The organism is Kitasatospora sp. NPDC057965, assembly GCF_042887135.1.
Lineage (GTDB): Bacteria > Actinomycetota > Actinomycetes > Streptomycetales > Streptomycetaceae > Kitasatospora.
Genome location: NZ_JBHVPZ010000005.1, coordinates 230,687 through 346,029, shown reverse-complemented (window position 1 = coordinate 346,029; position 115,343 = coordinate 230,687). Strand labels below are relative to the sequence as shown.

The 115,343-nt window shown below is 74.9% G+C and carries 79 protein-coding genes and 4 pseudogenes (2 of these 83 running past the window's edge); 49 read left to right on the top strand and 34 right to left on the bottom strand.

Features of this window, described 5'->3' with window-relative positions:
- The 4 genes and pseudogenes from ACFVVU_RS08875 to ACFVVU_RS08860 form a co-directional block, all read left to right on the top strand.
- Window positions 1-2,550, top strand: the final stretch of a protein-coding gene (locus tag ACFVVU_RS08875; RefSeq protein ID WP_387788846.1) for a type I polyketide synthase. It extends 12,405 nt beyond the left edge of the window; 2,550 of the gene's 14,955 nt are visible here — the last part of the coding sequence; the start codon falls outside the window, past its left edge; the stop codon is at window positions 2,548-2,550.
- 6 nt (window positions 2,551-2,556) lie between these two features.
- The gene (locus ACFVVU_RS08870; protein WP_387788859.1) at window positions 2,557-13,752 is read left to right on the top strand and encodes a type I polyketide synthase; all 11,196 of its coding nucleotides are present in this window, start codon (window positions 2,557-2,559) and stop codon (window positions 13,750-13,752) included.
- A gap of 65 nt (window positions 13,753-13,817) precedes the next feature.
- Window positions 13,818-24,110 (top strand): annotated as a pseudogene (locus ACFVVU_RS08865) (type I polyketide synthase); the annotation flags it as partial.
- Window positions 24,111-24,178: 68 nt separating this feature from the next.
- Complete coding sequence (locus tag ACFVVU_RS08860) at window positions 24,179-24,931, top strand: thioesterase II family protein (RefSeq protein WP_380689588.1); 753 nt, start codon at window positions 24,179-24,181, stop codon at window positions 24,929-24,931.
- Between the two features lie 81 nt (window positions 24,932-25,012).
- Here the strand turns inward: ACFVVU_RS08860 and ACFVVU_RS08855 are convergent, their stop codons facing one another.
- Both ACFVVU_RS08855 and ACFVVU_RS08850 read right to left on the bottom strand, forming a co-directional pair.
- Window positions 25,013-25,774, bottom strand: a complete 762-nt coding sequence (locus tag ACFVVU_RS08855; protein ID WP_380689590.1) for a GPR1/FUN34/YaaH family transporter — start codon at window positions 25,772-25,774, stop codon at window positions 25,013-25,015.
- Window positions 25,775-25,955: 181 nt separating this feature from the next.
- Window positions 25,956-28,658 (bottom strand): glycosyl hydrolase, encoded by a 2,703-nt coding sequence (locus ACFVVU_RS08850; protein ID WP_387788845.1) that lies wholly within the window; start codon window positions 28,656-28,658, stop codon window positions 25,956-25,958.
- Between the two features lie 425 nt (window positions 28,659-29,083).
- Here ACFVVU_RS08850 and ACFVVU_RS08845 point away from each other — a divergent pair, with 425 nt between their 5' ends.
- Window positions 29,084-30,097: an ABC transporter ATP-binding protein gene (locus ACFVVU_RS08845; RefSeq protein ID WP_387788844.1), complete on the top strand. Its 1,014-nt coding sequence runs from the start codon at window positions 29,084-29,086 to the stop codon at window positions 30,095-30,097.
- On the top strand, window positions 30,094-30,927 hold the full coding sequence (locus tag ACFVVU_RS08840; protein WP_387788843.1) for an ABC transporter permease subunit: 834 nt from the start codon (window positions 30,094-30,096) through the stop codon (window positions 30,925-30,927). Before ACFVVU_RS08845 ends, ACFVVU_RS08840 begins: the two co-directional genes overlap by 4 nt.
- 49 nt (window positions 30,928-30,976) lie before the next feature.
- Here ACFVVU_RS08840 and ACFVVU_RS08835 read toward each other — a convergent pair whose 3' ends face one another.
- The 4 genes from ACFVVU_RS08835 to ACFVVU_RS08820 form a co-directional block, all read right to left on the bottom strand.
- A complete protein-coding gene (locus ACFVVU_RS08835; protein ID WP_387788842.1) occupies window positions 30,977-31,861 on the bottom strand; it encodes a universal stress protein in 885 nt (294 codons plus the stop codon).
- Between the two features lie 85 nt (window positions 31,862-31,946).
- Window positions 31,947-32,831 (bottom strand): glycosyltransferase family 2 protein, encoded by an 885-nt coding sequence (locus tag ACFVVU_RS08830; protein WP_387788841.1) that lies wholly within the window; start codon window positions 32,829-32,831, stop codon window positions 31,947-31,949.
- Entirely contained in the window at window positions 32,828-33,550 is a 723-nt protein-coding gene (locus tag ACFVVU_RS08825) for an HAD family hydrolase (protein WP_387788840.1), read from the bottom strand. The genes ACFVVU_RS08830 and ACFVVU_RS08825 overlap by 4 nt, the downstream gene beginning before the upstream one ends.
- 17 nt (window positions 33,551-33,567) lie before the next feature.
- Window positions 33,568-34,482: a PfkB family carbohydrate kinase gene (locus ACFVVU_RS08820; protein ID WP_387788839.1), complete on the bottom strand. Its 915-nt coding sequence runs from the start codon at window positions 34,480-34,482 to the stop codon at window positions 33,568-33,570.
- Window positions 34,483-34,700: 218 nt separating this feature from the next.
- On the opposite strand from ACFVVU_RS08820, the gene ACFVVU_RS08815 reads away from it, so the two are divergent.
- The 3 genes from ACFVVU_RS08815 to ACFVVU_RS08805 are packed head-to-tail and all read left to right on the top strand — an operon-like array spanning window position 34,701 to window position 38,865.
- Window positions 34,701-36,698 carry an aminotransferase class III-fold pyridoxal phosphate-dependent enzyme gene (locus ACFVVU_RS08815; RefSeq protein WP_387788838.1) on the top strand — a complete coding sequence of 666 codons (1,998 nt, stop codon included), beginning with the start codon at window positions 34,701-34,703 and terminating at the stop codon, window positions 36,696-36,698.
- Entirely contained in the window at window positions 36,695-37,603 is a 909-nt protein-coding gene (locus ACFVVU_RS08810; RefSeq protein ID WP_380686673.1) for an inositol monophosphatase family protein, read from the top strand. The genes ACFVVU_RS08815 and ACFVVU_RS08810 overlap by 4 nt, the downstream gene beginning before the upstream one ends.
- A 23-nt stretch (window positions 37,604-37,626) precedes the next feature.
- A complete protein-coding gene (locus ACFVVU_RS08805) occupies window positions 37,627-38,865 on the top strand; it encodes a hypothetical protein (protein ID WP_387788837.1) in 1,239 nt (412 codons plus the stop codon).
- A 70-nt stretch (window positions 38,866-38,935) separates the two neighbouring features.
- Here ACFVVU_RS08805 and ACFVVU_RS08800 read toward each other — a convergent pair whose 3' ends face one another.
- Both ACFVVU_RS08800 and ACFVVU_RS08795 read right to left on the bottom strand, forming a co-directional pair.
- Window positions 38,936-39,409, bottom strand: coding sequence for a carboxymuconolactone decarboxylase family protein (locus ACFVVU_RS08800; RefSeq protein WP_380690366.1), 474 nt, complete (start codon window positions 39,407-39,409; stop codon window positions 38,936-38,938).
- 103 nt (window positions 39,410-39,512) lie between these two features.
- Window positions 39,513-40,004, bottom strand: coding sequence for a DUF1269 domain-containing protein (locus ACFVVU_RS08795; RefSeq protein WP_387788836.1), 492 nt, complete (start codon window positions 40,002-40,004; stop codon window positions 39,513-39,515).
- A gap of 276 nt (window positions 40,005-40,280) precedes the next feature.
- Here ACFVVU_RS08795 and ACFVVU_RS08790 point away from each other — a divergent pair, with 276 nt between their 5' ends.
- Complete coding sequence (locus ACFVVU_RS08790) at window positions 40,281-43,040, top strand: cation-translocating P-type ATPase (RefSeq protein WP_387788835.1); 2,760 nt, start codon at window positions 40,281-40,283, stop codon at window positions 43,038-43,040.
- Between the two features lie 22 nt (window positions 43,041-43,062).
- On the opposite strand, the gene ACFVVU_RS08785 is transcribed toward ACFVVU_RS08790, so the two are convergent.
- On the bottom strand, window positions 43,063-44,058 hold the full coding sequence (locus ACFVVU_RS08785; protein WP_355359705.1) for a LacI family DNA-binding transcriptional regulator: 996 nt from the start codon (window positions 44,056-44,058) through the stop codon (window positions 43,063-43,065).
- Between the two features lie 131 nt (window positions 44,059-44,189).
- On the opposite strand from ACFVVU_RS08785, the gene ACFVVU_RS08780 reads away from it, so the two are divergent.
- The 5 genes from ACFVVU_RS08780 (at window position 44,190) to ACFVVU_RS08760 (ending at window position 48,356) form a co-directional block, all read left to right on the top strand.
- Window positions 44,190-45,110, top strand: a complete 921-nt coding sequence (locus ACFVVU_RS08780; protein ID WP_380685798.1) for a ribokinase — start codon at window positions 44,190-44,192, stop codon at window positions 45,108-45,110.
- Between the two features lie 46 nt (window positions 45,111-45,156).
- Window positions 45,157-46,503, top strand: a complete 1,347-nt coding sequence (locus ACFVVU_RS08775) for an NtaA/DmoA family FMN-dependent monooxygenase (protein ID WP_380685796.1) — start codon at window positions 45,157-45,159, stop codon at window positions 46,501-46,503.
- A 45-nt stretch (window positions 46,504-46,548) separates the two neighbouring features.
- Window positions 46,549-47,073, top strand: coding sequence for a flavin reductase family protein (locus tag ACFVVU_RS08770; protein WP_380685794.1), 525 nt, complete (start codon window positions 46,549-46,551; stop codon window positions 47,071-47,073).
- Entirely contained in the window at window positions 47,066-47,536 is a 471-nt protein-coding gene (locus tag ACFVVU_RS08765; protein WP_387788834.1) for a riboflavin kinase, read from the top strand. The genes ACFVVU_RS08770 and ACFVVU_RS08765 overlap by 8 nt, the downstream gene beginning before the upstream one ends.
- Window positions 47,537-47,654: 118 nt before the next feature.
- Window positions 47,655-48,356, top strand: a complete 702-nt coding sequence (locus ACFVVU_RS08760; protein WP_380685790.1) for a nicotinamide riboside transporter PnuC — start codon at window positions 47,655-47,657, stop codon at window positions 48,354-48,356.
- Window positions 48,357-48,503: 147 nt separating this feature from the next.
- On the opposite strand, the gene ACFVVU_RS08755 is transcribed toward ACFVVU_RS08760, so the two are convergent.
- The gene (locus ACFVVU_RS08755; RefSeq protein ID WP_387788833.1) at window positions 48,504-49,304 is read right to left on the bottom strand and encodes an MHYT domain-containing protein; all 801 of its coding nucleotides are present in this window, start codon (window positions 49,302-49,304) and stop codon (window positions 48,504-48,506) included.
- Window positions 49,305-49,740: 436 nt separating this feature from the next.
- Window positions 49,741-50,709, bottom strand: a complete 969-nt coding sequence (locus ACFVVU_RS08750) for a hypothetical protein (protein WP_387788832.1) — start codon at window positions 50,707-50,709, stop codon at window positions 49,741-49,743.
- A gap of 236 nt (window positions 50,710-50,945) precedes the next feature.
- Here ACFVVU_RS08750 and ACFVVU_RS08745 point away from each other — a divergent pair, with 236 nt between their 5' ends.
- The 17 genes and pseudogenes from ACFVVU_RS08745 (at window position 50,946) to ACFVVU_RS08665 (ending at window position 77,875) form a co-directional block, all read left to right on the top strand.
- On the top strand, window positions 50,946-51,611 hold the full coding sequence (locus tag ACFVVU_RS08745; RefSeq protein WP_387788831.1) for a TetR family transcriptional regulator: 666 nt from the start codon (window positions 50,946-50,948) through the stop codon (window positions 51,609-51,611).
- A gap of 134 nt (window positions 51,612-51,745) precedes the next feature.
- Window positions 51,746-53,419, top strand: coding sequence for an FAD-binding dehydrogenase (locus ACFVVU_RS08740; RefSeq protein ID WP_387788830.1), 1,674 nt, complete (start codon window positions 51,746-51,748; stop codon window positions 53,417-53,419).
- A gap of 345 nt (window positions 53,420-53,764) precedes the next feature.
- Entirely contained in the window at window positions 53,765-54,547 is a 783-nt protein-coding gene (locus ACFVVU_RS08735) for an AfsA-related hotdog domain-containing protein (protein WP_387788829.1), read from the top strand.
- Window positions 54,544-55,215, top strand: coding sequence for a methyltransferase family protein (locus ACFVVU_RS08730; protein WP_380684452.1), 672 nt, complete (start codon window positions 54,544-54,546; stop codon window positions 55,213-55,215). The genes ACFVVU_RS08735 and ACFVVU_RS08730 overlap by 4 nt, the downstream gene beginning before the upstream one ends.
- On the top strand, window positions 55,212-55,901 hold the full coding sequence (locus ACFVVU_RS08725) for a nitroreductase family protein (protein WP_380684453.1): 690 nt from the start codon (window positions 55,212-55,214) through the stop codon (window positions 55,899-55,901). The genes ACFVVU_RS08730 and ACFVVU_RS08725 overlap by 4 nt, the downstream gene beginning before the upstream one ends.
- Complete coding sequence (locus ACFVVU_RS08720; protein WP_387788828.1) at window positions 55,894-58,776, top strand: PEP/pyruvate-binding domain-containing protein; 2,883 nt, start codon at window positions 55,894-55,896, stop codon at window positions 58,774-58,776. The genes ACFVVU_RS08725 and ACFVVU_RS08720 overlap by 8 nt, the downstream gene beginning before the upstream one ends.
- Entirely contained in the window at window positions 58,773-60,023 is a 1,251-nt protein-coding gene (locus ACFVVU_RS08715; RefSeq protein ID WP_387788827.1) for a cytochrome P450, read from the top strand. Before ACFVVU_RS08720 ends, ACFVVU_RS08715 begins: the two co-directional genes overlap by 4 nt.
- The gene (locus ACFVVU_RS08710; protein ID WP_387788826.1) at window positions 60,020-61,000 is read left to right on the top strand and encodes a hypothetical protein; all 981 of its coding nucleotides are present in this window, start codon (window positions 60,020-60,022) and stop codon (window positions 60,998-61,000) included. Before ACFVVU_RS08715 ends, ACFVVU_RS08710 begins: the two co-directional genes overlap by 4 nt.
- Entirely contained in the window at window positions 60,997-62,052 is a 1,056-nt protein-coding gene (locus ACFVVU_RS08705; protein ID WP_387788825.1) for a ketoacyl-ACP synthase III family protein, read from the top strand. Before ACFVVU_RS08710 ends, ACFVVU_RS08705 begins: the two co-directional genes overlap by 4 nt.
- 314 nt (window positions 62,053-62,366) lie before the next feature.
- Window positions 62,367-68,453 carry a DNRLRE domain-containing protein gene (locus ACFVVU_RS08700; protein WP_387788824.1) on the top strand — a complete coding sequence of 2,029 codons (6,087 nt, stop codon included), beginning with the start codon at window positions 62,367-62,369 and terminating at the stop codon, window positions 68,451-68,453.
- 178 nt (window positions 68,454-68,631) lie between these two features.
- Entirely contained in the window at window positions 68,632-69,819 is a 1,188-nt protein-coding gene (locus ACFVVU_RS08695) for a 4-hydroxybenzoate 3-monooxygenase (protein ID WP_387788823.1), read from the top strand.
- 74 nt (window positions 69,820-69,893) lie between these two features.
- Complete coding sequence (locus tag ACFVVU_RS08690) at window positions 69,894-71,630, top strand: methyltransferase (RefSeq protein ID WP_387788822.1); 1,737 nt, start codon at window positions 69,894-69,896, stop codon at window positions 71,628-71,630.
- Window positions 71,627-71,683 (top strand): annotated as a pseudogene (locus ACFVVU_RS08685) (hypothetical protein); the annotation flags it as partial. The gene ACFVVU_RS08690 and the pseudogene ACFVVU_RS08685, both read left to right, overlap by 4 nt.
- 228 nt (window positions 71,684-71,911) lie before the next feature.
- On the top strand, window positions 71,912-73,306 hold the full coding sequence (locus tag ACFVVU_RS08680; RefSeq protein ID WP_380715313.1) for a uracil-xanthine permease family protein: 1,395 nt from the start codon (window positions 71,912-71,914) through the stop codon (window positions 73,304-73,306).
- A 176-nt stretch (window positions 73,307-73,482) separates the two neighbouring features.
- Window positions 73,483-74,043, top strand: coding sequence for an OsmC family protein (locus ACFVVU_RS08675; protein WP_387788821.1), 561 nt, complete (start codon window positions 73,483-73,485; stop codon window positions 74,041-74,043).
- Window positions 74,044-74,098: 55 nt separating this feature from the next.
- On the top strand, window positions 74,099-75,673 hold the full coding sequence (locus ACFVVU_RS08670) for a phytoene desaturase family protein (RefSeq protein WP_387788820.1): 1,575 nt from the start codon (window positions 74,099-74,101) through the stop codon (window positions 75,671-75,673).
- Window positions 75,674-75,901: 228 nt separating this feature from the next.
- Window positions 75,902-77,875 (top strand): ATP-binding cassette domain-containing protein, encoded by a 1,974-nt coding sequence (locus tag ACFVVU_RS08665; RefSeq protein WP_387788819.1) that lies wholly within the window; start codon window positions 75,902-75,904, stop codon window positions 77,873-77,875.
- An 83-nt stretch (window positions 77,876-77,958) separates the two neighbouring features.
- On the opposite strand, the gene ACFVVU_RS08660 is transcribed toward ACFVVU_RS08665, so the two are convergent.
- The 8 genes and pseudogenes from ACFVVU_RS08660 to ACFVVU_RS08625 form a co-directional block, all read right to left on the bottom strand.
- Entirely contained in the window at window positions 77,959-78,666 is a 708-nt protein-coding gene (locus ACFVVU_RS08660; protein WP_387788818.1) for a hypothetical protein, read from the bottom strand.
- Between the two features lie 43 nt (window positions 78,667-78,709).
- Window positions 78,710-79,117 (bottom strand): hypothetical protein, encoded by a 408-nt coding sequence (locus tag ACFVVU_RS08655; protein WP_387788817.1) that lies wholly within the window; start codon window positions 79,115-79,117, stop codon window positions 78,710-78,712.
- Between the two features lie 168 nt (window positions 79,118-79,285).
- Window positions 79,286-80,422 carry a hypothetical protein gene (locus tag ACFVVU_RS08650; protein ID WP_387788816.1) on the bottom strand — a complete coding sequence of 379 codons (1,137 nt, stop codon included), beginning with the start codon at window positions 80,420-80,422 and terminating at the stop codon, window positions 79,286-79,288.
- 410 nt (window positions 80,423-80,832) lie between these two features.
- A complete protein-coding gene (locus ACFVVU_RS08645; protein WP_387788815.1) occupies window positions 80,833-80,976 on the bottom strand; it encodes a hypothetical protein in 144 nt (47 codons plus the stop codon).
- 562 nt (window positions 80,977-81,538) lie between these two features.
- On the bottom strand, window positions 81,539-81,769 hold the full coding sequence (locus tag ACFVVU_RS08640) for a hypothetical protein (protein WP_387788814.1): 231 nt from the start codon (window positions 81,767-81,769) through the stop codon (window positions 81,539-81,541).
- Window positions 81,770-82,069: 300 nt separating this feature from the next.
- Window positions 82,070-82,429, bottom strand: a complete 360-nt coding sequence (locus tag ACFVVU_RS08635) for a hypothetical protein (RefSeq protein ID WP_387788813.1) — start codon at window positions 82,427-82,429, stop codon at window positions 82,070-82,072.
- A gap of 3 nt (window positions 82,430-82,432) precedes the next feature.
- Complete coding sequence (locus tag ACFVVU_RS08630; protein WP_387788858.1) at window positions 82,433-83,431, bottom strand: transcriptional regulator; 999 nt, start codon at window positions 83,429-83,431, stop codon at window positions 82,433-82,435.
- 87 nt (window positions 83,432-83,518) lie between these two features.
- Window positions 83,519-83,701, bottom strand: a pseudogene (locus ACFVVU_RS08625) (helix-turn-helix transcriptional regulator); the annotation flags it as partial.
- 439 nt (window positions 83,702-84,140) lie between these two features.
- On the opposite strand from ACFVVU_RS08625, the gene ACFVVU_RS08620 reads away from it, so the two are divergent.
- The 8 genes from ACFVVU_RS08620 to ACFVVU_RS08585 all read left to right on the top strand — a co-directional run bounded on the left by ACFVVU_RS08620 (window position 84,141) and on the right by ACFVVU_RS08585 (window position 88,450).
- Window positions 84,141-84,311, top strand: coding sequence for a hypothetical protein (locus ACFVVU_RS08620; protein ID WP_387788812.1), 171 nt, complete (start codon window positions 84,141-84,143; stop codon window positions 84,309-84,311).
- A 246-nt stretch (window positions 84,312-84,557) separates the two neighbouring features.
- The gene (locus ACFVVU_RS08615) at window positions 84,558-84,707 is read left to right on the top strand and encodes a hypothetical protein (RefSeq protein WP_387788811.1); all 150 of its coding nucleotides are present in this window, start codon (window positions 84,558-84,560) and stop codon (window positions 84,705-84,707) included.
- A gap of 135 nt (window positions 84,708-84,842) precedes the next feature.
- Window positions 84,843-85,019: a hypothetical protein gene (locus tag ACFVVU_RS08610; RefSeq protein ID WP_387788810.1), complete on the top strand. Its 177-nt coding sequence runs from the start codon at window positions 84,843-84,845 to the stop codon at window positions 85,017-85,019.
- Window positions 85,020-85,134: 115 nt separating this feature from the next.
- Complete coding sequence (locus tag ACFVVU_RS08605) at window positions 85,135-86,061, top strand: hypothetical protein (RefSeq protein ID WP_387788809.1); 927 nt, start codon at window positions 85,135-85,137, stop codon at window positions 86,059-86,061.
- A gap of 36 nt (window positions 86,062-86,097) precedes the next feature.
- Entirely contained in the window at window positions 86,098-87,351 is a 1,254-nt protein-coding gene (locus ACFVVU_RS08600; protein ID WP_387788808.1) for a tetratricopeptide repeat protein, read from the top strand.
- A gap of 13 nt (window positions 87,352-87,364) precedes the next feature.
- Entirely contained in the window at window positions 87,365-87,619 is a 255-nt protein-coding gene (locus ACFVVU_RS08595; RefSeq protein WP_387788807.1) for a hypothetical protein, read from the top strand.
- Between the two features lie 111 nt (window positions 87,620-87,730).
- Window positions 87,731-87,994, top strand: a complete 264-nt coding sequence (locus ACFVVU_RS08590) for a hypothetical protein (protein WP_387788806.1) — start codon at window positions 87,731-87,733, stop codon at window positions 87,992-87,994.
- A gap of 78 nt (window positions 87,995-88,072) precedes the next feature.
- A complete protein-coding gene (locus ACFVVU_RS08585) occupies window positions 88,073-88,450 on the top strand; it encodes a hypothetical protein (protein WP_387788805.1) in 378 nt (125 codons plus the stop codon).
- A 52-nt stretch (window positions 88,451-88,502) separates the two neighbouring features.
- On the opposite strand, the pseudogene ACFVVU_RS08580 reads toward ACFVVU_RS08585, so the two are convergent.
- A pseudogene (locus ACFVVU_RS08580) lies at window positions 88,503-88,721 on the bottom strand (hypothetical protein); the annotation flags it as partial.
- Between the two features lie 207 nt (window positions 88,722-88,928).
- Here ACFVVU_RS08580 and ACFVVU_RS08575 point away from each other — a divergent pair.
- The gene (locus ACFVVU_RS08575; protein WP_380688008.1) at window positions 88,929-89,285 is read left to right on the top strand and encodes a beta/gamma crystallin domain-containing protein; all 357 of its coding nucleotides are present in this window, start codon (window positions 88,929-88,931) and stop codon (window positions 89,283-89,285) included.
- Between the two features lie 110 nt (window positions 89,286-89,395).
- The gene (locus tag ACFVVU_RS08570; protein ID WP_387788804.1) at window positions 89,396-89,938 is read left to right on the top strand and encodes a DUF1707 domain-containing protein; all 543 of its coding nucleotides are present in this window, start codon (window positions 89,396-89,398) and stop codon (window positions 89,936-89,938) included.
- 362 nt (window positions 89,939-90,300) lie between these two features.
- Here the strand turns inward: ACFVVU_RS08570 and ACFVVU_RS08565 are convergent, their stop codons facing one another.
- From ACFVVU_RS08565 to ACFVVU_RS08545, 5 genes are all read right to left on the bottom strand, one after another.
- On the bottom strand, window positions 90,301-91,506 hold the full coding sequence (locus ACFVVU_RS08565) for a cytochrome P450 (protein WP_387788803.1): 1,206 nt from the start codon (window positions 91,504-91,506) through the stop codon (window positions 90,301-90,303).
- Window positions 91,507-91,597: 91 nt separating this feature from the next.
- Window positions 91,598-91,816, bottom strand: a complete 219-nt coding sequence (locus tag ACFVVU_RS08560; RefSeq protein ID WP_380451477.1) for a ferredoxin — start codon at window positions 91,814-91,816, stop codon at window positions 91,598-91,600.
- A gap of 696 nt (window positions 91,817-92,512) precedes the next feature.
- Window positions 92,513-94,039, bottom strand: a complete 1,527-nt coding sequence (locus tag ACFVVU_RS08555; RefSeq protein WP_380688531.1) for a S8 family serine peptidase — start codon at window positions 94,037-94,039, stop codon at window positions 92,513-92,515.
- Between the two features lie 515 nt (window positions 94,040-94,554).
- Entirely contained in the window at window positions 94,555-95,673 is a 1,119-nt protein-coding gene (locus tag ACFVVU_RS08550) for an LLM class flavin-dependent oxidoreductase (RefSeq protein ID WP_387788802.1), read from the bottom strand.
- Window positions 95,670-96,734 (bottom strand): LLM class flavin-dependent oxidoreductase, encoded by a 1,065-nt coding sequence (locus ACFVVU_RS08545; RefSeq protein WP_387788801.1) that lies wholly within the window; start codon window positions 96,732-96,734, stop codon window positions 95,670-95,672. The genes ACFVVU_RS08550 and ACFVVU_RS08545 overlap by 4 nt, the downstream gene beginning before the upstream one ends.
- Window positions 96,735-97,046: 312 nt before the next feature.
- On the opposite strand from ACFVVU_RS08545, the gene ACFVVU_RS08540 reads away from it, so the two are divergent.
- A complete protein-coding gene (locus tag ACFVVU_RS08540; protein ID WP_387788800.1) occupies window positions 97,047-97,484 on the top strand; it encodes a hypothetical protein in 438 nt (145 codons plus the stop codon).
- Window positions 97,485-97,631: 147 nt separating this feature from the next.
- On the opposite strand, the gene ACFVVU_RS08535 is transcribed toward ACFVVU_RS08540, so the two are convergent.
- The 4 genes from ACFVVU_RS08535 to ACFVVU_RS08520 form a co-directional block, all read right to left on the bottom strand.
- Window positions 97,632-97,808, bottom strand: a complete 177-nt coding sequence (locus ACFVVU_RS08535; protein ID WP_387788799.1) for a hypothetical protein — start codon at window positions 97,806-97,808, stop codon at window positions 97,632-97,634.
- A gap of 137 nt (window positions 97,809-97,945) precedes the next feature.
- Entirely contained in the window at window positions 97,946-100,897 is a 2,952-nt protein-coding gene (locus tag ACFVVU_RS08530) for an AAA family ATPase (RefSeq protein ID WP_387788798.1), read from the bottom strand.
- A gap of 115 nt (window positions 100,898-101,012) precedes the next feature.
- Complete coding sequence (locus ACFVVU_RS08525; protein ID WP_387788797.1) at window positions 101,013-101,492, bottom strand: hypothetical protein; 480 nt, start codon at window positions 101,490-101,492, stop codon at window positions 101,013-101,015.
- 491 nt (window positions 101,493-101,983) lie between these two features.
- Window positions 101,984-103,369: a cellulose binding domain-containing protein gene (locus ACFVVU_RS08520; protein WP_387788796.1), complete on the bottom strand. Its 1,386-nt coding sequence runs from the start codon at window positions 103,367-103,369 to the stop codon at window positions 101,984-101,986.
- A gap of 395 nt (window positions 103,370-103,764) precedes the next feature.
- On the opposite strand from ACFVVU_RS08520, the gene ACFVVU_RS08515 reads away from it, so the two are divergent.
- On the top strand, window positions 103,765-104,595 hold the full coding sequence (locus ACFVVU_RS08515) for a hypothetical protein (RefSeq protein ID WP_380689386.1): 831 nt from the start codon (window positions 103,765-103,767) through the stop codon (window positions 104,593-104,595).
- A gap of 303 nt (window positions 104,596-104,898) precedes the next feature.
- Window positions 104,899-105,486, top strand: coding sequence for a lytic polysaccharide monooxygenase (locus ACFVVU_RS08510; protein WP_355359830.1), 588 nt, complete (start codon window positions 104,899-104,901; stop codon window positions 105,484-105,486).
- A gap of 124 nt (window positions 105,487-105,610) precedes the next feature.
- Here the strand turns inward: ACFVVU_RS08510 and ACFVVU_RS08505 are convergent, their stop codons facing one another.
- Complete coding sequence (locus ACFVVU_RS08505; RefSeq protein WP_387788795.1) at window positions 105,611-106,033, bottom strand: cold-shock protein; 423 nt, start codon at window positions 106,031-106,033, stop codon at window positions 105,611-105,613.
- Window positions 106,034-106,159: 126 nt separating this feature from the next.
- Window positions 106,160-107,494 carry a PLP-dependent aminotransferase family protein gene (locus tag ACFVVU_RS08500; RefSeq protein ID WP_387788794.1) on the bottom strand — a complete coding sequence of 445 codons (1,335 nt, stop codon included), beginning with the start codon at window positions 107,492-107,494 and terminating at the stop codon, window positions 106,160-106,162.
- A 148-nt stretch (window positions 107,495-107,642) separates the two neighbouring features.
- Here ACFVVU_RS08500 and ACFVVU_RS08495 point away from each other — a divergent pair, with 148 nt between their 5' ends.
- From ACFVVU_RS08495 to ACFVVU_RS08480, 4 genes are all read left to right on the top strand, one after another.
- On the top strand, window positions 107,643-108,443 hold the full coding sequence (locus ACFVVU_RS08495; RefSeq protein WP_380688971.1) for a crotonase/enoyl-CoA hydratase family protein: 801 nt from the start codon (window positions 107,643-107,645) through the stop codon (window positions 108,441-108,443).
- Window positions 108,444-108,833: 390 nt separating this feature from the next.
- Entirely contained in the window at window positions 108,834-109,961 is a 1,128-nt protein-coding gene (locus ACFVVU_RS08490) for a nucleotide disphospho-sugar-binding domain-containing protein (RefSeq protein ID WP_387788793.1), read from the top strand.
- Window positions 109,962-110,141: 180 nt separating this feature from the next.
- Window positions 110,142-111,944 (top strand): HSP90 family protein, encoded by a 1,803-nt coding sequence (locus tag ACFVVU_RS08485; RefSeq protein WP_387788792.1) that lies wholly within the window; start codon window positions 110,142-110,144, stop codon window positions 111,942-111,944.
- On the top strand, window positions 111,941-114,034 hold the full coding sequence (locus ACFVVU_RS08480) for a hypothetical protein (RefSeq protein ID WP_387788791.1): 2,094 nt from the start codon (window positions 111,941-111,943) through the stop codon (window positions 114,032-114,034). The genes ACFVVU_RS08485 and ACFVVU_RS08480 overlap by 4 nt, the downstream gene beginning before the upstream one ends.
- 105 nt (window positions 114,035-114,139) lie before the next feature.
- On the opposite strand, the gene ACFVVU_RS08475 is transcribed toward ACFVVU_RS08480, so the two are convergent.
- The 3 genes from ACFVVU_RS08475 to ACFVVU_RS08465 all read right to left on the bottom strand — a co-directional run.
- Window positions 114,140-114,844, bottom strand: a complete 705-nt coding sequence (locus ACFVVU_RS08475; protein ID WP_380686174.1) for a polysaccharide deacetylase family protein — start codon at window positions 114,842-114,844, stop codon at window positions 114,140-114,142.
- A 154-nt stretch (window positions 114,845-114,998) separates the two neighbouring features.
- The gene (locus tag ACFVVU_RS08470) at window positions 114,999-115,292 is read right to left on the bottom strand and encodes a putative quinol monooxygenase (protein WP_380686176.1); all 294 of its coding nucleotides are present in this window, start codon (window positions 115,290-115,292) and stop codon (window positions 114,999-115,001) included.
- Window positions 115,289-115,343 carry the end of a helix-turn-helix domain-containing protein gene (locus tag ACFVVU_RS08465; protein WP_387788790.1) on the bottom strand. 845 nt of this gene lie beyond the right edge of the window, so the window shows 55 of its 900 coding nt (coding positions 846-900); the start codon falls outside the window, past its right edge; its stop codon occupies window positions 115,289-115,291. Before ACFVVU_RS08465 ends, ACFVVU_RS08470 begins: the two co-directional genes overlap by 4 nt.

Sequence of the window (115,343 nt, the reverse complement as noted above, 5' to 3'; positions counted from 1 at the left end):
CTCACCGCCGAGGAGTTGGCCGACCCCGACTACTGGGTGCGCCACGTCCGCCACGCCGTCCGGTTCGCCGACGCCGTCCGGACGCTCGCAGCCAAGGGTGTGACGGCGTTCCTGGAGGTCGGCCCCGGCGGCCTGACCCCGATGGTCCAGGAGGCCCTGGCCGACACGGACGCCGTCGCCGTCCCGGCGCTGCGCGCCGACCGCGCCGAATCCGACTCCTTCACCACCGCCCTGGCCGAGCTGCACGTGCGGGGCATCTCCCCGGCCTGGGACGCGGCCCTCGCCGGAACCGGCGCCCGCCGGATCGACCTGCCCACCTACGCCTTCCAGCACCAGCGGTACTGGCTGCAGGGCGCACCCGGGCGGCCCGGCGCGGCCGCTCCCGCCGACCCGGCCGAGGCCGAGTTCTGGGACACCGTGGAGCGCGGGGAGCCGCAGGCGCTGGCCGAACGGCTCGGTCTGGACGCCGACGCCCCGCTCGACTCGGTGTTCGCCGCGCTGGCCTCCTGGCGCCGCGAGGCCAGGACGCGGAGCACCGTGGACAGGTGGCGCTACCAGGCCACCTGGAAGCCGTGGACCGACCTCCCGTCCGGGCCGCTGACGGGTGGCTGGCTGGTGGTCGCGGCCGACGACGGGACCGCCGACGCCTGCGCACGCGTACTGCGGGAGCGCGGCGCCGAGCCGTCGACGCTGATCGTGGCCGACGCCGGCACCGACCGCGTGCTGCTCGCCAAACTGCTGCGCGAGGCCCTGGCGCAGGACACCCCGACCGTCGGGGTGCTCTCCCTGCTGGCGCTGGACGAGCGCGCGCATCCGGTCCACCGGGCGCTGCCGCTCGGGCTCACCGCGACCATGACCCTGGTGCAGGCGCTCGGGGACGTCGAGCTGGACGCGCCGCTGTGGTGCGTCACCCGGGCCGCCGTCTCGGTCGGCCGCTCCAACCCCGTCGAGCATCCGCTGCAGGGGCTGGTGTGGGGGCTCGGCCGTGCGGTGGCGCTCGAACACCCCGACCGCTGGGGCGGGTTGGTCGACCTCCCGCCGTCCGCCGGGTCGGACGCGCGTGCCCTGGGCCGGCTGGCCGACGTGCTCGCGGGCTCCGGGGACGAGGACCAGCTGGCGGTGCGCGACTCGGGCGTGTTCGTCCGCCGGCTGGCGCGGGCCGCGCGCAGTACTCCGGGGCGCGAGTGGCGCCCGCGCGGCACGGTGCTGATCACCGGCGGCACCGGCTCGCTCGGCGGACACGCCGCCCGCTGGCTGGCCCGCAACGGCGCCGAGCACCTGGTGCTGACCAGCCGGCGCGGTGCGGCGGCCGAGGGCGCGGCCGAACTGCGCGAGGAACTGGAGGCGTTGGGGACTTCGGTCACCGTCGCGGCCTGTGACGTGGCGGACCGCGAGGCACTGGTCGGGCTGCTGGCCTCCCTGCCGGCCGAACGCCCGCTGACCGCCGTCGTGCACGCGGCCGGTCTTCCGCAGTTCACCGCCGTGATGGAGACCGACCTGACCGAGCTGGCGGACGTGGTCGCGGCCAAGGTGGCGGGTGCCGTGCACCTGGACGAGCTGCTGGCGGACCGGGATCTGGACGCCTTCGTGCTGTTCTCCTCGGTCTCCGGGGTCTGGGGCAGCGGCAGCCAGGCCGCCTACTCGGCCGGCAACGCCTTCCTGGACGCCCTGGCGCAGCGGCGCCGGGCCCGGGGCCTGGCCGCGACGGCGGTGGCCTGGGGCCCGTGGGGCGAGGGCGGCATGGCCGCCGAGGACGGCGCGGCCGAGCACCTGCGCCGGCGCGGCCTGCCGCAGCTGGCGCCCGCGCTGGCCGTCAGCGCGCTCCAGGACGCCCTGGACCGCGACGAGACCGCGGTGGTGGTGGCGGACGTCGACTGGTCACGGTTCGCGCCGTCGTTCACCGTCGGCCGGGTGAGCCCGCTGCTCGGGGACCTGCCGGAGGTCCGGGAGGCGCTGGCCGGGGCCGTCGGCGGCGAGGAGGCCGCCGGCGGCGGGGCGTCGGAGCTCGTGCGGCGCCTCGCGGAGCTGCCGCCGGCCGGTCGGCACGCGGCGCTGCTCGACGTCGTCCAGGTGGAGGCCGCGGCGGTGCTCGGCTACGTTGGGGGCGAGTCCATCGAGCCGGACCGGGCGTTCCGGGAGCTCGGCTTCGACTCGCTCACCGCGGTCGAGCTGCGCAACCGCATCGCCACGGCGACGGGGCTGCGACTGCCCACGACGATGGTCTTCGACCACCCCACGCCCGGCGCGCTCACCGACCACCTGTGCGCCGAACTCCTGCCGGACGCCGGCGAGGGCGGCGGCACGGGCATCGGCGCGGGCACCGGCGACGGCAGCGCCTCCGACGGCGTGCCGGAGGCGCGGCTGCGGCAGACCTTGGCGACCGTCCCGCTCTCCCGCCTGCGGGAGGCCGGACTGCTGGAGGCGCTGCTGCGGCTGGCGGAGCCCGGCACGGGAGAACCGGCACCCGACGACCCCGGCACGGCGGAGTCCATCGAGACGATGGACGTCGACGATCTTGTCGAACTTGCGCTCGGCGACAGCGATTTCTGAGACGGCCTGAGTACGGAGCAGATGATGACCACCTCGAACGACAAGATCGTTCAAGCACTGCGGGCCTCCCTCCAGGAGACCGAGCGGCTGCGTCGCCAGAACCGGAAGCTGGTGGAGGACGCCGCGGAGCCCATCGCGATCGTGGCGATGAGCTGCCGCTTCCCGGGCGGCGTCGCGTCGCCCGAGGACCTGTGGCGGCTGGTCGCCGAGGGCGGCGACGCGATCGGCGGCTTCCCCGACGACCGCGGCTGGGACCTGGAGGCGCTCTACGACCCCGACCCGGACCACGCGGGCACCTGCTACGTCCGCCAGGGCGGATTCCTGCACGACGTCGCCGAGTTCGACGCCGGCTTCTTCGGGATCTCGCCGCGCGAGGCGCTGATGATGGACCCGCAGCAACGGCTGCTGCTGGAGACCACCTGGGAGGTCTTCGAGCGGGCCGGCCTCGACCCGGGCACGCTGCGGGGCACCCGGACGGGTGTCTACGCCGGTACCAACGGGCAGGACTACGCGCGGCTGTCCAACTCGCCGGAGGACTTCGACGGTTACCTCGGCACCGGCAATGCCGCCGCCGTGGTGTCGGGCCGGATCGCCTACTCCTTCGGCCTGGAGGGGCCGGCGGTGACGGTGGACACGGCGTGCTCGTCCTCGCTGGTCGCCCTGCACCTGGCGGCGCAGGCGCTGCGGCGCGGCGAGTGCTCGCTCGCCCTCGTGAGCGGTGTGACCGTGATGTCGACGCCCGGCGCGTTCATGGAGTTCAGCCGGCAGCGCGGGCTGGCGGCCGATGGCCGCTGCAAGCCCTTCTCCGCCGCCGCCGACGGTACGGGCTGGGCCGAGGGCGTCGGCATGCTGCTGGTGGAGCGCCTGTCGGAGGCCCGCCGCAACGGGCATCCGGTGCTGGCGGTGGTGCGCGGCAGCGCGGTGAACCAGGACGGCGCGTCCAACGGCCTGACCGCGCCGAGCGGCCCCGCGCAGCAGCGGGTGATCCGGCAGGCGCTGACGGACGCGGGACTGTCCGCGGCCGAGGTGGACGCGGTGGAGGCGCACGGGACCGGTACCTCGCTGGGCGACCCGATCGAGGCGCAGGCGCTGCTCGCGACCTACGGCCAGGAGCGTGAACACCCCCTCTGGCTGGGGGCGCTGAAGTCGAACATCGGTCACACCCAGGCCGCGGCGGGTGTGGCGGGTGTGATCAAGACGGTGATGGCGATGCGGCACGGCGTGCTGCCGAAGACCCTGCACCTGGACGAGCCGTCGCCGCACGTCGACTGGTCGGCCGGGGCGGTGCGGCTGCTGACCGAGGCCGTCGACTGGCCGGAGCGGGACCGGCCCCGGCGGGCGGGCGTGTCGTCGTTCGGCGTCAGCGGGACCAATGCGCACGTGATCCTCGAAGCGGCGCCCGCGGAGGACCGGGCGGAGGAGCCGGCGGACGAGCGGCCGGAGCCTCCGGTGGTGCTGTGGCCGCTCTCCGCCCGCGGCGAGCAGGCGCTGCGCGGGCAGGCCCGGCGGCTGCTGGCCCACCTGGCGGAGCGTCCGGCGGTGGATCCCGCCGACCTCGGCAGCTCGCTGGCCCTCTCGCGTGCCGCCCTGCCGCACCGGGCGGTGGTGGTCGGCACCGGCCGGGACGGGCTGCTGCGTGGGCTGGAGGCGCTGGCTCGGGACGACGCCGACGCGGGCCTGGTCCGGGGAGTCGCGGGGCGGCGCAACAAGCTCGCGTTCGTCTTCTCGGGGCAGGGGAGTCAGCGGCTGGGGATGGGGCGTGAGCTGCACGCGTCGTTCCCGGTGTTCGCGGCGGCCTTCGACGAGGTCTGCGCGCACGTGGACGTCCACCTCGAACGGCCGTTGCGTGAGGTCGTGTTCGGCGAGGACACGGAACGTCTCAACCGGACCGAGTTCACCCAGCCGGCCTTGTTCGCGATCGAAGTCGCACTGTTCCGGCTGGTCGAGTCGTGGGGTGTGCGGGCGGACTTCCTCGCCGGTCACTCGGTCGGCGAGCTGGCCGCCGCGCACGTCGCGGGTGCGATCTCGCTGGCGGACGCCGCCGAACTGGTGGTGGCGCGTGGCCGGTTGATGCAGGAGTTGCCGTCGGGCGGCGCGATGGTGGCGGTCCGGGCCGCCGAGCACGAGGTGGTTCCGCTGCTGGCCGGCCGTGAGGACCTGGTGGGTATCGCCGCGGTCAACGGCCCGTCTTCGGTGGTCCTTTCGGGTGCCGAGGACGCCGTGGCGGAGGTCGCCGAGCTGCTCGCGGCCGACGGCCGCCGCACCAAGCGGCTCGCCGTCTCGCACGCCTTCCATTCGCCGCTGATGGAGCCGATGCTGACCCGCTTCCGCGAGGTCGCGCAGCGTGTCACCTTCGCCGAGTCGACCCGCCCGATCGTCTCCACCCTCACCGGAAACCTTCTCACCGCCTCGGAGCTGGCCGACCCCGACTACTGGGTGCGCCACGTCCGCCAGGCCGTCCGGTTCGCCGACGCCGTGCAGACCCTGGAAGGCCAGGGAACGACGGCGTTCCTGGAGATCGGCCCCGGCGGCCTGACCCCGATGGTCCAGGAGAGCCTGGCCGAGACCGTCGCCGTTCCGGCCCTGCGCGCCGACCGCCCCGAGGCCGAGGCCTTCGCCACCGCCCTGGCCCGGCTCCACACCCACGGCATCACCATCGACTGGGACGCCGTCCTCGCCGGTCGCGGCACCCGACGCGTCGACGACCTGCCCACCTACGCCTTCGAGCGCCGCCGCTACTGGCTGGAGTCCTCGGCCTTCTCAGCCGCCGCGGACGCCGCCGCGGACCCGGTGGAGGCCGGCTTCTGGGAGGCGGTGGAGCGGCAGGACCTCGCGGCGTTCGCCGACCGCATCCAGGTGACCGAGGACGCCCCGCTGACCTCCGTCCTGCCCGCGCTCTCCAGCTGGCGGCGCACGCACCGGGAGCAGTCCACCGTGGACGGCTGGCGCTACCGGATCACCTGGAAGCCCGCGAGCGACCTCAAGGAGGCCGCTCCGAGCGGGCGCCGGCTCGTCCTGCTGCCCGCCGGGCCGGACGGCGACGGCTGGGGAGCGGCCGTCGTCGGCGCGCTGCGCGAGCACGGCGAGGAGGTCGTCCCGGTCGTCGTGGACACCGCGGCCGGCCGCGAAACCGTCGCCGAGCAGCTGCGCGGCGTCCTCGCCGGTCTTCCCCCCGAGGCCGCCACCGTCACCGGGGTGCTCTCCCTGCTCGCGGTGGACGAGCGGCCGCACCCCGTCCACCCGGTGCTCCCGGCGGGCCTGGCCGCCACCCTCGCGGTGGTCCAGGCGCTCGGCGACACCGGTCTCGACGCCCCGCTCTGGTGTGCCACCCGGGGCGCCGTCTCCATCGGCTCCTCCGACCCGGTCCGCAGCGCCCACCAGGCGCAGGTCTGGGCGCTGGGCCGGACGGCGGCACTGGAGCACGGCCGGCGCTGGGGCGGTCTGGTGGACCTCCCGGAGGTGCTGGACGAGCGCGCCGCCCGCCGGCTGGCGGCCGTGTTGGCCGGCTCCGGCGCGGAGGACCAGCTCGCGGTGCGCGGCTCGGGCGTCTACGTCCGCCGGCTGACGCGCGCCCCGCAGGGCGCCGTCACGGCGGGCGCCGCCCGGCGCCCGCGCGGGACCGTCCTGATCACCGGCGGCACGGGCGCCCTCGGCGGCCATGTGGCGCGCCGGCTGGCCCGCGACGGCGCCGAGCACCTGGTACTGGTCGGCCGCCGAGGCCTCGCGGCCGAGGGCTCGGCGGAACTCCGCGACGAGCTCGTCGGGCTGGGCGCCGAGGTCACCGTCGCCGCGTGCGACGTGGCCGACCGGGAGGCGCTGGCGCGCCTGCTGGACGGGCTGCCCGCCGCGTACCCGCTGACCGCCGTGGTGCACGCCGCCGGTGTGGGCACGCCCGGCCTGCTGGCCGACACCACACCGGAGGAGTTCGCCCGGGTGGTGGCCGCGAAGGTCGCCGGCGCGCGGCACCTGGACGAGCTGCTGGGCGAGCGCGAGCTGGACGCGTTCGTGCTCTTCTCCTCGATCTCCGGCGTCTGGGGCGCCGGGGGCCAGGCCGCCTACGCGGTGGCCAACGCCGCCCTCGACACGCTGGCCGAGCGGCGCCGGGCCCGCGGACTGGCCGCGACGGCGGTGGCCTGGGGGCCCTGGGCCGGCGGCGGCATGGTCGAGGACGGCGACGCCGAGGAACGCCTCAGGCTGCGCGGACTGCCGGCACTCGCCCCGGAGTCGGCGATCTCCGCGCTGTGGGGCGCGCTGGACCGCGAGGAGACCGCCGTCACGGTCGCGGACGTCGACTGGGCGCGCTTCGCGCCGTCCTTCACCCTGATGCGGCCCAGCCCGCTGCTCGCCGACCTGCCGGAGGTCCGGTCCGCGCTGGCGGCCGCCGACCCGCAACCGGCCGCCGATGCGGCCGTGCCCGCCTTCGTGCGGCGGGTGACCGCGCTGGCGGAGGCCGAGCAGCGGCGCGCGGTGCTCGACCTGGTCCGGGCCGAGGCGGCCGCCGTGCTCGGTCACGGCGGCTCGGAGCAGGTCGCCGCCGACCGGGCCTTCCGGGAGCTGGGCTTCGACTCGCTGACCGCCGTCGAGCTGCGCAACCGGCTGGCCGCGGCGACCGGCGTGCGGCTGCCGGCGACCCTGGTCTTCGACCACCCGTCGCCCGCCGTGCTGGCCGCCCACCTGCGCGCGCAGCTGACCGGCGCCGTCGAGGCGGCCACGCCGACGGCCGCTGCCACGGGCGCGCCGCCCGACGACGAGCCGATCGCGATCGTCGCGATGAGCTGCCGCTACCCGGGAGAGGTGCGCTCGCCCGAGGAGCTGTGGCGACTGGTGGCCGAGGGCCGCGACGCGGTGGCCGGGTTCCCGGTGGACCGGGGCTGGGACCTGGAGGCGCTCTACGACCCCGACCCGGACCGGCCGGGCACCACCTACGCTGCGGACGGCGGATTCCTCTACGACGTCGCCGACTTCGACCCCGCGTTCTTCGGCATCTCGCCGCGCGAGGCACTCGCCATGGACCCGCAGCAGCGGCTGCTCCTCGAACTGACCTGGGAGGCCTTCGAACGGGCCGGGATCGCCCCGGACGCGATGCGCGGCACCCGGACCGGCGTCTTCATGGGATCCGGCTACCAGGACTACGCCTCACGCCTGTTGAGCGTGCCGCAGGACCTGGAGGGCTACATCGGCACCGGCAGTTCGGCGAGCGTGGTGTCGGGCCGGATCGCCTACTCCTTCGGCCTGGAGGGGCCGACCCTGACGGTCGACACCGCCTGCTCCTCCTCGCTGGTCGCCCTGCACCTCGCGGCGCAGGCGCTGCGGCGCGGCGAGTGCTTGCTCGCCCTCGCGGGCGGGGTGACGGTGATGTCCAGCCCGAACGCGTTCATCGAGTTCAGCCGGCAGCGCGGGCTGGCCGCCGACGGCCGCTGCAAGCCCTTCGCGGCGGCCGCGGACGGCACGGGCTGGGGCGAGGGCGCGGGCATGCTGCTGGTGGAGCGGCTGTCGGACGCCGAGCGCAACGGGCACCCGGTGCTGGCGGTGGTGCGCGGCAGCGCGGTGAACCAGGACGGCGCCTCCAACGGCCTGACCGCCCCCAACGGCCCCGCCCAGCAGCGGGTGATCCGCCAGGCCCTCGCGGACGCGGGACTGTCCGCGGCCGACGTGGACGCGGTGGAGGCGCACGGCACCGGGACGACGCTCGGTGACCCGATCGAGGCGCAGGCGCTGCTGGCCACGTACGGGCAGGAGCGCGAAAGCCCGCTGTGGCTGGGCTCGTTGAAGTCCAACATCGGTCACACCCAGGCGGCGGCCGGGGTCGGCGGCATCATCAAGATGGTCCAGGCCCTGCGGCACGAGGTGCTGCCGAGGACCCTGCACGTGGACGAGCCCACCCCGCACGTCGACTGGTCGGCGGGCGCCGTGGAGCTGCTGACCGAGCCCGTCGCGTGGCCGCGGGACGAGCGGCCGCGCCGCGCCGGGATCTCGTCCTTCGGCGTGAGCGGCACCAACGCACACGTGATCATCGAGCAGGCGCCCGCCCCGGCCGGGGCCGTCCCGACGGCCCCGGACCCGGCAGCTCAGGCCCCGGCAGCCGGCACCGCGATACCGTGGGTGCTCTCGGGAACCACGGCGCAGGCCCTGCGCGGGCAGGCCGAGCGGCTCCACGCCCACCTGGTCGAGCACCCGCGGCTCGGCGCGGCGGACATCGGCCTCACCCTGGCCACCGCACGGGCCGCCCTGGAGCACCGCGCGGTCGTGGTCGCCCCGGACACGGCCGGCGCTCTGGCGGGCCTGCGCGCGCTGGCGGACGGAGAGCCGGCCGGCCCGGTGGTGCGCGGCACCGCGCTGCCGGACGCCGGGCTCGCGTTCCTGTTCTCGGGCCAGGGGAGCCAGCGGCTCGGGATGGGGCGCGAACTGTCCGCGTCCTTCCCGGTGTTCGCGCAGGCCTTCGACGAGGTCTGCGCCCACCTGGACGTCCACCTCGAACGCCCCTTGCGTGACGTGGTGTTCGGCGCGGACCCGGCACTCCTCGACCGCACCGAGTTCACCCAGCCGGCCCTGTTCGCGATCGAGGTCGCGCTGTTCCGGCTGATCGAGTCCTGGGGCGTACGGCCCGGCTTCCTCGCCGGCCACTCGATCGGTGAGTACGCCGCCGCGCACGTGGCCGGGGTGATCCCGCTGGCCGACGCCGCCGAACTGATGGCGGCGCGCGGCCGGTTCATGCAGCGGCTGCCGTCGAACGGGGTGATGGTGGCGGTGCAGGCCGCGGAGGCCGAGGTGCTGCCGCTGCTGGCCGGACGCGAGGACCTGGTGGGCATCGCCGCCGTCAACGGCCCCTCCTCGGTGGTCCTTTCGGGCGCCGAGGAGGCGGTCGGCGCGATCGTCGAGCTGCTCGCCGCCGACGGCCGCCGCACCAAGCGGCTCGCCGTGTCGCACGCGTTCCACTCGCCCCTGATGGAGCCGGTGCTCGCGGACTTCCGCGCGGTCGTCGAGCGCGTCGCCTTCGCCGCGCCCACCGTGCCGATCGTCTCCACCCTCACCGGACAGCTCGTCACCGCCGAGGAGCTGGCCGACCCCGAGCACTGGGTGCGCCACGCCCGCCACGCGGTCCGGTTCGCCGACGCCGTCGCGGCGCTGGCGGCCCAGGGCGTGACGGCCTTCCTGGAGGTCGGGCCCGGCGGTCTCACCGTCCTGGCCCGCGAGTCGCTGGCCGACAGCGAGGCGGCCACCGTCGCCGTCCCGGCCCTGCGCGCCGGCCGCCCCGAGGTCGAGGCCTTCACCACCGCCCTCGCCCACCTCCACACCCACGGCATCGCCCTCGACTGGGACGCCGTCTTCGCCGGCCGTGGCGCCCGCCGCGTCGACCTGCCGACCTACGCCTTCCAGCGCCGGCGCTACTGGCTGGACGCCCCGCCCGCGGCCGGCGACCTCACCGGCGCGGGCCTGCGCCCGGCCGAGCACCCCCTGCTGGGAGCGGCGGTCGCGCTCGCCGGAGGTGAGGGCGCGCTGCTGACCGGCCGCCTGTCCCTGGCGTCCCAGCCCTGGCTCGCCGAGCACCTCGTGACGGGCGCGGTCCTGCTGCCCGGCACGGCGCTGGTGGACCTGGTGCTGCGGGCCGGTGACGAGGTGGGCGACGACCTGCTGGAGGAGCTGACGCTCCAGGCGCCACTGGTCCTGCCCGAGCGGGGCGCGGTGCAGCTGCAGATCACGGTCGGCGGCGCCGACGAGACCGGCCGCCGCACCGTCCAGGTGCACTCCCGGCCGGACGGCACCGGGACCGGTGACCCGTGGACCTCGCACGCCACCGGCACCCTGGTCACCGCCGAGCCGGCCGCCGACGAGGAACTGTCGGCCTGGCCGCCGGCCGCGGCGGAGGCCGTGCCGACCGAGGGCTACTACGAGCGCCTGGCGGAGCTGGGGTTCGGGTACGGCCCGGTGTTCCGGGGGCTGCGCAAGGTGTGGCGGCGCGGGGAGGAGGTGTTCGCCGAGGTCGCGCTGCCGGAGGGCACGGAGGCCGGCGGCTTCGGTGTCCACCCGGCGCTGCTGGACGCGGCCCTGCACGCGGTCGGCCTGGGCGGGCTGCTGCCCGACACCGGTCAGGGGCGGATCCCGTTCTCCTGGAGCGGGGTGCGGCTGGCGGCGACCGGCGCACACGCGCTGCGCGTGCGGCTGGCCCCGGTCGGGCAGGACGCCGTCTCGCTGCTGGTCGCCGACACCACCGGCCGCCCCGTCGCCTCGGTCGACTCCCTCGTCCTGCGCCCCGTCTCCACCAGCGGGCTCGCCCGGGCGCGCCGCACCGAGCAGCAGGACGGGCTGTACCGGATCGCCTGGCCCACGGTTCCCCTGCCGACCGCACCCGTCGAGGGCGTCGAGTGGGCCCTGCTCGGCGCGGACGACCCCGCCGCCCCGGCCGCGACCGCCCTGGCACCGGCCGGCGTGCACCTCACCGCCCACCCGGACCTCACCGCGCTCGCCACCGCCCTGGACGCCGGAGCCACGCCCCCGCCGGTGGTGCTCGCCGCGGTGGCCCCCGGCGGGGAGAGCGCCGCCGACGTCCACCGGACGACCCGTGAGGTCCTCGCCCTGGTCACGGCCTGGCTGGCCGAGGAACGCACCGCGCGCTCCCGCCTGGTCCTGCTCACCCGCGGCGCGGTCGCCGCCGAGCCCGGCGAGTCCGTGGCCGACCCGGCCCAGGCCGCCGCCTGGGGCCTGGTGCGCTCCGCCCAGTCGGAGAACCCCGACCGGATCCTGCTGGTCGACCTGGACGGCCACCCGGACTCCGTCGGCGCCCTGCCGGCCGCGCCGGCCGCCGGCGAGCCGCAGCTCGCGCTGCGCCGCGGGGCCGCCCACGCCCCCCGGCTGGCCCGCACCGAACCCGGCGCCGCCCTGCGCCCCGCCCCCGGCGCGGCCGGCTGGCGGCTGACGACCGACGGCACCGGCACCCTGGACGGCCTGGTGCTGACCGAGAACCCGGCCGCCACGGCCCCGCCGGCCCAGGGACAGGTCCGGATCGCCGTGCGCGCCGCCGGGGTGAACTTCCGCGACGCGCTCATCGCCCTCGGCATGTACCCGGGCGCGGCGACACTCGGCAGCGAGGCCGCCGGCGTCGTCGTCGAGACCGGTCCCGGAGTCACCGGAACGGCCGTCGGGGACCGCGTCTTCGGCATGGTCGCCGAGACCTTCGGCCCGTTCGCGGTCGCCGACCACCGGATGGTGGCCCGCATGCCGCGCGGCTGGACCTTCGCCCAGGCCGCGTCCGCGCCGATCGCCTTCCTCACCGCCCACTACGCTCTGGTCGACCTGGCCGGCCTGCGCCCGGGACAGTCGCTGCTGGTGCACTCCGCGGCCGGCGGCGTGGGCATGGCCGCCACCCAGCTGGCCCGCCACCTCGGCGCCGAGGTCTACGGCACGGCGAGCCCCGGCAAGTGGCCGGCGCTGCGGGCCGACGGCCTGGACGAGGCGCACCTCGCCTCCTCCCGGACGCTCGACTTCGAGCCGCACTTCCTGGCCGCGACCGGCGGCCGCGGCGTGGACGTCGTGCTGAACTCCCTGGCCGGCGAGTACGTCGACGCGTCCCTGCGGGTGCTCGCCGACGGCGGGCACTTCCTGGAGATGGGCAAGACCGACGTCCGTGACGCCGCGCAGGTCGCCGCGGCCCACCCGGGCGCCTCCTACCGCGCCTTCGACACCATCGAGGCGGGACCGGACCGGATCGGCGAGACGCTCCGCGCCCTGGTGGACCTGTTCGAGGCGGGCGTGCTGCGGCCGCTGCCGGTCACCGGCTGGGACGTCCGGCAGGCACCCGACGCGCTGCGCCACCTCAGCCAGGCCCGCCACACCGGCAAGCTGGTGCTCACCGTGCCCGCGCCGCTCGACCCGCAGGGCACGGTGCTGATCACCGGAGCCACCGGCGCGCTCGGCGGCCACGTCGCCCGGCACCTGGTCACCGAGCACGGTGTGCGGCGGCTGCTGCTGACCGGCCGGCGCGGCCTCGCGGCCGAGGGCGCCCGCGAACTGCGCGACGAACTCGCCGAGCTGGGCGCGGACGTGACCGTGGCCGCCTGCGACGCGGCCGACCGGGAGGCCGTCGCCGCGCTGCTCGCGACCGTCCCGGCCGACCACCCGCTGACCGCCGTGGTCCACGCGGCCGGGGTGCTGGACGACGGCACGGTGACCTCGCTGACCCCCGAGCGGCTGGCGGCGGTGCTGCGCCCCAAGGTGGACGCGGCCCTGGTGCTGGACGAGCTCACCCGCGACCTCGACCTGTCGGCCTTCGTCCTGTTCTCCTCGGTCGCCGCCACCCTCGGCAGCGCCGGGCAGGGCAACTACGCGGCGGCCAACGCCTTCCTCGACGCGCTGGCCCTGCGCCGACGGGCGGCCGGCCTGCCCGCGACCGCCCTGGCCTGGGGCCCCTGGGCCGAGGGCGGGATGGCGGCCGGGATGGACGAGCCGGGCCGGGGACGGATGGCACGCTCGGGGCTGGTCCCGTTCCGGGTGAAGGAGGGCCTGGAACTCTTCGACGCCGCCCGGTCGGGGGAGGGCGCCCTGGTGGTCCCGGTGCGCTTCGACACCGCGGCCGACCGCGGCGCCGGCACGGCCGCCGTTCCGGCGATCCTGCGCGGCCTGGTCCGCACGCCCGCCCGGCGCACGGCCGAGGCCCCGACGGGCGGCGCGGACACCCTGCGGCAGAAGCTGAGCGGCCTGCCGCAGGCCGAGCAGACCCGCACCCTGCTGGACGTCGTGCGCACGCACGTGGCGGCGGTGCTCGGCCTCGGCGGTCCGCAGGACGTCGAGCGGGGCCGCGAGTTCAAGGCCCTGGGCTTCGACTCGCTGACCGCCGTGGAACTGCGCAACCGGCTCGGAACCGCCACCGGGCTCCGGTTGCCCGCGACGCTGGTGTTCGACTTCCCGAACCCCCTCGCACTGGCGGACCGGATCCGGACCGACCTCGCACCCGAGCCGCCGGCACCGGCGGTGGCGGTCTTCGGCGAGATCGACCGGCTGGAGGCGGTCCTCGCCACCCTCGGATCGGACGACGAACCTCTGCGGGCCGGCGTCCGGACCCGCCTGCAGGCCGTGCTCGCCGGACTCGCCGACGCCCCGGCGGCCGAGGCGGCCGGAACGGACGCCGACGGGTCGGACGAGCGGCTCCGGAGCGCGACCATCGACGACATCTTCGAGCTGATCGACCAGGAGCTCGACCCCTCCTGACCCTGCGGCTCCACCGGATCGCAGAACGACGGCACTTCCTGACTCACATGGCGGGTGAACGAGACATGCAGAATGAGCAGAAGCTGCTCGACTACCTCAAGCGCGTGACGGCCGATCTCAAGCAGACCCGGCGCCGGTTGCAGGAGGCCGAGGCCAAGGACCAGGACCCGATCGCCATCGTGGCGATGGGCTGCCGCTACCCCGGGCAGGTCAACAGCCCGGAAGAGCTCTGGCAGTTGGTCGAGCGCGGCGGCGACGCGGTCTCCGGCTTCCCCGACAACCGCGGCTGGGACCTCGACGGGCTCTACGACCCGGACCCGGCCACCCCGGGGAAGTGCTATACCCGGGAGGGCGGATTCCTGCACGGGGCCGGGGAGTTCGACCCCGGCTTCTTCGGGATCTCACCGCGTGAGGCGCTGGCCACCGACCCGCAGCAGCGGCTGCTCCTGGAGGTCGCCTGGGAGGCCTTCGAGCGCGCGGGAATCGACCCCGTCTCGGTCAGGGGCTCCAACACCGGCGTCTTCGTCGGCCTCGCCTACCAGGGGTACGCGGGCGACGCCGAGAACGCCCAGGAGCTGGAGGGCTTCCTGCTGACCGGCACGGCGCCGAGCGTCGCCTCCGGCCGGCTCTCCTACACCTTCGGGCTCGAAGGCCCGGCGCTGACCGTGGACACCGCCTGCTCCTCCTCGCTGGTCGCCCTGCACCTGGCGATCCAGGCGCTGCGCCGGCGGGAGTGCACGCTCGCGCTGGCCGGCGGCGCGGCGGTCATGGCGAGCACCGGGATGTTCACCGAGTTCAGCCGTCAGCAGGGCCTCGCCGTGGACGGCCGCTGCAAGTCCTTCGCCGCCGAGGCGGACGGCACGGGCTGGGGCGAGGGCGTCGGCATGCTGCTGGTCGAGCGGCTCTCCGACGCGCGGCGCAACGGGCACCCGGTGCTTGCCGTGGTGCGCGGCAGCGCGGTGAACCAGGACGGCGCCTCCAACGGCCTGACCGCGCCCAACGGCCCCGCCCAGCAGCGGGTGATCCGGCAGGCACTGGCGAGCGCCGGGCTGTCGGCGGCGGACGTCGACGTGGTGGAGGCGCACGGCACGGGCACCACGCTGGGCGACCCGATCGAGGCGCAGGCGCTGCTGGCGACCTACGGCCAGGACCGGCCCGGGGAACGTCCGCTGTGGCTTGGCTCGTTGAAGTCCAACATCGGTCACACCCAGGCGGCGGCCGGGGTCGGCGGCATCATCAAGATGGTCCAGGCGCTCCGGCACGAGGTGCTGCCCAGGACCCTGCACGCGGAGCGGCCGTCCCCGCACATCGACTGGTCGACCGGGGCGGTGCGACTGCTGACCGAGCCGGTGGCCTGGCCGGCGGGCGAGCGTCCGCGGCGCGCCGCCGTCTCCTCCTTCGGTGTCAGCGGCACCAACGCGCACACCATCATCGAGCAGGCCCCGGCCGTCCCCGTGGCGGACGACGACCCGTTGGCCGGCTCCGCGCCGGTGCCCGCCCCGCCGGTGGCGAGGCCGCTGCCCTGGGTGGTCTCCGCGCGCAGCCGGGCCGCCCTGCGCGGGCAGGCGGAGCGGCTGCTCTCGCACGTGATCGGCCTGCCCGACGTCCGGCCGGTCGACGTCGCCCACACCTTGGCGACCTCGCGGGCCGCGCTGGAGCACCGTGCCGTGGTGGTCGGCTCGGACCTCGTCGAACTCCTCGACGGCGTCCGGGCGGTGGCCGCGGGGACCGCGGCGCCGCACGTCGTCCAGGGGGTGACCGGCCGGGACGGCGGGCCGGCGTTCCTGTTCTCGGGGCAGGGGAGTCAGCGGCCGGGGATGGGGCGTGAGCTGCACGCGTCGTTCCCGGTGTTCGCGGCGGCCTTCGACGAGGTCTGCGCCGCCGTGGACGCTCACCTCGAACGGCCGTTGCGTGCGGTGGTGTTCGGCGAGGACGCGGAACTTCTGGACCGGACGGAGTTCACCCAGCCGGCGCTGTTCGCGATCGAGGTCGCCCTGTTCCGGCTCGTCGAATCGTGGGGTGTGCGGGCGGACTTCCTGGCCGGTCATTCGATCGGCGAGTTCGCCGCCGTCCACGTGGCCGGTGTCCTCTCGTTGGCGGACGCTGCCGAACTGGTGGTGGCGCGTGGCCGGTTGATGCAGGAACTGCCGCCCGGCGGCGCGATGGTGGCGGTCCGGGCCGCCGAGCACGAGGTGGTGCCGCTGCTGGCCGGCCGTGAGGACCTGGTGGGTATCGCCGCGGTCAACGGCCCTTCTTCGGTGGTCCTTTCGGGTGCCGAGGAGGCCGTGACGGAGGTCGCCGAGCTGCTCGCGGCCGACGGCCGTCGCACGCATCGGCTCGCTGTCTCGCACGCCTTCCATTCGCCGCTGATGGAGCCGATGCTGGCCCGCTTCCGCGAGGTCGCGCAGCGTGTCACCTTCTCCGAGCCGACCCGCCCGATCGTCTCCACCCTCACCGGAAACCTTGTCACCGTCGAGGAGTTGGCCGACCCCGACTACTGGGTGCGGCACGTCCGCCAGGCCGTCCGGTTCGCCGACGCCGTGCAGACCCTGGAAGGCCAGGGAACGACGGCGTTCCTGGAGGTCGGCCCCGGCGGCCTGACCCCGATGGTCCAGGAGGCCCTGGCCGACACGGACGCCGTCGCCGTCCCGGCCCTGCGTGCCGACCGCGCCGAGGCCGAGGCCTTCACCACCGCCCTCGCCCGGCTCCACACCCACGGCATCACCCTCGACTGGGAGGCCGTTCTCGCCGGCACCGACGCCCGCCGGATCGACCTGCCGACCTACGCCTTCCAGCGCGAGTCGTACTGGCTGGAGTCGGCCGCCCGCGAGCAGCGCGAGCAGTCGGCGGCGGACCACTGGGAGTACGAGGTCACCTGGACCCCGCTGCCGGACGCGACGGACGCCACGGATGCCGCGCCCCTCACGGCCCAGGGACGCTGGCTGCTCCTGACGCCCACCGACACGGGCGCGCGGGCCACCGGCGACGCGCTGCAGGCGGCCCTGGCGGCACGAGGCGCGCAGGTCGCACGACTGGAGGTCGACGAGTCCGCGGACCGCGGGACCCTCGCCGCCCGCCTGCGCGAGGCCGCCGACGGCGGGACGCCGCCGCGCACCGTCGTCTCGCTGCTGGCCCTGGGCGACGACCGGGGGAGCGCGGCGGCGGACGCCGCACTGCCCGCCGGCGTGGCGCCGACCCTCACCCTGGTGCAGGCCCTGGGCGACGCGGACGTCGAGGCGCCGCTCTGGTGCGTGACCCGGGGCGCGGTCTCCGTCGGCGGGTCCGACGAGCCGACCGATCCGGCCCGGGCACAGATCTGGGGCCTCGGCCGGGTCGCCGCCCTGGAGCACCCCGACCGCTGGGGCGGCCTGGTCGACCTGCCGTCGGACGCCGACGCGCGGGCGCTGACCCGGCTGGTCGCCGTCCTCACGGCGGACGGCGACGAGGACCAGGTGGCCGTCCGCGCCGACGCCGTCCTGGCCCGGCGGCTGACCCGCCTCACGCCCACCGCACAGCCCGCCGACGGCCCGTCCGCCGCACGGCCCGCCGACGGGTGGACGCCGCGCGGCACCGTCCTGGTCACCGGCGGCACCGGCGCGCTCGGCGGCCACGTCGCCCGCTGGCTGGCCGGCCGCGGCGCCGAGCACCTGGTGCTGACCAGCCGGCGCGGCCCCGCCGCCCCGGGCGCCGACGAGCTGCGCGCCGAGCTGGAGGCCGCCGGCGCCCGCGTGACGATCGCCGCCTGCGACGTGACGGACCGGGAGGCGCTGGCGCGGCTGCTGGCCGGACTCCCGGCGGAGCACCCGCTGACCGCCGTGGTCCACACGGCCGGCGTCGACACCGCGGCGATGCTCGCCGACACCGACCCGGCGGCCTTCGCCGCCGTGGTCGCGGCGAAGGCCGCCGGCGCGGCCCATCTGGACGAGCTGCTGGGCGGGCGCGAGCTGGACGCGTTCGTGCTCTTCTCCTCGATCGCCGGGGTCTGGGGCGGCGGCGGCCAGGGCGCGTACAGCGCCGCGAACGCCCACCTGGACGCGCTGGCCCAGGCGCGCCGGGCCCGCGGTCTGGCGGCCACCGCCGTCGCCTGGGGCCCGTGGGCCGAGTCGGGCATGGCCGGTTCCGCCGAGGTCGCCGACGGCCTGCGCCGGCGGGGCCTGCGGCCGATGGCGCCGGACGCCGCGATCGCCGCGCTGGCCGGGCTGCTGGAGCGCGGCGAGACCGCCGTGACCGTGGCCGACGTCGCGTGGGAGCGGTTCGCGCCGGCGTTCACCGTGGCCCGCCCCGGCCCGCTGCTGGCGGACCTGCCGGAGGCCCGGGCGGCCCTGAGGACGGCCGCCGAAGCACGCCCCGACGACCTCTCCGAGGAGGCCGCCGGGCTGCGCCGCACCCTCGCCACCGCCGAGCCCGCCGAGCGGGACCGCACCCTGGTGGAGCTGGTCCGCGCCGAGGCGGCCGCCGTGCTCGGGCTGCGCGGTCCCCACCTGGTCGAACCCGGCCGGCCGTTCCGGGAGCTTGGCTTCGACTCGCTGACCGCCGTGGAGCTGCGCGACCGGCTGACCCGGGTCACCGGGGTGCGGCTGTCCACCACCGTGGTGTTCGACCACCCCACGGCCGTCGCGCTGGCGGGCCTGCTGCTGGTCGAACTGCTGGGCTCGGCCCCCGAGTCCGACGCCGGCGACGGGCACAGCGACGGGACCGTGCGCGCCGACGACGAGCCGATCGCGATCGTGGCGATGAGCTGCCGCTACCCCGGGGGCGTGCGCAGCCCCGAGGACCTGTGGCAGCTGGTGGCGGCGGAGACCGACGCGATGTCGGCGTTCCCCGCCAACCGCGGCTGGGACCTGGACGCGCTCTACCACCCGGACCCCGACCACCCGGGCACCACCTACGCGCGCTCCGGCGGCTTCCTCCACGACATGCCCGACTTCGACGCCGCCTTCTTCGGCATCTCGCCGCGCGAGGCGGTGGCGATGGACCCGCAGCAGCGCCTGCTGCTGGAGACCTCCTGGGAACTGTTCGAGCGGGCGGGGATCGACCCGACGACGGTACGCGGCAGTTCCACCGGCGTGTTCGTCGGCACCGGCTACCAGGACTACCTCCAGCGCGGCCTGGAGGTCTCGGAGGACGTGGTGGGCTACCTGGGCACCGGCAACGCGGCCAGCGTGGTGTCGGGGCGGATCTCCTACACCTTCGGCCTGGAGGGCCCGGCCGTCACGGTGGACACCGCCTGCTCCTCCTCGCTGGTGGCCCTGCACATGGCCGTCCAGTCGCTGCGCCAGGGCGAGTGCACGATGGCGCTGGCCGGCGGCGTCACGGTGATGTCCAACTCCGGCGCGTTCGTGGAGTTCGGCCGCCAGCGCGCGCTCGCCGCCGACGGCCGCTGCAAGGCCTTCGCGGCGGCGGCGGACGGCACCGGCTGGGGTGAGGGCGTCGGCCTGCTGCTCGTGGAGCGGCTCTCGGACGCCGAGCGCAACGGTCACCGCGTGCTGGCGGTGGTGCGCGGCAGCGCGATCAACCAGGACGGCGCGTCCAACGGCCTGACCGCCCCGAACGGTCCCGCCCAGCAGCGGGTGATCCGCCGGGCGCTGGCCGGCGCCGGCCTGAGCGCGGACCAGGTCGACGTGGTGGAGGCGCACGGCACGGGCACCACGCTGGGCGACCCGATCGAGGCGCAGGCGCTGCTGGCGACCTACGGCCAGGACCGGTCCGGGGAACGTCCGCTGTGGCTGGGCTCGTTGAAGTCCAACATCGGACACACCCAGGCGGCGGCCGGGGTCGGCGGCATCATCAAGATGGTCCAGGCCCTGCGGCACGGGCTGCTGCCGAAGACCCTGCACGTCGACGAGCCCACCCCGCACGTCGACTGGTCGGCCGGGGCGGTGCGGCTGCTGACCGAGGCCGTCGACTGGCCGGAGCGGGACCGGCCCCGCCGGGCCGGCGTCTCCTCCTTCGGGATGAGCGGCACCAACGCCCATGTGATCATCGAGGAGCCTCCCGCCGCGCGCCCGGCCCCGCCGGCCGACACCCCCGCACCCGTACCGGCGGCCGAGGCCGTCGCGCGCCAGGTGCCGCTGGAGCCGGTGGCGGTGGCCCTGCCGCTGGCCGCCCGGACGGTCGGTGCGCTGGAGGAGCAGGCGGCCTCGCTCGCCTCGCTGCTGCGCGCCCGGCCCGAGCTGCGCGTCCAGGACCTCGGCCACTCGCTGGCCACCACGCGCTCGGCCTTCGAGCAGCGGGCGGTCGTGGTGGGCGCCGACCGGGCGGAGCTGACCGCCGGGCTGGAGGCGCTGGCGAGCGGCGGCTCCGATCGCCTGGTCGCGCGCGGCACCGCCGGCGGCGAGCCGAAGGCGGTGTTCGTCTTCCCCGGCCAGGGCTCCCAGTGGTCCGGCATGGCCGTCGAGCTGCTCGGCGGCTCCCCGGTGTTCCGGGACAGCGTCGCCGCCTGCTCCCGGGCGCTGGCCCCGTTCGTCGACTGGCGGGTGGAGGACGTGCTGCGCGAGGCACCCGGCGCGCCCGGGTTCGACCGGATCGACGTGGTCCAGCCGGTGCTCTGGGCCGTCATGGTGTCGCTCGCCGAGCTGTGGCGCTCGTGCGGGGTGCGGCCCGCCGCCGTGGTGGGGCACTCGCAGGGCGAGATCGCGGCCGCCTGCTGCGCGGGCGCGCTGTCGCTGGAGGACGGCGCGCGGATCGTGGCGCTGCGCAGCCGGCTGCTCGCCAGGCTGCCGGGCGGCATGGTCTCGGTGCCGCTGCCGGAGGCGGAGACCGCCGGGCGCCTGGAGCGGTGGCAGGGGCGGCTGAGCATCGCCGCGGTCAACGGCCCGCGCAGCGTGGTGGTCGCCGGCGACCTCGACGCCGTGGACGAGCTGCTGGCCGCCTGCGAGGCCGAGGGGGTGGCGGCCAAGCGCGTCCGGGTCGACTGCCCCTCGCACTGCCCCCAGGTCGAGGTCCTGCGCGAGGAACTCGCCGGCATGCTCGCCGGGATCACCCCGAAGGCGCCGGTCGTGCCCTTCCACTCCACCGTCACCGGCGAGCTGATCGAGGGCGCGGTACTGGACGCCGAGTACTGGTACCGCAACCTGCGCCGCACCGTGCGGTTCGAGCAGGCCACCCGGCGGCTGCTGGACGACGGTCACCAGGTCTTCGTCGAGGTCAGCCCGCACCCGGTGCTGGCCTTCGGCCTCCAGGAGACCATCGACGCCGTCACCCAGGAGGAGGACCGGGCGCGGACCGCCGGCGCGCGGCGCGGCCTGCCACCGGTCGTGGTGCCCACCCTGCGGCGCCGCGACGGCGGCCCCCGGCGCTTCCTGACCTCGCTGGGCGAGGCGCAGGCCAACGGCGTGCGGCCCGACTGGTCCGCGGTCTTCGCCGGCTGGGACGCCCGGCAGGTGGACCTGCCGACCTACCCCTTCCAGCGTCGGCGCTACTGGCTGGAGGCGGCGGCCGGCCGGCCCGCCGAGCCGGCGGCGGGCCCGGCGGTGGACGCCGAGTTCTGGGCGACCGTCGAGCGCGAGGACCTGGCGGCGCTGGCCGGGGACCTCGGGCTGGCGGAGGACGCCACGCTGCGCTCGGCCCTGCCCGCGCTCTCCTCCTGGCACCGGCGCCGCCGCGAGGAGTCCGCGGCGGACGGCTGGCGGTACCGGATCGACTGGCAGGTGCTCCCGGAGCCGGCGCCGCCCGCGTCGGCCGGGACCTGGCTGGTGCTGCTGCCGCAGGAGCCGGCGGCCGATCCCGCCGTCGAGCTGGTGTTGAACGCCCTGGCCGGGCACGGCGCCGAGGTCGTCCGGTTGACGGTGGCCGACGGCGAGGACCGGGCGGCGCTGGCCGGGCGGCTGCACGAAGCCGCCGACGGCCTCGGCGAGCGCGGCCCCGGCGGCGTGCTGTCGCTGCTCGCGCTCGACCAGCGGCCCCACCCCGACCACCCGGGCCTGTCCCGGGGCCTGGGCGGCACCCTGACGGTGGTGCAGGCGCTCGGCGACGCCGGCGTCCCGGCCCCGCTGTGGTGCGCCACCCGCGCGGCGGTCTCCACCGGCGCCCACGACACCACCGCGCTCGACACCACCGCCCACGACACCACCGCGCTCGACACCGGCGCCCTCGCTCCGTCGCGCGGCACCGCCCAGGCGCAGGTCTGGGCCCTGGGGCGGGTCGCCGCCCTGGAGCTGCCCGCCCGCTGGGGCGGCCTGGTCGACCTGCCCGCCGGCGCCGCGGCCACGGACGGCCGGATCGCCCGCCGCCTGGCCGCCGTGCTCGCCGGAACCACGGCCGAGGACCAGGTCGCGGTGCGGGCCGAGGGGACGTACGCCCGGCGGATGGTGCGGGCCCCGCGCCCGGCCGGCGCCCCCGTCAGGCCCTGGCGGGTGCGCGGCACCGTGCTGGTGACCGGCGGCACCGGCTTCATCGGCGGCCAGGTGGCCCGCGGGCTCGCGGCCGACGGCGCCGAGCACCTGGTGCTGGCCAGTCGCGGCGGGGCCGACGCGGCGGGCGCCGAGCGGCTGCGCGCCGAACTGGAGGCGCTCGGCGCCAAGGTGACGATCACCGCGTGCGACCTGGCCGACCGGGCGGCGGTGGCCGAGCTGGTGGCCTCGCTGGACGACCTGGCGCCGCTCAGCGCCGTGGTGCACGCCGCCGGAGTGGGCGGCGCGCCCGCACTGCTCGCGGACACCACCGAGGCGGACCTGGCCGCCGTGCTGGGCGCGAAGGCGCTGGGCGCCGCTCACCTGGACGAGCTGCTGGGCGAGCGCCCGCTGGACGCGTTCGTGCTGTTCTCCTCCGGCGCCGCCGCCTGGGGCAGCGGCGCCCAGGCCGGCTACGCGGCCGCCAACGCCTTCGTGGACGCGCTGGCCGAGGACCGCCGCGCCCGCGGGCTGGCCGCCACCTCCATCGCCTGGGGCGCCTGGGGCGGCGGCGGCATGGTCGACGCGGCCGCCGGGGAGCGCCTGCGGCTGCGCGGTCTGGAGCCGATGAGCCCCGAGCCGGCGGTGCTGGCGCTGCGCCGCGCGGTGGAGAACGAGGACACCACGCTGGTGGTGGCCGCCGTGGACTGGGAGCGCTTCGTCCCGGGCTTCACCGCGGCCCGGCCCAGCCCGCTGATCGGCGAACTGCCCGAGGTGGCCCGGATGCTCGCCGCCCGGGAGGGCGGGGACACCGCCGAGGACGGTGCCGAGCCGCCGCTGCTGCGCCGGCTGGCCGGGCTGGACGCCACCGAACACGCCTCGGAGATCGTGGAGTTCGTCCGTGGCGAGGCCGCCGCCGTGCTCGGCCACCCCTCGAAGGAGGCGGTCCAGGCCCAGCACGTCTTCCTGGAGCTGGGCTTCGACTCGCTCACCGCGGTCGAGTTCGGCAAGCGGCTCAGCCGGGCCAGCGGCCTGCGGCTGCCGAGCACGCTGGCCTTCGACCACCGCACCCCGGCCGAGGTCGGACGGCGGCTGCTGTCGCTCCTGGCGGAGCGCGGCGGGCCGGAGTCGCCGCAGCCCCGGACCCAGGAGCCCGTGGACCCCCGGGCGCCCCGGGAGTCGGAGTCGCCGGAGTCGCAGGACCTGCTCGTCTCGCTCTACCGCCGGGCCGGCGAACTCGGCCGGATGGCCGAGGGGATCGAGTTGGTCACCGCCGCCGCCCGGCTGCGCCCGGTCTTCACCGCCGCGTCGGCCGCCGACCACCTGCCCACGCCGGTGCGCTTCGCGCAGGGCCAGGACGGACCGCAACTCGTCTGCCTGGGGCCGTACATGGCGCCGTCGGGGGTCCACCAGTACGCCCGCTTCGCCGCCGCGTTCGGCGGCCGGCGCGGCATCTGGGCGCTGCCCGAGCCGGGCTTCGTCCCGGGCGAGGCGCTGCCCGAGGACGTCGCCGCGCTGGTCGAGGTGCACACCACGGCCATCGAACGTTCCGTGAGCCGCGGGCCGGTGGTGCTGCTCGGCTACTCCTCCGGCGGCTGGGTCGCGCACGCGGTCGCCTGCCACCTGGAGCGGCTCGGCCGTCCGGTGGCCGGAATCGTCATGCTGGACAGCTTCACCCGGCGCGAGCGGATGGGCGAGCGCTTCCAGTCGGCGGTGGTGGAGGGGCAGTCGGAGCGCTTCGGCTTCGTCTCCGCGCCGAGCACCCAGCTCACCGCGATGGGCGGCTACCTGCGGATCTTCGAGGACTGGGACGCCCCGCGGGCCGCGGCCCCGACGCTGGTGGTCCGGGCCGCGGAGTGGATGGCCCGGGACGACGCGGACACCGACGACCGCCCCGCCGCCCCCGAGCACGCCCAGACCGTGACCGAAGTCTCCGGCAACCACTACACCCTGATGGAGCGTCATGCCGACGAGGCCGCCGCGGCGGTCGACGCGTGGCTGGACGGGATCGGCCCGGTGGGCGAGTGACCACCACCGGCCGCGCGCCCTCCGCCCGCACCCCCCTGCCACCCACGACCGAAGGAACAACACCTCCCGTGAACCCTCCCGTTGACGCCGACCGGTGGATCCGCAGGTTCGACCCGCGCCCGGACGCCGAGGTCCGCCTGGTCTGCCTGCCGCACGCCGGCGGCTCCGCGAGCTTCTTCCTCCCGGTCGCCCGGGCGATGCCGCAGTCCGTGGACGTCCTGTGCGTCCAGTACCCCGGACGCCAGGACCGCCGCACCGAACCGCTGCTCGACACCGTCCCCGAGCTCGCCGACCGGATCGCCGCCGCGCTCCTGCCGTGGATCGACCGGCCGTTGGCGTTCTTCGGCCACAGCCTGGGCGCCACCCTGGCGTTCGAGGTCGCCCGCCGCCTGGAACGGGACAAGGGGCTGGTCGCGGCCGCGCTCTTCGCCTCCGGCCGCCGCGCCCCCTCCACCCATCGCACCGAGACGGTGCACCTGCGCGACGACGACGGCCTGATCGCCGATATGCGCGGTCTCAGCGGCACCGATGCCCGGCTGCTGGGCGACGAGGAGATCCTGCGCATGATCCTGCCCGCCACCCGCGCCGACTACCGGGCCGCCGAGACCTACGTCTACGAGCCCGGCGAGGCCCTGCGCTGCCCGCTGGTCGCCCTGGTCGGCGACGACGACCCCAAGGTCACCGTCGACGAGGCCGCCGCCTGGGCCGACCACACCGAGGACCGCTTCGACCTGCGGGTCTTCCCCGGCGGCCACTTCTACCTGGCCGACCACCAGGCCGCGGTCATCAAGGTGATGACCGACCGCCTGGCCGCGCCCTGAGTGACCGGCCCCCGCGCCACCTGACGGCCCGGAGCGGCACCCCCGCTCCGGGCCGACCGGGGCCCCGCCCCGCGCCGACCGCTACAGGGTCCGGCGCACCCCCGCCTGCGTCTCCAGCCGCCGCAGCTGGCCGGGCAGCGCCGCGTGCATGGCCTCCTGCACGGGACCGCTGCGCCCGATCCACAGCACCTCCTTGCCCCGGAGCTCCTCCAGCAGCAGGGCGTGGGCGGCGTACATCGCGACCGCCGCGAGCAGCATGCCGAACGCCCCGGCGGCCTGGCCCAGCCAGTGCACGCCCGTGACCCCGTGGAGGCCGGCGACGAAGTAGCGCGGTACGGCGATCATCAGGAGCACCCACAGCACCCGCTTGGGCCGCGCCACCGAGGCCATCAGCGCGGCGAAGACCGTGAACGCCAGGTTCATCACCCCCAGCACGTGCGTCCCGCCGTGGGCGTTGCTCGCCATCACCAGGCCGTTGGACAGCCAGGCACCGGCGAAGCCAGCCATCAGCGTCGCGGCGATGACGTCCCGGGCGCCGAACGCGAGGATGCTGACCAGCAGTTGGAGCACGAAGGCGGCGAAGAGGGTGAGCCCCACGGCCTGCCGGTACGCCCCGTCGATCAGGCCGAGCTGAAGGCTGCTGGCCACGGCGGAGGAGATGGCCACCGTGAAGAAGCCCAGCGGCATCGGTGAGGCGATGGGCCGCAGGGTGATCCGTGTCATCGCGTGCAGGTCGGGCGCGGAGCCGCCGCCGGCCTCCGGCGCGTCCGTGCGCGCCGCCGCCCCGGCCACCTCCGGTTCCGGTCCCCGCACCGGGGTCTCCTCCGTCGCCACTGCCGCCATGGTCTCGCTCCCTGCTCTCGGTGCTGCTCGGGTACTCGGCCCACGAGGCTATGGGCGGGTGCGGAGCGGGATTTGCCCCGATGCGTACGGTCGCTGTCGCACCCGTGCAGGGCAGCACGGCGGCCCGGCCCGCGGAGCGTTCGAACGCCCCGCGGGCCGGACCGGGGAAGCGGAGGAGCGGTCAGTCCTCCGTCTCGTCGTAGCGGCCGTGGCCGAGGCGGCGCAGGTCGAAGGACCGGATGCCGCGCCCGAAGGTGGCGGCGTAGAGCTTGCCGTCGGGGCCGGTCCTGAGCTGCTGCACCGCGGTGGTGGGCAGGTTGCGGCCCAGGACGCGCCAGTCGGCGGTGCCGGGGGCGCGGTAGAAGGCGGCGAGGTCGGTGCCGAGGGCCAGGCCGCCGTTGGGCAGGATCCGCACCGAGGTGGCGGGGACGTCGGGCAGGTTGGCCGACACGTCGGTCCAGGTGGCGCCGCCGTCACGGGTCTCGAAGACGTGGCCGACGCCCGCGCCGGGGCCCTCGGTCCAGGTCCGGGAGAAGCCGTTGAAGGCGACGAAGACGTGCTGGGCGTTGCTCTCGTCGACGGCGAAGGAGGAGATGTAGCGGTTCGGCAGCGTGCCCTCGACCGGCAGGTTCAGCTGGTGCCAGCCGGTGCCGTCGGTGCGCCCGACCGCGATGCCGCGGCTGAAGCCCTGGTTGTTGCAGGGGCCGCACCAGCCCGCGTACACGGTCCCGCGGACGGTCGCCACGGCGGTGGCGACGTGGCCCTCGCCCAGGTCGTAGGCGCTGGTCCACTCCTCGCCGCTGCGGATCGCGTAGCCGTTGTGCTGCACCCAGACGTGCCGGCCGCCCGCGATCCAGGTCTTGACGTCCTTCGGGTCGCTGGTGAGCGGCGCGATGAAGCGCGCGGCGTTGCTCTCCTTGTCCGGCGGGGCGACCTCGTAGGAGGTGGCCTTGGCCGGGTCGGTGGTCCAGGCGCCGTTGTTGACGGCGCAGTTCTGGGTGACCCAGACGTCGAGGTAGACGTACTCCTCGGCGATGTTGCAGCCGTTCTCCGGGTCGACGAGGGTGTCGGCGCCGTCACCGCCGAAGTTGGAACCCATCACCTTGTCGCGGGCGCGCAGGACGGACTCCCCGTTGTCCTGCAGGCCGCCGCTGACGATCACGCCCCGGCCCGAGCGGTCCGCCGGGTCCTTGCCGACGCCGACCGAGTAGTACTGAAGGGTGTCGATGGTGCCGTCGGCCAGGGACTTCCAGTCTGTGGCGTGGCCGGAGGCGTCGGCAGCGCCGTCGACCGGGCGGCTGTAGACGCCGCCGTCGTTGCCGACGTACACGGTGGGCCTGCCCTTGTCCGTGCCGATGGCGACGGCGTGCTGGTCGGAGTGGGTGGTCGGCGAGCAGTCGCCGGTCTGCTTGGCCGGGTCGATGCTCCAGCAGGGGAAGCCGAAGTTCCAGTACGGGCCCGGGACGGTCCAGGAGGAGCCGCCGTTCCTGCTCTCGAAGACCTCCTCCAGGCCCGCGTAGACGTGCTCCGGGTCGGCCGGGTCGACCTGCAGGAACTGGTTGTACCAGGCCTGGATGCCGGGCTGGTAGCCCTCGCCCTGGAGCGCGGAGCCGGAGTTCTTGAGCTTGTCCTTGTCCGCGATCAGGGTCCACGGCCCGAACGGGGAGCCGGACCGGGAGACGTAGACGCCCTTGAGGCCGGTGTCCGGGTCGCTCGCCGCGACCGCCGGGGACTGGTCGATGGCGTAGTAGCGGGAGCCGTCCGCGGAGGCGGCGAAGGTCACGTTGCCGACGTTCGCGGCGTCGGTGGGCAGCTCGCCGAGCGAGCCGATCCGCTGCCAGCTGCCGTCGGCGGCCTTGCCGTAGAAGCCGTTGTAGGTGTCGCCGCCGCGCCAGCCGACGGCGAGGACGACCTTGGACGGGTCCTTGGGGTCGACGGCGATGTCGTTGGCGATGTTCCGGTACGGCGCGGACGGGTCGGAGGCCTTCGAACCGCCGGGCAGGTAGTCGGGGTTGGGGGCGAACTCCAGGGTCCACGGGCCGGACAGGTCGGTCGTCGAGTGGCTCCAGACGCCCCGGCTGGTGGCCGCCCACACCTTGGCGCCGCCGAACCGCAGCGCGTGGATGACGGTCGACTCCAGTTCGGCGCCGCCGACCCGGTCGCCGGGCTGGAACTCGCCGTGCGCGGGGTCGGCGAGCACGTAGACGCCGGTGCCGACGTACGAGGTGGCGCCGGTGTTGGACTCGCCGGTGGCGTACCAGAGGCGTCCGCCGGCGTCCAGGTCCAGGGTGCCGGTGGAGAGCGAGGGGAGGCGGTCCGAGATGGACTGCCACTGGCCGCCGCCGGTGCGGGAGCGGAACACCCCGCCGTTGGCGCCGCCCGCGTAGACGTGGCCGTCGGCGTCGGCGGCGATCCCGGTGATCCGGCCGGTCACGTAGCCGGAGCCGCCGCTGGAGTTGGAGTTGACGTCGCGGTAGCGCGGGTCGTCGGAGTTGTAGGGCTTGTCGGTGACGTGGTCCCAGGTGCCGCCGGTGTGCGGCAGCGACTGGAGCTGGGCCCAGGCCGCGCCGTAGGCGCCGGGCGCGACCACGCCGGGCGCGGTGCGGGCCTCGGTGTACTGCGCGGTGCCCTCGGCGGAGTTCTCCGCCTCGTCGCCCTCGTCCTCGCCGGGCGCCGCGGACCCGGCGGTGAGCGACGGGCCGGTGGCGCCGGCGCCCCGGACCTTCTGCGCGTGCTTCTGCCCGATCTCGGCCTGGTGCCGGGCCTGGTGCGGACGCTGTCCGGGCGTGTCGGGCGGCGCGGCGAGCGCCTGGGTGGTGGTCAGCCCCAGGGCCGTCAGTGTGACGGCGCTCAGCAGAAGCTTGCTACGTCGCCTCTTGGGCACGTGAAGTCCTCTCCGTGCGGAGCCGGCGGCGCGGTCGCGCCTTCCGGCGGAAACAGTGCGAAAGCCTGGTGCTTCTGCCGCCGCCGAGGAAGGCAGGTGAGCCTAAAGACTTATTAAAAGCATTACTGTTCAAGGCGATTGCATTCACCGAATGAACCGCATGAGGCTTCGTCGGCGGGCCACAGGCTAACCGGGCCGCCCCGGACACCGGCCGTCCCGCGCCCGACGGCGCCCCGCCGTCCCACCACCGGACGCGCCGCCACCCGGTACCACCGGCCCGCCACCCGGTACCACCGGCCCGGCGGGCTGGGCCGTTCGGCCCGTGCGCGCGGGCCGGGCGCGGGGCAGGGTGGGGGAGCGGCAGTCCGGTTCGCGGCGGCCCGGCGCGGGAACCATGGAGCCGCGCTCATCACGGGAGGTGGAGCATGTCCGCTGAGGGTACGGCGGTGATCGAGCTCAGATCGCTGACCAAGCGCTACGGGCGCAGCGTCGGCGTCGACGGCCTGGACCTCGACATCGGCGCGGGCGAGGTGTTCGGCCTGCTCGGGCCCAACGGCGCGGGGAAGACCACCACGCTGCGCTGCCTGGTCGGGCTGCTGAAGCCGAGTGCCGGCGCGGTCCGGGTGCTGGGCCTGGACCCGGTGGCCGACCACCGCCGGGTGTCGCCGTCCATCGGCTACCTCCCGGGCGAGCTGCGGCTCTACCCCGAACTCACCGGCCGCCAGACGCTGGACCTGCTGGCGAACCTCCAGGGCGCGAGCGCGCCGCGGCAGGCCGAGCTCTGCGCCCGGCTGAAGCTGAGCCGGGCCGACCTGGACAAGACGGTGGGGGCGTACTCGCGGGGCATGAAGCAGAAGCTGGGCCTCGTCCAGGCGCTGCAGCACCGGCCGGCCCTCACCGTGCTCGACGAGCCCACCGAGGGGCTGGACCCGCTGGTCCAGGAGGTCTTCTTCGAACTCCTCGCCGAGGAGACCGCGGCCGGCCGTACGGTGCTGCTCTCCAGCCACGTCCTGCCCGAGGTGCAGCGGGCCTGCGGCCGGGTGGCGATCATCCGCGGCGGGCGGCTGGTCGCCGTCCAGTCGGTGGCCGCCCTGCGGCAGGCCCGGGCCCGGCGGATCCGGCTGGTGCTGACCGACGGGCGGGGCGAGCGGCCGCTGGGCGCGGCCGAGCGCTGGTCCCCGCGCTGGGACGGCTCGCGGGTGGAGCTCCTGGTGCCGCCGGACGACGTCGTACGGGCGGTCCGCGAACTGCTCGCGGCCCTGCCGGTCGGCGACCTCACCGTCGAGGAGGCCGGTCTGGACGAGGCCTTCCTCGACCTCTACCGCACCCGCGAGGAGCCGGAGGACCCGCCCGCGCCGCCCGGTCCGTCCGGACCACCCGCGGTGCCCGGCACCGACGCCCACCGCGACACCGGCACCGACCCGGAGCAGCGGTCATGAGCCGGGCCACCGTCAGCCGACGGCTTCCCCTGGTCTGGCTCGCCCTGCACCGCCGCCGCCGGATGCTGCTCTCGCTGGTGTTCGGCATGGTCGTCTTCGAGGCCCTGATCGTCGTGATCACCGGGACCGTGCCGCCCACCGACCTGTTCGGCGGCGGGAAGAACCCGCCGGACGCCTTCAAGGCGTTCAGCGGCTCCAACGGGGACGTCTCCATCGCCAGTTACGCCGGCCTGCTCGGCGCCGGACTCACCCACCCGTTCTGGATCGCGCTCCAGCTGACCGCGATCGGAGCGCTGGGCGCGGCCGCCGTCGCCGCCGACGTCGAGTCCGGCACCATCGAGCTGCTGATGACCCGCCCGGTCTCCCGCCGCCGGCTGCTGGCCGAGCGCACCGCCGCGCTCGCCGCCGCCTCCGTCCTGCTGAACGCGGCGGCCACCGCCACGGTGGCGCTCGGGGTCGCGCTCTCGGCCGACCTGCGGGCCGCCGTCCCGATCGGCGGGGTGTTCGCCGCGGGACTGCTCGGGTGCGGCTTCACGCTCTGCCTGACCGGGCCGGTGCTGGCCGTCTCGGCGGTGAGCCGGCGCCGGGCGCACGTGATCGGGGCCGCCGTCGCGTTCGGCGCGGTCGGCTTCGCGCTCAACTTCGTGGCCCTCGCCTGGGAGCCGGCCGCGCCGCTGCGCTACCTCAGCCCCTTCCACTACTACACGCCCGGCGACGCGCTGGCCCACGGCACCGTCCCCTGGTCCTCGCTCGCCGTCCTCTGCGGCGTGGGCGTGACCGGGCTGGTCGCCGCCTTCGCCCTGCTGGACCGCCGCGACCTGGCGATCTGAGGGTTCGCCACCGCCGGAGGGCGGGCGCCGCACCGGTCGGCCGGACCGGTCAGCGTCCGCCCTCCGGCGGTTCCGGGACGGTGATCACGGGGCAGCGGGCCCGCCGCAGCAGCCCGTGCGGGACGGAGCCCATCCGCATGCCGGTGAACCCGCCGTCGCCGCGCCGGCCGACCACGACGGCGAGCGCGTGCTCGGACACCCGCGCGAGTTCCTCCACCGGGTGGCCGTGCAGCACCTCGTGGGTGAGATCGACCTCGGGGTGCCGCGCGTGCGGTTCCTCCGTGGTGGCGATCAGCGCCCGCCGCAGTTCCCCCTCGGCGGTGAACGGATCGGTCCGGTCGAAGGCGGCGCGCGGCCGGACCCGGACGGCGCGCAGCGCGGCCCCGCGCCGCGCGGCGAGGTCCAGCGCGAACCGCAGGGCGGTCACCGAGGCGGGGCTGCCGTCCACACCGGCCACCACGACGGGCGGCTCCTGGGTGGAGTGCTCCGGTCCGAGCACGACCACCACCGGACAGCGGGCCTGCGCGCTCACCGGGACGGTCACCGAGGCCAGGCTGAGCACCTCCGCGACCCGGCTCAGCCGCCGGGTGCCGAGCACCACCAGCGAGGCGCGCGCCGACTCCCGGCAGAGCGCCGGCGCCGGGACGTCCTCCTCGACCACCGTGGTCACCGCCAGCCCGGGATGACGCGCCCGGGCCTCGGCCGCCGCCCGGTCGAGCGCCTCGTCGGCGCGGGCGCGCAGCGCCTTGTGGTAGGAGCCCTCGTCGGAGGGACGGAACTCCCGGGCCGGCGACGGGACGGCGTGCACCAGCCGCAGCGGGAGCCCACGGCGCTCGGCCTCGTCGGCGGCCCAGGCGGTGGCCATCGGCCCGGGCTCCGGGTCCACACCGAGGACGATCGGGCCGCTCGCGGGGCCGGGGGTCGTGGCTGTCATGGTTCCTCCACACGCTGTCGTCGCACGGTGCCGTCGTCGACGGAAGGCCGGCCGACCGGCACCTGTTCAGCCGACCGGGGGCGGGTCACAGGTAGCACCGCCGGTGTCTGGCGCTGCCGACGGCGCGGCCCGCGCGCAGGGCGAGCTGGGCCAGCAGGGCGGCGCGCCGGTCGGCGGGGCCGAGCAGGTCGACGGAGCGGCGCAGCAGTGCCCACCAGGCGCCGGCCGCGTCGCCCGGCCGCGAGCAGGGCATGCCGTGGGCGGCGAAGTCGCGGTACAGCTTGGGGTGCGAGCGCCCGTAGCCGTAGGACTGGCGGACGATGGACCGGGTGTCGCCGCGGTGCCGGTAGTGCACGACGGCGTGCGGGGCGAAGGCCAGCCGGTACCCGGCCAGTTGGGCGCGCCAGAAGAACTCGGTGTCGTCGCCGCCGCCCCGGTAGCTCTCGTCGAAGCCGCCCAGCCGGCTCCACAGCTCCTTGTGGAACCCGCAGTTGGCGCCCGCCGGGTAGGGCAGGAAGCCGAAGGTGTCGAGCAGTGCGGGGGACTTCTTCGCCGGCCGCGCGGCGAGGGCCACCGGCCCGTTGAGCAGCCGGCGTTCCAGCGCGCCGCCGACGGCCGGGCTGGAACGCAGGGCGTCGACCATCCCGGCCACCCAGCCGGGGGCCGCGATGTCGTCCGCGTCGCAGAGCAGCACGAACTCGCCGTCGGCCCGCCGGCAGCCGAGGTTGCGGGCGCGGTTGACGCCGGGCTCGTCGGTGACGGTCACCCGCAGCCGCGGCATCCGCCGCTGCCAGCGCCGCAGCAGCGCGCGGGTGCCGTCGCCGGATCCGTTCTCGACGACGACCACCTCCCACGGATCCGGATAGGTCTGCGCGCACAGTGCCTCCAGCTGCGCGGCCAGCGTCGTCTCGGCGTTGCGCGCGGGCATGACGACCGAGACCAGGCCGACCGGGCGGGGGCCGCCGTTCATCGCGGGCTCCGCACGGCCGGCCCCGGCGCCCGGACGGCCCGGACCACCGCGGCGGTGTCGCGGAGGTCCGCCAGCACCACGTCCGCCCCCGCCTGCCGCAGCACCTCGGCGCTGCTCGCGCCGGAGGCGACGGCGATCACCCGCGCCCCACCGCTGCGCCCCGTGTGCACGTCCCGAGGGGTGTCGCCGATCAGGACGGTGGCGTCGGCGGCGAAGTCGGTTCCGTGGGCGGCCGTCGCGCGCCGCCGGGCGACCGGGAGCAGCGCGGCCCGCTCGCGGCCGTCGTTGCCGTACGCGCCGACGGCGGGATCCACGAACCCCGCCAGTCCGAACAGTCCCAGTTTGAGCGCGGCGTTGTCCCGCAGGTTCCCGGTCAGCACGGACTGGGCCACCTCGGGCCGGGCGCCCAGGGCCCGCAGGGCCTCGGCGGCGCCGGGCAGGGTCCGTCCGACGGTCCGCAGCTCGGCGGCCCGCCGGCGCAGCTGGGCGGAGAGCTCGGCGCCGACCCGTTCCGGTGCGGGTGGGTCGACGCCGTGCCGGGCGAACAGCTCGTCCATGATGTCGAGTTCGGTCCGCCCGGCGATGGCGACGCGGTGGCGGGCCGGCCGGCCGGTGAGCCGTTCGAAGGCGAGCGGGTAGATCGACCCGACGACGTGGGCGCCGTCGATCAGTGTGCCGTCGATGTCCCACAGCAGCAGGATCCGCTTGCCCGTGGGCACGGCGCGCGCGCCCGTCCTCATACCCCGACCGCCCGTCGCCGAGGGGCGGGCCGGGCCGCGAACGGGCCGCGCTGCGTGGTGCAGGCCGCGCCGTGCCGGGCGGCGAGGTCGAGGGCCTCGGCCGTGGTCGCGCCGGTGGCGAGCGCGTAGGTGAGGACGGCCGCGAAGTTGTCCCCGACCCCGTAGGTGTCCACCAGGGGGCCCGGTGCGCGGGCGGGCCGGTAGCGCCGGGGCGGCTGGTCGTTGCGGGTGAAGACGCCGCCGCGCCGGCCCTCGGTGCGGACCACCAGGTCCGGCAGGCTGCGCAGCAGCGCCGGGTCGCAGCGCTCGGCCGGGTCGGCGCCGCTGCCGATCAGCGCGTCGACCCTGACGCCGGACTCCCGTACGGTGCCGAACTCCCGCGCGGTCACCACGAGGACCGAGGCCCGGCGTGCCCGGCGCAGCAGGGCGGGGTCCCCTGCGGTGAAGAACACCGCGTCGTAGTGGGCCAGTTGCTCCCAGTCGACGGGATCGGCCGCGGCCGGCTGCAGGCGTTCGCCGAGGGTGACGGTGGTGCGCTCCCCGGAGCGGTCGACCATGCTCACCGCCGTCCGGGTGGGGCCGGGCCTGGTGGCGGCCAGGACCTGGACGCCGCGGCGTTCGAGTTCGGCGCGCGACCGCCGCCCGGCGTGGTCGTCGCCGAGGGCGGTGAAGAAGGTGCAGGTGCCGGCCAGTTCGGCGAGCCGGACGGCCGCCACCGCGCCTCCGCCGGCCGGGCCCTGCCAGAGCCGGTCGGCGTGGGTCACCTCGCCGGCGGCGGGGACCTCGTCGAGACCGGCGATCGTGGTCCATTCGACGTGCCCCACCACGGCGACCCGTGGCCCGCTGCCCGGGGGAGCCGCCGTACCGGTCGGGGGAGCCGCCGAACCGGCGGAGCGGGTGTCCTCGTCCATCGTTCCTCGACTCTCGCGACGGCCCGTCGCCGGCGCCACTCCAAGCCGAGCACCATCCGCGCGCCCCCGCACCGTTTTGTCCGCCGATCGTGGGTGCGTCGACGAACCATGAATGGCGGGAGCGGAGCGGCTCGGCGATGATGGACGCTCGGTGCCTCGGCTCCGTGCACCGACCCCTGGCCGCGCGGCCGTCCGCCGCTCGACGGAGGTGTCCGTGGATGAAGGACGTGGATGCGTTTCTCTTCGATTTCGACGGGACGCTGTGGGATCCGGAGTCCGAGATATTCCGCGCGCACGCGGAGGTTTTCCTGGAATTCGGCCACCGGCTCCCGGTCGAGGTGTGGTCGTCGCTCGTCGGCACCATCGGGTCCGAGCTGTGGACGCGGCTCGAACGGGCCACCGGATGCACGGCGGACCGCCGTGAGCTGCAGGAACGGGTCCACCGGCGGCAGCGCGAACTGCTCGGCGGGCTGTGCGGCAGGCCCGGCGTGCACCGGATCCTCGGTGCGGTCGACGCCCTGGGGATCTCCCGGGGGATCGTCAGCAACTCCACCCGGGAATGGGTCGCCGAATATGCGCGGCAGTGCGGTGTGGCCGAGGGTTGGAGCACCGTCCAGTGCGCCGACGGGAACCGCGCCGGCGCGAAACCGGAACCGGATCTCTATGTCGCGGCGCTGGCCTCGCTGGGAATTCCCGCCGAGCGGGCGGTGGCGTTCGAGGATTCCCCCAGCGGCGTACGCGCCGCGAAAAGGGCCGGAATCAGGTGCGTCGCGATACCGAACGCGATGACCGCCGCGCTCGATCTCCAGGAGGCGGATCTGCGGTTCGAATCGTTCGAGCAGGTCGATCTGCCAGGAATTGTCGGAGCGATCGGAGGAAGACCGATGCGACAGACGAGGACCGCGGCACGCACCGCAGCACGCACCGCCGCACCGAAGGCTCCGCCCGACGGGGAGGCCGGATCGGCGCTGCGGCACTACTACTACCGGCCGGACGACCTCCGGGTGGTCGGCGGCGAGGGCGTGTACCTCCGGGCCGACGACGGCCGGCGCTATCTCGACTGCTCCTCGGGGACGTTCAACCTGAGCCTGGGTTACGCGCACCCCGAGATCGTGGAGGTGGTCCGCGAACAGGCCGGCCGGCTGATCCACGTCACCTCCAAGTTCCAGACCGAGCCGCTGAACGCCCTGGTGGCGAAGCTGGCCGAGGTCTCGCCGGCGAACCTCACCCGGGTGCACCTGAAGTCGGCGAGCGGCTCCGACGCCAACGAGAGCGCCGTCAAGATCGCCCAGGTGCACACCGGCAAGTCCGACGTGGTCACGCTCTTCCGCGGCCACCTCGGCCAGACCCTCGGCATGATCGGCGCCTCCGGCGCGGCCTTCCGGCGCGCCCCCTTCCCCTCCCACCTGCCCGGCGTCGTGCACGTCCCCGACCCGCACTGCCTGCGCTGCTTCTACCGGCAGGAGCGGGCCACCTGCGGCCTGCTGTGCGTCGAGCGGATCAACGACTTCATCGACTACGCGAGCACCGGCCGGGTGGCCTGCGTGGTGCTGGAGCCGATCAGCGGCAACGGCGGCAACGTCGTTCCGCCGGACGGCTATCTGCAGGCGCTCAAGGACCTCTGCGAGGAGCGCGGCATCCTGCTGGTCTTCGACGAGATCCAGACCGGGTTCGGGCGCACCGGCCGGATGTTCGCCGCCGACCACTTCGGCGTCGCCCCGCACCTGATGACCTTCGGCAAGGGCCTCGGCGGCGCGGGCATGCCCATCGCCGGCATCCTGACCGAGGAGCGGCTGACCGGGGTGGAGGGACACCACATCAACTCGACCTTCGGCGGCAACGTACTGGCCGCCGCGGCCGCCCTGAAGACCGTCGAGATCATCGGCCGCCCCGGCTTCCTGGAGAACGTGCGCGACGTCGGCGGCCACGTCCTGGAGCGGCTGCGCGCCCTCGCCACCAGGGTGCCGTTCGTCCAGGAGGTCCGCGGCGTCGGGCTGATGATCGGCATCGACATCGTGGACCGCGACGGCCGCCCCGACCCCGCGCTCACCAACCACCTCGCCGAACGCGGCCTGGACCACGGACTGCTGCTGCGGACCTCCCTCTACGGGCACGGCAATGTGCTCAAGGTCCGCCCGGCGCTGATCATGACCCGTCAGGAGGCGGACGAGATGTGCGATCTGCTGGAACGGCTCTTCCTGGAGGCCGCATCATGAGGGGCCTCGTCCAGGAGCTGTCCGGGCGCATCCGGACGGCCGTGCGCGAGGGTCTGCACGAGGTCGGCAGCCGCTACGTGGCGGGCACGGCGAAGGGCGGGGACGCCGAGTTCCCGGTCGACGTGCTCGCCGAACGGGCCGCCTGGGACTTCCTGCGCGAGCGCGGCGAGCCGGTGGCCGTCTACACCGAGAGCGAAGGGCTGCGCACCATCGGCCGGGCGCCCGGGCACGTGCTGGTCATCGACCCCGTCGACGGCACCCGCGGCGCCGCCGCCGACCTGGAGATGGCCTGCGTCTCCATCGCCGCGGCCCCCTTCACCGAGGCGCCCACCATCGGCGACATCCGGTACGCGATGCTCCAGGAGATCAAGACCGGCCACTGGCTGTACGCCGACGCCGACGGCACCGGCATCGAGTCCGGCGGCTTCCCCGCGCCGGTGCCCCGGCTGTCCGCCGTCACCGAGCCCGAGCGGATGTTCTGGTCGCTGGAGTTCAACGGCCACCCGGCGGCACTGATGACCGACGCCTACGGCCACCTCATCGACGCCTCGGCCAACACCGGCGGCGTGTACGTGTTCAACAGCGCCTCCTTCTCCATCTCCCGCATCATCACCGGCCAGACGGACGCCTACGTCGACATCGGCAACCGGCTGCTGCGCGACCGCCCCGCCACCGAGGCGGACTTCCGCCGGGTCGGCCACGGGAGCATCCTGCACCTGTTCCCGTACGACATCGCGGCCTCGGTGTACCTGGCGGAACGCGCCGGGGTCACCATCACCGACGCCTACGGCAAACCGCTGCGGGACACCCTGCTGCTGGACATCGGCCCGCTGAACCAGCGCTCCTGCATCGCCGCCTGCACCCCCCAGCTGCACGCGGCGCTGATCGACTCGATCCGCTGGTAGCGGACACCGAGGAGGCCGCCGCGATGACCGACCACCGGCACGTCACCCGCCCCCGCCCGCCCGGCGGATGGACCGACGCGGCGGCCCTGGCCGCCGTCGCCGACACCCTCGGCCTCACGGTCGGGCCGGAGATCCTGGACGGCGGCTCACCGGCCCGGGTCCACCGGGCCACCACCTCCGGCGGGGAGGAACTGGTGGTCAAGGTCCTGGTGCCGGCACCCGGCGCCGTGGACGGCCACGACCTGGTCTCCTTCCGCCACAAGCTGCGCCAGATCGACCTGCTGCGCACCGTGGCCCCACGGCTGGCGGCGCACTACCTGCCGGTCCCGCACGTCCTCGACGGCGACGGCTGGGCGGCCTGCACCACGCCGTTCTACCCGTCCGCGGACCTGGCGGCCCCGCTGCGGGAGTCGCCGCAGGGCACCCGGGAGTTCTTCCGCCGCTACCCGGCCCTGCTCCAGGCCCTGGTCCTGGACGGCTACGCCGCGCGCTCCCACCCCGCCCCGGCCGCCCACCTCGCGGAGGTCGTCGTGGGCCGGTTCCTGCGGCGGCTGCCGCTGCTGGCCCGCGCCCTGCCGGGGGAGCTGACGGCCGCCGAGCGGATCACCGTCAACGGCGTGCGGTGCCGGGCCCCGCACCTGGTGCTGGAACGGCTGAGCGGACGGCTGGCACGGCTGGCCCCCGCCCGCCTGATGGCCCCCGCCCACGGCGACGCCAACACCCGCAACGTCCTGCTGTCCACCCGCCCCGGCGCGGCGCCCGAGGACTTCCGCCTCATCGACCCGCGCGGCTCCGTCGAACCCTGGGACCCGGTCTACGACCTGGCGAAGACGCTCTTCAGCCTCACCGTCTGGGATCCCGCGCTGCGCACCGGCTTTTCGGTCCGCCGCGGGCCGGACCACCGCTACCAGGTGGGCTTCCGGCAGCCGGTGTACCCGGGCTACCGCGCGGCGATCCACGACTTCCTGCCCCGGTTGGCCGCCCACGAGGGCCTGCGCGCGCTGTTCCGCGACGATCCGGGCTGGTGGGAGCGGCTGCTGCTGACCCACGACCTGCACGTCCTGGCGGAGGCGCCGTGCCGCCTCTCCGACCGCAAGCCCAAGCCCGACCTGCGGGGCGGGAACTCCACCCCCGCCGAACTCGCGCTCGGCCACTACCTCCTGGGCACCCTGCTGATCAACGACCTCGCCGCCCGGCTCGCGAGCCCCGGCGGCGTGGACCCCACCGGCCACCTCGCCCTGGTGACCGACCACCTGCCCTGACACGCGCCGGCCGCGGCCCCGCGGGAAGCGCGGGGACCGCGGCCGGCCGGTCCGCCCGGTCGGAGCCGGCTCAGCCGAACTGGCCGGGCCGGTAGTCCCCGGCGGGCTGCCGGTTGATCACGTTGATCCGGTTGTAGGCGTTGATCACGGCGATCAGCGAGATCAGCGCGGCCAGCTGGTCCTCGTCGTAGTGCTCGGCGGCCTTCGCCCAGACCTCGTCGGAGACGCCGCCCGCGGCGTCCGCGATCCGGGTGCCCTCCTCCGTCAGCTCCAGCGCGGCGCGCTCGGCCTCGGTGAAGACGGTGGCCTCCCGCCAGGTCGCCACCAGGTTCAGCCGCAGCGAGCTCTCGCCCGCGTGCGCGGCGTCCTTGGTGTGCATGTCGGTGCAGAAGCCGCAGCCGTTGATCTGGCTCGCGCGGATCTTCACCAGCTCCTGCGTCGCGTGCGGCAGCCCCGAGTCGGACAGCGCCCGGCCGGCCGAGTTGATGTGCCGCAGGACCTTGGCCCCGACGGCGTTGCCGAAGTAGTCGAGACGGGCATCCATGGTGTGCTCCTCGTCGTGGAACGGATTCACCTGTCTGACGGGACGGCCCCGCGGAGTGTGACAGGTCCCGGCCTGTGTCCCGCGTCACATCGGGGGTGGGGGGTCACCCGCCCTCGGTGAACGCCTCGCGCAGCCGGGCCTCCTCGTCCGCCGACAGGTCGGTCTCGATGAGCTCGGCGTGCAGCCCTCCGAGCGCGGCCCTGACCGGGTCGAGCACGGCGTCCGAGCTGAGGACGAACAGCGCGGAGCTGCCGGGCGTGACCTTGCGCCGCACCTGCCGGATGAAGTCGTCGTCGATGCCGACATGGGCGAGGTGGCCGCCCAGGGCGCCGCCGGCCGCGCCCACCGCGGCGCCGAGTACGGGGACAAAGAAGATCATCCCGAGCAGGAAGCCCCAGAAGGCCCCGCCCAGGGCGCCCATGCCGGTCATGTCGCCCAGGTGGCGCGTCCTGGGCTTGCGGGCGTCCCCCGGCCAGCTGACCACGGCTCCGTCCTGGAGCGTGATCAGCTCCTGGCGCTGCAGCCGCTTCAGCGTGTCGAGGGCTTCGTCGGCTCCCGCCGCGGTGGGGAAGCGCCATACCGTCAGGGTCGCCATCAGGGCCTCCGGCCGTAGGGGGGACGCGGGACAGCCCCCATCGTCGGCCCGGACCCCGGGCGCCGCCACACACGGGCACCGGACGAGCGACCGGCGCCACCGGAAGGACGCCGCCGGATTGCCGGGGGCACCCGGTGGGCGCAGCGTGGCAGGAAGCCCTCCCGCGGGCCGGGCGGCGCGGCGGCCCGCGGGAGGAGCGCCGGACGCAGCAGCACCGGTGCGGGCGGAGCCGGCCGGGGGCGCCGGCGGACCGACCGCGGATCTTGAGGAGCAGCGATGGCGGAGCAGGCCGGTCCCTCGGGGCGCGGAGCGCCGGGCCCGTGGTACGCGCGGTCCCCGCAGGAGGTCGCCGACCGGCTCGGGGTCGACCCGGCGGTGGGGCTCACGGCCGCCCGGGCGGCCGAACTGCTCGCCGCCAACGGGCCGAACGCGCTCCCCGAGGAGAAGCCGAGGCCCGGCTGGCTGCGCTTCCTCGACCAGTACCGCAGCTACATGCAGATCATCCTGGTGGCGTCGGCGGTGGTCTCGCTGGCGATCGGGGAGTGGACCACCGCCGTCCTGCTCCTGGTGCTGACGCTGTTCAACGCGGTGGTGGGCCTGCGCCAGGAGGGCAAGGCGGAGAGCGCGATGAACGCGCTGAAGTCGATGATGGAGGCGACCGCCCGGGTCCGGCGCGACGGTACCGAGACCGAGATCCCGGCGGAGCGGCTGGTCGTCGGCGACGCCGTGCTCCTCTCGGCCGGCGACGAGGTCCCGGCGGACGGGCGGATCGTCGCCGCCAGCGCCCTGCAGATCGACGAGTCGGCGCTGACCGGCGAGAGCGTCCCGGCGGTGAAGGACGCGGGCACGCTCACCGCCGCGCGGCTGGGGCCCGGCGACCAGACCAACATGGCGTTCATGAACACCCCGGTCACGCACGGCAGCGGGCTGCTCGTCGTCACCGCGACGGGCTCCGGCACCGAGCTGGGGAAGATCTCCGGGATGCTCTCGGCCACCGAGAAGGAGCAGTCGCCGCTCACCCGGGAGCTCAACACCCTGACGCTGTGGATCGCGGCGGCGGCGGGCCTGACCATGGTCGTGATGTTCGCCCTCGGCCGCAGCCGCGACCAGGCCTGGGACGCCCTGTTCGTCAGCGCGGTCTCGCTGGCCGTCGCCGCCATCCCGGAGGCGCTGCCGACGGTCAGCCAGGTGATCCTCTCGGTCGGCAGCCTCAACCTGGCCAGGCGCCACGCGATCGTCAAGGAACTGCCGTCCGTCGAGACCCTGGGATTCACCTCGGCCATCAACTCCGACAAGACCGGCACCCTGACGATGAACCAGATGACCGTCGTCGAGGTCCTCAGCCCCACCGACCGCTACACCGTCTCCGGTACCGGCTACCGCCTCGACGGCAAGGTCCACCACGCGGTGGGCACCTCGGCGGGCATCGAGGACGCCGTCCTGCCCTACCTGATCGCCAACGACGCCAAGCTGGTGGAGGGCCAGGTCGTCGGAGACCCGACCGAGGGGGCCCTGCTCGTCCTCGGCCACAAGGCCGGCCTGGACATCGAGGCCACCCGGGAGCGCTTCCCCCGGCTCGCCACGCTGCCCTTCGACCCGGGCTACAAGCTGATGGCCACCTTCAACGCGGCGAAGGACGCGGACGGCCGGCCGGTGGTGCGGTGCTTCGTGAAGGGCGCCGCCCCGGCGGTGACGGCCCGCGCCACCACCGCGCTCGCGGCCGGGGCGGGCGTCCCCTGGGACGGGGACCTGGAGGCCCGCGCCCGGGCGCAGACCGAGCGGATGGGCGGCGAGGGCCTGCGGGTGATGGCCGGGGCCGTGCGCGACCTCGACCCGGCCGGCTTCGACCCGGCCGGCGACCTGCTGGCGCTCGTCACCGACCTGCGGATGACCAGCCTGGTCGGCATGGTCGACCCGCCGCGCGAGGAGTCCAGGGCCGCGGTCGCCAGCGCGCAGGCCGCGCACATCCGGGTCCGCATGGTGACGGGGGACGACGTCACCACCGGCGCGGCCATCGCCCGCCAACTCGGCATCGACGGCGAGGCGATGCTGGGCGCGGACTTCGCGGCCCTGCCCGAGAGCGAACGGCTGGCGCGGATCGACGCCATCGGCGTGGTCGGCCGGGTCGCGCCGGAGCACAAGGTCCTGCTCGCGGACACGCTCAAGCGCAAGGGTGACGTCGTCGCGATGACCGGCGACGGGGTGAACGACGCCCCGGCCATCAAGGCCGCCGACATCGGCATCGCCATGGGCAGCGGTACCGACGTCGCGAAGAACGCGGGCCGCATGGTGCTCGCCGACGACAACTTCGCCACCATCGTGCACGCCGTGGCGGAGGGCCGGAAGCTCTACGACAACCTCACCAAGTACATCCGCTTCGTGCTGGTGCTCCTGGTGACCTTCGTGCTGACCTTCCTCGGCGCCACGGTGTTCAACCTCGCGGCGGGGGAGCCGTTCACCCCGGCGCAGGTGCTGTGGATCCACTTCGTGGTCAACGCCCCGTTCGGCTTCGCCCTGGGCTTCGACCGGGAGAGCCCCGGCCTGATGCGGCGCGTCCCGCGTCCGCGCGGCGAGTCGGTGCTGACCGGGCCCGTCGTGCTCACGGTGGGGCTCGCCGGGCTGGCGATCTCGATCGCCCTGCTCGGGCTGATCAAGCTGGGCGAGTCGCACTACGACAGCCTGCCGGTCGGCAACTCGATCGCGTTCACCGCCTTCGCGCTCTGCCTGATCGTGGCCGCCTACGAGTGCCGCAGCGAGCGCGGGTCGGTGCTGACGGTCAGCACCTTCGACAGCCGGCAGATGAACATCGCGGCCCTGGTGGAGTTCGTCCTGGCCGTACTGGTCACCCAGATGGACGCGTTCCACCGCATCCTCGGGACCACCGACCTCGACGCCCGGCAGTTCGGCTGGGCGCTGCTGGCCGCCGTCGCGCTGCTCCTGCTGTGGGAGCTGGGCAAGCTGCTGGCCCGTGCGGCCCGCGCCCGCCCGGACCGCGCCCGTGCGGCCCACGCCCGTCCGGCGGCCCCTGCCGGGTGACGCGAGGTCAGCGCGGCCGGGGTCAGGAGGCGGTGACGTCCGTCGAGGCGCGGACGACGAGCTGGGGCTGGAAGCGCTCCACCCGCTCGGTCCGTTCGCGGCTGGGTGCCTGAAGCAGCGTCAGCGCCCGTTCGGCCATGGCGGACAGCGGGTGGCGGATGGACGTGATGGGCGGGTCGAAGAGTTCGAGTATCTCGGTGTCGTCGAAGCCGGTGACGGCGATCTTCCCGGGCACCGCGACCGAGCAGCGGTGCAGCGTGCTCACCAGGCCGACGGCGAGCACGTCCGCGCCGCAGACCACCGCGTCGATCCGGTCGCGCTGCTCGACGATCCGCCGCCCCGCCGTCCGCCCGGCGTCGGTGGTGAAGTTGGGCAGCAGGACGGTGGTGGCGCCGTCGCCCTGCAGCTCGGTGAAGGCCGCGAGCCGCTCGGCGCCGGAGGAGGAGGCCTGCCCCGCGGCGACCAGCGCGATCCGGTGACGGCCCGTCCGTTCCAGGTGGTCGACGAGCAGTCGGACGGCGGCCGCGTTGTCGAGGGTGACGGCGACGGTGCCGGAGCCGGTGGCCCACCGGTCGAACAGCACCACCGGGCGGCGGGCGGCGGCCTTGCGGATCGCGGGACCGGACTCGGTGGCCGACACCGGGACGACGAACAGGCCGTCGACCCGGCCGGCGAGCAGGGTGTCGATCTGCTCGGCCTCGATCGCGGGGTCGTTCGCCGCGTCGGAGACCATCAGCGTGCCGCCGGCGGCCCGGACGTGCTGGGCGATGGCGTCGGCGAGCTGCACGAAGTACGGGTTGGCGAGCGTGGGGACGACGACGCCGACGGTGCCGGTGGTACCGGTGCGCAGGGCCCGCGCGGAGTGGTTGGCCTGGTAGCCGAGCCGGTGGGCGGCTTCCTCGACGCGGCGGGCGAGCTCGGGGTCGACGTTGCGCGGCGTGCCGGCGAGGACCCGTGATGCCGTCGCGCGGGAGACGCCGGCGGCCTCGGCCACGTCGAGGAGTCGGGGCGCAGTCACGTGGAGTGTCCTTCGGGATGGGGGGACGGTGGGGGCCACGACATCGGGGCGGTCTTTTCATGAGGAGGCTACTTGACGGCCGGGGGGTGCTGGTACAGCATGTCGGAAATCGATCTCCCAAAGGAGCGCCAATGCCGTCCATCACCGTCGTCGGTTCGGTGAACCGCGACCTCGTGCTGAGCGTCGAGGGCCTGCCGCACCCCGGCGAGACCGTGCTCGCACGGCACTTCGCCGAGGGCGCCGGCGGCAAGGGCGCCAACCAGGCGGTCGCCGCCGCCCGGCTCGGATCGCGGGTGCGGCTGGTAGCCCGGGTCGGTACCGACGCGGCCGCCATCCTGGCGGCGCTCGCCGCCGAGGGCATCGACGTCACCGAGGTGCGCTCCGACGAGAAGCACCCGACCGGGCTCGCCGCGGTGGTCGTCGACGGCGCGGGCGAGAACACCATCGTCGTGAACCCGGGCGCCAACGCCGCGCTCGGCGTCGAGGACCTGCCCGCGCGGCTGGTCCGCTCGCCGGGCGAGGTCGTCCTGGTGCAGAACGAGATCGTCCCCGAGGTGGTCGACCTGGCGGTCCTGCGCGCCCGTGAGCAGGGCGGGACCGTCGTGTTCAACCCCGCGCCGGCCCGCCCGGTCGACCCGGGGGTGCTCGCGGCGGTCGACGTCCTGGTGCCCAACCTCGGCGAACTCGCCTCCCTGCTCGGGACCGCCCGGCCCGCCGGTCTGTCCGAAGCACGGGAGCTGCTGGAGCACGCCGCGCTCCCGTCCCGGGCCGTCGTGGTGACGCTCGGGGCGGACGGCGCCCTGCTCAGGGAGGGCCGCGGCGCCGGCGTCACCCACGTGCCCGCGCCGCGGGTGCACGCGGTCGACACGGTGGGCGCCGGCGACACCTTCTGCGGCGCCCTCGCCGATTCCCTCGGCCGCGGCGCCACCCTGCCGGCCGCCGTCCGGCGCGCCGTGCGCGCGGCCTCGCACGCCGTCACCGGCCTCGGGGCGCAGTCCTCCATGCCCTACGCGGCCCAGCTCGACGCCCCCGCCCTCCCTTCTGCTTCCTGACAACTCCCCCCACGGGTCCCTCACCAGCACTACGGAGAACCACCCCATGAAGAACCTCAAGATCGGCCTGTTCGAGAACGCCCAGACCAACGCCAGCGGCACCGCCACCTGGCGCCACCCCGACAGCCGGCGGCACCTCTTCGACACCCTCGGTTACTGGCGCGAGCTCGCCACCCTCTGTGAGGACGCCAAGCTGGACTTCCTGTTCCTGGCCGACGCCTGGGGCTGGTCGGAGATCGACGGCACCCGCCCGCCGATCGCCACCGAGGAGACCCTCGACCTGCCGCGGCTCGACCCGGTGGTGGTGGCCTCCGCACTGCTGTCCACGACCACCAACCTCGGCCTGGTGATGACCGGCTCCGTCCTGGTCGAGCCGCCGTACGCCTTCGCCCGCCGGATGGCCACCCTGGACCAGCTCTCCGGCGGCCGGATCGGCTGGAACGTGGTGACCACCGGCACCGCCGACACCGCCGTCAAGGCCTTCGGCATGGAGATGGTGGCGCACGACGACCGCTACCGGATGGCCGAGGACTTCCTGGAGCTCGTCTACAAGTACTGGGAGGGCGCCTGGGAGCCGGACGCGCTGGAGAAGGACAAGGACGGCCGCTTCGCCGACCCCGCCAAGGTCCACCTGGTCAGCCACGAGGGACCGTTCTTCCGCTCGCAGGGCTACGGCAACACCGCGCGCTCCCCGCAGGGCACCCCGGTCCTCTTCCAGGCCGGCGCCTCGCCCGCCGGCCGCCGGGTCGGCGGCCGGCACGGTGAGTGCATGTTCGTCGGCAGCGGCTCCGTCGAGCAGCTCGCCGGGCACACCGCCTCCATCCGCGAGGAGGCGGTCAAGGCCGGCCGCCGGGCCGACCAGGTGAAGGTGATGTCGGCGTTCTCCTGCGTCGTCGGCGCCAGCACCTCCGACGCCGAGCGCCGCTACCAGCGGATCCTGGACGCCCAGCGGCCCGAGGTCACCGTCGCCAGCTACGCCATGTTCACCGGGCTCGACCTCTCCTCCTACGCGCCCGACACGCCCATGACCGAGCTGTCCACCGAGATGTCGCAGACCCAGGTGGCCCGCTTCGCCGGCAAGACGGTCGGCGACGTCCTCGCCGACTGGCACACCCACGGCGTCGGCGCCCGTCCGGTCGTCGGCACGGCCGAGGAGATCGCCGACGAGATCTGCGCGCTCGCCGAGGGCGCCGACCTCGACGGGTTCCTGCTCTCCCCGGCCGTCCAGCCGGCCTCGACGGTCGAGTTCGTCGAGTCGGTGCTGCCGATCCTGCGCAAGCGCGGCGTCTTCCGCGGCGAGTACACGGCCGGGGAGAGCCTGCGCGAGCGGCTCACCGGCGCGGACGACCGGGCGCTGCCGGCCAGCCACCCGGCCGCCCGCTACCGGCACTGAGAACCGCACCCGCGACGAGACGATGACGAGAGGATGTCGATGACCATGGCCACCCTTGCCCACGATCCGGCCGGCACGTCCACGCCGGCGGAACTGGACGCCGCGACCCTGCGACAGGCCTTCGGGGCCTACCCCACCGGCGTGGTCGCGATCAGCGCGCTGCGCGGGGACGAGCCGGTCGGGTTCGCGGCGAGCTCCTTCGTCTCGATCTCGCTGGAGCCGCCGATGGTCGCCGTCAGCGTCGCCCGCACCTCCACCACCTGGCCGCGGCTGGCGTCGGCACCGGTCGTGGGGCTGAGCGTGCTCAGCCACGGCCAGGGCGCGCTGTGCCGGCGCCTGGCCTCCCGCGAGGGCAAGCGCTTCGACGGCGTCGGGTGGACGGCGACGCCCGAGGGCGCCGTGCTCATCGAGGACGCCGCGCTGTGGCTGACCGCCAGGGTCGGCGCGACGTACGACGGCGGCGACCACGAGATCGTGCTCCTGGAACTGCTGAGCGCCGAACTCTTCGCCGGCGTGGAGCCGCTCGTCTTCCACACCAGCCAGTTCCGCGAGCTCCTGCCCCATGCGTGAGACCCCCGTGCCCGTGACCCCGGCCGCCCGCCCGCACCTCACCGGCACGGTGGTGCACGGCGCCGGCCGGGGCCACGGGCTCGGGTTCCCCACCGCCAACATCGCCGCCGGCCCGGACTCCCCGGTCCCGCCGGCCGCGGTGTACAGCGGCTGGGTGGTCCGCCACCGCACCGGCGCCGTCCACCCCGCGACGATCAGCGTCGGCTCCAACCCCACCTTCTGCGACACCGCCGACGTCCACGTCGAGGCGTACTGCCACGACCTCGACGAGGACGTCTACGGCGAGCGGGTCACCGTCTGGTTCGCCGGACGGATCCGCGACACCGTCAAGTTCCCCTCTCCCGCCGCCCTGGTACGGGCCGTGCGGGAGGACGTCCGGCGCTCCGAGGCCCTCCTCGCCTCGGCGCACGGGCAGAGCGTCCGCGAGGACGCGCTCGCCGCACACTGCGGCACCGCTCCCTGAGGCACCCGCGCACGGTCCTTCCCCCCCACCACCGTCGCTCCACGCCTCGTCACCGGCCCCGTCCCGGGCCGCAGCTCACACCCAGGCTTGTTCCCCCAGCAAACAAAGGTGTTTGGTCATGAGCGCACTCCAGTGGCTGAACGAGCAGTTCAGCTTCTTCGGCATCCCCGTCTACTGGTCCGACTTCTTCGGCAACATCCTGGCGCTCGCGACCGTCTGGCTCGCCCTGCGCCGCTCGCTCGTCGCCTGGCCGGTGCAGATCCTCGGATCGGTCCTGCTGCTGATCGCCAGCCTCAACGTCCACCTCGGCGGCAACGCCGCCCGACAGGTCGTCATCATCGCCTCGGCGTCCTGGGGCTGGGCCACCTGGCGGCGCAGCCGCCAGCAGGAGGGCACGATCAACGTCCGCTGGGCCTCCTGGCAGGAGCGCTCGGCCCTGATCGGCGTCATGGCCGTCGGCACCTTCGGGTTCGCCGCGCTGCTCAAGGCGACCGACGCCTCCTTCTACCCGGGCGCCCCCTGGTGGATGGTCCTCGCCGACGCCTGGATCTTCGTCGGCTCGATCCTGGCGATGTACACCCAGGCCCGCCGGTACGTGGAGTTCTGGTTCGTCTGGCTGGCCGTCGACCTGGTCGGCGTGCCGCTCGCCATCCACTCCGAGCTGTACTTCTCCGGCATCGTCTACGGGATCTTCTTCATCATGGTCCTCGTCGGCATCCGCGACTGGGCCTCGCACAGCAAGGGCCAGGAGATCGCCTCCCCGCTGGAGCCGGCCGTCGTCCTGGAGGGCCGCAACGACACCACCAGCACCAGCGCGTAGCCGGCCACGGCGCTCCTACGGAGCCCCGGCCCACGCCACGTCCTGCGAGCGCTTCCCGGCTCGCAGGGCGTGGCGTCGGCGGTTCACGTGGTTCTGCCGATGAGCCGTCGTACGGAGTCGAGGCCGTCCGGTCCGTCCGGCGACGGATCACCCGCGCCGGTCGAACAGCGGCACCCGCACCGGTTCCGGCTTGGCGGCGTCGCCCCGGCCCGACAGCGAGGTGTCCTGCGGCGACAGCATCAGCGCGATCCCGCCGAGGGCGAGCAGCACCAGGATCGCCACCGCGAGCGGGGTGATGAACTGCGAGGCCGGCAGGCCGCCGGCCGGAGTGCGGCCGTCCAGCACGACCGAGACCGCCGCCATGCCGGTGTAGTGCATGGCGACCACGGCGACTCCGGCGATCAGCGCCGAGGCCAGCGAGGCGAGCAGACCGGTGATGTTCAGCGTCATCCACAACGCGACGGTGGACGCGGCCACCGCGATCGCGACCGAGGCGGCCACCGTGGCCGTGTTGTAGGAGACCTGCCCCTGGACGTGCATCGCGGCCATGCCGAGGTAGTGCATCGCCGCGACGCCCAGGCCCATCACCGTGCCGCCGACCAGCAGGGTGGACAGGCGGCGCGGCCGGTAGCCGACGTAGAGGATGCCGAGGCCGCAGACCGCGATCGCCAGCAGCAGGCTGCACAGCGTCAGCGGCACGTTGTAGAGGATGGTCGAGCCGGTGACGGTGAACCCGAGCATCGCGATGAAGTGCATCGTCCAGATGCCGCAGCCGATCTCGGCGGCGCCGAGCAGCAGCCAGCCGAGCCGCCGGCGCGGCGGCAGGTCCAGGGCGCGGACGGTGCAGCGGAGGCCGAGTGCGGCTCCGAGGCAGGCGACCAGGTAGGACAGGACCGGGTTGATCCAGCCGTAGTGGAAACCGTCGATGGGGGCGGTATGGGGGTGCATGGAGGTACCTGAGCTGACGTTCGTTGGCGGATGCGGACGGGAACGGACCGCGCCGGGGAAGGGGCGGCGCGGGCCTCCCGGGTCCAGGGGTACACGAAGGACTCGAACCCCCGGGGAAGCCGGGTTGAAGGGGAGTGGTCCACCGGTCGGCGGGCCCGGGCACCCGGGCCGCGGCCGCACCCGCTCCGGTCGGTGTGCCGTCACCTCGCTGCTCGAAGGCCCGGATTCGGTGAACCTCGTGGTGCGCCCGGCGTCGAGGGTCACGGGCGGTGCCACGGGAGGTCGGCAGAGCTCCGCCGGGCCTTGCGTGCGGACACATACTAACGACCCCCGCCGGTCAAGGACCTCACGGGGGTTCTTCGGGGATTGTTTCGTGAAGGGTTTCGGGTGGACGGGTCGTCGGCCGTGCTCCGGGGCCGGCCGCACCGGCGTCGGGTCAGTGCGAGGTGGTCCGGCCCAGGCGGGCCGTCAGGAGGTTCGGGTCCTGCCGGGTGACGTACGCGGCGTCCGCGATCCAGACGCGGTCGCCGCGGACGGCGAGGGAGGTGGGGTTCTGCAGGCCGTCCGCGTGGTCGAGCACGATGGTGTGGCTGCCGTTGCCGGTGATCAGCGCGATCTCGCTGCTGCCGTTGAGGGCGGCCAGGATCTGGTCGCCGCGGCCGGTGAAGGCGAAGTCGTCGATGCTGGGCAGGCCGGTGGCGACGACCCGGGCCGGGCCGGCGGTGCCGTCGCCCCGGATCGGGATGCGCAGCAGGGTGCCGTTGTCCAGGTTGGACACCCAGGCGGCGTGGTCGTGGATCTTGATGCCGTTGGCGCCGAGGAAGCCGTTCGGCTGCAGGGCGGTGTCGGTGGCCCACCGGACGGCGGTGCCCCCGGCGGCGGGGATCCGCCAGACGGTGCCGAGGACGGAGTCCGCGGCGTACAGGAAACCGGTGCGCTCGTCCCGGGCGAGGCCGTTGGGCAGGGCGTCGGCGGGCAGGGCGGTGACGCGCTCGGGGGCGCCGCCGGGGGCGAGCCGCCAGATGCCGGTGAGGTCGGCGGTCCCGGTCGCGTAGATGAAGTAGAGGACGCCGTTGTCCGCGCGCACGACGCCGCCGAGGAACGGGGCCGTCAGGGCCGGGGTGGCCGAACCCGGCGCGGGGGCGGGCAGGGTGGCGAGGACGCGGACGGCGCCGTGGCGGTCGATCTCGGCCAGCTCGCGGGAAAAGGCGAAGGTCACCACGGTGTTGCCGTTCGGCAGCACGGTGATGTTCTCCGGCTGCTGGCCCCGGGCGAGGTCGAGGTGGGCGATCGCCGTGGGCGTGCTCAGTGGGGGAGCGGCGGCCCGGGCGGGTGTCACGGCGACGGTCGAGGCCATCGCGGCCAGAGCCACCGCGGAGATCCGGAGGAGGGGAGTGATGCGCATGGTGCGGTTCCTTAACGTTGGGGCCTACGAGGAATCAGGAATCGACGCCACGTGTGGAGTCGTCTCAGCCTAGGGAGGCACCGCCCCGCGTGTTCGCCTTTCGGCGTACGGGGGTTGGCCCTGCCGGGTTCTTCCGGGCAGGGCCGGGCAGGGCTGCGCCCGGGTCGGCCCACAAAAACTTAGAAACTCAAGGTTTTGGGCTTCCCGGCGCTCCGGGTGCCTCGTAGACTCCGCTCATGACCAAGCCGAGAGGCCCCTACGCCAAGACCTCCTCGAAGCGGCAGCAGATCATCGAGGCCGCGCTCGCCGCCTACGCCGAGGCGGGCAGCCGCAAGGTGTCGGTGCGCGACATCGCCCAGCGGGTCGGGATGACCGACGCCGGGGTCCTGCACCACTTCGGCGGCCGGGAGGCCCTGCTCACCGCGGTGCTCGCCGCCCGCGACGCCGCCGCGGAGGAGCGCTTCGGAGCGTTCGAGGCCCGCAGCGCGGACGACTTCCTGCAGATCCTGGCGGCCAACGCGTCGACCCCAGGACTCGTCAAGCTCTTCGTGGACCTCGCCGCGGCCGCCGCCGAGCCGGACCACCCGGCCCACGACTACTTCGGCGAGCGCTACGACCGCTACCGCCGGCGGTTCGCCGAGCAGCTCGTCGAGCAGGCCTCCGCCGGGCCGGTCCCGGACGGGCCGGTTTCGGACGGGCCGGTGCCCGACGCGCGGGCGGGCGCCGTGGACGCGGACCGCGCCGCCGAAGCCGCCTGGGCGGCCCGGATCCTGATCGCCGCGACGGACGGCCTGCAACTCCAGTGGCTGCTCGACCCCCGGATCGACATGGCCGACGACATCCGCCGGCTCGCCGACGTGCTGCTGAACTCCCCGGGGGAGCGCGACCGCCCGGCCGGCTGACCGCAGGCCGCAACAGACCCCCGTCGGCAGTGCGCCTTCCCCTCGCCACCCTCCCTCGCCACCCTCCCGCACCGCCCGGGCCCACTGCCCCGCCCCCCGAGCGGGCCCGTGGCGGCACTTCCCCGAGGACACCCATGGACACGGACGTCATCATCGTCGGAGCCGGCCTGGCCGGACTCACCGCCGCCCACGAACTCACCTCCCGGGGGCGCCGGGTGATCCTGGTCGACCAGGAGAACGCCGCCAACCTCGGCGGCCAGGCCTGGTGGTCCTTCGGCGGACTCTTCCTGGTCGACTCGCCCGAACAGCGCCGGATGCGCGTCAAGGACTCCTTCGAGCTCGCCTGGAGCGACTGGCGGGGCAGCGCGCAGTTCGACCGCCAGGAGGACGAGGACAGCTGGGCGGTGCGCTGGGCCCGCGCCTACGTCGAGTTCGCGGCCGGGGAGAAGCGCTCCTGGCTGGCCGGGCACGGGCTGCGCTTCCTGCCCACGGTCGGCTGGGCCGAGCGCGGCGACCTGCGCGCCGACGGGCACGGCAACTCGGTGCCCCGCTTCCACGTCGCGTGGGGTACCGGCACCGGCGTGGTCGAGCCCTTCGCCCGCTACGCCCGGCAGGCCGCCGCCGACGGGCTGCTGACCTTCCGCCACCGCCACCGGGTGGACGAGCTCGTCGTCACCGACGGCGCGGTGACCGGTGTGCGCGGCCGTGTGCTGGCGGCCGACGACTCGGTGCGCGGCGCGGCCTCCAACCGTGAGGAGACGGGCGACTTCGAACTCACCGCCCAGGCCGTCGTGGTGGCCGCCGGTGGCATCGGGGCCAACCACGACCTGGTCCGCGCCCACTGGCCCGCCCGCCTGGGCACCCCGCCCCGGCGCATGGTCACCGGCGTCCCCGCCTACGTGGACGGCCGGATGCTCGCGATCACCGCCGAGGCCGGGGCCCGGCTGGTCAACAGCGACCGGATGTGGCACTACACCGAGGGCCTGCACAACTGGAACCCCATCTGGCCCGGCCACGGCATCCGGATCCTGCCCGGCCCCTCCTCGATGTGGTTCGACGCGCTCGGCCGCCGCCTGCCCGAGCCCTGCCTGCCCGGCTACGACACCCTGGGCACCCTGCGCCACCTGCGCACCGATCCCGAACTGGCGGGCCACGACCACTCCTGGTTCGTGCTGACCCAGAAGATCATCGAGAAGGAGTTCGCCCTCTCCGGCTCCGAACAGAACCCGGACATCACCGCCGGCGACCGCACGGCCTTCGTGCGCGAGCGCCTGCTGAGCAAGGGTGCGCCCGCCCCGGTCGAGGCGTTCAAGCGGCACGGCGAGGACTTCGTCACCGCCGCGACGCTGGAGGACCTGGTCGCGAGGATGAACGCGCTGACCGAGAGCCCGCTGCTGGACGCGACGATGATGCGCCGTCAGATCCAGGCCCGTGACCGGCAGTTGGCCAATCCCTTCAGCAAGGACGCCCAGATCCAGGGCATCCACAACTCCCGCCGCTACCTCGGCGACCGCCTCGGCCGCACCGCCGCCCCGCACCGGCTGCTCGACCCGGCCGCGGGCCCGCTGATCGGCGTCAAGCTGCACGTGCTCACGCGCAAGACCCTCGGCGGCATCCAGACCGACCTCGGCTCCCGCGCGCTCGGCGCCGACGGCACGCCGGTGCCGGGGCTCTACGCGGCCGGTGAGGCGGCCGGGTTCGGCGGCGGCGGCGTCCACGGCTACAACGCCCTGGAGGGCACCTTCCTCGGTGGCTGCCTGTTCTCCGGCCGGGCGGCCGGCCGCGCCGCGGCGGAGGCCACCGCCTGACCGCAGCCCGCACCCGGGTGGTGCCGGTCGCTCTGCGCCGCTTCCCGGGCGCCTCCCGGGGGGCGGCGCGATGGGTTTCCGGCCACCGAGGGGTGTGTTTCCGGCCGGTCGGGTCGGGACTTGCCGGTGTTGTGAGGTCCGGGTTGTCCGGTTCGGTGATCGATGGTTACCTCTGTCCTCGTGACATCGTTGGTATCAGGCAAATCATTCAGAACTGACGTCACGTCGGAAACAGACGGACCGTCAAGAAGCAGGCAACACAAGGGTTCGAGATCGATCTCTGACGAAGCGTCAGGAAATTCGATCGGCCCCGGGGCGAGCCCGGAGGAGGCCGTCCCGGTCGCGGTGGACGAGCGGGACCGGTGCTTCTTCGACCATCCGCTCGACCATGTGCCCGGGATGGTGCTGGTGGCCGCGATCCTGGACGAGGTCCGGGCGCTGGCACCGCGGCGGGCGGGCGCGGCCGACGGGCGGATGCGGCTGTCGCTGACCTTCGACCGGATGTGTGAGCTGGGCCGGCCGGTGTGGCTGCACAGCGAGCCCGCCCCGGCCGACGACGGACCGGCATGGCGACTGCTGGCTGTGCAGGACGGGACGACCGTCTGCCGGGCCTCGGTCGCGCTCGACGGCGGCGGGCCGGTCGTACCGGCCGAGGCCGTCCGGGCCCTGCTCGCAGGCCCCGGCCGGGAGGGCGGCGCGCCCGCGGACCAGGCCCTGGTCCACCGCCACCTGCCGGAGAACGTCCTGGTGGGCGGCCCGGCGCGGGTCGAGCGGGCGGCCGTGCTGGTGCCCCCGCCGGGACACCGGCTGGCGGGCACCGGGGCGCACACCCCGGCCGCGCTGATCGAGTCGGCCCGGCAGCTGGCGACACTGCTGGGCCACACGGCCCACGGCCGGGACGCGGACGCGCAGATGCTCTGGCTGTCGCTGGAGGCGGACCTGCCGACCGGCCTGCCGACGACGGTGCTGCTGGAGCTGTGGTGGGAGTTCGCACCGGCGCGCGGCCTGCGGTCGGTGTTCCGGTTCGCGGTGGTGGACGTGGAGAGCGGCGAACGGCACGGACGCCTGGAGATCGGCGTCCAGACCCTCAGCCGTGCCGGTTATCTGAAGCGGAGGGCGGCCCGATGAGTACGGTGGAACCGATGGCGGGCGGCGCGGGATCGCCCTGGGCGGTGCGCGCGCCGCGACTCCTGTTCGTCCTCGCGGTCCTCGCGGTCGGCACAGGTCTGGTGGTCCACCTGCGGCACGCGGGCGAGCCGGTGGACCTGGTCGCGGCCGTGCTGGCCGCCTGCTACCTGGGCTGGCTGGCGGTCGAGATCCCGGTGACCTTCCGCAGCTCCGGCGCCGCGCCGCGCGAGTCGGCGACCCTGCTGCTCTACGCGGCGGCCCGGATCGCGACGGTCTCCGCGGCCGTGCTCGGCCCGCTGCCCTGGCACGGCTGGTCGCCGCTGCTGCTGGTCCCGGCGGCGGTGTTCGTCGGCGGGGTCGTGCTGCGCCAGGTCGCGATCCACACCCTGGGACGGTTCTACTCCCACCACGTCACCCGCCAGAGCGACCACCAGGTGGTCACCTGGGGCGTCTACCGCTTCATCCGCCACCCCGCCTACGCCGGGATGCTGTCGGCGCACCTCGGGTTCGTCGCGTTCTTCCTGAACCCGCTGAGCGCCGTCCTGCTGGTCGCGCTCTGCGCGGCGATCACCTTCCGGATCCGCACCGAGGAGCGGATGCTGGTGCACATCCCCGGCTACCGCGCCTACGCGGACGGCCACGCCCGCCTCGTGCCGGGGCTGTGGTGAGCGCGCCCGCCCGCCCGGCGCGGGTCCGCCTGCCGGAGACCCCGGACGAACTGCTGACGACCACCCGCTCGGTGCGCCTGCGCCTGGACCCGACGCGCCCGGTGGACCTCGACCAGGTGCGCGCGTGCGTGGAGATCGCGCTGCAGGCGCCCAACGGCGGCAACACCCAGCGCTGGCACTGGCTGGTGGTGACCGACGACGACCTGCGCAAGCGCATCGCGGAGGTCTACCGACGGGTCTTCGAGGTCCGCTACCCGCCGTCCGCCTCCGCCGGGACGTCCGGCGTCGGGGTGACCGACCGGATGCTGACCGGTGGCCGGCACCTGGCCGAGCACCTGCACGAGATGCCGGTCCTGGTGATCCCCTGCCTGGACCTCGGCGGCCGGCCGCTGCCCGAGGGCAACCAGGCGGGCGTGTGGGGCTCGCTGCTGCCGGCCGCCTGGAGCTACATGCTCGCCGCGCGCGCCCGCGGCCTCGGCACGACGTGGACCACGGTGCACCTGGACGCGGAGCGGGAGGTCGCCGACATCCTCGGACTGCCGGACGGCGTGCGCCAGGGGGCGCTGATCCCCACCGCGCACGTGGTGGGGGACGGATTCGGACCGGCGCCGCGCCGGTCCGTCGACAGTGTGCTGCACCTGGACGGCTGGGGCGGCGCGGAATGGGGCGGTGGGTCGGATGACTGAGCTCGTGGTGACCGCGTCGGCCGACGGCGCCGCGCTGGCCGACGCCGCGCGGGTGGGGCACAAGTTCGCCCGTCAGGAGCTGCTGCGGCAGGCCGGGTTCCGGGTGCCGGACTTCTTCTGCCTGCCCGCCGCCGCCTTCGACCGGGCCCTGGACGCGCTGCGCCCCGCACTGCCGCCGCTGCCGGCCGACGGCGCCGCGCGGGACGCCGTCGAGGCCTGGTGCGCGGCGGCCCGCGAAGCGCTGGCCTCCTCGGACCTGCCTCCGGCGCTCGCCGAGCGGGTCCGCAAGGAGTTCGCCGCGATCGCCGGGCCGGAAGGCCTGGTCGCGGTCCGGGCCTGTGTCGTGCCCGCCACCTCGCCGGACGCCACCTCGCCGGACGCCACTTCGCCGCACGCCGATCCGCCGGCCGCCGCCTCGTCGGCCGGCCGCCCGGACGAGGTGATGGGGGAGGACAGCGCCGTCGACCCCTTCGCGGGCATGAGCGACAGCTTCCTCTACGTCGACGAGGACGGCCTGGCCGACGCCGTGGTGCGCTGCTGGGCCTCGGCCTTCAACGCCCAGGCGGTCCGCTACCGCATCCTGCGCGGACTCGACCCGCGCCGGGCCCGGGTCGCGGTCGGCGTGCAGCGGATGGTGCTCGGCACCCGGTCGTTCGTCGCGTTCACCCGCGACCCCCGGGACGGCTCGGCGCGCCGGGTGGTCGCGGCCGCGTACGGCATCGGCGAGGGCGTCGTCCAGGAGAAGGCGGACATCGACCACTTCTTCCAGGACCCGGCCACCGGCGCGGTGAACGCCCGGACCGTGCACAAGCAGTGGTCGATGGGCCTGCCCGAGGGCGCCGCCTCCGGTACGCCGGTCCTGCTGCCGGTCGCCGGGGAGCTGGCGGACGTGCCGGTCCTCGACGACGACCAGGTGCGCGCGGTGGGGGAGTTGGCCGCGCGGGTGGAGGAGCTGTTCGGCGTCCCGCAGGACATCGAGGGCGCCCTCACCGAGGACGGCACCGTCCACCTGCTCCAGGCCCGCCCGATGGTCACCGCGCCCGCCGCCGCCCCGGCCGAGGAGCCCGCCGCCCCGGCCGAGGAGCCCGCCCGGGTCTACTGGGGCAACCACAACATCACCGAGAGCTTCCCCGGCGTCTCGGGCGCCCTCACCTACTCCCAGTCCCGCGAGTTCTACCGCCGCTCCTTCGCCGACCTCTACCGGCGGATGGGCGTGCCCGAGTCCTGGGTGCGGGACAACGCGCACCGCCTCGCCCGGATGGTCGGCTATCTGGAGGGCCAGGTCTATTACCGGCTGGACGACTGGCAGGCCCTGCACGGGCAGATGCCGATGTTCGAACTGGTGCGCAGGGGCTGGGAACAGGCGATGGGCATCGCCGGCCCGGCCCGCGCCGAGCGCCGCTGGGCCGCCCCGGCGGTCGCCCGCGCGCTGCCCCGCCTCGCCTGGCGCAGCCTCGCGCACCCCTGGCAGGTGAAGGGCTTCCTGCGCTGGTGGGACCGGCAGATGGCGGAGGCGGAGGCCGTGGGCGACTCGCCCGAGGAGCTGATCGCCTTCTACCGCCGGCTGTGGGAACGCGCCGGCGAGCGCTGGGGCGTCACCCTGGTCAACGCCTTCCTCGCCCTCGTGGTGCTCGGCGCGGGTGGCACCCTGCTGCGCCGCTGGACCGGCGAGGGCCCGCAGGTCCTGGTCGGACTGATGGGCGGCGGGCGCGAGAACCGCTCGCTGGAGGCGGTCCGCGCGGCCATGGGTCTGGCCGAACTGGTCGGCGGGGTGCCCGAGTTGCGAGCCGCCGTGCTCGACGACGCGGCCGACCCCGAGCAGCTCTGGCAGCAGATCGTCTCCGGCCGCCACGGCGTGGCCGTCGCCGACGCCGCCCGGGGCTACCTCGCCCGCTACGGCGACCGCGCGCTGCACGACCTCAAGCTGGAGGAGCCCACCCCCCGCCAGCGCCCGTGGACCGTGCTCGCCCTGATCCGCCCGCTGGTGCGCCAGGGGGCGACCGTCGCCGCCAACCGGGCCGACGAGCAGGCCGCCGCCCGGCGCGCCCGCGAGCGGCTGCGCGAGGTGTGCCCCAACCCGGCGCAGCGCGCCGTCCTGCTCGGCCTCACCTCCCTCGCCCGGGACCTCGCCCGGATCCGCGAGGACACCCGGTTCTGCCGCACCCAGCTGTTCGGCCTCTCCCGGGAGGTGATGTGGCGGCTCGGTGCCGAACTCGCCCGCACCGGCGTCCTGGACGACCGGCTCGACGTCGCCGATCTGACCGTCGAGGAGGTCATCGGCGCCTTCGACGGCACCGGGACCGTCCGCGACCTGCGCGCCCTGGTGGCGCTGCGGCGCGCCCAGCGCGAGGAGTGGGCCGGCAACCCGCAGCGGCCCGCCCTGCTGGGCACCCCGGCCGGCCTGCCGCTCGCCCGGGCCCTGCCGCACGCCGTGGCGGTGGACGCGGCCGGGGCCGTCGGCGACGGCCTGCTGCGCGGGATCGGCTCCAGCGGCGGTGTGGTCCGGGGCCGGGCGGCGGTGGTGCTCGACCCGTCCACCGACCCCGACCTCGCCACCGGGCGCATCCTGGTCGCCCGGGAGACCGACCCGGGCTGGCTGTTCCTGATGATGTCCGCCGCCGGCATGGTCGTCGAGCGCGGCACCCTGCTGTCGCACACCGCGATCACCGGCCGGCTGCTGGGCGTGCCCACCGTGGTCGCCGTCCCGCAGGCCACCACCGCGATCCCGGACGGCGCCTGGATCGAGATCGACGGAACCGCCGGGACCGTGCGCCTGCTCCCACCGGCCGAACAGCCCGCCGAACAGCCCGCGGAGCAGTCCGCCGAGCAGCCGCCCGGCCCCACCCTCAGCACCGAGAAGGGCGAGACGCCATGACCGAACCGGCCCGCTTCCCGTTCCCGCCCGCCGGCGACGTCCGCCCGCCCGACGCCTACCACGGCCTGCGGCGCACCGGTACCCCGCACCCCGTCCAGCTGTCCAGCGGGCAGCCCGCCCTGCTGGTCACCCGTCACCAGGACGTCACCGCCGTCCTCGGCGACGACCGCTTCAGCCGCGCCGGCTACACCGAGCTGGCCCGCCCGCTGTTCGCCCGCAAGACCGAGTCCGTGCTGCTGGCCACCGCCGACGCGCCCGACCACACCCGCCGCCGCCGGGCGATCCTGCCCGCCTTCACCGCGCGCCGGGTCCGGCTGCTGCGCCCCCGTCTGGAGGCCCTCGCCGAGCAGCTGCTCGACGAACTGACCGGCGGCGCCCCCTCCGGCGAGGCCGACCTGGTCGGCGGCTTCACGGTGCCCTTCCCGATGCGGGTCATCTGCGAGGTGCTCGGCGTCCCGATCGACGACGGCGCGACGCTGCGCGCGGAGGTCGACGTCCTGATGTCCACCTCCGGCCACACCCGCGAGGAAGTGGCCGCCACCCAGGCCCGGATGGACGACTACTTCACCGCCCTCGTCGCGGACAAGCGGCGCGCCGCCGCGGCCGGCACCCCGGCGGACGACCTGCTCACCAGGCTCGCCCTGCGCCCCGACGACGACCCCGGCCAACGGCTGTCCGACCGCGAGGTGGTGGCCCTCGGCTCCGGGATGCTGATGGCCGGCTACGAGACCACCGGCAACTCCTTCGGCATGTGCGTCCTGCTGCTCCTGCGCCACCCCGCGCTGCTCAGGACCCTGCGCGAGCGGCCCGAGCGGATCCCGGCCGCGGTCGAGGAGATGCTCCGCTTCACCTCCCTCAACAACACGGGCGGCGCGCCCCACCTGGTGACCGAGGACACCGAGCTGGGCGGCTGCCCGGTGGCGGCCGGGCGGATCGTCGTCCCACTCACCGACGCCGCCAACCGCGACCCGGCGGTCTTCGCCGACCCGGACGCCTTCGACCCCGACCGCCCGGACGTCGCCGCCCACCTCGCCTTCGGGTACGGCCGCCACCTCTGCCTCGGGGCCGAACTCGCCCGCGCCGAACTGCGGATCGGTGTCGGCGCGTTGCTGCGCCGCTTCGACGAACTGGAACTCGCCGTCCCGGAGGAGGAGTTGGAGTGGCGTCGGACGATGTTCATCAACGGCGTCCGACGGCTTCCGGTCCGCTGGAGCGCCGCCGCACCGGTCACGAGGCGGCCGGCATGACGCACCGGCCCACCCTCCCGGCCCCCTCCGCTTCACCCGTCGCGACCGCCGCACCGGCCCCGCTCGCCGCCCGGCTCGCCGCGTTCGTCCGCGGCAGCTTCCCGCTGCCGCTCTCCCTGGTGTTCGCCGCCGCCTGGGCGCTGGGCGCCACCGGTCTGTTCGCCGCCGCCGACGAGCGCGTCACGCACTGGCGGCCCGGCTGGGGCACGGTGACGGCCGCCCTCACCGTCCTGGTCGACCTGCTCCTGCTGCGCGCCGCCGACGACCTGCGCGACCTGCCCTACGACCGGCGCCACAACCCGTCCCGCCCGCTGGCCCGCGGCGCGGTCCTGCCCCGGGACCTGTACGTGCTCGCCGCCGTCGGAGCCGCGCTGCTGCTCCTGCTCAACGCCGGCGACCGCCCCGCCCTGCTGCTGCTCGCCGCCCAGTTCGGCTACACCGCCCTGCTGGTGGGGGCCGAGCTGCGGCTCGGGTGGCCGCGCGGCGACGCGGTGGTCACCGGCGTGCTGCTGAGCTCCCCGGTGCAGATCCTGCTCAACCTCTACCTCTACGCCGTGTTCCTGCACGACACCGGCGCGGACCCCGGCACCCTCGGGCGGGAGGCCCGCCATGTGCTCCCGCTGCTCGCGGTGATCATGCTGGCGGCCACCCACCACGAACTGGCCCGCAAGATCGTGCGCACGCCGGGCCCGCACGAGCGCAGCTACGTCCGGGTGTTCGGCCTGCGGACCACCGTCGCGCTGGCGCTCGCCGCCGCCGCCGGGTCCGCCGCCGTGTCCCTGGCGGTGCTGCGCCCCTGGTCGGGCGCAGCGGCCGGCTGGGGCTGGTCGGCGCTGTTGCCGCCGGTGCTCGTCGTGCTCGCCACGCGCCGCTTCACCCGTACCGGGGCGGCGCGCTGGCCCGTCGCGGCGGTGGCCGGCTACCTGCCGGCCGTGTTCGTCTGCCAACTGCTGACCGGCCTGGGGGGCACCTCATGAGGACGGACCACCTGTACATCGCCGGCCTGGCCGCGCACCTGCCCCGGCTCCGGCCGCTCGCCGACGAGGCCGCCGCCGGCCGGCCCGGCGCCGAACAGGCCCTGGCCGACGGCTGGACGAGCGTGTCGGTCGCCGACGACACCCCGGCGCCGGAACTCGCCGCCGAGGCAGGCCGGCTCGCCCTCAAGCGCTCCGGCCTGCGGGCCGAGGACGTCCGGCTGTTGCTGCACGCCGGCACCTACCACCAGGGCCCGGACGGCTGGTACGCCGCCCACTACCTGCAGCAGCACGTGCTCGGCGGCACGGCGCCGGCGATCGGCCTGGACCAGGGATGCACCGCGATGCTGGACGGCGTCCGGCTGGCCCACGGCCACCTGGTCCACGCCCCGCGCCGGTCCGCCGTCCTGGTCACGGCGGCCGACAACTTCGGCGCCCCGGGCATCGACCGGTTCACCTACGCCCACGGCTTCGGCGCCGGCCGCGGCTCGATCCTCGGCGACGCGGGCTGCGCGGTGCTGCTGTCCGCCACCGCCGGACCGCTGCGGATCCGCTCCGTCGCCCAGTCCTCGCTCTCCTCCTGGGAGCGGGTCTACCGGGGGACGGAGGACCTCTTCCCGCCGAGCCCGGCGGGCGGCACCAGGATCCCCATGGGCCTGCGGATGGGCGCCTACGCGGACCGGGTGACCGACCGTGACCTGCGTCTGAGCATGGCCCGCGAGCTCACGCAGGCCCGTACCGACCTCGCCCGCCGGGCGATCGAGGAGGCGGGCGTCACCGCGGCGGACATCACCCGGGTCGGCCATGTCTTCACCGGCCACCCCCGCTACCTGGAGGGCCTGCTGCGCCCGCTGGGCATCGACCCCGGACGCGGCATGCTCGACCTCGGGCGCACGCTCGGCCACCTGGGCGCCTGCGACCAGTTCCTGTCGCTGGCCCACCTGGTGGACACCGGCGCGGTCGGCCCGGGCGACCACGTCCTGCTCCTCGGCAACGGCGCCGGCATCTCGCTGGCGGCGGCCGTCGTCGAGGTCCTGGACCACCCCGCCTGGTAGCCGCCCGCAGCCCGCTGCCCGGGGAGGGCGGAACCGGCCGTTCGTGGGCGGGAATCGGCCGTGGACGCGGCCACGGCCGGTGCTGCGCCCGCGAATGAAGTAGTCATGTACATTGCCGTCCGACCCGGGCGGCCGTAGCAGCGCGGCCCCGCGTCCACCCCGCTCCAGGCCTCCGCACCACGTCACAGTGCCACGTCACCGTACCGGGCCACCGCATCCGCCGAGCGCGGATCCGCGGCGCGGGCCGCCGCCCGAGAGCACGTGCGTACCCAAGGACAGTGTCCCGTTCCGGCGATCGCCCCTGGAGTGTGCCTGTGTCATGGTTCCCACCCGCCGCGGGAGGCCCGCCCGGCTCCCGCACCCGTGCCCGTACCCGCGCACCGCGCGGCCGCTGGACGGCGGCCACCCTCTCCGCCGCCCTGCTGGGCGGACTGCTTCTGGGAGTGCAGCCCGCCTCGGCCCGGCCGGAGCCCGAGCCGTCGTCCGCCGACCGCAAGCCCGCGGCGGCCCAGCAGCCGGCCCGCGACCGGGCCTCCGCCCGGCTCGCGGCCCGGCTCACTGGCAAGCCGGTGGAGGTGCCCACCGAACGCACCGAGACGGCGACGACCTGGGCCAACCCCGACGGCACCCTCACCCTGGAGGTCGCGGCCGGCCCGGTGCGGATGCGCCGCCCGGACGGCGACTGGGCCGACGTCGACGTCAGCTTCGCCAAGCGCCCCGACGGCTCCGTCGCCTCCAGGGCCCACCCGCGCGGGCTCGCCCTGGCCGGGGCGCCGAGCGCCCGGCGGGCCGCCTCCTTCGCCGAGGCCGCCGCCGCCCCGGCCGAGGACCTGCTCACCCTCAGCGCCGGCGGCCGGGGCGTCGCGGTGCAGTGGCGGGGCGGCCTGCCCGAACCCCGTCTGGACGGCGCCCGGGCCACCTACCAGGACGTCCTGCCCGACGCGGACCTCGTCATCGACGCCACCCGCACCGGCTACGAGCAGTCCGTGATCCTCAAGCGGCGCCCCACCGGTCCCGCCGACTACACCCTGCCGATCAAGGCCCCGGGGATCGACGCGCGCCAGAACGAGGACGGCGGCGTGACGTTCGTCGAGTCCGCCACCGGGCGCGAACTCTCCACGATGCCCGCCCCGGTCATGTGGGACGCCACCGTCGACCCGAAGTCCGGTGAGCACACCCGCCGGGCAGCGGTGGGCCTGAAGGTCACCCGCTCCGGCGACACCGTCGAACTGCGCCTCAGCCCCGACGCCGCGTTCCTCGCCGACCCGGCGACCCGCTACCCCGTGACGGTCGACCCCTCGGACACCGGGCTGTCCGACGTCTTCGACACCTGGGTCCAGCAGGGCGAGACGACCGACGCGTCCAGCGCCACCGACCTGAAGATCGGCTGGCCGGGCGACTGGGCGGACGTCCCGAAGACCAAACCCCGCATCGCCCGCTCCTTCATCAGCTGGGACATGGCGCCCATCAAGGACGCCCTGGTCTCCAAGGCCACCCTGTCGCTCTACAACTTCCACTCCTGGGACTGCACCAAGCCCGCCGCCTGGGAGGTCTGGGACACCAACAACGCGACGACCGCCAGCCGCTGGACCAACCAGCCGGCCTGGCTGCAGAAGTTCGCGACGTCCACCGAGACCCGCGGCCAGAACTGCGCCAACGGCGCCTACGTCAACGCCGACGTCACCTCGCTGCTCCAGTACTGGGCGGGCCAGTCCACGGTGGGCCGTCAGGGCCTGGGCCTGCGCGCCGCCAACGAGGCCGACACCGCCGGGTGGAAGAAGTTCTACTCCGGGAACGCCGCCGCGAGCCAGATCCCCAAGCTGTCGGTCACCTTCAACTACCGCCCCCGCACCGGCACCGACCAGCAGGCCGGCCCACCCTTCTTCGCGGACGACGGCGTCTACACCGTCAACACCCTGACCCCCGTCCTGCGCGACACCTTCGCCGACTCCAACAACGACCGGATCAACGGCACCTTCCAGATCGTCGACGCGGCCACCGACCAGCCGGTCGGCGGCTACCTGGTCTCCCCGTGGGGCGCCAGCGGGGAACCGGTGTCCGCGACCGTCCCGGCGGGCCTGCTCCAGGACGGCCGCACCTACCGCTTCCGCACCAACCCCTACGACGGCACCCACTACAACCTCGCCTGGTCGCCCTGGCGCACCTTCACGGTGGACACCGCCGCGCCCTCCGCGCCGACCGCCGTGACCTCCACCGACTACCCCTCGGCCGCCTGGGTCAAGGGCGTCGGCCAGAGCGGCACCTTCGTGGTCACACCCCCGTCGGCGGACCACCGCTGGCTGGAGTGGACCCTGGACGGCAGCACCTGGAACCGCATCGCCACCGGCGGCACCAACGCGCCCGTCAGCCTGCTGGCCACGCCGACCCACGGCGGCACCAACACCCTCCGGGTGCGCAGCGTGGACCGGGCCGACAACCGCTCCGAGGCCCTGGCCTACGAGTTCCACGCCGGCGCCGGCGGCATCGCCAGGCCCTCCGACAGCCGGCGCACCGCCGCCCGGCTGCCGCTCCAGGCCGAGGCCGACGCCACGCGCTTCGACGCCGTGACCTTCTCCTGGCGGCGCTCGGACGCCGACGCCTGGGCACCCGTCCCGCCCGGCCACGTCAGCGCCGCCGGCACCCCGCTCACCGGCTGGCCGCTCGCGCTCACCGCCGGCCGCAGCCCGGAACTCGCCTGGGACGCCGCCACCACCGTCAGCCCCGACGGCGCGGTGCAGCTGAAGGCCGACTTCACCGGCCCGGGCGGCGCCACCGGCTCCAGCGACCCGCTCAAGGCGATCGTCGACCGCACCGCCGACAACGCCGCCACCGCGGCCGTCGGCCCCGGCACCGTCAACCTGCTGACCGGCGGCTACGCCCTCAGCCGCACCGACGCCTCCTTCTTCGGCACGGCCGTCACCCGCACCGCCTCCTCCCGCGCCCCCCAGGAGGGCGCGGCCCAGGCGGGCCAGGCCGCGATCTTCGGCAAGGAGTGGCTCTCCGGCACCGCCACCGGCCGCAAGGACTCCGGCTACACCGCGATCGGCCGCACCTCGGACACCTCGCTGGACGTCCGGCGCACCGACGGCACGGCGCTGCGCTTCACCGCCGACGGGACGGCCACCGGCTGGGTCCCCGAACCCGGCGCCGCCAACCTCACCCTGACCGGCTCCTTCGCCGCCGGCTTCACCCTGACGGACAGCAACGGCGACACCGCCGAGTTCACCCGCACCGACCCCGCCGCCACCGCCTGGACGCTCACCCGTTCGGCCACCCGGGGGCTCGACAACAGCACCAGCACGATCGTCTCCCAGAACGTCACCGGCCCCGACGGACCGGTCCTCACCCGACCGCAGCGGGTGGTCGCCCCGACCAGTGCGGTCGCCTCCTCCGTCTGCGCGGCCGACCCGGCCGTCCGCGGCTGCCGCGTCCTGGAGTTCGTCTACGCCGGCGCCACCACCGCGACCGCCGCCGCCCTCGGGGACGTCGCCGGCCAGGTCAGCGCGATCCGCCTGTGGTCCACCGAACCCGGCGCGAGCGCCGCCACCGCCGTCGACGTCAGCCGCTACGCCTACGACACGAACGGCCGGCTCCGGGAGACCTGGGACCCGAGGATCACCCCCGCGCTGAAGACCGCGTACACCTACGACACGGCGGGCCGCGTCACCGGCCTCACCCCGCCCGGCGAGCTCCCCTGGACCTTCGCCTACGGGCGGGCCGGCAACTCGCCGGCCGCCGGTGACGGCATGCTGCTCACCGCCTCCCGCCCGACCCTGGCCCCCGGCTCCGCCGACCAGGTCGACGGCACCGCCACCACGACCCTGGTCTACGACGTGCCGGTCACCGGCGCCGGCGCCCCCTACGACCTGGGCCGCGCCGCCACCGCCTCCTGGGGCCAGCGGGAGACCCCCACCGACGCGACCGCCGTCTTCCCGCCCGACCAGACACCCGCCGCCGGCACCGGGACGCAGCTCCCCGCGAACGGCTACGGCCGCGCCGACGTGCACTACCTGGACGCCTCCGGCCTGGAGACCGACACCGTCCGGCCCGGCGGGGCCGTCACCGCCACCGACCACGACGCGGCCGGCAACACCGTCCGCCAACTGACCGCCGCCAACCGCGCACTGGCCCTGGGCGCCACCGACCAGGACCGCGCGACCCTGGCCACCCTCGGGATCGCCGCCCTCGGCAGCGCCGAACGGGCCGACCTGCTCTCCACCACGACGGCCTACAGCGCCGACGGCAACCGCGAGCTGGAGGTCCTCGGCCCCCTCCACTACGCCACGCTGGAACGGAAACTGACCGCCGGGACGACCGTCGTCGCCGAAGCCGGAACCCAACTGCCCCTTCGGCAGCGGACGGTGAAGGAGTACGACGGCGGCCGGCCCACCGACGGCAGCGCCACCGTGCGCGACCAGGTCACCAAGGAGACCGTCGGCGGACAGCCCCGCATCGACACCGCCCTGCTCGCCGACGCCCGCGCCACGGCCACCGGCTACGACTGGGCCAAGGGCCGGCCCACCACGAGCGTCCAGGACCCCGACGGGGCCCGGCTCACCACCACCACCGGCTACGACGCCCAGGGCCGGGTGACCAGCACCGGCCTGCCCGCCTCCACCGGCACCGACGCGGGCACCACGACCACCTCCTACTACACCGCCGACGGCAGCGGCCCCTGCGCCGCCCGGCCCGAGTGGGCGGACCAGGTCTGCTCCGTCGGACCCGCCGGCGACATCACCGGCGGCGGCGCCAACCCCGCCCAACTGCCCCGCCGCACCGTCGAGTACGACCGCTGGGGCCAGACCACGAGCACCGTCGAGACCGCCAACGGCGCCCAGCGGACCACGACCACCGGCTACGACGCCGCCGGCCGCCGCACCAGCTCCACCGTCACCGGCCCGGGCCAGCCGGTCCCGGTCGTGACCACCGGCTACGACGCCGCCACCGGCCGCCAGACCACCACGTCCGCCGCCGGCGCCGGCACCGTCACCACCGCCTACGACCGCCTCGGGCGCACCATCGCCTACACCGACGCCGACGGCGCCACCACCACGACCCGCTACGACAAGCTCGACCGGCCGGTCCTCGTCTCCGACTCCGCGCCCTCCACCCTCACCTACACCTACGACACCGCCGTGGAACCGCGCGGCCTGCCCACCGCGGTCGGCGACTCGGTGGCCGGCATCTTCACCGCCCGCTACGACGCGGACGGCACCGTGGTCGGCACCGGACTCCCCGGCGGCTACACCATGCGCCAGACCACCAGCCCGACCGGCACCCCGGTCAGCCGCACCTACACCCGCGACAGCGACGGCACGACCGTCCTCGGCGACGGCATCAGCACCACCGTGCACGGCCAGTGGGCCACCCACACCGCCACCTTCGCCTCGGCCTCCCAGCAGGTCTTCGGCTACGACACCGTCGGACGCCTCACCCGCACCACCTCGGCCGCCGACGGCGTCTGCACCACCCGGACCTACACCTTCGACCGCAACACCAACCGCACCGCCCGCAGCTCCGTCAACGCGCCGCCCGGCGCCGACTGCGCCACCTCCGGCGGCACCCCGGAGCAGCACGGCTACGACACCGCCGACCGCCTGACCGACCCCGGCTACGTCTACGACGCCTTCGGCCGGACCACGGCCCAGCCCGGCGCCACCACCTCCTACTACGCCAACGACCTCGTCCGCCAGCAGAGCACCGCCACCGACCGGCAGACCTGGACGCTGGACCCGGCGCTGCGCCTGCGGGCCTGGACCGCCGAGGTCAACCCCGGCAGCGGCTGGACCCCCTCGCGCAGCCGGATCAACCACTACGGGTGTGCCTGCGACAGTCCCAGCTGGACCGTCGAGGACACCGCCACCGGCGAGCTCACCCGCCAGGTCGCCACGCCCGCCGGAGGGCTCGGCGCCACCACCGCGAAGACCGGCGGGGTGCAGCTCCAACTCGCCAACCTGCACGGCGACATCGTCGTCGTCCTGCCGCTCGACCAGGGCCGGGCGCCGATCGCGGTGACCTACGACGAGTACGGCAACCGCGCGCCCGGCACCGCCCCGCTGCGGTACGGCTGGCTCGGCTCCCAGCAGCGCTCGGCCGAGACGCCCACCGGGGCCGTGCTCATGGGCGTGCGGCTGTACGACCCGACGCTCGGCCGGTTCCTGACCACCGACCCGGTCCCGGGCGGCAACGCCACCGCCTACGACTACGTGCTCCAGGACCCGAACACCCACTTCGACCTCGACGGCCAGTGGGGGTGGGGCTGGGTGCGCCGGGCCTGGACATGGGTCAGGCCCTTCGTGATCCTCTGCGGGCGGGGAGCCTGGGCGTCCCGCAACTACGGCTACACCTGGCAGCAGAAGGCGGCGGCCATGGCCGCGGGCTGCATCGTCTACAACCTCTGACGATCCCGCGCAGCGCCGGCCGGTGCCGGGCCCTCCGGGGCCGGGCACCGGCCGGTTCCGTTTCGCCGACGGCCGTTCCGCTCACTCCTGAGAGTGATCTGTGCCGGTTTCCGTATCCACCGGTCGTTACCATTGAGGCTGTGTGACCAGCCGTCAGAACGCAAACGGGGGAGCGGACATGGTCGAAGAGTCGGCTGACGTGGTGATCCTCGGCGCCGGCCCGGCCGGCCTCGTGCTCGGCAACCTCCTGCACCGGGCCGGCATCGACTGCGTCGTCCTGGAACGCGCCGACCGCGCCCACCTGCACACCCGGGCCCGGGCCGGCTTCCTCGCCGCGCACACCGTCCGCGTCCTGGACCGCCACGGCCTCGCCGACGGTCTGCACCGCCGCGGCCAACCCCACGCCACCTGCGAGTTCCGCACCGCCGACGGCCGCTTCCGGCTCGACTACGCGCACCTGGGCCGCGGCGAGTGCCACACCGTCTACCCGCAACAGCACCTCGTCGCCGACCTCCTCACCTCCTACCTGGACGCCGGCGGCCGGCTGCACCTCGCCACCGAGGCCCACCGGGTGCTGGACACCGACGGCGAACGCCCGGTGGTCGAGGCGAGCGGCCCGGACGGGCGCCCCGTACGCTGGCGGGCCCGCTACGTCGCCGGCTGCGACGGCCGCCACGGCGCCGCCCGCCGCTCACTGCCGCCCGGCGCCGTCGTCCACCACCACGACCACGGCCTGTCCTGGCTCGGTCTGCTCGCCGAGGCACCCCCCAGCCTGGACGCCGTCGGCTACGCCGTGCACGAACGCGGCTTCGCCGGCCACATGGCCCGCACCGCGCGGATCACCCGCTACTACCTGCAGTGCGAGCGCGGCACCCCGCCCGACGCCTGGTCCGAGGACCACATCTGGCACGAACTCGACGAACGGATGCGCTCGGCCGAGCACGGCCCGCTGCACCGGGGGAGCATCGTCCAGCGCAGCGTCGTCGACCTGGAGTGCGACGTCGTCGAACCGCTGCGCCACGGCGCGCTGGTGCTCGCGGGCGACGCCGCGAGCCTGATCACCCCCTCGGCCGCCAAGGGCGCCAACCTCGCCGTCCTGGAGGCGGAACTGCTGGCCGCCGCCCTGGTCGACGAACTCGCCCACGGCGACGGCCGCGCGCTGGCCGGCTACTCGGCCCGCTGCCTGGAGCACATCTGGCGCGCCCAGGAGTTCTCGCACTGGATGGTCCGGCTGCTGCACGCCGTGCCCTCCCCGCACGGCGGCCCGTCCTCCTTCGACGAGGGACTGCGCCGCGCCCGCCTGTCGGCCCTGCGCACCTCGCGCGCCCAGCAGGACTGGTTCGCCGAGAACTACGTCGGCCTCTGACCGCCTCCGACACCACTGATCCGCGCACGCTGATCCGCGGACACCACTGATCAACGCACCGAGGACGTACCGCCATGACCACCGAGGACGACACCTCCCGCCTGCGCGCGACCGCCGACTTCGTCCGCCGTCACGACACCGCCACCCTCCTGCCGCTGCTGCTGCCCGGCCTCGACACCACCGCACTGCGCTCCCTCACCCGCCACCTGCGCTTCGCGCACGCCGCCCTGCTGGTCTTCCCGCCCGACCCGGCGGCGCTGTACGCGGACCTGGCCGCCTGCGGCCTGCCCGCCGACGTGCCGCCGGGCCCCAGTACCGTCGTCCGCGAGCGGCTGGCCGAGCGCCACCACCGCCCGGTGGCCGCGCTCGACGTCACCATCCGGCGCGTCCCCGTGCCCGGTACTGGCCCGACGCCGCGCACCGTCGAGGTGTTCGCACTGCCGGTGCCGCCGGGCTCCGGACTCCGGCCGCTCGCCGACCACGAGCGGACCCACCAGCACGAGGCCCACCTCGCCTTCGAGCTGCCGGACCCCGAGCCGGTCCTGCTGCGCGGTCTCCGCGCCCTGCTCGCCGACCACGGCGCCACCCCCGACGGCGGCGGCCACAACCCCCACGAGAACGGCACCGTCCTCTACTTCACGGCCCCCGCCGACTCCCGGGCCGGCTACCGCCGCCTGGAGCTGTACGCACCGGGCGACCACCGCGCCGCCCTCGCCGCCCACCTGGCCGCCCCGGCCCCCCGGCCGCCCGCCGAGACCCTGCTGCGCCTGCTGACCGGCGCGTGGACCACCCAGGCGCTCGCCGTCGCCGCCCGCCTGCGCCTGCCCGAGGCCCTGGAACCGGCCGAGGCCCTTCATCCGGACGAGGCCCCGCACCCGGCCGCCCCCGTCGACCCGGCGACCCTCGCCCACCGCACCGGCACCCACCCCCGCGCCCTGGCCACCCTGCTGCGCTACCTCACCATGCTCGGCGTCGTCACCCCCGAGGACGACGGCCACCGCCTCACCGCCGTCGGCGCGCTGCTGCGCGAGGACGCCCCGGGCTCGATGCGCCCGCTGGCCCTGATGTACGGCGGCCCCTTCTATCGCTCCTTCGGCGCCCTCGACCACGCCGTGCGCACCGGCGAGCCCGCCTTCGACCACCTCTACGGCGAGAACCACTTCGACCACTTCGCCCGCGACCCCGAACTCGCCGAACTCTTCGACCGCTCCATGGCGGCGAGCGCCCGGATGTTCGACCCCGTCCCCGCCCACCCGGCCCTCACCGCCGCCGCCCGGTTGCCGGCCGGCGCCACCGTCGTCGACGTCGCCGGCGGCAACGGCGAACTCCTCGCCCGCGTCCTCACCGCCCACCCGCGACTGCGCGGCATCCTGCTGGAACGCCCGCACGCCGTCGAGGCCGCCCGCCGCACCATGGCCGAGGCCGGCTGTGCCGACCGCTGCGAGTACCGGGCCGGCGACTTCGCCGACGTCCCCGAGGGCGGCGACGTCTACCTCCTGTCCCGGGTGCTGCACGACTGGGACGACCGACGCTGCCGCGCGATCCTGCGCCACTGCGCCCGCGCGATGCCCGCCCACGCCGACCTGCTCGTCCTCGAACGCCTGCTGCCCGCCGACGGCTCCCCGTCGCTCGCCACCGCCTGGGACCTCCACATGCTCTGCAACGTCGGCGGCCGTGAACGCACCGCCGACCACTACGGCGCCCTCCTCGCCGCCGCCGGCCTGGACCTGCTCGCCCACACCCCCCTCCCGCTCGACGCCGCCCTCCTCCACGCCCGCCGGCCCGCCACCCCACCGGGAGCCCGCACCTGACCGTCGCCCACCACGAGGACGAGCGCGTCCTGGCCCGGGCCGAGGCCGAGGTCGCCGCGCTGCTCCCGGTGACCGCCCGGGTCTCCTCGGTCGAACTCGTCGTCCACGACGGCACGGTGTGGCGCACCCGCGCCTCCTTCCCCCTGCCGGGCCGCTGACCGGCCGGCCTCCACCGCGCCGAGCGCGCGGTCCAGCAGGGGGGCGGTGGCGGGCGAAAGGCCGGGTGACCAGGAGAATGGTGCGGAAAGACCCCCGGAAGTACAGAGAAAGCGAACCCCCACATGGATCTCGGCGTGCGCTGGAAGCTGCACGGTGACGGGCGTACGCCCGCACCGGGAGCGGTCGTCCGCCCCGACGAACGGCTCTCCTGGCCCCGGACGGCAGGGCTCGGCGCCCAGCACGTGGTGGCCATGTTCGGCGCGAGCTTCGTGGCGCCCGTGCTGATGGGGCTCGACCCCAACCTGGCGATCATGATGTCCGGTGTCTCGACCGTCATCTTCCTGCTGGCGACCCGCGGCCGGGTGCCCAGCTACCTCGGCTGCTCGCTCTCCTTCGTCGGCGTCGCCGCGGTGATCCGGGCCCAGGGCGGCACCAGCGCGACCGTCACCGGCGCCGTGTTCGTGGTGGGTGTGGCGCTGTTCCTGGTGGGCGTGGCGGTCCAGCGCTTCGGCGCGCGGATCATCCACGCCGCGATGCCGCCGATCGTCACCGGCGCCGTCGTCATGCTGATCGGCTTCAACCTCGCGCCCGTCACCGCCTCGACCTACTGGCCGCAGGACCAGTGGACGGCGCTGCTGGTGATGCTGTTCACCGGACTGGCCGTGGTGGCGCTGCGCGGCTTCTGGTCGCGGGTGGCGATCTTCCTCGGCCTGCTCTTCGGCTACGGCATCTCCTGGCTGTTCGACCAGGTCTTCGGGAAGATCCACTCGGTGGACGGGAGCGGGCAGCTCACCGACCACTGGCGGCTGGACCTCTCGGGCGTCGGCAAGGCGGACTGGATCGGCCTGCCCACCTTCCACGGACCCTCCTTCCAGTGGTCCGCGATCCTGGTGGCCCTGCCCGTGGTGATCGCGCTGGTCGCCGAGAACGCCGGCCACGTCAAGGCCGTGGGGGAGATGACCGGCGACAACCTGGACGACAAGCTCGGCACCGCGATCTCCGCGGACGGTGTCGGCTCCATGCTGTCCACCGCCCTCGGCGGCCCGCCGAACACCACCTACTCCGAGAACATCGGCGTCATGGCCGCCACCCGCGTCTACTCCACCGCCGCCTACTGGGCCGCCGCCTTCTTCGCGCTGCTGTTCGGCATCTGCCCCAAGTTCGGCGCCGTGGTGGCCGCGATCCCCGGCGGGGTGCTCGGCGGCATCACCGTCATCCTGTACGGCATGATCGGCCTGCTCGGCGCGCAGATCTGGATCAAGTCCAAGGTGGACCTGCGCAACCCGCTGAACCTGGTGCCGGCCGCCGCGGGCATCATCATCGGCATCGGCAACGTCACCCTGAAGTTCACCGACACCTTCAGCCTCAGCGGCATCGCGCTCGGCACCCTGGTCGTCATCACCGGCTACCACGTGCTGCGGGCGCTGGCCCCCGCGCACCTCAAGACCCAGGAGCCGCTGCTGGACGAGGGGACCTCGTCCTACGACACCGACTCCGAGGAGCCGGGCACCCGCTAGCGACGCCCCCGACAGCCGGGCGGGGAGGGGTTCGCAAGAGCCCCTCCCCGCCCGGCCCGTTCCGTCGTCAGCCGCCGAACCCGCCGCTGAAGCCGCCACCGCACCCGTCGCGGCGATCCCCGTGAATGCGGCCGTAGACGCCCCGGGAGGGGACTCCGGCCCGTACGCTACGGACCATGACGCACATACCCGCGGTCCCCGGGCCGGGTCTGGCCGAGCACCTGCGCGACAAGGGGGCGGCCATGCGCGACGCCGCCCGCCGGCGGCCGGAGAGCTCCGACTGGGACGAGGAGGTCGGCGCGGTCTGCGTGGCCGACGACGCGACCGGGGTCCGCAAGGTCAGGGTGGGGGACTGGTCCTTCATCGGCGACGGCGGGCCCGACATCGGCGGCTTCGGCCTCGGCCCGACCTCGCCGGAGCTGTTCTGCGCGGTGGTCAGCACCTGCCTGACCCACACCATCCTGTGCGTCGCGGCCCTGGAGGACCTCCCGCTGGACCGGGTGGAGGTCCGGGTGAACGCCCGCAACAACGACGCCCGGTTCTTCGGCGTTCCGACCGAGGCGCCCGCCGTGCCGTACGACCTGACGGCCGAGGTCGAGCTGCGGGGCCCGGCCTCGCCGCAGGCCCTGGCGGACCTGCTGGCCACCGCGGACGCCCGCTGCCCCATGCTGCGGCTGGTCCGTTCCGAGCACAGCGTCGACGTCCGCCTCTCCCGGGACCCCCACGGCTCGGCCTGACCCGCCGCCGCCCGCCGTGTTCCCCGGGCCGCCCCGGTCGCGTACCGTGCCGGACATGGCGAACTCGTCCTCCCGGCACGACGTCGTGATCGTCGGCGGCGGCCACAACGGGCTGGTGGCGGCGGCCTACCTGGCCCGCGCCGGCCGCCGGGTGCTGCTCCTCGAACGGCTGCCGCGGGTCGGCGGCGCGGCGGTGTCGGCCCCGGCGTTCACCGGCGTGGACGTCCGGCTGTCGCGCTACTCCTACCTGGTGAGCCTGCTGCCGCGCACGGTGGTGCGGGACCTCGGCCTGCGGCTGGACCTGCGGCGGCGCCGGATCGCCTCGTACACCCCCGCCGTCCGCGACGGGAAGCCCACCGGCCTGCTGGTGGACGCGGCCGACGCCGGCCGAACCCGGGCGTCCTTCCGGGCGCTGACCGGGGCGGACCGCGAGTGGGAGGCCTGGCGGCGCTTCCAGGCGATGACCGCCGGCCTCGCCGAACGGGTCTTCCCGACCCTCACCGAACCGCTGCCCACCCGGGCCGAACTGCGCCGCCGGGTCGGCGACGACGCGGCCTGGGCGGCCCTGTTCGAGCGGCCGCTCGGCGAGACGCTCGAAGCGACCTTCGCCGACGACCTGGTGCGCGGCGTGGTCCTCACCGACGCGCTGATCGGCACCTTCACCCACGCCCACGACCCGTCACTGCGGCAGAACCGCTGCTTCCTCTACCACGTGATCGGCAACGGGACCGGCGACTGGGACGTCCCGGTCGGCGGCATGGGCGCGGTGACCGACGCCCTCGCGACGGCCGCCCGGGCGGCCGGGGCCGAACTGCGCACCGGCTGCGAGGTCACCGCCCTCGCCACCGACGGCACCGGCGACGCCGAGGTGACCTACCGCCACCGCGACGGCGAGGCGACGGCGGTCGGCCGCCGGATCCTGGTCAACGCCGCCCCGGCGACCCTGGCCCGGCTGCTGGGCGAGGACCCGGGTCCCGCGCCCGAAGGCGCGCAGCTGAAGGTCAACATGGTGCTGCGCCGACTGCCGCGCCTGCGCGACCCCGCCGCCGACCCCCGCGAGGCGTTCGCCGGCACCTTCCACGTCGCCGAGGGCTACCGTCAGCTGGAGACCGCGTACAACGAGGCGGCGGCCGGCCGGATCCCCTCGGCGCCGCCGTCCGAGCTCTACTGCCACTCCCTCACCGACCCCTCGATCCTGGGCCCGGACGCCGTCCGGCAGGGCCGGCAGACCCTCACCCTGTTCGGCCTGCAGCAGCCCGCCCGGCTGTTCGCCGACCCGGCCGCCAAGGAGCGGGCCCTGGCCGCGAGCCTGGCCCGCCTCGACGAGGCACTGGCCGAGCCGATCGCCGACTGCCTGGCCACCGACGCCGACGGCCGGCCCTGCGTGGAGGCGAAGACGCCGCTCGACCTGGAGCGGGAGATCGGTCTGCCCGGCGGCCACATCTTCCACCGCGACCTCGCGTTCCCGTACGCCACGGAGGAACCGCGCGGCGCCGCCGCCCGCTGGGGAGTGGCGACGGCCCACCCGAACGTCCTGCTCTGCGGCGCGGGAGCGATCCGCGGCGGCGGCGTCAGCGGCATCCCCGGCCACAACGCGGCCCGTGCCGTCCTGGAGGACCTGCCCTTCTAGGGCGGCCCCGTCCGGAATCGAAAAAGGGTTGTTCGCTCCAGGCTCGCCCGGAACCGCCGAGGTTGAACGCGGCGGGGTGGCCGGGGCAGGATCCTCCGCCATGAGAGCCCCCTGGAGGACAGCCAAGTCCTTTGCGAAACGGCGGAGTTCACTCGCCGGAACTCCTCGTGGGACAGCCGTTCGAGGGCGAGCGCCCCGGCCGGTCCACCCGCGCGAGGAGGCCGCCGCGTGAGCTCGCCGAGCCCCACCACCCCCACGACGACCACCCCCACGACGACCACGACGGCCACCGACGGCGCCGACGACTCCGTGATGATGGAGTGGCAGCCCCCGGGCAGCGACGCGGAGATCATCGACGGCACCAAGACCACCCTGCGGGCCACCGCCCGGGCGCTGCCCCGGCTCCTCGCCCTCGCGCTGCGCCTCGGCCGGCAGGCCGACCGGCCTGCCCTGTTCGTCCTCCTCGGCTGCGCGGCGGCCTCCGCCGTCGCCCAGGCCTTCGGCCTGCTGGCCACCACCGGCATGATCACCCAACTGGTGGGCGGCGCGGGCTCCATCGCGGAGCGCCTGACCCGCTCCCTCCCGTCGGTGGCGTTCCTCGCCGCCATGTCCGGGACCTCCGCCCTGCTGCGCATCACCAGCGAGTGGGCCGCCGAGCGGATCGGGCCGAAGATCGCCCGCGCCGCCGAGCTGGAGCTGATCGACGCCGCGACCCGCGCCGAGCTCGTCGCCTACGACAACCCCAGCTTCCAGGCCGCCTGGGACGCCGGCGACCGCGGCGCGAGCGCCACCCGGGACCTGCTCTCCCAGGCGCGCGACGTGATCGGCTACACCGCCGGCCTGGTCGCGGCCGGGTTCGTGATCGCCACGATCCACCCCGTGCTGCTCCCGCTGCTCGTCCTCGCGGTGATTCCGCAGGCCCTGGCGCGCACGGCGGCCGCCAACGCCTTCTACCGGGCGATGATGTCCACCTTCGGCGCGACCCGCGCGGCCGATGTGCTGCGCTGGTTCCTCTGCGACCGCCGACTGGCCGCGGAGGTCCGCTCGAACACCATCGCGCCGTTCCTGCTGCGGATCCACCGGCGGGCCGTCGCCAAGGTCACCGAGGCGAGCGACACGGCCGCCCGCCGCGCCGCCGTGCTCGGCCTGTACGGAGCCGCGGCGTCCGGGGTGGGGGCGTGCCTGGTCTGGGGCGGCCTCGCCTGGCTGCTCGCGGACGGCCGGGTCACCCTGGCCTCGGCCGGCACCGCGGTGATCGCGCTGCGCTCCGCCGCCGCGGACCTGCACACCGCCGCCAACTACAGCGCCGCCGTCCACCGCACCGGTCTGTACGTGGGGGACTGGCAGAAGTTCATCGCGATGGCCCGGGCCCAGCGCCTGGACCGCGGAGCGCTGGCCCCGCCGGCCGGGACGGCGGTGATCGAGGCCACGGGCGTCACCTTCGGCTACCCGGGATCCGACCGGGTCGCCCTCAAGGGTGTGGACTTCCGGGTCCGCCGGGGCGAGATCGTCGCCGTGGTCGGGGTCAACGGGGCGGCGAAGTCCACGCTGATGAAGCTGCTGTGCGGCCTCACCCTGCCCGACGGCGGGACGGTGACCTGGGACGGCGTCGACACCCGGGACCTCGATCCGGACCTGCTGTGGCGCCAGACGGCGCTCGTGCAGCAGGACTTCGCGCACTGGCCGCTCACCGCGCGGCAGAACATCACCCTGGGTCAGCCGCACGAGGCCGGCGACGCCGCGGTGCTGGAGGCGGCCGCCGCCACCGGCGCGGACGAGGTGATCGCCGAGCTCTCCGGCGGCCTGGACACCCTGCTGGCCAAGGAGTTCTGGGGCGGCGCCGAGATCAGCGAGGGGCAGTGGCAGCGGGTGGTCACCGCGGCCGCCTTCCACCGCGCCCGGGCCGGCACCCTGCTGATCCTCGACGAGCCGACCAGCGCGATGGACCCGCGGGCCGAGCACCGGATCTTCACCGGTCTCGCCGAGGTCGCCAGGGACTGCGCGACGGTGCTGGTCACCCACAACCTGGAGAACACCAGGGTGGCGCACCGCATCGTGGTGCTCGACCACGGCCGGGTGATCCAGGAGGGGACGTTCGAGCGGCTGGCTGCCGAGCCGGGGATGTTCGCCGACCTGCGGTCCCTGCAGCACGACCGGGTCCCGACCGTACCCGTCCAGCGCTCGGACACCGCCGGGCCCTGACCGCGAGCGGGCCGGCGAGCGGTCCCCAAGGGCGGGTCCGGCGGCCGGCCCGGTGGTGACCGGGTCGGCCGTCCGGGTGCGGTTCAGACGTGCAGCTGCGCGGCGAGCTTGCCGGCCAGCGCGCGCAGCGGCTCGCCGGTGAGCGCCGCGTCCGGGGTGGCCGCCTTCGTGCCCTGGCTGACCAGCAGCGTCAGGTCGCCCTTGTCCGCGACCGCGATCCGGGCGATCCCGACCGACCCGCGGCCGGGGGTGGTGCCGGTCTGACCGGGGGCGGGCTGGCCGCCCGAGACGGCGACCAGCTGGTCGCCCGTCAGATCGCCGGCCTGCTGGAGGTAGGGCAGGGCCAGGTTGAGCGCGATCCCCTCGGCCGGGGCGGCGAGCACGGCGATCTCCAGCGGGGTCGTCCCGGCGGTGTAGGAACACCACACCTGGACGCTCTCGGGCCGCGCCGGCAGCGACGCCACCGCCGGGCTGGGCGTGACGCCGGACGGAATCGCCCGGGCCTCCTCGCCCGGGACGACCTCGGCCCGCACCGGCCGCCCGCCCGTACCGGCCGCCGGGGTGACACCGCGTTCGATCCCGACCGCCTTCAGCGCCCCGGCCAGGTCCAGGCCGAACGGGCAGGAGGCATCGGGGCCGAGCCCCTGGACCACCGACTTCACCTTGCCGAAGGAGAGCGCCCCGCCACCCGACGGGGCGTCCGCCGCACCGGACGACGAACAGGCGGCCGTCCCGAGCAGGAGTCCGGCCAGGAGCACCGGGGCGAGCAGGGTCTTGCGGTCAGTTGTCATCCGGTCAGCCTAAGGTGCTCGCCGCGGCCCCGGAAACGGCGGTTCACGGAGCAGGATCGTCGCCCGCGCGGGCGTTCCCGGCGTGGGCGGCACCGGGTGCGTCGGGTGCGTCGGGTGCGTCGGAGGCGCTGGGCACGTGGGGCGCGGCGGGCGCGGCGGGGGCTTCGGGGGCTTCGGGGGTGAGGCTCTCCCCGGCGTTCCGGCAGGTGCTGCAGGTGTGCCAATGGGTCCGGGTCCGGGCCCCGCCCAGCTCGCCGGAGCGGTGCGGCGCGAGGGTCATGTCGGAGGTGTCCAGGCCGCACAGGGTGCGGGGGCCGCAGGCTCCGGAGGCCTCGGTGGGGGCGGTGTGCGCGCGGCGCACCGGGATCTCGGGCTCCGCGGGGGTGTGGTCGGGCCCGAGGATCCGGATGTTGGTGGGTGTGTCCGGTTCCAGTACGACGACGATGTCCATCTCCTCAACGTGACCGCAGGACCGGCCCGCCGCACCCGCACGGTGGCATCCGGACCAACCGTTCGTCGCCCGCCCGCGTCCCCCCCGTTCCCCCTCCCGGCACCGGGGCCGGGCCCGGACGCCGCGAGCGTCCGGGCCCGGCGACGGGCGGTGTGGCGGTCGGCAGGATCAGAACGCGGAGGTGTACGCGGTCAGGAAGCGGGACGCGATCGGAGCGCCCGAGCTGTTGAAGCACAGCGGGTAGAGGTTCACCGTGCCGGCGCTGCGGGCCCAGGGAGTGGCCAGGCCGCAGTAGTCGGGGCCGGGGCCGAAGGCGGTGACCTGCGCGGTGTCCGAGGGCACGGCGATGTTCGGCAGGTTGACGGTGTAGGGGACGGAGCCGGCGAGCGTGTTGACCCCGCCGGAGGAGTTGAAGTTGGTCCCGCCCGGCACACCGCCGTTGAACCACAGGTAGCCGTAGGACTTGGGCGGCAGCGCCGCCCCGTGCACGGCCCGCTTCTCCGCGTAGCTCAGCGTCCAGCGGGTGTCGTACGGCGCGCCGGCGGCGTTGTAGCAGTTGACGACGACGGTCTGGCCGCTCGCGGAGGGCGCCCAGTCGGCGACCTTGCAGCGCGCGCCGTTGACCGGGTCGACGGCGGTGACCTCGATGTTCCCGACGGGGGTGGCCTGGCCCAGGCCGGGCAGCCAGACCTTCCAGACGCCGGTGCCGCCGTAGCCGACCGCGTTGGTGCCGCCGGTCGAGTTGTACTGGGTGATCACCGCGCCGGTGGTGTTCGCGTAGACGTAGCCGTAGCCGCCGACGGCCGGGGCGGGCACCCCGCTGCTGGTGGTGTAGAGCACGGTGAACCGGGTGTCCTCGGGAGCGCCGCCCGGCCGGTAGCAGCCCACCGAGACGTCCTGCCCGGTGCCGGCGGTGGACCAGCCCCGGACCTGGCACCAGCTGCCGGTGCGGCCGACGGCCGTCACGTGCGCGATGCCGCCGGGGCCGGCGATCAGCGGGAAGTGCACGACGTAGGACCCGGTGCCGAGCTGGTCCACCCTCACCGGGTTGGCGGCCGGCGAGGGCCAGCTGCCCCACTGGCGGCTGGTGTCGGGCACGTAGCCCGGCGTCGGCGGGGTCGGGGTGTCGAGGAACGCGAAGCCCCAGCGGTCGGGCACGGCGGCGTTCGCCGGGCCGGCCACCGGGAGGCTGACGCCCAGCAGGGCGGCCAGCATCGCGAGGACGAGCAGCGGGGCGCGGACCGCGCGCAGGGCGCGGTCGGCGGGGACGGGTCTGACCGGTGGTACGGCGGTGCCGGCGTGCATGGGTGTACTCCTCGGGTGTGCGGAGATCACGGGCGGCCTGCGCGGTGGTGCCCGCACTGCGGTTCCGCTCGTGCCCGGGGTGAGCCGGCGCGCGGCGGCCGACGGGGACGACCGGTCCCTCAGGGAGGGGACCGGCGCCACCCGGCATCGGCCGGCAGTGACGGGGTCGGGGGTCAGGCCCGACGGCGCTCACATCGTAGGGGCGCGCCGGGCGGCGGCACAGGCCCGCGGCACGCGCCGCCCGGCCCTTCGCGCGGGGTCCGGAGGCCGCCCCTCCGGGTGCCTCCCGCCCCGGTCGCCCCGCCCGCCCCCGCACCGGCACCTCCCGCCCCAGGACGTCCGTCCCGCCCCGGCGGGACCCTGACCGGAAACCGTCCTTCCGTCCGGACCGGGTGGTGTCCCGCCGTGGGTCAGAACGGCTGCCGCAGCCAGGAGTCGAGCACCGCGTAGTCGCCGTCGGTCAGCCCCACCCGCGCGGGGTGCCCCGTATCTCGTTGGATGGCAATGCGGCCCTGGGCATCACGAGCGGAACCAGAGTCCAGAGCTTCGAACATGGCAAGCTGATCTTTACCCCCGGCATCGGGGTATCGGAGCAGCAGTAGCCCCTCTGGGGGAGAGGTAATATGGCGACCGCCAACGGGCATTCGGTGAACGCCACGGTGACTATCTCCAGTACGCCCCCACCGCCCAGCTCCCGGATGCCCATGCCTTCCGGTCTCTGGATGCCCACCACGCAGCCCGCCTCCACGCCGACGACCACGAGGGCGAGTTCCGCCGGTTCATCGCCGCCGCGCGCACCCGCGAAGCGCACGAGAAGTCCGGCTGGACCACCCGCGTCCACGGCCTCGTCGTGGCGGTCACCGGCGAGGACCCCGACGCCGGGGGCTGGTGGGACGGCACCGGCTACCGCCTCGTCCCTGCCGGCGCCCGTCCCAACGCCAAGGGCCGCGGGGTACGCCGCCGCGTGGTCGAGCTGGTCATCAAGGCCGGGTTCCTCCAGCAGGACGAGCGCGGCGACGTGGCGGCCACCCCGACGGCCGGGCCATGCTTCGCATCTGGCGGCACCACCGAGCCGACCTCGCGGAGCCCTGGCCCGCCCGCCATGAACCCCAGGCCCTACCCCCGCTCCCCGGCGGCCAGGAAGCCGCACGACGCCGCGAGGCCGCCTGCCAGCGCCTCGCGGCGCTGGAACGCCAGGGCGCCCAGAGCCGGGCCGAGTTCCTGCGCCGTCGCGAGCAGGCCGAGCAGCAGCACCAGGACGAGCTGGCCGCCGCACGTCAGCGGCGGGCCGACGCGCGGGCCAAGCGTGAGCGCGCCGAGCGGGCCCGAACCGGAGCGCACATCCACCTGACGTGGTCCGCGGTGGATGCCAGCCGCTGGACGGTGACGGGTGCCGGCCATGACCGCCGGCTCGACGTCACCCTCAACACCACCGACTTCGCCCACGACTCGTACGAGATCCGGGAGAACGGCCACTTCCACTCCCGACACCGCTACCGCCACCAGGTCGACGCCGCCTTGCAGCAGCTCCTCGCCGACGGCGTCGAGATCGGGCTGTTGGCACCAGGCCCCACCCCCGCGGCTCCCTCCTGCCCGCCCCCTCTCCGGCTTTGGGAAAGTGGGCAGGGCAGGGCAGGGTCGGGTCCGTCAGGAGTTCGCGTGCTCGATCGTCTCGAAGATGTCCGCGTCAGTCTCCTGCTGCCAGGGCGGGAGGTCGCTCCAGTCTGCGACATATCCAGGCTTCGGGTTCTCGATGTGCTTGTGGATCTGAGCGATCCAGCACGTCGCCACGAACCGGCCCTTCTGTTCCCGAGTGAGCTTCGATGTGTTGCCGCCGCTCACGACAATGAAGTCACGGACCTGGCCGTAGACCGCGGCGGCGCACTCCCGCTCCCAATCCGGGGTCTCGTCCCAGGGAGCGATATAGCCGGGCTTCGGTTCGCCCGGGAAGTGCTTCAGAACACCCGCGATCCACGCATCGCGGAAGATTCGCCCATCGGACGACATTTGTTACTCCTTCGTCAAGGGGGCACTGTCAAGCGCCGAAATCTGCTGGTGCAGTGCTGAAGCGCGGCCATCGGCCATGAGTGGGACAAGGCGATTCCTGACACCCTGCATCTTCCTGCTGATGAAGCCCGAGCCGGTTTGGTCCACCAGCTCCAGGGCAGCGCGCGTGTAGTGACTCGTCTTGTCGAGATCACGGCGCTCGGCACTCAGGGCTGCCAGCTCCGCAAGCACCGCCCCGCGACGACGTAGCGAGAGCCGTTGTGAGAGCGCGGCTGTCAGTGCTTGCTCCGCCAAGTCCGGACGACCGAGCGCGAGGTAGCAGGTCCCGCGTTCCTCGGCGAGGCGCGACCCGTCGAATCGGAGCCAGCCGCCGTTATGGAGCTGTCCGGACAAGCCGTGTACTCGCTCGGCATCATCGAGGGCGCGCTTGGTGGCGTCGAGATCGCCGAGCCCGGCATGAACCTCCGCCTGGACTGCTGCTACCCAGTACCGAGTCGACAACTGACTGTCTCCTCGTTCGGCGATTTGAGAAGCCGCTGCAAGTATCGGAGCAGCGACGGTGAAGCGCTTCTCGTAGAGCTCCACAAAGGCGTGTCTGGTCAGTGCACAAGCCCACAGGTCGAAAGCGCTGGCCTCTCGGCTGGCACTGGCGGCCAGGGTGTAGCAGTGTGCCGCGTCTGTATACCGATTGGCATCGAAAAAGATCTCGCCTGCTAGCTGATACAGGTCGCCAACCAGCGCACAGAGCTGCCGATGGGAGGCATCGCTCTGGCTTTCTCCCAGCCCCTTGGCCAGGAGACCTAGTTGGTGCCTGACCATTGGGTAGACGGCTTGTTTGGAGTCAGAGAGTACGAACACCTTCCAGAGGTGCGAGTTGAGCTCCGGCCCGGCACCTGCCAGGGACGCAGCCGTTCCGGACCGAGTCGGGGGCTCTTCAGAGCCCGGCAGGGCAATGAGCGCACCAGTCACGGCGAGCAGACTCAGGACATCGCGGCGCTTCATATCGTCAGTATCACCAAGAGGCGGGGCAGCGGCGTAGACCACCGAGAGGTCAGGGGCTGTCACCTCTGGTGCGAGGAGGTCCGCCAGCCCCTCAGGGGTGACCTTGAGGGCCGTAGCCATCTTGGGGTGCACGTACCCCTGGGGGTCGTTCCTGCCAGCCTCCCAGCGGGTGACTGTGGAGACCGCCACTCCCAGTGCTTCGGCGAACGCTTCCTGACTGTAGCCCAGGGCCTTGCGGCGCTGCGCTAGTCGCGTCCTTCTCGGAGCCACAACGGCCTCCGCTCGGATCGAAAGGCCCAGGTGAGGCCGGACAGTGCCTTGATTATGCCTGATAGGTGCTCACCTTCTGCTCTGGTTCGGTACAACTCCCGGGTCGTTCACTGGATTCATCTATTCCAGACGGCGAAGGAGGACAGAGCGATGGCGAAACGCACCACCCCCGGGGTGATCCGAGAGGTCGTGACCGAGCCCTCGACGTCCGAGTTGAACCGGCTCCCCGCTGGCTGGAACCCGCTGGACGACTACCGAGCGGCCAACGCTGCCGGTCGCGCCCCCTCCGTGGGAACGCTCCTTCAGATCGCCGCTGTGCGCTCCACCTGCTCCTGCCGGGAGTGCACGGCTCGTCGCGCGAGTCCGCCGGCCCGATCGGCCTGACGGTTGCCAGCTCAAGCAGCGCCCCGCGCGCCACGACCCGATGGAGAGCACACCTGTGAACAGTCTGGTCCAGGGCGACCCGGTTCGGCACCGCACCAACGGCTGGACGGGCACCGTCGTGGAGACGCCGAGCAAGCTCGCCAGCCGCTCCTGGGTGAACCGGAACAGCCCCAGCGACCCTTACCCGGAGCTGGTCCCGCTGGAGGACTTGGAGGCCGCAGAGTGAGCGTCCGGCCAACCCTCCGGGTTGCTGAAGCGGACGTCGTCACGGACCGGCCCGACGGCTACCGCGACGGCACCTGTTGGGCCTGCCAGCGGGAGACCCTGGTTTGCGCGGGCACGGTCCTCCAAGCCCCCGATGACGCCCGGAGTACGTGCCACATGATCTGTCACGACTGCATCGTCCGAGCCCGAACGCCCCTGCGCCGCGCCGCGCTGCGGGCCGCGCTCGCGACGCGGCCGGCGTAGACCCGTGGACGACGGCCAGGACGACTACCGGGAGGCGGCCGAACGCTTCGCTCGTGGGGCTCCCACCCCGCTCTCGGTCGCCGTCGCCTACACGCTCGCCCTGTTCTCGCTGATAGCGCTGGCGACGGCGCTGATCGCCTCCGGCCGCTTCTGACCACCCACCGCCCCCGGGCGCCCCATGAGCCCCCGGCCCGTCGGAACGGGCCCTCCGCCGGACCGGGCCGCACCACCCCGCACCACTGCCCGCCCACTCCCGGACGAGCAGGGGCCAACCCGATTGGAGACGCACGTGAGCACCCCCACCCTCAACTCCGGTGACCCGCAGGTCACCAACCTGACCCGCCGCCTGGACCACCAGGTCCCGGACGGCGACTTCGCCCCGGCGACGGGCGTCGAGTCCCTGACCCGTCGCCTGGACCACTCCGTCCCGGACGGCAAGTTCACCTCGGTGGGCGTCGCGGTCTGACCGCAGTCCCGAACTGATGCCGGTTAGTTGACGGCATGGGCGGGTCGGCCCGGTGGCCATCCGAGCCGACCCGCCGCTCGACATCGCACACCCCCTCGCCCAAGGAGAGCCCGCCATGAAGACCGCCATCACCCCCCACGTCCCCGCCGGCTCCTTCTTCGACCTCACCCGGAAGGACCCGGACCTGACCCGTCTGCGCGAGGTCGGCGCGGACAGCGTCCTGCCGTTCGTCCTGATGGAACGACTGCTGAGGTCGGCCACGCCCTACGCGGAGCACGCCCGGTCCCTGCGTAGCGACGACGTGACCGTGGCCGGCGCGCGCTTCGACTGGTTCGACGCGAAGCTGCCGGGCGAGATCGCCCACGAGATCAACCTGACCGGCTACGAGATCGTCCCGCACACCGACGAGCGCCGTGAGGCGCTGACCCGGGCCCTGGACCACCTCTCGCTGGTTCACCCCGAGGGCTTCGACCGGGTGCGGGAATTCGTCCGTGGGCTGCTGTGGGTGGGTCTCAAGGCCGGTGTGCGCGCCTCCTCGCTGACCAGCTCCAGCGACCCGGCACTGCCGTACGTCATCGTCTTCTCCGAGAAGGCCCGGCACCACATCCCGCCCAACACCGTCAGCGAGCAGCCGTCCCACCTCTTCCTGGCGGAGAACATCCTGCACGAGGCCACCCACCAGTCGGTCAGCTTCCACGTCCTCCAGCACCAGGTCTTCGCCGACGGCTACTCCTCCCAGACCTCCCCGAAGATCGAGATCAAGTGGCGCGCCGGCCAGGGGGAGGACCGCAACCAGCACTGGGAGCTCGACCGGGTCTTCCACGCCACCTGCGTCTACAACCAGTTGATCCGCTTCCGCGAGGTCGAACTGGCCCGCAACGACCTGACCGCCGACGAGCGGGCGAACTTCCAGGCCGCCCACGACGAGGGCCTGCCCGCCGTTCGCTACCTCATGCGTCAACTCGAACTCCGCGGTGAGTACTTCTCGGACCACGGCCGGGACCTGCTGGCCGACCTGCGCCACCAGACCGACCAGCTGTAGCGCCACGCCGCGACGAACCGAACGAGGGAAGCTCCCGTGCTCGACCACCTCATCACCCACGACGACACCCTGCGCATGGTCCCCACCGACCGCGACGAACTGACCGCCGCAGTCGACCGGCTCCACGACGAACTGCGGGCCCTGCCCCAAGGGGCCGACCCCGCCCGCACCCGACTCCTGACCAGATGGATCGGCATCGGCCAGATGAGCCTGGGCCACCACGACGAGGCCCGCGAATTCCTCCGGCAGTCGCTCGACCTCGCCGCCTCCACCGGCAACACCCGGGCCGTCGTCGCCACCAGCCTCAACCTCGGCGACGCCCACCGCTACGCCGGTGACGTACAGGCCGCGGACGCGCTCTACCGCAGCGCCCTGACCACCGCGCGAAGCCGGCACCCGGAACTCCTCGACTACGCACTCCAGCACACCGGCAAACACCTCATGGAGCGCGGCGAGCTCACGGACGCCCAGGCCCTCCTGCAAGAAGCCCTGCGGCTGCGGATCGCCAAGGGCGACACCGGACTGATCGAGTCCACGCAGGCCGCCCTCGACCGGGTGGCGCTGCTGACCGGCCAGGCCGACGGACCGGCGGCAGGCGGTACGGTCCCACCTGGCTGGAGCGGTCGGTGGACCGCGTGGCTCCAGTCGCGCACGACGGCCCGAACGCCGGGCCGATGGGCCGAGGACTTCCCGACCCTCCGGAACGCCGTCGCCGGACTCACCGCGCACCAATGCGTGCACCCCCGACACCTGCGCCACCTGCGCGACCAGTCGTTCCCCGCCGAGCTGATCGCCGCCATGGCCGGGGAGGCCGAGAAGGCCGTAGCCACCGACGGGTACGTCCACAACGGCAAGTGGAACGCCGCCGTCGGCGACATCGCGAACAGCTTCGCCGGACACGTCGACCTCGCCGCCGTCGTCTCGCGGTCCACCGGCCTTGACGTCGAACAGCCCCACACCGCCGTCTACATCGAGTACCGGGAGGAAGGGCAGTTCCTCGACTTCCACCTGGACGAGACCGGCTTCGGTGACGCCAACCTCATCCTCTGCCTCAAACACGAGCGCCCCGCCGATTCCTCCACGGCCAGCTCCACCGTCTTCATCAACGCCGACGGCTACCTCGCCTGTGACCTCCCCGTGGGTGACTGCGTCGTGTTCGACGGCGTGTTCACGCCCCACGGCCGGACGCCCCTGAGCGCCGGAGAGAACGTCACCCTCATCAGCTTCGGCTTTCGCGCCCGTGACCAGGCGTCCCGCACGGTCAAGCCCCTGCCATCGGTCCCTCGGTAGGAGAAGAGCGACGGTGCCTGATCCGCCAACGCCACGCGAGGTCAACGTCGAAGTCGTCCCTGCCGAAGGCTACGAGCTGGAGATCGAAGGGGTCCCGGACTGCCCCTTCGTCACGGTGGACGACCTGGACAGACACTTCGAAGAGGTCGTCGCCGAACATGTGCGCACGTCCTTGAGCATCCCCGACGACGTGCCGGTCGTGCTTCACACCACAGACTCCGACGGGGAGACCACCCGGACCGAGCATCGGCCGGTCCCGCGTCCCTGACCATCTCGAACCCCCGCCGCCCTCAACCCCCAGCGGCGGGCAAGCCCCCGTTCGGTGACTGCCCCCCGCTGTCACCGAACGGGGGCCCTCTCGACGTCACCAGGAGTAGCCATGTGGGCCAGCACCCCACCAGACCGCCAGGCGATGATCAAAGCCCTTGTGATCGCCGCACTGCCGGCCATCGCGCAGCGGTACGACTCCGGTATCGGCGTCAGACGGATCGCGACGGTGTACGACTGCGACCCCAAGTGGCTTCGAGACCAGATGCTCAAGGCCGGGCACCACGTCGGGCCGCTTGAGGAAGCGACCGGCCTGCGCCCCGCCCCCTTGCCGTGGGAGCCCATCCCTCTTCGGTATCGAACGACGATGCCCTGACCTCGCAGACCGGCCCTGCCCCCGTACGTGACCACAGCACCGCACGAGGGCGGGCCCTCCACGCCCGAACGGACCCCCGTGCCACCCAAGATCCCCGAGCCCACCGGTAAGGCCCGCACCGACCTGATCACCGCGTACGCGACCCGAACCCCGGTGATCGTGCTCGCCCAAAGCCACGGGGTGTCGGAGGCCACCATGGCCAAATGGCTGCGGAGCTGGGGAGCCACCAAGGGCCCGGTGGACAGCGACCCCGCCGTGGACCGCGAGGAGGCCACCCGGCTCTACAAGGGCGGTACCTCGCTCTCCACCCTCATGGCGTACTACGGCGTCACCCGCCGCCGCATGGAAATCCTCTTCGACGCCTGGAAGACCCCCCTACGTAGCCGAGAAGAGGCAGCCCGCGCAGCCGCACGGGCCCGCCGGGCAAACCAGGCGGGGGCTGTCACCGAGGTGTGAGGTGCCACGGCGAGGTCGTGGCCCCTTGCACCTCGGGACGTTTCCGCAGGTCGGGAACAAGGTGCAAGGGTGATACGTTCTCCCACGTGGTCGCCCAGACGACTTCGCACGGCAGCGCGGCCAGCCGGGGTCCGTGCGCGGGATCGATCCTGGCCAGCAGCGGATTCCCGTCGGCCCGCCCGTAGGTGGGGTACGGGCCGGGCCCGCCGAACGGGATGAGTGGCCCGTCGACGTCCAGGAACAGCAGCGCGCACCGCCCGGGTTCAGTCACCCCGCCACCCTACCGATCACCGCCCGTCGGCTCCTCCGTCAGCGGCGGGCTCCACGAACGGGTGAAGCTGCGCCTGCGCCGTTCGGACCCGGAGTGTTGCGGCCGTCCGGGGGACACGGAGTCGCTAGCTTGGGGCTCCCGGTCGCCGGCCCAAGTGCCGTGCCGTGGCCGGGCCTTGCACCGACCTTCCCGGGAGAAGGAGAACCTGTGATCTCGAAGAGCACGAGGGCCGTCTGGTCCACGGTCGTGACGTTCGCGGCGGCCGCCGCGTTGACCCTCGGCGTGCCGGGCGGCAGCGCCTACGCCATCGACCACGTCCAGTGCGACGGGGGCCGCAACGACTTCCTGAAGATCTGGTCGCACCTCGACGGCCGCGACAGCGTCGACTGCTACGCCAACGGGGGAAGGACGGACTTCGGCGGGTGGTGGGTCGACCGGATCTCCACCGGCAACAACGACCTGACCTACTTCGACGTCAACGGCGACTCGGTGCGGATCGAGCGCTGGCACGACATCACCTTCCCCAACCGCCCGCCGAGGGTCGCCGCCATCCAGATCGGCTGACGCCCCGACGGCCCGTGCCGGCGACAACCCGCTTGCCGGGCACGGTGATCACGGCCGCCCTCCGTTCCACGGGCTGCCGCCGGTCGCGGGGACGCCGGTAGGGTGGAGCGGTGACTTCTCAACCGGAGGACCTCGCGGCGGCACTGGGCGAGGGCGACCGCGACACCGCGGTACGGCGCGTGCAGGGGGCGTACGCCGAAGGGCACCTCTCGCACGAGGAGATGGACGATCGCCTCCACCACGTGCTCACCGCCAGGACGCGCGGCGACCTGGCGACCGTCCTGTCCTCGCTCCCGGCGCCGCCGGCGGAGACCACCGCCACGATCGGCGCCGCCGGCGGACGGATCGCGCGGCGCGGCGCGTGGCGGGTGCCGCGGTTCCTCACCGTGGCGTCCGCGTTCGGACGGGTCCACCTGGACCTGTCCCGGGCCGTGATCGAGCACCCGGTGGTCGACATCGAGCTGCAACTCGGCACCGGCAGCGCCAGGATCACGGTGCCCCGCGACGCGGTCGTCGACCTCGACGCTCTGCAGACGGGGTGGAAGGACCTGCGCTACCGGCCTCCGTCGAGCCCCCGCCCGGGCGGTCCGACGATCCGGATCTCCGGGGCCGTGGGGTACGGCCGCGTGAGGATCCGTCACTCATGGCGCTGAACGGGCAGGGGAGCACGGGACGAGGTCGGGCGTCCGGGTGCGGCGTGTCTCCCGGAACGACGCGGGGCGCTGGAGGACCACCACGTGTGGCTTCTGCCGACGTGACCGTCGTCCTGGAGGCCCGCCCGCGCCGGCGACCTGATCGGCCCGGCCGGGCCGATCAGGTGCGCTCCCGGAAGAACCGAGTCGTCACCGGGGATCGGGAACTGCCCGATGGACACCAGTGGGCGCCCGGTGGCCGGGTCCACCGGCCAGGTGGGCCCGGCCGGCCATACGGGCTGCCCGCCGAACCCGGCCACCGGCTCGGAGATGGGCCGCGCGGTGGTTCCGAGGAGGCGTGGGAGTTCTCCATTGGGCCCCGCTCACCAGGTCACGGGCAGCGACCGCATCCCGTAGATGAACGACTCGGTGCGGAACCCGAGCTCGCCGGCCGGCCGCAGACCCGGCAGCCGGCGGAACAGCGTCTCCAGGGCGATCTGGAGTTCCGCGCGGGCCAGCGGCTGGCCCAGGCACTGGTGCACGCCGAAGCCGAACGCCAGGTGCCGCCGGGCGTCCCGGTACAGGTCCAGCTCGTCCGTCGCCCGATGGCCGGCGCCGCCGAACACCGCCTCGTCCCGGTTGGCGGTGGAGAGCATCGCCATCACGCCCTCCCCGGCCCGGACGGTGACGCCGCCCAGCTCCACGTCCTCCAGCGCCACCCGGGGCAGGCCGGTGTGCACGATGGTGAGCAGTCGCAACAGCTCCTCCACCGCGCCCGGCAGGGTGGCCGGGTCGGCCAGGCCGGGGATCTGCTCGGGGTTCTCCAGCAGCAGCGCGGTCGACAGCGAGATCATGTTCGCGGTCGTCTCGTGCCCGGCGATCAGCAGCAGCACGCCCATGGCGGCCGCGTCGTCCGGGGTCAGGTCGTCCCGCGCCGCGAGTCGGCTGAGGACGTCGTCCGACGGCTGTGCGCGCTTGCGGGCCGTCAGGTCGCGCAGGTAGCCATGGACCTCCTCCTGGGCCTCCCGGAGCTGCTCCACGGTGCTCTCCTGGTTGAGCATCGTGCGGCTCAGGCTCTGGAAGCGGTCGTGGTCCTCGTACGGCACGCCGAGCAGCAGGCAGATCACCAGCGAGGGCACCGGCAGCGCGAAGTCGGTGACCAGGTCGGCCGTGGTCCGGCCCGCGGTCATCCGGTCCAGTGCCTCGTCCACGATCCGCTGGATCTCCGGGCGCAGCGCCTCCACCCGCTTGACCAGGAATTCCCCGGTGAGCATGCGGCGCTGGCGGGCGTGCTCGGGGTCGTCGAGCCGCAGGAAGTCCGGATTGTCGGTGATCAGCTCGCGAGCGCCGGCGACCAGCAGCGGGAAGGCCGGGTGGCGTATGTCGGCACTGAAGCGGCGGTCGGACAGCACGGTGCGGACCTCGGCGAAGCCGGTGACCAGCCAGCAGAGGTCGCCGTCGGGCAGCTCGGCCCTGGTCACCGGCCCGGTGGCGGCGGCCTCGGAGTACGCGGGCGGCGGGCCGAACGGGCAGCCGCCGGAGTGCCGGGCCGGCAGTGGGAGGACGGGGGTGGTGGGTGCGGTGGTCAAAGCGGGGGTTTCCTCACGTCGCGGGTGTTCTCGTGGGGGTTCGGGACCCGGGAAGGGGCCCGGCGGCCTGCGGGATCGGCGGCGGGGTCCGTCAGGCCCCGGTCCGCGCGGGCTCGTCCCCGGTGACGGTGATCGCCCGGCCCGGGCAGAGCTCGGAGGCGAGTCTGACGTCGTCGAACTGCTCGGGCAGCAAGACGGTCTGACGGAGCCTCACGAGACTGTCACGGTCGTCCTGGTCGAAGACCGCGGGGGCGTTCGTGACGCACATGCCGGAGCTGCAGCAACGGTCCCGGTCGACGCTCACCTGCATGTCGGGCACCTTTCGCCAGGGCGGCGCCGACTGCCTGGCGGCCGCCTCTCGTTGTCATGGTCAACCTAGCCATCGCTGCTCCGTTCACGGAGGGGTGCGGTGGCCGGATCGAGAATGGCTGATTCGGTCCCTGCGTGTGAACCTCGTTGCGGCGCAATGCGTTTCAACCCGCGGTACTTCGCCGGAGGGGTCGGCGGACCCGGCCGCGCGGACGGCCTCACAAGCCTTCGGCGGTGGCCAACTCCCTTGCGGAGGCCACTGTTTCGCCCTCGGCGGCGCTCTTGTCCGGCCGGTAGCGCAGCACCCGGGCGAACCGCCGGGCCGGCCCGGCGGGGTAGCGGAGGCTGCCCGGCGGGGTAGCGGGGGCTGCCCCGCCGGGCCGGTCCGGCGGGGCAGCAAGGGCTGCGCTGGAGGCCGTCGAAGGCGACCTCGACCAGTTCCGGCCGGACCAGCACCGTCCGGGCGTCCCGCCCGGTCTCCCGGGCGAGCAACTCGACGGTCTGCCGGGCGAGGAGGTCGGGGCGGTGGTGTTCGAGGACGGGGCGGGTGGGGTCGAAGGTGAGGCCCTGGGCGGTCAGGTCGAGACCGCATGCCGAAGCGCCCCCGTCCGCGATGGCCGGGGGCGCCTCGTCCAGGGGTCGGGACCGGGGTTGTCCCGGGGCGACCGCCGCAGTGGGACCTGCGCGTGCGGTGCGGCTACCGGACTGCGCGCAGCGCGTTGACGATGCCGAAGCCGTAGAAGCCGTTGACGCGCCTGCCGCCCGCGCAGGCGGCGTCCACGACGCCGTCGCCGTTCCCGTCGTACGGGTCGGCCGGGCATCCGGGGTTGTCGGCCTGGGCCTTGAGCAGTGCCTGCAACTGCTCCGGTGTCGCCTGCGGGTGGGCGGACTTGAGCAGTGCGGCCACACCTGAGGCGTGCGGAGTGGCCATGGACGTGCCCTGCTCGTAGCCGTACTGGTTGCCCGGCAGCGTCGACAGGACGCCCGGGTGTCCGGACGGCGCGTCCGAGGGCTGGTACCGGTCGCCGCCCGGCGCCGCGACGTCGATCACACCGAGGCCGTAGTTGGAGTAGTACGACTTCGTGTTCTTGGCGCTGGTCGCGCTGACCGTGACGACGCCGGGCAGTTGCGCGGGCAGGTCCAAGCACCTGTGCGGGTCGATCGTCCGGTCGGCCGGGGTGGAGTCGTTGGGGCTGCGACCGTCGGCGATGGCGTCGGAGGCCAGGTCGTGGTTGGAGTTGCCGGCCCCGGCGATGTTGAGGGTGCCCTTGCGCTGAGCGTAGAGCTGGGCGCGGTTGACCGCGTCGACGATGGCCTTCTGGTCGGGGTCGTCCAGGCAGTTGTACTGCCACGGGTCCACGTAGTAGCTGTTGTTGGTGATCTGCACATCGTGGTCGGCGGCGAACACGAAGGCGCAGACGACGCTCTCGGCGTATATCAGCTGGCGCGGGGTGGGCTGGGCGACCGTGATGCCGGCGACCCTGACCCCGGGCGCCACGCCCGCGATGCCGATGCCGTTGCGGGCCGCGGCTATCGAGCCCGCCACGTGCGTGCCGTGGAAGTAGGCCGGGTCCGCCGGCCGCCAGGAGCCGTAGGTGGTGTCGGCCTTGCCGCCGGCGCAGTTCGCGGACTGCGAGGGCGAGAAGTTCGCGGAGAGGTCCGGGTGGGTGTCGTCGACGCCGGTGTCTATCACGGCGACCGTGACGTCCCTGCTGCCCGGGTTGATCCGCGCGGCTTTGTCCGCGCCGATCGTCCGCAGGGCCCACTGCTCGGCCTCCAGGGGTTCGGTTCCGCCGCCGGACGCCTTCGCGAGCTTCGCGGCCTCTGCTTCCGTCAGGTACTGGACCGGACCCTCGCCGGTCGCCCCCACCGTGCTCAGCGGCGAGGTCCGGGTGGCGCCCGCCGACTGCACTCCGCGTACCGCGCGCAGCCGCTCGCCGAAGTCGGGGTTCGCCGAGTGGGCGACGATGACGCCGATCCTGTCGTAGCTGACGACGATGGTGCCGCCGGCCGAGGTGACGGCCTGCTGGACCGCTGCGATCGTGCGACGGTCGGTCGCGGTGTTGACGACGTAGGACAGGGGCTGCGCGTCCTCGGCCTGCGCGGTGGGCCGAACCTGCGGCGCTGCCGAGGCCGCCGTGGGGAGGAATCCGAGCGAGGCGGTCAGCGACAGCACGATCGGTACGGCCGGGCCGAGCCGCAGTAAGGCACGTCGTCGAGCCATGGGGTCTCCACATCATCCGGGGTGCAGGACCCGCCCGAGGGCAGAGTGACGCCAGGGCAGGTGTATGACGGGTGGTACAGGAACGAAGCTATCCCGCCCTCTCGCCGACCAGCAATGGCCCGGTCTCCGTTCTCCGTCCGCGACTTGCCCGGCCTCGTGGGTACGGCCGCCGGGCGTACGGATGCCGAGGACGGCTTGCGACGGCTGTCGGGCGGGGCTGACCCTCCGGGCTGCCGTGCGCGACGGCCCCCTGACCGCCATAGGACGAGGGCCCGTCCTCAGACCCCCACCCGGCGGGCGGGGGTCTGAGGACGGGCCCTCGGACTGCCGGCCTCCCGCTACCCGGTCGGCACGGTGCTCCTCGCCCGCGTCGTCCGCAAGGAGCGGATCTGCCCGGTGCAGCACCTCGGCGTGCTCCTGGCCCTGGGCAGCGTCCTGCTGCTCGCGTGGACCTGATCCCGGGGCCCTCCGTCGCCCCGGGGCCGAGCCTTCGGTCCGAGCTCGGTGAACCGGCGTCAGGTGCGGGTGGTGGCAGGGGTAGGCAGGGCGAGGTGGTCGGCGAGGGTGGCGGTGGTGTAGGCGGTGCGGAAGGCGCCGCGGCGTTGGAGTTCGGGGACGAGTCCGCGGGTGATCGCCAGCAGGTCGTGCGGGAGGCGGGCGGGGCGCAGCCGGAAGCCGTCCAGGCGCAGGCCGTCGGCTTCGACGGTGCGCCAGGAGAGCAGGAGGTCGGCGAGTTCGGCGGGGGTGCCGGCGAAGACCTCGGCGTCGGAGGTGAGCGGGGCGCCGTCGAGCTCGTCCAGCCGGTCCTTGTGGCGGGCGGCCTCGCCCGGGCGGTCGTCGAGGAGGACCACCAGGTCGGCGAGGACCTTGAGCGGGCGGTCGGCGGGCCGGGCGACGGCGGTGGCGGCGGCCGCGACCGCGGCGAGGACGGCCGCCGTGTCGTCGGGGGAGTGCGGGGTGACGTAGGCGACGTCGCCGCCCTTGGCCGCCAGTTCGTACGGGATGCGGGCGTGGGCGAGGACGGTGACGGGGAGGGCGTGCCCGCGCTCGGCCCAGAGCCGGCGGACGGTGGCCAGGACCTCGGCGGCGTCGTCGAAGATCGGGGCGAGGCGGGCGGAGATGGTGTCGGGCGAGGCGAGGTCGGCCGGCGTCAGGGTGGCCGGGGCGGGGCGGCCGAAGTGGGCGGCGTCGTCGGAGCGGGCGGAGACCTGCGGACGCCAGCCGGCCCGGCCGGGGGCGGCGTGGTCGAGGGTGGCGAGGGCGGCGGCCAGGTGGAGCGGCTCGGTGTGGGTGACGTTGGTGGTGGGCACCAGGCCGATCCGGGAGGTCAGCGGGGCGACCCGGCCGGCGATCAGGACGGCGTCGAGCCGGCCGCGCACCTGGTCGGTGCGGTTGTCGGGCCCTTGCAGGCCCACGGACTGTACGGCGAGGGCGTCCTCGAAGGTGACCAGGTCGAGCAGGCCCCGCTCGGCCTCGGTCACCAGGTCGGCCCAGTATCCGGCGGTGAACAGCTCGCCGGGCCGGGCGCCCTCGGCGCGCCAGGCGGCCGGGTGCCAGCCGGCGCCGTCCAGGGCGACGGCGAGGTGCAGCGGGGGGAGACCGCCGCCGGATCGGGGTGCGGAGGGGCTGGTCATGCGGTGGCCTCCCGGCTCGGTCGGCGGGCCTGGGCGAGCCCGAGGTGGTCGCGGAGGGTGGGGCCCGGGTACTCGGTGCGGTGCAGGCCCTCCGCCTGGAGCAGCGGCACCACCCGGTCGACGAACGCGTCCAGCGTGTCCAGCGTGTCGGGGTCCGGGCGCGGGGTGAGCAGGAAGCCGTCCGAGCCGCCGCCGCGGACGTACGCGGCGAGCGTGGCGGCCACCTGGTCGGGTGTGCCCGCGACGTCGGCGGGGACGTCCGTAGCGGGGGCGTCGGCGCCGGGGGCGTCGGCGAGTGCGGGGGTGACGGCGGTGAGCACCCTCAGGTCCCGGGGGGACCGGCCGTGGGCGGCGAGCCGGTCGGCGAGGTCGCGGCGCAGCTCCCGGGCCTCGGCGAGGCCGGTGTACGGGACGACCAGCACGTCGGCGTCGGCGGCCGCCGAGGCCAGGTCCTGCGGGGCGGTGACGGTCCGGACGACGACCGGGTGGCCCTGCGGTGCGCGCGGCGTGGTGAAGCGGCCGGAGAGGTCGAAGTGCGTTCCCCGGTGGGCGAAGGCGCCCGCGCCGGGTCGCACGAAGGCGCCGTCGGCCTGGTCGGCCGGGACGTCGTCCTCCGCCCAGCTGTCCCACAGCGTCCGGGCGGCGCGCAGGAACTCGGCGGCGTGGGCGTCCCGGTCGGCCTCCGGCGGCGGGCTGCCGTGCCGGAGGCCGCCCGCGGCGGCGGCGCCGTCCGGGCCGGTCGTCACGCTCCAGGCCGCGCGGCCCTCGCTGAGGTGGTCGAGCGAGGCCAGCCGCCGGGCCAGTTCGTAGGGCTGATGGGCGGCCGGGCCGAGGCCGGCGGCGAGTCCGAGCCGCGTGGTGGCGGCGGCCAGGGCGCTCAGGGCGGTCAGGACCTCGGGCCCGGGCGGCGCGGGCGGCGCGGTTTCGGTGAGGAGCAGGAAGTCGAACCTGCCCCGCTCGGCGGCCCGGGCCAGCCGGGCCAGCCGGTCGAGCGGGGCGGGTGTGATGGGCCCGCCGACGCCGGGCGGGCGTACGGCGAGATGGAGTTGCTGCACGGACACGACGACGATCGCCTCCTGTCGGCCGCCCGTCCGCCGCGCGTTCGTCCGCGCGGCCGGGCCGGTTCATCCTGCGCGGCGGCGCACCGCCCGGGCAACGGTCGCAATGAAGTGTTCATGCGCGGAAACCGGGTGCCATGAAGCGCCAGCCGAAGACGGGATTCGGTCATAAGAAGGCTGGATTCGGTATCTGGCTTCAAAAGGCAGGGTGGAATTAGGAATTCCGCCTCAATCGATGCCAGCATGTGAGGTGTGAAGCGTGAAATGTCACATGGCTTCACGCCGTCGTCCCTACCCATGAACGGGAATCACCCGATGAACCGGCTCCTCGCCACCCTCGCCACCAGCGCCGTCCTGATCGCCGCCGGGGCCACCGGCGCCGCCGCCCAGGGCGTCACCGCCGACTCCTCCCCGGCCGGCCCGGGCACCTGCGTCACCGGCTACCGGGGCGTGGTGGTCAACGACATCTGCGCCACCGTCAGTGGCGACCAGGTCACCTTCTACGGCCAGACCTCGCCCGGCAGCCTCGGCTGGACCGCCCGGACGGTCCCCTACCGGCTGACCGCCTCGCTGGTCGGCGGTGGCACGCTCGGCACCATCACGCCCAGCGTCCTGGTGGACCGCAGCGGCGTCGCGGTGGGCCGGCTCACCGTCACCGTGCCGTGCGGGTCGAGCGCCACGGCCTCGCTGGAGACCACCGAGTGGGGCTGGCCGCCCGCCACCGCCACCATCACCGTGCCGTCCGGCTGCTGACCCGGACAGCCCCGGCACGGCGAACGGCCCTGCCCGCTCGCCCGGGCAGGGCCGTTCGTCCATCCATGATCAGCCGGTCCCCGGCCGCCGCCGCCCGCACGCGGCAGCTCCGGGGACCGGCGCGTTCGGTGCGCCCGCGGTGGACCGTCAGTGCACCCAGTGCGCGGGACCGGAGCGGCTCAGCCGGGCCAGCCGGACCAGGGCCAGCGGATGGTTCCCGGCCTTGCGGGGGGACGGGGAGATCCGGACGGTGGACCCGGCCGGGTCCGGGCCGTCCGTCGCCGGGACGGCGGTCGCGCTGGGCGCGTGGTGACGTGCACTCATCTCGTGGATCCCTCCAGGTCGGGGAGCGGCTGCCCCGCTCGCTCGCCGGTGACCACCAGGGAACCCGTCCGGACGGGCCGGATCAATGCGGGTGACTACCTATCGCTCCGCGGGAACGATGAGGGCACCCGCCCGGATCAGCCGGGACCGCCGTCCGCCGCGTCCTCGGCGTCGGCCCGGGCCAGCGCCTGAGCCGTCCCGGCCCGGCTGGTGCCCAGCTTGTGCAGCACGTTCGCCACATGATGCTCCACCGTGCGCGGTGACAGGAAGAGCGCCTGGGCGATGTCCTGGTTGGCGGTGCCCTGCGCGAGCAGCTCCGCGACCTGCCGCTCGCGCGGCGACAGCTGCTTGCCGTAACCCCGGCGCCCCGGCGAGCCGATCCCGCCGAGATCCAGGTCCCGGCGCAGCTTGCGGCACCTGGCGGTGTCGGTGGTCGCCCCCAGGTCGAGGTAGACCCGCTCGGCGGCCGCCATCCGCTCCGCCGCCCGGGCCCGGTCGACGGCGGCCAGCGCGGCGGCGATCCGCTCGTCCGCCCGTGCCGCCTCGTACGGCCGCCCGATGTCCTGCCAGCGGTCGCGGGCCCGGGTGAACGCGTCCACCGCGCACGGCTCGCCGGCCGCCGCCAGCAGCAGCCCCCGGGCCTGGTCCAGCGCCGCCGACACGGCGGGCGCGCCCCGGTCGGCGAGCGCCTCGGCCGCCTCCTCGGTGACGGCCTCGGCCTCGTCCCGCCCGCCCGTCGCCAGCAGCGCCGCCACCGCGACCGGCAGCAGCTCGGCGGTGCGCGCCCACGCGCCGGCCTGTCGCGCGGTGGCCAGCGCCGGGCCGACCGTCGCGGCGGCCCCGGCGCTGTCGCCCTCAAGCAGCTGCAGGCCCCCGAGCCCGGCGGCGGCCCGCAGCGCGACGGTCACCTGCGACTCGCGCTGCCCGAACCGGGCGGCGATCGCGAACTCCTCCCGGGCCAGCGCCAGCCGGCCCCGGCCCGCCGCGAGCCGCCCGAACAGCAGCGAGCGCTCGGCCCCGGCCATCGCCAGGTCGTCGAACTCCGCCCCCAGCGCGGCGAAGCGCTGCTCCACCCCGTCCCAGCGCCCGGCCAGCATGTCCAGCCGGATCAGTGCCAGCCGGCTGTAGCACTCCAGGTACGGGATGCCCGTCAGCCGGGCCAGCCGCCGGCTCTCCGTCAGCAGGTCCGCGGCCCGCGTGTCGTAGCCGAGCTCGATGGCGATCTCGCCCGTGTTGTACAGCGCCCTGGTGGTCTGCCGCATCACCTCGGGGCTCTCGGAGGCGCGCGGCAGGTCGTCCAGCCGGGCCCAGACCGCCGGGTCGCCGGCCCGGGCCTGGAAGGTCAGCGAGGTGGCCCGGACCGCGGCGGCCACGTCCTCGTCGGGGTGGTCCGCCAGCAGCCGGTCCGCCCGGGCGAGCCACTCCCAGGCGTGCCGGCCCGCGCCGTCGCGCTCGTCCATGGCGATCGCGACCATGGCCCGGGCCGCCCGGACGGGGCGCTCCTCCAGCTCGTCCAGCGACTCGCGGATCCGGCCGAAGCCGGCCCGGTTGCCGCTGTGCACGGCCGTCAGGAAGCCGAGCGCGAGCCGGATCTCGCCGCGGTCGGCGACCGGCAGCCGGGGGTCGGCGACCATGCCGCTGAGCACCTGCACGCTGGCCGCCGGGTCGACGTCGTCGGCCGCGAGCCGGGCCAGCGCCAGGGCGGCCCGGCCGCGCCGGGGCGGGTCGAGGTCTGGCTCGTCCAGCAGGCCGCGCAGCATCCGCCGGGCGCCGCCCGGGTCGCCCAGCGCGACGGCCTGGTCGGCGGCGGCCTGCGCGAGGTCCTGCCAGGCCGCGCGGTCGCCCATGGCCAGGGTGTGCTCGGCGATCCGGGCGAGCGGCCGGGGCTCGAGGGTCTCCAGCGCGGCGACCGCCCGCCGGTGCAGCACCCGGCGCCCGGGCCCGGGGATCCGCCGCAGGGCGACCCGGCCGACCGCCGGGTGGCGGAAGGCGTACCGGTCGGGTGAGGTCTCCTCCAGGACGGCCGTGTGCAGCGCCTCGGCCAGGCCCCGCGCACCGGTTGCGGCGTCCAGCCCGGCGACGGCGGTGAGCAGGTCCTCGTCGGCGGGCACCGCGAGCACGGCGGCGGCGGCCACGACGGCCGCGCCGTCCGCGCCGAGCCGGGCGAGGCGCCAGGCCGCGGCGTCGACCATCCCGCGCGGGACCTCGGCGTTCGTCAGCGCGGCCGTCAGGTCGGCCGCCCGCCGGGGCAGCGGGCGGTCCGTCAGGGCCCGCAGGTCCTCCGCGACGGCCAGCGGCAGGCCCCGGCCGCGCTCGTGCAGCACCCGGGCGACCTCGGCGGTGGCCGCCGGGCCGAGCGCGGCGCGGGCCAGCTCCGCGACCTCCGTCAGGTCCAGCGGGCCCAGCCGCACCAGGCCGACGGCGGGCGCGCCGCCGTGGGCGGCGGTGGGCGGCGGCGTGCCGGGCGGCAGGTCCTCGGGGCGGTAGGTGACCACCAGGGCGAGCCGGGGCGGCAGGTCGCGGGCCAGCCGCAGCAGGAGGTCGAGGGTCGCGTCGTCGGCCCACTGCACGTCCTCGACCACCAGCACCGGATCGTCCAGCGCCGCCAGCAGCGCCCGCACGCCCTGGGCCAGCAGCCGCCGGGCGGACAGCAGTTCGCCGCCCTCGGGCGGCGCGGGGGGCAGCCGGTCGGCGAGGTCCGGCAGCACCCGGCGCAGCGCCCCGGTGCTGGGCGGCAGCGCGTCGGGCGGGGGCAGCAGCCCGGCGGCGTCCCGCAGGGCGTCCACGACGGGGCCGAAGGGCTCCGGCTCGCGCAGCGGGTGGCAGCGGCCGACGAGCACGGCGCGTTCCTTCGCGCCGGGGGCCGTCCTGGCGCGGGCCGTCCTGCCGGGGGCCGTCCTGCCGGGGGCCGTCGTGTTCACTGCCCGCAGCGCCTCGGCGACCAGTCGTGACTTGCCGGCGCCGGCCTCGCCCTCGACGAGCAGCACGGCCGGCGGGTGCGCCAGCCCCTCGGTCAGCCGGGCGAGCTCCCGGATCCGTCCGACGAAGGCGCGCCCCTCGGGCGCGTCCGGTACCGGTGGCCGGTTCATCGGCACCGGGCCCGGCCGGGAGCGGAGGGAAGCTGTACGGGCATGCCTCCATGATGCCCGCGCCCGGCCCGCCCGCGTCGGGCGGGGTCCGGGGCACGGGGCCGCGGACCCCGCCTCAGACCGCGCCGTAGGCCACCGGACCGGTGTCGGGGAGCGGCGCCGGGGCGCCCGCAGTGGCGAGGTGCCGGCGGCCGGGGGCGTCGCGCAGCTGACCGGGGAGGTCCAGCAGCGGACCGGTCGGGCGGACCACCCGGCCCGGTGCCTCGACGACCTCGCAACCCGCCCTGGCGAGGCGCCGGACGGTGTCCGCCGCCGTTCGGTCGTCGAGCGAGAACACGAACGGGCCCGGTACCAGCACCACGTCCAGCCAGCCGCGTTCGGCGGCCGTCAGCAGGCTCGCCAGGGCCGGCAGCGGGCCGCGGGTGCTCAGACCGTGGTCGGCGTAGACGTCCGGGTAGGGCAGCCCGAGGCGCTGGGCCAGCTGTTCCATGGCGCAGCGCACGTAGTCGGCCTCGTGCGGGTCGTACGGGCGGCACCGCAGGTACATCGCGGACCGCCGGACCGGCCGGTACACCGGTTCGTGGGGGTCGTGCATGCCGTTCACCTGGCCTTGCTCGCTGTGACGGGTGGGGGAGTGCGGCGGCGGGCCGGTGTCCAGCGGACCTCCGGAACGGTGCGGGGATCAATGGGGGCCACTACCCATTGCCGCGGTGGGGGGTGGGCGTCGGACACCGGAGCCTCGGGTGCCGGAGCCTCGGACACAGGAGATCGTGCGGATCCCGGCGGCCGGGGCCAAGGGTGGGACGGGGGCGCCCCGTGGTGCGGGTGGTGAGCGCCGGGCTCCCGTGCGCGGGTTTGCCGGCGGGGTTCTCCGGCCGGACCCCTCCGGCCTGCGGTTTTCCCCGGCCGTCACCCGTTCCGCCGGGGGCCCCGCAGGCACCGGCCGCCACCTGTCCGCCGTACTGCTCGCGGTCCTGCGGTCGTGGACGAAGCGCCGAGCGCCCCCGGTTCGCTTCGCACACGCCCCGAGCGCCCCCGCGGTACCCGGCCGCCAGTGGGGCGGCCGGGTACCGCACGGGGTCGGGATCAGGGCGCGGGCACGGTGTCGGTGAAGGTCGTCCCGGCGGCGCGGTAGGCGGCGACGGCGGCACCGACCTGGGCGGGCGTCAGCACCCGGTCCTTGACGTGCAGTACGTAGTCCACCTGCTCCTCGTAGCTGCGGGCCGCGGTGCCGGTCTGGCCCGCGAGGTCGGTGAGCCACTGGTTGAAGGCGATCACCATCGGCCGCTCGGGGAGGTAGCGGGTGTCGTGGCGGGCGAACTCGACCCCGTCGACGTAGTACACGATGCCGCTGTCGTCGATGGTCAGGGCGAGGTCGTGCCAGCCGGCGAAGGAGGCCCGGGAGACGGTGTACTGGTTGTCGTTGCCCTGGGGGCCGTAGGTCTCCCACGAGGTGGCGAAGAAGATGTTCGAGGGCTCGCCCCAGCCGCCGTTGGGGAGGTACTCGAAGTCGTACTCGGAGTAGTCGTCGGCGTTGGGGGCCTTGAGGTCGTTGATCGCGAAGAAGCTCTGGACCAGGTGGTCGCCGTCGGGGCCGCTCACCGGGGCGTCGGAGAAGCGGACCCGGGCGGCGTAGGTGCCGTAGCGGAACTTCATGGCCTGGCTGTGGAACTCGCTCTGCCGGGTGGACTCGGCGGTCCCGGCGGTGGACGTCCGCAGGGTCATCACCGAGTTGCCGGCCTCCTTGGCGAAGGTGACGTTCTCGGGCGCCCAGGTGGCACCGGCCACACCGGGCCCGCCGCCGCCGGAGCGCGCGTTCCAGCCGTGGGCGGCGAGCGCCGGGTCGTCGTGGCCGGTGTAGTCGAAGTCGTCGAAGAGCACCGGGCCGGCCGGGACGGGCGGCTTGGTGGGGGCGGTGCCCCAGACCTGGACCCCGGCGACGGTGGCGGTGACCTTGGCCCAGTTCGCGTACCCGCTCTGCGCGGCGCCGAAGGAGTAGTCGTCGCCCTGGTCCATGACCTGCCAGTCGGTGCGGTGGACGCGCAGCTGCAGGTCTCCGCTGTCGGCCCCGGGGGCCAGTGTGCCGGCGCCCGCGGTGAAGCCGATCTCCAGGTAGCGGTCGGCGGCCGCGCCCGGCTCGCTGATGGCGCCGATGGTGCCGGTGACGTTGGCGCAGCCCCGGACGGCCCAGTCGCACGCGAAGCGGTACGCGGCGAAGGGGGAGTCGGAGCGGAAGTAGTAGCGCAGCTTGACCTGGTCCAGGGCGACCGGCGCGGAGCCGGTGTTGACGACCTTCAGCCACGGCGAGGCCTGGGCGGTGCCGCTGCCGCCGTTGCGGTACTGCACGGCGAGCGGCTCGCCGGCGGCCGCCGCCGGCAGGGCGCCGAGCAGCGCGGTGCCGAGCCCGGCGGCGACGGCGGTGGCGAGCGTCGCGCGCAGGCGGGGGAGCCGGCGGCTGGTGCGTGCGGTCATGGGGTTCCTCTCCTGGTGTGGGGGTGGGCGCGCGGCACCGGCGGAGGGGAGCCCGGGTTCACCTCGGCTGTGGTGGGGGAGGAGGTGGCGGGCCGCGCGATCAGAAAGTGGCATGGACCAATTTGGCGGTCAACCCGAACCGGGACGATCGGCCGGAACGCGGGTGTCCGCCGCGGGGAGTGGCTGATAGTGCCTGTTGACGGCGGTGGGCGGGCCGTGCGGAGCCCGGTCCCGTGCCGGGTGGCGGCCCCATCCTGCCCGCCGGGTACGGCGTTTGAGGATGCGAGGGCCGGGGAACGGGAGTTCGACGGCGCGCCGGACAGGCCGGCGCGACCGCGCCCCCGTCCTCTCCCCGTCCCCCGTCGCCGGGGGACCGCTCCGAAGGGCCCGCACCGTTGACTACCCCGTCGCACCGGCAGCCGCCCTCCCCGGCCGACGCCGGACCGCCCGCCGGCCGGGTCGATCCCGCCCTGGCCGACCGCCTCACCGACGCGGTGCTGCTGGCCGGCCTGCCGGTCGCCTTCGGCGACCAGGGGCCCGGCGTGCGCATCCGCCCCGCGCGCCCCGTCGACGACCGTGACCGGTGCCAGGGCGTGGCCGCCCTGGACTGGCTGCCGTCCCCGCGCCTGACCGGCGCCGCCGCCATGGCGGAACCGGGCCAGGCGGCCGGCCCGGCCCAGGACCTGGTGGCGACGGCCATGGAGAACGCGCTCGCCGAGTTCCTGCCGGCCTTCGGGCTGGAGACCGGCCGGGACCGGGTCGGCCGGGAGCTGCGGGTCGACGGCCGGGCCGCGGTCGACGGTGCCCTGCGGGTGCCGCCCGGCGTCCTGGTGGCCCGGCCCGCCGGGCCGACCCCGGTCGAACTCGGCCTTCCGGCGGGCGTCGTCGGCACCGTCCGCCGCAGCGCGGCCCTCGCCGGCCTGCCGCTCGCCCCGCACCTCGGCGCCACCGGCGTCACCCTCGCCCGCTGCGTGCCGACCGGCGGCACGGGCGACCGGGACGGGGCGGCGGACCTGGGCTGGAACCCGTCCCGCGGGCTCGCCGACCTGGCCGACAGCGACCTGCCGGAGGCGGCCCGGGCCGCCACCGCCCGGACGGCGGTCAACGGGGCGATGCGGCACGCCCTCGGCATGGCGCTGCGCGCCTGCGGCGCCGAGCTGCGCTGGCTGCATTCCCACCAGTTGCTGCGGGTCTACGGCGAGTCGGCGCCGGCGATCCGCCACTGACCGGCGGCCGGGCCGGTCCTCGGCACGCGGCCGCCGCGCCCGTGGACGGCCGTCACCGTGACGGCGCTCGAACCCCACCCCGGCGACCCCGGCCGACCGCGCTGACCACGGGCGCAACTCGACAGCGGTGACCGCCGGTTGACCGGACGTCAAACTGGTCCAGACCATTGACGGTGGGCGTCGCGCTCCCTACGGTATGGGCATTCACCTGGCGCAGGCATGCCAAGATCCACCCGGCTGGCGCACCCCCACGCGCGCCTCCTGCGTCGGGCACAACTCTCCATCCCCCCACGGAGGAGCATCATGCGCAAACGCCACATCGTCGGCGCCGCCCTGGCCGCGGTCGCCGTCCCGCTCGCGATGGCCGTCCCGGCCAACTCGCACGGGTTCATCAACCTCCCGCCGAGCCGTTCGGCCCTGTGCGGCGCGGGTGTCGTCCAGAACTGCGGCGACATCCAGTGGGAGCCGCAGAGCGTCGAGGGCCCGAAGGGCTTCCCGTCCGGCGGCCCCGCCGACGGCACCATCTGCGCCGGCGCCGACGCCCGCTGGGCGCCGCTGGACAACCCGCGCAACGGGAACTGGCCGACCACCAAGGTGACGGCCGGCGGCCAGCAGACCTTCACCTGGGAGATCGAGGCCCGGCACTCGACCACCAACTTCCGCTACTTCCTGACCAAGCAGGGCTACGACCCGACCCAGAAGATCACCCGGGCCAGCCTGGACCTGACGCCGTTCCTGACGGTTCCCTACAACCGCCGCCAGCCCGACGCCGTCACCAAGCACACCGCGACCCTCCCCACGGGCCGCACCGGGCACCACGTGGTCGTCGCGGTCTGGGACGTCGCGGACACCGCGAACGCGTTCTACTCCTGCACCGACGTGCTCTTCTGATCGTCGGTCATCCCGTAGGGCCTCCGGTCACCCCGTAGGACCGTGACCGTCGGTCACCCCGTACGAGCGTCGGCCGGCCCCCGTGGTGGGGGCCGGCCGACGGCACTGCCGGGGACGCCGGGGCTCAGCCCTCGGTCCAGCCGTGGCCCTTCGCGCACTGCAGCATGGCGTTGCGCACCTTCAGGACCTGCTCGCCGGTGAGCGACGGCGCGTGCTCCAGCAGCAGCTCCGTCACCTCCAGCAGGAGCTCCGCCGAGGTCAGGACGTCGCACTCCGCGTCGTCGCCCTCGGCCGCCGCCACCCGGGCCGCGGGCACCGCCGGGCCGGCCGGCCGGGCCGGCGCCCCCTTGGGCAGGCGCACCGAGGAGGCCTTCAGCCCCCGGTCGCCCTCCTCCATCTCGAACTCCACCACCAGACCCGAGTGCACCAGGGACTCGGGCATCAGCATGTCGTTGACGTGCAGGAAGACATCCTCCCCGCCGTGGTCCGGAGCGATGAACCCGTACCCGCGCACACTGTCGTACCGCACCACTCGACCGGTGACCACACACACCCCCAAGGACAACAACCCGGGCCCCCTGCCCGACACCTGACGTAGAGGATAGAGGAAGCGGCGCCGGGCGCACGCCGTCGACCGGAACACCGCTTCGACGGCACCGGGGACGCCACGGTCTCAGGGCGCGACGGACTCGATCGCGGCCCGCAGCCGGCCCAGCATGCCGGCGAGTTCCGCGCGCGGGGGAGTGGCCAGGGCGAGGCGCAGGGCGGCGGGGCGGTACGGGCCGGTGGCGAAGGCGTCCGCCGTCGACACCAGGATGCCCTCCTCGGCGAGCACCGCGGCGACGTGGTCCGGGCGCTGGTGCGGCTGGAGCCCCAGCCACAGCAGGTGGGAGGCGGGGTGCGCCCGGACGTCCAGGCCGGCCAGCGCGGCGCGCGCGACGCCCTGGCGCTCGGCGGCGTCGGCCCGGCGCTCGCGCTCCAGCCGGGCCACCGTGCCGTCGGCCAGCCAGCCGGTGGCGACCGCGGTGACCAGCCCGGGCGCTCCCCAGGCGGCGGTGCGCAGACCGCTCGTCACCGGCCGCAGCCAGGCGTCGGGCACGACGGCGAAGCCGAACCGCAGGCCGGGGGCGACGTTCTTGGACAGCCCGGCGACGTAGCAGGTGCGCTCGGGGGCGAGGGCCCGCAGCGGGGGAGGCGGCGCGGTCTCCAGGAAGGCGTAGGTGCCGTCCTCGATCAGCAGGACCTCGTGGCGGCGGGCGAGGGCGATCAGCTGCTCGCGCCGCCCGCCGTCGAGGACCCAGCCGAGCGGGTTGTGCACGGTGGGCATGGTGTAGACGGCGCGCACCGGGCGGGCCCGGCACAGCCGCTCCAGCGCGTCCAGGTCCGGGCCGGCCGGGGTGACCGGCACTGGGGCGAGCTCCAGACCGCGGTCGGCGGCGAGCAGTCTGATCCCCGGGTAGCTGAGCGCGTCGACCGCCAGGACGTCGCCGGGGCGGGTGACCGCGCGCAGCACGCAGTCCAGCGCCTGCTGCGCCCCGCCGGCGAGCAGCACGTTGCGCGGGGCGGTGTCGATGCCGCGCTCCAGCAGGTAGGTGGCCACGGCGGCCCGGTCGTGCCGGTGGCCGCCGGGCGGGTGCTGGCGCAGCAGCGCGGTGACGTCGCCGGAGGCGGCGAGCGTGCGCAGGGCCTGCCGCAGGTCGTCGTCCTGGCCGGGGGAGAGCGGCTGGTTGAACGACAGGTCGGCGACCCTGGGCACCGGGAGGGCGCGGGAGGGTTCGAGGCCGTCGTAGCCGGAGCGGACCCGGACGAAGGTGCCCCGGCCCTGTTCGCCGACCACCAGTCCGGCGGCGGACAGTTCGGCGTAGACCCGGGTGGCGGTGGCCGGGGCGACGCCGCGCTGGTGGGCGAGCGCGCGGTGGGTCGGCAGCCGGGTGCCGGCCGGCAGCGCGCCGGAGCGGATCGCGGCGGCGTACTCGTCGACGATGGCCTTGTAGGCGGGCGGTCGCATGCGGGCACCTGTCGCTGGAACGGAGGGGGGAGGGGGAGCGGGAGGGGGAGCCGGCCGGTGAAGTGTATCCAGGACAATTCCTGGATTGCCCTGCCTTCCCGCTCCTAGCCTCGGCGACGAACCCGGCCAGCGGAAACGGAGTACGGGCATGACCGTGCGCAGCACCCGCGACGGCGACGTCGCCGTCCTGACCATCGACCGCGAGAGCAAGCTCAACGCGCTCGACTACCCGACCATCGACGCGCTGCTCGCGCGGCTCGACGCGATCGAGCGCGACGACGCCGTGCGGGCGGTGATCCTCACCGGCGCCGGCGACCGCGCCTTCAGCGCGGGCGCGGACATCCCCTCGCTGGCGGGCAGCATCGCCCGCTCCGCGGACGGGCCCGAGACGGCGCTGCGCGAGATCGTGCGGCGCGGGCACGCGCTGACCCGGCGCGTCGAGGAGTTCCCCAAGCCGGTCATCGCCGCCGTCAACGGCCTCGCCTACGGCGGCGGGTGCGAGCTCACCGAGGCCGCGCCGCTGGCCCTGGCCGCCGAGCACGCGACCTTCGCCAAGCCGGAGATCACCCTCGGCTTCCCGCCGCCCTTCGGCGGCTCGCAGCGGCTGCCGCGCCATGTCGGGCGCAAGCGCGCGCTGGAGCTGATCCTCACCGGCGACCCGGTCCCGGCCGCCCGCGCGGCCGAGATCGGCCTGGTCAACGCCGTGGTGCCGGCCGGTGAGCTGCTCGACGCGGCCCGCGGGCTGGCGGCCCGGATCACCCGGCACGCGCCGACCGCGGTGACCGCCTGCCTGCGGGCGGTGACCCGGGGCATCAACCTGCCGATCGAGGAGGGCCTGGCCGTCGAGGCCGCCTGGTTCGCCGCCACCGTCCCCACCGAGGGCGTGCGCGACGGCCTGCGCCGCTTCCTGGACCGCTCCGCCGCCCGGCGCCGAGACGGCGGGCGCTGAGACGGCGGGCGCCGCACGCGGGCGGCGCACGCGGGGGCGCGTTCCGCGCCGAGTCCGCCGAGTCCGCCGAGTCTGCCGAGGCGGTCCGTGAACGGCGGGAACAGGCCAGGTCGCGCTCCCTGGCCCGGCACCGCCCCGGTGACCCGCGCTGCCGCTCCCACCCGCCCGTTCCGGTGCTCCGCCGGAACGGGCGGGCCCCGGCGCGTTCCGCGCGCCGCGCGCCGCCACCCGGAAACACAAGCCCTCCGGCCTCCCACCGCCGCGCACCGGAACGTCCGATTATCGATCCCACAGGGAAGAGCAACTGATCGTGCGTCAGTTGAGGGGGCGAGCGGATCGCTCCCCGCGCGATCCGAGGACGACCGACCCGAGAACGACCAGGAGACCGTTGTGCGCATTCTCTTCACCGGCCCGGCCGCACCGAGCCACCTCTTCCCGATGGTGCCGACCGCCCAGGCCGTCCGGGCCGCCGGGCACGAGGTGCTGTTCGCCAGTCCGCGGCCGATGGAGGAACTCCGACAGGCCGGGTTCCCGATCGTCGAGATCGGCGACGGGCGGACCGTACGGGAGGCCTTCGAGGAGGTCGCCGGCAGCCAGGCGCACTACGCGCAGCCGGACCTCACCCAGGAGGAGATCATGGAGGTCGGCGCCGCCGCCTTCGCGCTCGCGTCGCGCTCCACCGTGGACGACCTGCTGGCCGTGGCCGCCGGCTGGGACGCCCAGCTGATCGTCCACGACTCCTGTCTGGCCTCCGCCCAGCTGGTCGCGGCCAAGCTCGGCATCCCGGCGGCGCTGCAGAACTTCGGCCTCAGCTCCGGCCTCGACATGGCCGCCCGGCTGGCCGCCCGCTTCACCGACGTCTACGAGAAGCACGGCGTGGCCGGGCCCGCCGCCTCCACCCCGCTGAACATCGTGCCGGCCTCGCTCGGCGGCGACCCGGGCGGCCTGCGGATGCGCTACGTCCCGTACAACGGCGGCGGCGTCGTCCCCGCCGCGCTGCTGCACCGCGGTGTGCGGCCGCGGGTCGCCGTCACCCTCGGCACGGTGATCGCCGGGATAGACGGGCTGGACGCCATCGCGCCGCTGGTCGCGGCCGCCGCCGGGGCCGACGCCGAGTTCCTGCTCGCCGTCGGCGACGCCGACCTCGCCGACCTGGGCGGCCTGCCGGCCAACGTCCACCCGCTGCCGTGGGTGCCGCTCGCCGAACTGCTGCGGGTGTGCGACGCGGTCGTCCACCACGGCGGCTCCGGCAGCACCCTCACCGGGATGCAGGCCGGTCTGCCGCAACTCCTGCTGCCCCAGGGCGCGGACAACTTCACGGTGGCCGAGATCCTGGTCGCGAGCGGGGCCGCGCTGAGCTCCTCCTCCGCGGACGTCGACACCGGGCTGCTCACCCGACTCGTCACCGACCCGGTCCTGCGGGAGGGAGCCGAGCGGCTGCGCGCCGAGAACGACGCCCTGCCGAGCCCGGCGGCCGTCGTCCCCGCCATCGAGGCGCTCGTCACCGCCCGCCCCTGACCCCTGGTCCGGGTGGCGCCCCGGCCCGCCCGTGCGGCGGACCGGGGCGTCCGCGCGCCGGGACCGGGCCCGTGAGCCGCGGCACCGCGGCTCCGCCGATCGAACCCCCGCGCGAAATTCGCTCCCGTGTGTCGGCGCCCGGCCCTAGGGTGCTCCCAACACGACCCGGGAGATGAATCCGTGAGCCAAACGTTTCGCGTCGACCTGCGCGGAATAGTCGATCTGCTGAGCCATCACCTCTACACCAGCCCGCAGGTGTACGTCCGCGAACTGCTGCAGAACGCCGTCGACGCCGTCACCGCCGTGCGCGCGCACGACGCGGCCGCCGCCCCGCACACCGCCCGGATCGCCATCTCCTCCGGCGAGGCGACCGGCGACGCTTCGCTGACGATCAGCGACAACGGCATCGGGCTGAGCGAGGCCCAGGTGCACGAACTGCTCGCGACCATCGGCCGCAGCTCCAAGCGCGACGAGCTCGGCTTCGCCCGGCACGAGTTCATGGGCCAGTTCGGCATCGGACTGCTCTCCTGCTTCATGGTCTCCGACGCCATCGAGGTGGACACCCGCCGCGGCGACGGCCCCACCGTCCGGTGGCACGGCCGCTCCGACGGCGGCTACACGCTGGCCCCGGCCCCCGCCGACCAGCAGCGCCCCGAGCCCGGCACCACCGTCACCCTGCGTCCGCGCCCCGGCAGCGAGCACCTGCTGACCCGTCGCGCCGTCACCGAACTGGTCGCCCACTACGGCGCCCGGCTGCCGTACCCGGTCACCGTCGACGGCGAGCCGGTCACCGGCGGACCGGCCCCCTGGGACCGCCCCGGGGACGAGAACGCCGCCGAGCGCCGCGCCCGCCTGGAGGCGTACTGCGAGGAGGTGTTCGGCTTCGCGCCCTTCGACGTCATCGACATCGCCGCGGCCGAGGCCGGCCTGCGCGGCGTCGCCTTCGTGCTGCCGATGCCGGCCAACCCGGCCGTCCCGGCGGCGCACCGCGTCTACCTCAAGCAGATGCTGCTCTCCGAGGGCGCCGAACGGCTGCTGCCCGAATGGGCGTTCTTCGTGCGCTGCGTCGTGGACACCACCGAACTGCGGCCCACCGCCAGCCGCGAGGCGCTCTACGAGGACTCGCTGCTGGAGGCGACCCGGGAGGCCCTGGGCGACCGGCTGCGCGGCTGGCTGGTGCGCCTCAGCGTCCAGGAGCCGGCCAGGCTGCGCTCCTTCCTGCGGGTGCACCACCTGGGCGTCAAGGCGCTCGCCCTGCACGACGACGAGATGCTCGGACTGGTCACCGAGTTCTGGCCGATGGAGACCAACGTCGGCCCGCTGACCCTGGCCGAGTTCACCGCCCGCTACGGACGGCTGCGCTACACCCCGCTGCTGGACGAGTTCCGCCAGCTGGCGCCGGTCGCGGCCGCCCAGGGACTCGCCGTCGTCAACGCCGGCTACGTCTACGACGCCGAACTGATCGACCGGTTCGCCACCGTGGACCGCTCGCTGGAGACCGAGCAGCTGCGCGCCGCCGACCTCACCACCCACCTGGCGCGGCTGGAACCGGCCGACGAGCGGGCACTCGCGCCCTTCCTCGCCGCCGCCGACCCGGTCCTCGCCCGGCTCGGCTGCGACCTGCTGGTGCGCTCCTTCGAACCCTCCGGCCTGCCCGCCCTCTACCTGCTCGACGACGACACCGCCTTCCAGCTGGACGTGCGCGGCGCCCGCGAGCAGGTGGACGAGACCTGGGCGGCGATCCTCGGCAGCTTCCAGAGCCACGGCGAACCCCGGCCCCGGCTGGTCCTCAACCACCGCAACCCGCTGGCCCGGCAGGTCCTCTCGCTCGCCGAGCCGGAGCTGCGCGCGATGTGCCTGGAGGGCCTCTACGTCCAGGCGCTGCTGCTCGGCCACCACCCGCTGCGGCCCGCCGACACCGCGGCCCTCAACCAGTCCTTCCTCGGCCTGATCGGCCGGGCCGTCGCCGGAGGCGCAGCGTGAGCCGGACCGAACAGGAACTGCGCGAACTCCTCCGCACCACCCACGGCATGCCCGACGGGGCCCCGAAGTTCGCCGCCCTGGAGGAGGTGATCCGCCACGCCGACGCCCTCGGGCTCACCGAGTTCGCCTTCGAGGCACGGATGCAGGCCACCAACGTGTTCCAGCACAGCTGGGCGCCCGCCAAGGCCCTCCTCACCTTCTCCTGGTGCCTGGCGGCCTACGACCGCGAGCCGGAGCGCTTCCAGAGCGGTTACGAACACGACCTGCTCTGGCAGTTCAAGTGGATGGTCTCCACCGTCCAGGAGTTCCCCGAGATCCCGCTGCGGCGGACGGCCGACCTGCTCGACGACATGGAACGGCGCTACCGGCGCGGCGGCCACAGCATGCACGCCGTCCACCAGCACCGCGGACTGCTGGCCGAGGCCGTCGGCGACCTCGCCGGCGCCCAGGAGCACTACGAACGGATGGCGCTCACCCGGCGCGACGGCCTCTCGGACTGCTCCGGCTGCGTCCCGAGCAGCCAGGTGCGCACGCTGGTGGCGCTCGGCCGGGACGAGGAGGCGATCCGGATCGGCGAGCCGGCCCGCCGCTCGGGCTGCACCGAGCAGCCGCAGTGGATCAACTCCGAACTGCTGCTGCCCTACCTGCGGACCGGTCGCGCCGAGCAGGCCGCCGAGGCGCACCGCGTCGCGTACCGGCGGATCCGGGACAGCGCGCACAACCTCGACACGCTGGCCCCGAACGTGCTGTTCTGCGTGTGGAGCGGCGACCCGGGGCGCGGGCTCGACCTGATCGAACGCCATCTGTCCTGGCTGGACCGGGCGCGGACCCCGATGGCCGAGATGGACTTCGCCGCGGCGGCCGTCGCGGTGCTGTCGGCGGTGGAGGCGGGCGGCGACGGCGAACTGCTGCTGCGCTTCCCCACCGTCGACGGCCGGCGCCGCCCGGACACCCCGGTCACCGTGCTCGCCGCCGAACTGCGCGAGCGCGCCCTCGGCGTGGCGGCCCGGTTCGACGAGCGCAACGGCAACACCGTCGAGAGCACCCGGATCCGCGAGTGGATGGCCGCCGGACCGATCGGTGAGCCCGCCCCGCCGGCGGGCTCCGGCCGGGACCCGCGCTCGCGCAGCGGTGAGCGCGTCCACCGCCTCACCGACCGGGTCGCCACCCTCGTCGCGGCCGGCGACCGGGCCGCCGCCGCCCGCACCCGCGTCGAGCTCACCGAGACCCTGCTCGGCGCCGACCGCTTCGCCGAGGCGGCCGCGGCCGCCGAGGAGGCGGTGCGTGAACTCGACCGGTACGGAACGCCCGAGGAGGCGGCCGCCTGCCGCTGGCTGCTCGCCCGGATCGGCAAGGAGACCGGCGACCACGCCGACGCCGCCGAGCGGCTGCGCCAGCTCCTGGACGACACGGACGACGCCGTGTGGCCGGCCTCGCTGCCGTCCCGGCCCGAACTGGAGGCCGACCTCGGCGACCTGCTCGGCTACGGCGCCGACTCGGCCGCCCGCTACCTCGCCGCGGCGCGGAGCTTCGCCGCCGCCGGCCGGCGGACCGAGGGCCTCCGCGCGCTGGTCCAGGCGATGTGGCGCCACCCCTACAGCGAAACGGAGACGGAGACCGGCACCCTGCGGGACATCCTGACCGAGGCCCGCACCACCCTCGACGCGATCCTCACCGAGGACCTCCCGACCCCCGCCGCCGTGCCCACCAGGGAGGTCGTGGCCATCCTGCGCGGCTACGTCGACCAGATCCGCGCGGTCGGCCGCCACCGCGAGGCCGCCGACCGGCTCACCGCCGCCCGCACCCTCCTGGAACACCACCGCGCCACCGGCCCGGCCGAGAGCGACGACCTCACCGACGAACTCGGCGCCGTCCTGACCGACCTGGGCGAGGAGCACCTGCGCCTCAACGCCCCGGCCGCCGCCGAGGAGGCCGCCCGCGCCGCCCTCGCCACCGCGGACCACCCCTGGGACCCGGCACTGCTCCTGGTCCGCGCCCTGCGCCTGCGCGGCGCCACCGAGGAGGCGGCCGCCCTGATGACCGCCCACGAGATCACCGAGGACGACGTCCTGGAGGCCGAGGAGTACTGACGAGGGCGTTGCGTTCGGCCGCGCATGACGGGGCGTCAGGTCACCGTGAGGTCAAGGTGGCCTGACGCCGTGCTCCGGTCATGGCGAACGCGGGACGACGCCCGCTCAGCGGCAGGGGAGGAGGGCGAAGGTGTAGCCGCGGGACTTGAGGGTGCCCAGGATGGCGGGGAGGGCGGCGACGGTCTGGCCGCGGTCGCCGCCGCCGTCGTGGAGGAGGATGACGGAGCCGGGCTTGACGGCGTCGAGGACGCGGCGCTCGATGGCGGCGCGGCCGGGGCGGGACCAGTCCTGGGGGTCGACGCTCCACAGCTGGACGCTCTTGCCCAGGCCCGCGGCGGCCGAGCGGACGGTGCCGTTCACACCGCCGTAGGGCGGGCGCAGGCACGACGGGGTGGTGCCGGTCTGCGCCCGGATGCGTGCGTCGGTGGCCGACACCTGGTACTGGAAGGCGGACTTGGAGAGCTTGCGCAGGTCCGGGTGGGACCAGCTGTGGTTCTGCACGCTGTGCCCCTGGGCGCCGACCTGCCGGGTGACCTCCGGGTTGGCGGCGACGTTCTGGCCGATCTCGAAGAACGTGGCGCGAACGCCGTACTGGGACAGCAGCGAGAGCACCTGCGGGGTGTAGCGGGGGCTCGGGCCGTCGTCGAAGGTGAGGTAGACGACCTTGGCCGCGGCGGTCTGCGCCGGGGCGGCCTGGGCCGGGACGGCCGGCAGGGCGACGACGACGGTGGCGGCGGCGACCAGGGTTCCGACGGCGAACCGGGCGGCCCGGCGCCCCCGGGGCCGGTCCGTTGCGCGGGGCGAAGACACGGGTCCTCCCAACGGCCGCGGCACGGGAACGAACCCGGTGCCCGCCCCCTGCCCGGCACAGGCGCCCAATGTAGCGCTCCGTCCCCGCACCGTCCCGGGCCCGGGGCACCCGGGGGTCGTACTTCGGCCAGCTCGCGCGGGGCGCGGGCCGCGGTCAGCGCGCGAAGGCGGTGAGCACGTCGGCGAACTCCACCAGCGGTTCCTCGGCCAGGAGTTCGGGGAAGCGGGCGAGCAGGCCGGCCACGTAGGGGGCGGCGAAGTGGGCCTCGCGGGCCGCGTGGTCGGCGTACCGCTCCACCACCAGGAACCGGTCGCCGTCCTGACGGCCGACCGTGTACGCCAGCGCGCCCGGCTCGCGCAGGGTCGACTCGGCGACCTCGCGCAGGGCCGCGTCCAGGGTGTCCGCCTGCTCCGGTCGCGCCCGTAGGATCGCCAGCACCATCGTCATGGGAGTTCCTTCCTCGTCGGTAGGGGGCCAGCCTGTCCGCCGTCCGGGAGC

Coding starts and splice junctions, on each gene's coding strand:
- ACFVVU_RS08820 (WP_387788839.1), bottom strand. CDS start 34,482: ATGGACGAGGACACCCGCTCCGCCGGTTCGGCGGCTCCCCCGACCGGT.
- ACFVVU_RS08730 (WP_380684452.1), top strand. CDS start 54,544: ATGAGTACGGTGGAACCGATGGCGGGCGGCGCGGGATCGCCCTGGGCG.
- ACFVVU_RS08790 (WP_387788835.1), top strand. CDS start 40,281: ATGGCGGAGCAGGCCGGTCCCTCGGGGCGCGGAGCGCCGGGCCCGTGG.
- ACFVVU_RS08690 (WP_387788822.1), top strand. CDS start 69,894: ATGACCACCGAGGACGACACCTCCCGCCTGCGCGCGACCGCCGACTTC.
- ACFVVU_RS08525 (WP_387788797.1), bottom strand. CDS start 101,492: ATGCACGACCCCCACGAACCGGTGTACCGGCCGGTCCGGCGGTCCGCG.
- ACFVVU_RS08540 (WP_387788800.1), top strand. CDS start 97,047: ATGAACCGGCTCCTCGCCACCCTCGCCACCAGCGCCGTCCTGATCGCC.
- ACFVVU_RS08510 (WP_355359830.1), top strand. CDS start 104,899: ATGCGCAAACGCCACATCGTCGGCGCCGCCCTGGCCGCGGTCGCCGTC.
- ACFVVU_RS08760 (WP_380685790.1), top strand. CDS start 47,655: ATGAGCGCACTCCAGTGGCTGAACGAGCAGTTCAGCTTCTTCGGCATC.
- ACFVVU_RS08810 (WP_380686673.1), top strand. CDS start 36,695: ATGAGGGGCCTCGTCCAGGAGCTGTCCGGGCGCATCCGGACGGCCGTG.
- ACFVVU_RS08745 (WP_387788831.1), top strand. CDS start 50,946: ATGACCAAGCCGAGAGGCCCCTACGCCAAGACCTCCTCGAAGCGGCAG.
- ACFVVU_RS08650 (WP_387788816.1), bottom strand. CDS start 80,422: ATGCACGCCGGCACCGCCGTACCACCGGTCAGACCCGTCCCCGCCGAC.
- ACFVVU_RS08770 (WP_380685794.1), top strand. CDS start 46,549: ATGGCCACCCTTGCCCACGATCCGGCCGGCACGTCCACGCCGGCGGAA.
- ACFVVU_RS08670 (WP_387788820.1), top strand. CDS start 74,099: ATGGCGAACTCGTCCTCCCGGCACGACGTCGTGATCGTCGGCGGCGGC.
- ACFVVU_RS08715 (WP_387788827.1), top strand. CDS start 58,773: ATGACCGAACCGGCCCGCTTCCCGTTCCCGCCCGCCGGCGACGTCCGC.
- ACFVVU_RS08845 (WP_387788844.1), top strand. CDS start 29,084: ATGTCCGCTGAGGGTACGGCGGTGATCGAGCTCAGATCGCTGACCAAG.
- ACFVVU_RS08740 (WP_387788830.1), top strand. CDS start 51,746: ATGGACACGGACGTCATCATCGTCGGAGCCGGCCTGGCCGGACTCACC.
- ACFVVU_RS08830 (WP_387788841.1), bottom strand. CDS start 32,831: ATGAACGGCGGCCCCCGCCCGGTCGGCCTGGTCTCGGTCGTCATGCCC.
- ACFVVU_RS08775 (WP_380685796.1), top strand. CDS start 45,157: ATGAAGAACCTCAAGATCGGCCTGTTCGAGAACGCCCAGACCAACGCC.
- ACFVVU_RS08495 (WP_380688971.1), top strand. CDS start 107,643: ATGACCGTGCGCAGCACCCGCGACGGCGACGTCGCCGTCCTGACCATC.
- ACFVVU_RS08800 (WP_380690366.1), bottom strand. CDS start 39,409: ATGGATGCCCGTCTCGACTACTTCGGCAACGCCGTCGGGGCCAAGGTC.
- ACFVVU_RS08805 (WP_387788837.1), top strand. CDS start 37,627: ATGACCGACCACCGGCACGTCACCCGCCCCCGCCCGCCCGGCGGATGG.
- ACFVVU_RS08720 (WP_387788828.1), top strand. CDS start 55,894: ATGACTGAGCTCGTGGTGACCGCGTCGGCCGACGGCGCCGCGCTGGCC.
- ACFVVU_RS08645 (WP_387788815.1), bottom strand. CDS start 80,976: ATGTTCGAAGCTCTGGACTCTGGTTCCGCTCGTGATGCCCAGGGCCGC.
- ACFVVU_RS08680 (WP_380715313.1), top strand. CDS start 71,912: ATGGATCTCGGCGTGCGCTGGAAGCTGCACGGTGACGGGCGTACGCCC.
- ACFVVU_RS08655 (WP_387788817.1), bottom strand. CDS start 79,117: ATGGACATCGTCGTCGTACTGGAACCGGACACACCCACCAACATCCGG.
- ACFVVU_RS08605 (WP_387788809.1), top strand. CDS start 85,135: ATGAAGACCGCCATCACCCCCCACGTCCCCGCCGGCTCCTTCTTCGAC.
- ACFVVU_RS08530 (WP_387788798.1), bottom strand. CDS start 100,897: ATGAACCGGCCACCGGTACCGGACGCGCCCGAGGGGCGCGCCTTCGTC.
- ACFVVU_RS08780 (WP_380685798.1), top strand. CDS start 44,190: ATGCCGTCCATCACCGTCGTCGGTTCGGTGAACCGCGACCTCGTGCTG.
- ACFVVU_RS08560 (WP_380451477.1), bottom strand. CDS start 91,816: ATGCAGGTGAGCGTCGACCGGGACCGTTGCTGCAGCTCCGGCATGTGC.
- ACFVVU_RS08555 (WP_380688531.1), bottom strand. CDS start 94,039: ATGGCTCGACGACGTGCCTTACTGCGGCTCGGCCCGGCCGTACCGATC.
- ACFVVU_RS08750 (WP_387788832.1), bottom strand. CDS start 50,709: ATGCGCATCACTCCCCTCCTCCGGATCTCCGCGGTGGCTCTGGCCGCG.
- ACFVVU_RS08660 (WP_387788818.1), bottom strand. CDS start 78,666: ATGACAACTGACCGCAAGACCCTGCTCGCCCCGGTGCTCCTGGCCGGA.
- ACFVVU_RS08855 (WP_380689590.1), bottom strand. CDS start 25,774: ATGGCGGCAGTGGCGACGGAGGAGACCCCGGTGCGGGGACCGGAACCG.
- ACFVVU_RS08630 (WP_387788858.1), bottom strand. CDS start 83,431: ATGAAGCGCCGCGATGTCCTGAGTCTGCTCGCCGTGACTGGTGCGCTC.
- ACFVVU_RS08500 (WP_387788794.1), bottom strand. CDS start 107,494: ATGCGACCGCCCGCCTACAAGGCCATCGTCGACGAGTACGCCGCCGCG.
- ACFVVU_RS08520 (WP_387788796.1), bottom strand. CDS start 103,369: ATGACCGCACGCACCAGCCGCCGGCTCCCCCGCCTGCGCGCGACGCTC.
- ACFVVU_RS08550 (WP_387788802.1), bottom strand. CDS start 95,673: ATGACCAGCCCCTCCGCACCCCGATCCGGCGGCGGTCTCCCCCCGCTG.
- ACFVVU_RS08590 (WP_387788806.1), top strand. CDS start 87,731: ATGTGGGCCAGCACCCCACCAGACCGCCAGGCGATGATCAAAGCCCTT.
- ACFVVU_RS08470 (WP_380686176.1), bottom strand. CDS start 115,292: ATGACGATGGTGCTGGCGATCCTACGGGCGCGACCGGAGCAGGCGGAC.
- ACFVVU_RS08765 (WP_387788834.1), top strand. CDS start 47,066: ATGCGTGAGACCCCCGTGCCCGTGACCCCGGCCGCCCGCCCGCACCTC.
- ACFVVU_RS08695 (WP_387788823.1), top strand. CDS start 68,632: ATGGTCGAAGAGTCGGCTGACGTGGTGATCCTCGGCGCCGGCCCGGCC.
- ACFVVU_RS08705 (WP_387788825.1), top strand. CDS start 60,997: ATGAGGACGGACCACCTGTACATCGCCGGCCTGGCCGCGCACCTGCCC.
- ACFVVU_RS08635 (WP_387788813.1), bottom strand. CDS start 82,429: ATGTCGTCCGATGGGCGAATCTTCCGCGATGCGTGGATCGCGGGTGTT.
- ACFVVU_RS08840 (WP_387788843.1), top strand. CDS start 30,094: ATGAGCCGGGCCACCGTCAGCCGACGGCTTCCCCTGGTCTGGCTCGCC.
- ACFVVU_RS08535 (WP_387788799.1), bottom strand. CDS start 97,808: ATGAGTGCACGTCACCACGCGCCCAGCGCGACCGCCGTCCCGGCGACG.
- ACFVVU_RS08815 (WP_387788838.1), top strand. CDS start 34,701: ATGAAGGACGTGGATGCGTTTCTCTTCGATTTCGACGGGACGCTGTGG.
- ACFVVU_RS08835 (WP_387788842.1), bottom strand. CDS start 31,861: ATGACAGCCACGACCCCCGGCCCCGCGAGCGGCCCGATCGTCCTCGGT.
- ACFVVU_RS08795 (WP_387788836.1), bottom strand. CDS start 40,004: ATGGCGACCCTGACGGTATGGCGCTTCCCCACCGCGGCGGGAGCCGAC.
- ACFVVU_RS08675 (WP_387788821.1), top strand. CDS start 73,483: ATGACGCACATACCCGCGGTCCCCGGGCCGGGTCTGGCCGAGCACCTG.
- ACFVVU_RS08755 (WP_387788833.1), bottom strand. CDS start 49,304: ATGCACCCCCATACCGCCCCCATCGACGGTTTCCACTACGGCTGGATC.
- ACFVVU_RS08710 (WP_387788826.1), top strand. CDS start 60,020: ATGACGCACCGGCCCACCCTCCCGGCCCCCTCCGCTTCACCCGTCGCG.